This window comes from Pediococcus stilesii, from assembly GCF_001437075.1.
GTDB classification, from domain to species: Bacteria; Bacillota; Bacilli; order Lactobacillales; family Lactobacillaceae; genus Pediococcus; species Pediococcus stilesii.
Window position 1 is genome coordinate 1 of record NZ_JQBX01000002.1, and the last position, 115,343, is coordinate 115,343.

Sequence of the window (115,343 nt, forward strand, 5' to 3'; positions counted from 1 at the left end):
CTTTAACTTCTGGGGTACAGGTCAGAATTTAACCCCTTTTTCTTAATTTTTTATCTGTTACTCTTTAGCAATTAAATAATAACCTTATCGAAATATAATTGCAACATTTTCGTAACAAAAATGACATAAATAAATCAATAATACCCTATATATATTGAACGGTATGCATTTTATCACTAATTCAGGAAAACGAATACCAAAAGACATTTATTTTCTATCAGTTAAAGTAAAATAACGCATATATATTAACGTTCACTTATACTAAAGCGACCAGATCCCCCTTATATTAGGAAAACCTGGCCGCTTTTTGAAATTAATTATAATCAGAATGACGAAAAATTGGGAATTTTTGTAAATCTGCAAATCGTTTTAAATATTGCCCGCGAGCTATTTGTAACCACGCATTAACCGGTAACCAACTTATCGCAATGCCAACTACAGAAACGTGCCCCAATTGAACATGCGCAATCCCAACTAAAATCATTATTAAAATTAAAACAATTTTAGCAATATTTTGATTTTGCTTGCTTCGAATCAAAGGGACAACCATCGTTAGCATGCAATACCCGACTAATAAGATCGAGAAAAAGCTCCCACTAATGTACTCGCGTCGATTTAAATCACGCATAATAATCAAGATAAGTTCCCCGCTTATAAAAGTCGAAAGCACCCAAGTTGCTGGGATTTTATGCTTAAATCCCCACAGGAAAAACCAAATTAAAAGCGCATAGAGTACACACACCATTGGATAACTAAAAAAAGATAAAGTCCGATTAAAAAAAGATATATTAGGCATCACGTTCACAACGAACCCTTGCAAAAGAGCGTCAATTCCGTTCAATATTTTCGAATTAAAACGGACCAACGTCAGCAAAACTATTAACGTTAAAAATGACAATAAGAAACTATACTGTCGTTCTTTATCATGCGCTACGTACATAAATTTTTCTCCTTACCAACTAGCTATGACTACCATAAGCAATCGTTTGAATCTTTTTCGTGATTTTAGCAATTCTTGGAAATCCATTTAAATTTGATTGATTATGTCCATGCGTCATAACTACTAGAATATAGCGTTGCCCATTGGGTAATGTTACAATTCCGGCATCATTATTAGTATCGTCCAAAAATCCCACTTTATCTTGAACTTTAACTCCATTCATGGCTGCCTTAGCCCCCGCCGGGATTCCTGTTCGATAAGTTTGTTTTGCCATTAAATCTAATAAATATTTACGATCTGCCTTGTTTTGAAAAACACCTGTCCCATTTTCTAAGTCCTTTAGAAGCAGTAATAAGCTATGGCTGTTAGTTGAGGCAACTTTCGTTTTTGAAAAAACAGGAGAGTACCACCCCTGCGTTGCTAAAACGCTGTTCATCCTACTCATTCCGTATTTCTGAATAACCTGATCACCAAAAGTATTCTCACTATTGACGATCATTCGGTTGAAGGCATCCTTATTTTCCGTTGTCCACTTAAATCGACCGTCGGCTTTTTGACTGAATAAAAATGCTGCAATAAATAATTTATACGTACTTGCAGCCGTTCCCACCTTGTTACCATTTGAACTCACTTCCAAGGCTCCGTTTTGATAAACCGCTGAATTTACATTCTGAGCGGCTTGGCTACCCTGGACTGGAGCTAAATTATAAAAACTCACGCTTGCCGTGCCATCCTTAGTTACCGTGGATAAATAATTATTCAATTCTTTTTTTATTTTCGCTTGCTTTTGTTTAATCTGGTCACCTGTTAGTCGAGTTTCACTTTCCCCTGCTTGTTCGCTTTGTACGTTTGGGGGCGCAGCAGTCTTTGAATTAGACTTGCTGGTTGTCTCCGGTGGGTTCTTTTGCGTTACTGGTGTTGGTGCAGTATTAGATCCAGCAAAAAAGAAATAAATTAAAATCAAAGCCTCGAATACTAACATAAGTAGAATTAGATTTTTTTAAGTTCTATTCGTCTGTCTTTTGTAATCATAAATCAATTATACACTGAAAACCAATGTCTGATACCCGAACAATAAATTTGACGTCAAAGTTATTTTTAAGATTAAAAACACAAAAAAAGAAAGATCACGACATAATCTTCTTGTCTAGACCCTTCTTATCATGCAATTTTTACGCATTTTCTAAAATCTTTTTCAGTTTACGTTCGAACTCACGGCGCTTAAGCATCACAATGTGACCGCACCCCAAGCACTTTAATTTAATATCCATTCCCATCCGAATAATTTCCCATCGGTTGGTGCCACATGGATGAGGTTTTTTCATCTGTACAACGTCATGTAATCCATATTCCATATTCGGTCCCCCTAATCTAAAGAAATGTTCAACACTTCCAATATCCGATCGAGTTCTTTCATCGAATCATAACTAATCTCAATTTTACCTTTTTGTTTACTTTTTGTAATGACTGCCGCTTTAGTACCCAATCTTTCACCCAGTTGGTTTTCAATCTCGCGAACAAATGGTGATTTATTCTGATGATGATTTTTACGATTAGCACGTTTTTCTTCGTCAAGATTGGCTTGGTTGACAATACTCTCAAGTTGTCGCACCGTTAGTCCCTCTCTGATGGTCCGATGAGCTAGTTTTTCAAGTTGATCTTGCTGTTTTAACGCTAGCAGTGTCCGTGCTTGTCCCATCGAAATTTGGCCACCTTGAAGCATCTCTTTAACTCGCGTCGGAAGTCCTAATAAACGGAGGTAATTCGCAATATATGGACGACTTTTTCCAAGACGTTCTGAAACTTGGGCTTGCGTCAAATTTAATTCCTTCATTAACGACTGGTACGCCTCCGCTTCTTCCAAAGGGCTTAAGTCCTCCCGTTGCAAATTCTCGATAATAGCCGCTTCCATCGTCGCTTCATCAGTAAAATCACGAATAATGGCTGGCACTTTTTCCAAACCAGCTAGAACACTTGCCCGATACCGCCGTTCACCGGCAATAATTTCAAATCGCTCAATTGCTTTGATTGGCTGTCTTAAGACTAACGGCTGATAAATTCCTGATTTTTTGATTGATTCTGAAAGTTCTACCAAACGTTCTTCATCAAAAATGTGACGAGGTTGAAACGGATTGGGCTTAATCTTTTCCACATCAATCATTTTATAAACTGTACTCTTTACAATATTCGTTTGCTTTTTTAATTCGTTTTCGTTCATGATGACCTTCTACTTTTTACCAATCGGGTCCCTAGCCGGTGTACCTGGTTTACGCGGATACCGATTAGGAGTTTGCTTTTTCTTTTCAACCACAACGATATGACGTTCATCACCATTAACTGGTAAATGAAAGTCTTTATCAATCAGTAACTTACCACCCAAAGTTGCAATCGCAAATTTTCCATCGGCAAGTTCTTGCTCGGTGTTAGCGGCCTTCAGTGCCACAAAATACCCATTTGGCTTAACTAAAGGCAAACAAAGCTCACTTAAAACACTTAATCTTGCCACTGCCCGAGCTGTTACAACATCAAATTTCTCTCTATAATTAGACTTTTTGGCCCCGAAGGTTTCGGCTCGGTCATGAATTAAAGTAACGTCTTCGAGACCCAGTTGTTCCACGAGGTTGTTTAAGAAGGTAATGCGCTTATTTAAAGAATCGACAATGGTGACTTTTAAGGATGGAAACAGAATTTTCATCGGTAAAGACGGAAATCCCGCTCCGGCACCAACATCGCACAATTCGGCTCCTTCTTTAAAAAAGCTTGTCACTTCTAACAATGGTGTTACAGAATCGTAAAAATGCTTTAAATATACTTCATTTTGCTCCGTAATCGCCGTTAAATTAACATGTTCATTAGTTTCAACTAGTAACTGATAGTATTTGGCAAATTGCATCATTTGCTGATCGGTCAGTTGCCATCCCTTCTCTTTTAAGGCTTGTCGAAATTCTTCTGGATTCATATCTACTCTCCTTGTGAAACATTAATTGTTTCATATGCTAATTCCACTTTAACCAATTAGTAAAGATTTGGCAATATTGATAATATATTTATATTTTAAAGTGTGGTTAATACAAGATGGAGGAACATAATTTGTCACTAAAATTCAATCCAATCACAAAATACACCCCTAAACATTACGAGTTGCTACTCGAGGCTGATCCCTCTTTGGAAAGTATCGCTTCTTATCTTTCCCGCTGCGAATCTTTCGAACTCACAAGTAATCACCAAAGCGTTGGAATCATTGCAATAATGGCAACCGAATCGCAAACAATCGAGATTATGAACATTGCAGTCCATCCGAAGTTTCAAGGGCAGGGGCTTGGAACAAGGCTCATTCAATCGGCAATTAAGTTTTACTCCACGAATCCGTCATTTGAAAAAATTACAATCATGACCGGAACAACCAGCTTCGGTGCGCTCTACTTATATCAAAAGCTGGGTTTTAGGTGTAAACAAATCCTTTCGAATCATTTTATAAATCCAACGCTCTATCCCCATCCACTTCATGAAAATGGACTAACGTTGAAAGATGCCATTATGCTGGAAAGAACATTGTAATTTAAGAATACCAAAAAACGAAGTCCCGACTATCTGGTCTGTCAGGGCTTCGTTTTTAATAACAATATTATTAAGTGAGTTTTATTTTTAGGCTTTCATCTTTTTAACTTCATCAATAAACCATTCATTAAAAGCATCCGCATCGATATTAACGCATACTTCAGCATTAGTTTTCTCATTATGGTAAGCTCCCCGAATATCGGCAACGGTTTCTCCGATGGCTGGGCCTTCCGTAACAACGTCAATCCAGTATGGTGTAGTTTGATACATCTCTGGTTTCAAAAGATATGCGAGCGTATTAACATCATGCATTGGAATACCGCCCTCATGTCCTTCATAGTAATGACTAAAAATTGCACCAAGCATTTCACCCGGTTTACCTAATGTTTTAATTGTGTCCAACGTTTTTTGTGTTAAAAGAGCTTTCATTGTTACATCTAAGCCCACCATCACAATTGGAACGCCACTCTTGTACAAAATTTCGGCAGCATGCGGATCCGTAAATACATTGAATTCAGCCGCACTGGTCATATTTCCCATTCCAATGGAGCCACCCATTGCAACAACTTTTTCAATCTTACTTTTTACATCTGGATGTTCTTTTAAAAGTAATGCAACGTTTGTATACGATCCAGTTGGTACAAGCACAATTGGTTCTTCATTTGCCATAATAGTTTTATACAAAGTATCAACCGCGTTATTTACTGGAATATCAGTCGGTTCTGGACCAAAGTCATATCCTGGCATCCCCGATTCACCATGCACGCGTGCTGCGTCTTCAAACGGCTTGATCAACGGTTGCTCCGCACCACCAGCTACTGGAACATTGGCGTTAAAAAATTTAACCAATTTCATCGCATTTTTAGTGGTTTTGTCTACCGTAACATTCCCAGCAACGGTCGAAATTAATTCAAGTTCAATTTCGGGGTTGTTGATTGCAACGGCAATTGCCGCTGCGTCATCAATTCCAGGATCCGTATCCATTATAATTTTAGTTGTCATTTTATCCCCTCCAGCATTTTATGAAAGCGTCCTCATTACCATTCTAAAAAAAGATGCACCTGACGTCCATCTTTTTTCGTAATTATTTATATTAATTATTGAATTCTACCAAACGAATACGCCAACGAATCCAGCAGATAGTAATGAAACTAAAATACCAGATAACAACATGTAGCCAACGCTTTTAGAAATCACGTCGTTCTTTTCACGGTTAACAAGTCCCTTGAAAGCACCGATGATCATTCCGGTAGTTGAGAAATTAGCAAATGAAGTTAAGAACACTGTTAAAGTAGCAGTGAAATGCGGTGTAAAGTCTTTCAATAATGGCATTACTTTACCCATAACAACAAATTCGTTTGTGACAAGCTTAGTACCCATATATTGAGCCATTTCAAAGGCGTGACTTACGTCAAAACCAAGTAACCAAGCAAATGGGAACATGATGACACCCAAGATGTTTTCCAATGAAAGAGCAGGATTAATTTTACCTAAAAGTGCATCAATTAACGCGGCTAAAGCAACGAAAGCAATAACATTAGCTGCAATAATTAAAATTAATCGACCGGCACCCAAAATTGAGTCTCCAAGAAATGAGAAGAATGGTTCGCGAGCAACAGGTTGTGTTGTAGCTTCTTCAGCAAGTGTTTCAGAGCCAGATTCTACAGTGTCATTATTTTCACTTGAGGCAGCACTACCACCGATTTTGGCGATTGTGTCTTCTTCAGGTGTTACAGTAACAGGATTCAAAACAGCTGTAACAATAATTGCGTTAACAATATTAATTGGTACAGCAGCAATAATATATTGACCAGGCATCATTAATAGGTATGCGCCTAAAATTGATGCGGTAACACAGCTCATTGACATCATCGCAATCGTAACTAGACGATCCGCCTTCATCTGACGAAGCTGTAAACCAGAAACAGCAAGTGCTTCCGTATTACCTAAAAACATCATTTCAACCGCAAAGAATGATTCAAATTTTGGTTGACGAGTGATAATTGAAAGTCCCTTACCAACCCACTTGATAATCCATGGGAGAACTCCAATATAGGTTAAAATATCGAACAATGGAACAATCATCAAAATTGGTAGCAATGCGCTCGTCACAAAGTTCATTGACTTCACGTTCACCCAATCTGCAAGTGCGAAGGAAATTCCCTTATAAGAAATATCCACTAACCATTTAAAACCGTCGGCAGCAGCTTTAACTCCGTTAATACCTACTGAGGAGTTAACTAAGAACCATGCCAACACGATATTAATAGCAACCATAATTCCAACTGAGGTCCAGTTGATGTGCTTACGGTCTTTAGAAAATAGGACGGCGACGCCCAAAAATACAATAATACCAATAATATTTATTGCTAAATACATGCCGAAATCTCCCTTTTACGAACCAATTTTTATAACAGTGCTGTAATAATAATAACGACTAAATTAAGGTCTGTAAATACAAAATATAAAGATTTTTAAAAGATTTCGTCATTTTAAACACAATATGTTGTGGTACGGACCATTACGCATTAAAACGATTTAATTACCGTCCCCAAAACGATTTAACCGCTTTCTGTAGCGCAGTGACGGAGTATATTTTGCGGTAATTTGACCAATGCCGAGGAAATAAATTTGTATACCGAGATGTTACAAAACGCTGATCCATTAACACAATGTTACCGCGGTCCTTATTTGTTCGGATTAAACGTCCCGCCGCTTGAAGAACGTGATTCATTCCCGGTAATTGATACGCATACTCAAAACCATGCCCATTCTTTTCATCAAAATAATTTTGCAAAAGCTTCCGTTCAATGCTTAAGCCTGGTAATCCGACGCTTACAATCCCTACACCAATGAGTTGTTCTTCCGTCAAATCGATTCCTTCTGAAAAAATCCCGCCTAGAACTGCAAAACCAACTAACGTGCCATTTTTTTCTTCACGAAACGCATCTAAATAAGCTTTTCGATCTTCAGCCGTCATTTGATTGGTCTGAACAGCAACCTTAACGTCCGGTGCCAGTTCCTTAAACGCATCGGCAATCTGAGTTAAGTATCCATAGGATGGACAAAAAATCAGGTAATTGCCCTCCTTTGCATCGACTAAAGCCGCTACCGAGGCTACAATTTGGGGCAAACTATTTTGTCGTGCCGCAAATCGAGTATCAATATAACTTGTAAGTAACAAATTTTGCTGATTTTGGTCAAATGGAGAAGCCATCCGAAGTGATAATCCAGTACTACTACCAAGCGTTTCTTGATAATAATCAACTGGGGAAAGCGTTGCAGAGAAAAATACGGCTCCCCGTCCCTTTTTTAATGAAGCATCTAAATAAGGGCTCGGGTCCAAAATCTGTTCCTGAATATTAATTCCGGCTTCAGTGTTCTTAATTAAAACGCGATAGCTTTCATCAAAATATTCGCTAATTTTGACGTACTTGTTATTGATAAAAAAAAGATCCAAAATTCCACTGGTCAGGTCGTTATCCGGCTGTTTTGGAAGCCATTCGCGCCCAGCTTCATTGAAGTTCAGCATTGCTTTTTCCAGTGCATCGAGTGGATTGTTTTCGACCATGTATTCCTCTGACTGCTCACTAAAGGCCTGGTGGATTAATTCTAACTCGTTGTCAAGCTGCGTTAGGCGGCGTTTAATTTGTTTTGAATCGACGTCACCCTTGGCTTTTTTAAATAACTCCTGAACCTTAATCACCGCGTCTTGATTAATTTCCGCCGAATACATTGCTCGTGATCTTGAAACAAGGTTATGTGCCTCATCAATTAAAAAGAAGTTATTTTGATCTTCTGTTGAAAAGAAGCGTTGAAGATAAACCATCGGATCAAACAAATAATTGTAATCACCAATGATTAAATCACAGAATAATGAAAGGTCTAATGAAAACTCAAACGGATCAAGCATATGTTTCTTGGCATACATTTGAATCTTATCTTTTACCAATTGATTTTCATTTAATAAAACGTCCTTAATACCATCTTTAATTCGATCATAATATCCAATCATGTATGGATTGTCTTCTGGTTTAACATCAACTTCCTCCGGAAAAATCATTCGATCCTTGGCAGTTAACGTTATACTTTTTAACTTCAATCCGTGTTCAGACATCAGTTTAATTGCTTCTTCAGCCACATGTTGAGTACTTTGTTTTGCAGTTAAATAGAAGAATCGGTCAATTTTTTCTTCACCCAGTGCCTTAATTGTCGGAAACATCGTTGAAATTGTTTTTCCAGTTCCGGTGGGGGCTTCCACAAACATCCGTTGACTTGTCAAAATCGTTTTGTATACCGCAACGGCTAAATCACGTTGCCCATTACGGTATTCTGGAAATGGAAACTCAAGTTTTCGAGCCGCTTGATTACGTTCCTTTCGCCAATCACTTCGTAATTTTAACCACTGTTCATATTCTTCAATCAATTCATCAAAAAATTTTTTTAATTCCGATCGCGAAAATTCTTGTTGTTTTTCAACAATCGCATCGGTTGGCCGCTGGTAGTAGGTTAATTGAATTGTAACCCGGTCGAAGTCTAGATCCTGCGTTAAAATTGCTCCATAAACCTTCGCCTGACTCCAATAAAGGGTCTTAGTATTTTCACTTAACTCATCAAAAGTTGGGTCAGACGTTTTAATTTCTTCAATAAAAAGTTCATCGCCAATCACTACGCCATCAGCCCGTCCTTCAATCGTAAATTGTTCATCGTCCATATCAACCGTTCTTTTAATGTAATATTCTTTTTCGTAGTCTTCACCACGTTGCTTTTGTAATTTACGATGAATCCGAGCACCTTCCAATGCCGTGTTTTGACTATTAACAGCCGCATTCAAGTCTCCCGTACGTAAAATAAATTCAACTAATTGGCGAATTCCAATTTTAGTTGCTGCCATCGACCTCACCACCTTTTTATGACTTAACCATTATCCCACAAAATAAAATTGACTCCTAATTCGTAATTTTAATCTGAAATCAATTTTAAGAATAGGGGCACTAATTTATGCGCATAAAATCGATCATCGTCAGTCTAGTTATTTTTTTCGGCTTTCTTTTTGCAAGCCATTCAGCATCAGCAAATGTTTTTTCAATCAATTTAAAGCCGATCATTAAAATCGATCAGACAGAATTCCGACCTTCATCTGAAGTTCAACCTCCCGTCAAGGATGCTCGAAAGACCGCCTCCTCCAGTTCCTTTGATAAAATTCAAAATATTTTAAATCAGCATATGGGCCAACCCTACGTTTGGGGTGGAAATGGTCCAAATAGTTTTGATTGCTCGGGACTTACCAAATTTGTCTTTGAGCAAGCATTAAACATCCATCTCCAAAGAACTGCTGAGCAACAATTCAATCAATTTGAACATATTCCTCATCGAAATGTTGGTCCGGGAGATCTAATCTTTTTTTCTTACAATCACGGTAAAACCATCGATCATGTTGGTATTGTTGTTAAAGGCAATAATATGATGGTTGATGCTCAAAATAGAGGCGTCGTTCGTGAAAATTACATGGCTCCCTGGTGGACCGATTCAATTGTTGGATACGCACGCGTTTTTAATTAAGGGATAAACAAAAGGGAACCAACGATCAACATGATCATTGGTTCCCTTTTCGGAATATATGACAGGCTTTTAGCCAAAATGGCGCTTCCACCAACCTTGTTTAGGTTGATCAAGAATTTTTTGATTCTTTTCTGCCAATTCGTCAATTTTTTGTTCTAACTTGACGTTTTCCTCATGGTAGCTTTGGTTTTGTTCGACTACTTTTGTCAACAGTTCCTTTAAATCTGCCATGTCCTGACTTTGTGAAGCGATAAAACGTTTCATCGATTCATCAATAATTGCTGGAGCATTTTCAGTTTCGGTTAGTTCACCTTCGTCGGAGGTTGATTCGCCGTCCTCTTCTTTCGCATCATTCATCCCTAAAGTAACTTGGACTGCCTGCTTTAAGGTGTGACGATCTCCCAAGAGTTCATTCATTTCTGTAAGAATTTTCATGTCTTCTTCAGAATAAATTCGACGACCGCGGCCATCATGTTGGAATTTATGACCGTTCCGTTCCATTTCCTTAGCCCAATTACCAAGGGTGGCGAGACTACCAATTCGTTCAATCTTTTCAACAACGTCCGAACCTGTTATGTATTCGTCAGCTATGATATCTTTTGCCATTTCTTCACCTACTTTAACTTAATTTTACTACATTATTTGTAACAATTGAAGTACGATTTCAGTTAAGAAAACGCCTACTTGTCAACATTACGACCAAACTTTGATTTAGAAGCGGTCATTTGAAACAAAATTAATCCCAGTAATTCAAAACCAAAAATTAACCAGGCCAACGGTGCATAACTTTGAGTTCCCATTACCCCGGCCAATGGTGACGCCAGGGCCCCAATGATATTCATCAACAGCCCTAGGACGGCGGATGCGGCACCGGCATTTTGGCGACCTTCAATACTCATCGCCATTGATGTCGCGACGGTATTCACAATTCCCACACAAAAAACCGTTATAAATAGCGGAATTATCACTAGAATTGCCATTGGTTGAACAAACAGACTACCAACTAAAAGAACTCCCGCAAATAATCCACCAACTAGTCCACCAGTCATCACGTCTCGATCATTGATTCGATCTGGCAAGTATCCTGGCAGATTGTTTCCCAGAATAATCCCTAGTCCATTGATCGCGTAGAGCAAACTAAACTGCCCAACCGTCATATGAAAATAGGTTTGAAATACAAATGATGAAGCTGATATGTAGCTAAACAACGACCCAAACACGAGTCCTTGCGTAAGTGCAATTAAAATAAAACGCCGCTTACTAAACATTCCGCCAAGTGCTTTAAACGTTTGAATCAGTGTTACCTGATCTTGTTCATCACTAACAAATGTTTCTGGAAGGGTGAATATAACGCCTAGAACCACCAAAATCCCAATAATAAAAAGTAGCCCAAAAATCCCCTGCCATTGGACAATTGGCAATAGCATTCCGCCGATAATCGGAGAGATAATCGGAAAAGCACCGTTTACAGCCATTAGCATCGCATAAAATTTGGTTAGTTCGTGACCACTAAACATATCACGAGCAACCGCCCTAGATAAAACTTGACCCGTTGAGCCAGCCAAGCCTTGAATTAACCGAATTAAAATAAATAGGTAAATATTATTTGTAAAAATTAGCATAAGCGAAGTAATCGCATATAGCGTAAATCCTACAATTAATGGGATTCGTCGTCCAATTCGATCACTAATTGGTCCCACGATTAACTGACCGACCGCCAATCCAATTAGACAAAAGGTAATGCTTAATTGTAGAGTCGACGCCGAAGAATGAAAATATTTTTGCATCTCAGGTAGTCCTGGTAAATACATATCCAATGATAACGGCCCGGTTGCGCTAATCACTCCCATAAAAATTATGAGCCACCATTTTCTAGTGGCCGATACCTTTTCATTCATAAACTCGATCCCTTCGTGTGATTAAAATAACAATTAGTATTTATCCATTCTACTATTGGTTTTGCGAACAGTTAACCTTTCGTGAAAAAGATTTCTATTCATCCTAAATTTTTCAAAAACAAAAGGACTATGTTAATTATTTTCAACATAATCCATCCGTTTCTTTTCATATTTAATTATTCAAATTCTTCGTATTCGTTTGGATCCTGACCATCAATGCGGCCGTTTTCTCGATTAAGGGCATTAATTGCCTGAATTTCATCGTTTGTCAAACTAAAATCAAAGATATTCAAGTTGGCCCGTTGATGTTCTAGATTCGTTGACTTGGGTAATGGAATAACTCCACGATCTAAGTGCCACCTCAAAATAATTTGTCCGACGTTCTTGTCATATTTTTCAGCAAGCTTTTGGATAATCGGTTCCTTCAAAGCGTCACTTCCACGACCAAGGGGACTCCATGCTTCTGTTAAAATTCCACGCTTTAAGTTTTCTTGAATTCGGTTATCATTAATCCAGTATGGATGGATTTCGATCTGGTTGACGGCGGGAGTAACACCGGTTTCTGTAATAATCTTATCCAAATGTTCCGGCTCAAAATTTGAAACACCAATTGATTTAATTAATCCAAGTTTTTGGGCAGTGATCAGTGCTTTCCACGCTTCAACGTAAAGTCCCCGCTTTGGTAATGGCCAGTGAATTAAAAATAAATCAAAATATTCCAGTCCCATTCGTGCTAGGGATTCTTTAATCGCACTTAATGCGTCATCATAGCGATGGTATTTACCAGGTAATTTTGATGAAATAAAAAATTGGGAACGTGGAATTCCAGAATCACGAATTGCCTTTCCCACAATTCCTTCATTGTCATAATTTGTCGCGCTATCAATTGATCGATAACCGTCACTAATTGCAGCGAGAATTTGATGATAGCCTTCACCACCACGAATTTGATAAGTTCCTAGGCCAACCGCGGGAATTTTATAACCATCGTTCAATAAAATATCAGAAACTTTCATGTTACTTCCTCCTTTTACTTATGATTACGGTTAGTATAACTCATTTTAAAATTGAACGTAAGATTTTGGTTTTAAGCCTTCATCCGTCTTTCCAAAAATGCTGACTTGTTTTTTGTACAACTATATGTGGTAGAATAACTAGTTAGCAAAAACAATCGAGGTAATCATGAATAATAAAGAAAAATCAAACTATAAGAGTAAAAATCGGTATGGTAAAAAACCGACCGATCGCCAGAAACAAGATCGGCGAAAAAACTTCTATCACAACCCTAGCAAATCTTCAGATATTAAAATCGGTGATGAAATCCCTTTGAAAATTAAACGAATGGGCATTAACGGGGAAGGAATTGGTTACTATCAACGAACGATCTGCTTTATCAAGGGTGCCCTTTCTGGCGAGAAAGTTGTCGCTGAAATTACCGATGTACAGCCTCGCTTCATTACCGGTAAGGTTCGAAAAATTAAAAAAATTAGTCCGGATCGCGTAAAACCAATCGACTCGTATGCCGGTGAAGTTGGTGGATTCGAGTTGGAACATCTGGCATACCCAGCTCAGCTCGAATTTAAGCGTGACGTCATTCGTCAATCGTTAACCAAATTCCGTCCAGAAGGGTATAAACGCTACGAATTACGCCCAACAATCGGAATGGAAAATCCTACCGAATATCGAAATAAAGCTCAATTTCAAGTTCGTCGCTTCGAGGACGGTAAGATTGGCGCCGGATTATATAAGGAAGGCACTCACGAACTCGTTGATTTAGTAACATGTAGCGTACAACATCCCTTAACGATGGAAATCATTCGAATTGCCGTCGAGTTATTTGATAAGTACGACGTTAGTATCTACGATGAACATAAAAACATTGGTAGCCTAAAAACCATCGTAGTGCGTGTTGCTGAAGCTACCAAAGAAACGCAGGTAGTCTTTATCACTAATACGCCAACGCTTGAACATGTTGACGAAATTATTGACGAGCTTTCAGAACAATTCCCAGAAATCGTTTCATTCATGCAAAACTTTAATCCGGGACGTGAATCATTAGTTTGGGGAGATAAAACTACTAATCTTCGCGGTAAAGACGTTATCAGCGAAAAACTTGATGGCCTTTCATTCAACCTTTCGGCAAGAGCGTTCTTCCAATTGAATCCTAAGCAAACTTCTATACTGTACGCAGAAGCACGCAAGGCTCTTGAGCTTTCACCAAACGACAACCTCGTCGACGCCTATTCTGGAGTAGGAACCATCGGCCTTTCCTTAGCTGATCAAGCTAAGGAGGTGCGCGGAATGGACACGATCGAATCTGCCATTGATGATGCCAATGAGAACGCTAAAATTAACGGCATTGAAAATGCCCACTACGAATTTGGCTCCGCTGAAAAGCTTCTTCCCAAGTGGCTTCATGCTGGTTTCAAGCCAGATTCAATTGTCGTTGACCCACCACGGGTTGGTTTAGATAATAAATTAATTACTGCGATTTTAGAATCTGCTCCAAAGCATTTTACCTATGTCTCATGTAATCCATCGACCCTGGCGCGCGATCTCACCCGGCTTGTTGAAAAATACGATGTTGAATACATTCAATCCATCGACATGTTTCCACAGACCGCTCGCGTCGAAGCAGTAGTTAAATTGAAGAAAAAATAATTTAAAAAACGGCTATGGCAAATTCAAAATTTTGCCATAGCCGTTTTGTATTTTTTACAGTTTAATTATTGATCTCATTACTACTGTACGTGGTGCTACACTAACTAATCCACTTATTTTTCTTGGCTAATTCCACGGCTTCAAATCGGTTATGGACGCCTAATTTGCTAAAAATTGCAGAAAAATAATTTCGAACCGTTCCTTCCAATAAAAACAATTGTTGGCTAATTTCTTTAGTTGAAATTCCATCTGATGCCACTTGCAGTACTTCGTTTTCACGCTCTGTCAATGGATTTTCGCTCGTTGAAACGACGTTAACAACCAGTTCTGGGTCATAGATTGTTTTTCCCTCCATCACAGAGTTGATCGCCTGGATTAATTCGTCGCTGGGACTATCCTTTAAGAGATAACCTTCAACCTGATTTCTAACTGCTTGCTCAAAATATGCCTTTTGCGCAAAGGTTGTTAAAATAATTAGCTTGACTTGAAGATGTTGGTTTCGAATCGCTTCGGCCACTTTTAAACCAGTTAATTTGGGCATCTCGATGTCTAAAATCGCAACGTCCGGCTTTAACCGTTGAATTTCTTCTAACGCTTTTTCGCCGTCTTCTGCCGTTCCGACAACTTCCAAATTATCTTCTAAATTGAGTAGCCGGCTTAAAGCCGTATTCAACATACTTTGATCCTCTGCAAGATATAAACTTATCATCTCTTTTACTCCTTTGGTAGTTCAAAACGAACGAGGGTTCCAACTTCATTTTTTAATATTTCAAACTTTCCGTTTCTACTTTCAATTCGATTTTTCATCCCTGATATGCCATTTGAACTTTTGCGAACAAATGAAGTCGGATGTCCATCATCTTGGACGTTAACTTGATACATTGATTTTTTTTGCATAAACTCAATTTTTACTTGTCGCGCCCTTGAATGTCGGATAACATTCGTTATTGCCTCCACCAATAGCGCAGCAAATTCATTTTGAATTTCCGTTGGCCATTCAGAAGCGTCATTTTCATTTTCGGTCATCATAAAAATATTCGCTTCCGCCAAATTTTGACCTTGTTCGAATAATATTTCACCAATCGATTTTTTGTGTAAATCGTTAACGATTCCTCGAACTAACTGTAAGTTTTGACGACTAGTCTTCTCAATGTCATCCAATTCTCCTGCTACCTGTTCTGGATATTTATTCAGTAATTTTTTAGCTAATTCGGTTTTGATGGTTATCATTGAAAAACTTTGACCCAATGTATCGTGTAAATCGCGGGCAATCCGTTCTCGTTCGCCACGGCGAACCAACGTTTCAAGGCGTCGATTTTCTTGTCGCATTTGTCGTCGAAGTCGAACTGATCTTGAAAACACGTATGCAACTACTGGTGAAAATATCGGAAAAATAATTCCCATCATATCACTAAAGTTAAAATTGGTACTGGATGTAACGTATGCATTATACGCCGCAATCACAAATGAACCGTAATAAACCGTAGCAAAAACGTAAAAATAGCTTATCGGATACCACGCAAGAATAAAAGAAACCTGCCAAGCCGTAAAGATAATCATGTATGGATTCAAATCAAAAATTAAAAAACTACACGTAATCACGACTTCATTTGGAATCGAAACCATTCTCCACCTTGGAATTTCGGTAACAACAATATATGTCAGCAAAAATGCGGCGCTCATTACCAGCCAAAAAATATCTGATTTAGACTGAATTGGTAAATGAAGCGACACACTGTAAGGCAAATAGAAAAGCCAAATATAGCTTTCCCATTGAATGCTTAAAAAATTAATTTTACGCTTGAACACCCGCAAAAATCCCCCTGCGCTGCGATATTTTTATAATCAGTAAAGTTACAGCCAATAGGATTATGGTCCAAATCCCAATCCCCACAAAATCGACCAATTTAAGTTTAGCATGATTTGTAATACTACTAATAACGTCATTCAAAAAATAAGTTGGTAATTTTTCACCAATTACCTGAAGCCATTTAGGCAATAGACCTATTGGCCACCACAGACCGCTCACAATCGCCGCTGGAAAGGTGATCAAATTACACACCACGCCCAACGTTTCCTGACGTTTAATAAATGACAAGGCCATTCCCAAAAGCAACAATGGCAACTGTCCAATTAGAACCATTAACCCCAGTGCACCCCACTGTGTTAGCCCTAATGAGACTCCGTTAACCAATACAGCTACCCCACCTAAAATCACTACCGAGATCATGCTCATGGTCACGCTCCATAATCCCATCGAAATGTAGTAATCGAACAGACCACGATCACTCATTTTCAAAAACATTAAAAAGCCTTGTTCTCGGTCACGCATTAGAAACGTCGCAATGTTCATTAAAGAGGTGATTAATATACTATAAACAATCATACTCCCCATATAATTTAAACTAAATATTTTCATTTCCGCAGAATTATTAGTGACAACCATCACTTTCGTAAATAAAATGTAGAACATCACCGGCATTAGTAGTGAAAAAAATATAAAAGAAGTATTTCTTAGAACCAGTCTTCGACCATCAAATCGAAGCTGTGTGGTTAACTTTTTCATCGGTTAGTTCCTCCTCACTCATGCTAATAAAAATTTTCTCTAATGATTCCCGTGTAATACTGATTTGATGTAATTCGTTTAGCAATGGTAATAACGCTTGGAGTGTTCGGTCACCATCGCGACTTTTGATATAAATTATTCCGTTTTTCTTTCGAATATTTTTCAAACTATCAATATTAGTGAAGTTGTCCATTCCCAATTCAGTCTTAAAGCTAATAGTCGTCATTAAATATTTTGATTGTAATTCATTAAACGAACCATCAAACGCAATTTTTCCGTCTTTTAAAATTAATATTTGATCGGCAATTTTTTCTAATTCATTTAGATAGTGGCTCGTAATCAGGATCGTTTTTCCCTCTTTTTTTAAATCATCAATTTTTTGCCACAGCCTTTGCCTAGAATTAACATCCATTCCCACCGTTGGTTCGTCAAGAAAGACCAGCCTCGTATTTGGAATTAAGGCCATCGCAAAAGACACCCGTCTTAACTGACCTCCCGATAAACTTGTTAACCGTTGATGAATAAGATCCATCATGTCTAATTCTTTTAAAACTCTTTCGATATCTAAACTACTAGTACTTTGCGCAGCGGTTTCTTCCAAAATATCTTGGACCGTTACACCCGGCAACTTTAAGTCTCCCTGCATCATACTGCTGACGTCATAGTTTAATCGAGGAGTCGAATTCAAAATTTTTGCTCGCCCATGATCGGGAAGAAAACCCAACAAAACTTTTAATAGAGTCGTTTTTCCCGCACCATTTTCACCAATTAATCCAACAACTTTGCCCACTCCTACCTTAAAGCTGACATCTTTAAGAACACCGCGTTTTCGATAGTTAAACTTTAAATGATTCACTTCAATTACATCTCTCATATTAGTTTTTCCTCCATAAACCAATCTTATTAGATTTTTTGAAGTTCTCGTAGTACCGCCTGTCATCAATCAACAATGACAATTGTCATATCTTTAGTTTCCATTAAATTCCCCCGCCTTAAGCCATTTTTAGTAGACATTAACGTTTATTCTCGGAATAATGGAAGAAAATCGAGGCTATAATTTATGGAGGGCCCCCAATGGAACACTACATCATTAATTTCGTAAACGACTTTGGTTATTTAGGAATTGTCCTGTTAATTGCACTGGAAAATGTTTTACCCCCCATCCCATCAGAAGTGATTTTAACTTTCGCGGGATTTATGACTTTGTCATCAAATTTAACGATTTGGGGAAGCGTGATTGCTGCCACAATCGGCGCCGTACTGGGCGCGATCATTCTATATGTAATTGGAAGCTATTTAACGACCGAGCGGCTTTCTAAAATTGTCGATAGCCGGCTGGGCAAAATTCTTCGTTTAAAACATAGCGATATTACCAAAACGCACGACTTTTTTGTTAAACATGGTGCAAAAACGATCTTTTTCGGTCGCTTTGTCCCCGTGATTCGAAGCTTAATTTCGCTTCCTGCGGGGATGACCAAGATGTCTTGGAAATCTTTTGCATTATTGACCACCCTTGGAACTTTGATCTGGAACTTAGTCCTAATTCTTCTCGGCCGCGCGGCGGGTGAGGCGTGGACCGAGGTCTCCGCAACTATCGATTCGTATTCGAGTTTCGTTTTAATCGGGATAATTGGACTAATCATACTTGGTGGAACTTTGTACTATTTCAAACGAATTAAGGTTAAATCCTAATTTAGCAATCGCTTTCATGATAGAATGTACCTAACAAATACCGTTAGGAGGTTTTATTATGCATAAACATCGTCAAATTACGAAACGTCAAAAACAGCGGCTTGCTCCTATTATTGCCTTTGAAATTGTTGGAACTTTTATTGCTTTAAAAGATATTATTAAAGCCAAAAAGTTTAAACACGGCTTCAAAGGACTATGGTTGGCGCTGGTTTTCATCCAACCCATCGGTCCATGGCTTTACTTTGCTTTAGGTCAAGCCAAGGATCACGAATAAAAAATAGCATCGGGAAAGAAGATGAATCTTTTGACCATTTCAGACGCCAAAAGACGCTTCTTTTGGCTCGTGATTTCAATCATTTTAAATTCGGCAGCTAATGCCCTAACAATTGCCACCAGAATGGGTAGCGCTGTGTGGACAGCTTCTGCGGTTAACCTATCCCATTGGATTACCCACTCGGCGAGTCCGACTAAGGCGAATGCTGTATTAGGTACCGTACTCGTTTTATACGGCATTGGTGTTGCATTTTTAACCATGTTACTAACTAAAAGGCTCGATTGGGGTCGTTTTATTAAAAACATTCTATTTGTGGTTCCGTTCAGTTATTTGGTTCAATGGATTACGCCATTTTGGACCGTCACTCTAAGACTGGGCCAGCTGGAACCCAATTTTAGTCATCCTTGGCAGCTCGCATTGGCGATTTTGCTTGATATTGTCGGATTATTCGGAATTGCCGTTGCGATTTCACTTTACCAACGTGCGAATTTAATTATGCATCCCAACGACGATTTATCTTATATTATCAGGTTCAAGTACCTTCACGGATTGGCCTCCGCTTCACAATGGATCAGCTACCTTCCACCATTACTTTTGACCATTTTAAGTTTTATCGCTAACAAGTATCAAATTTGGTCATTTGGCTTTGGTACCGTATGGGCATTCCTGACTCAGGGTTACGTCCAAGGATGGGCCGATACGCATATTATTCCGCGGTTCAAACATCATTTTTCATATCAGACGAACAGCGCAACTAAATCTAACAATCCTTAACAATAATAAAAAGGCAATCCATCAAGCTCAGCATAACTTGATGGATTGCCCTTTTTAAACTTCATCATCTTTTATATCGATAACACATAGAAATATCACTAAGGCTGCTAATATATATTTAGCTCCCTGAAAAGGATTGTTCTCCAAAAAACCGTACGTTCCAATCAGAAAGAGGATCAGTCCCATTGCCACAAAAACATAGTAATACCGCTCTTTAAGATACAAATAATATTTTTTCATAACCATGCCTCATCCTACTTTTTCTTAACCGCTTTAATCCATTCACTGACTAAAATACCGCCTACGAATCCAATCAGTAAAACGAGCATCGATGAAATATCAAAACGCCTATTCAAATATTCCTCTACCACAAATCCGACCAGCAGACCAATGAGAACCGGTGCGTACGTCTTAAATATTTTCATGGTTACACCTCGATTTTTATCTTTTTCACATTGTTAGAGTAAATTTATACGGCATTACCAAAGCAACTGCTTGTTTCAAAAATGATATATATTCTTTAACACGTATCTTATACTCTCTTAGAAATATAATCAACAATATAGAACTTATATCCGGTATATTAATATCCAAAATACGGTTTAATTCCCTTTTTACCAAAAAATACCTCATAGTCATTAGACTTTTCATCTAACAACTACGAGGTACTTTATATCATTAATGGAATTTTTAGATTACTACCTTAATTCCAAATTTTCTATTTTTGTTTATCCAACGTTTTTACAATTTGCTTAACTGCGATCGATGCATATTGAATCGAACCATCCGGATTAGGATGAACATGATCAGTATAGAACCATCCCGGTTGATTCTTAGATGGTGTGTACCAGTCAATTACAGTAAAGTTTTTATATTTCTTGGCAGCTTCGGCCAAAGTTTTATTAACTGAAGATTCCCATGTTTGAGTTGGAACATGCACGTTTACCCAGAAAATATGACGCTTCGAGCCGACCGCTTTTTCGATTCCTTTGACGTGATCCATCGTAACAGGGCCGTTAGCACCAAGATTAATTAATACGTTATCACTTAAGTTACCTTGTGACTTCAGTGATGTAATGACACCTTGGGCTTCACCAACCTGACGACCAACTTTCGCCGACATATAAGCCGTTTGGAAAACTTCTTGCAAGTCGGTTGCTGTATCTTCAAGAACTGAATCACCGACTCCTGTAATTGGCACGGTTGATGCAAACTTAAACTCTTGCGGTGTTAAATTGTATTTTTTAGCAATTGCTTCTTCTTTTTTGTTCAATTTAACATTTTTAGAGCTAGAAGATTCGCTAGCAGCTTTTTTAGCAGCCTTTTGCTTCTTCAACGCTTCGGCATTCTTTTTATCAGTTGCTTTACTATTTTTAGCTAATTTAGTCTGCAGACCATCCGTTTTTTGAGCAACCTTTTCTGGTGCCGTTGCAGCACCATAAATCGCAACAGCGGTAACCAAAATAACCGGAATTGCTAGGTAGCGGCGCCATCCTAGCCCAGACTTAGGATTAAAAATAGCCCCAATTGCACGGAATGTATTGCGATAATCAAATTTCGCTAAAGGAACTTCGATAAATCTAAACGAGAGTTCACTAATTAGTAAAATAATAATCAGCGGTGCAATGGTATTAATAACAGGATGTGCAGCAATATTAGTTACCTTTTGCTCATAAAAGATCATCACTGGAAGTTGATACATATAAATTCCGTATGATCGGCTCCCCAACCATTTAAAAACTGGATTAGTGAGCGCACGATCCCAAATAAACGAAGGATGGGCGATGATTGCTACCATTAAAACCGAAATCAGTGAGAAAATAAATATTCCACCATAGTATGGTGTGGCTGTGGTTCCCGGCATATTAAAGAACGAGATTCCCATCGCTACTAAAATCAGTAGACCCAGCGTATTTGCAATTATATTAGTTTTTAATTTTAGATTTCTAGTTAGTCTTGTTGATGGCCATACAAACGCTAAGGCAGCGCCAATTAAGAATGGTGCAACACGGGTATCCGTACCATAATAAACCCGGTTAACGTTGTCAGGACTGTAAAGAATCGCCATCAACATAGTCGAAATAATACTCAATGAGAACAACACCCCAGCAACTTGGGTGCGGTGGTCATTGTACACTTTTAGCAAAACAATTAGGATGATTGGCCAAATAAAGTAATATTGTGCCAAAACTGACAAATACCACAAATGTGTAAATGGCGATTCACCATTATAACGGTCAAAATATGACTGACCGTTACCAACTAACCACCAGTTGTAAACAAAAGTTAAGTTAGTCCAAATAATATTTCTAATATGTGACAGTAGATTTTGCGCAAAGACGGTCATGTATGCCGTACTTGTAATTAAAACTACTATTAGAGTTGGATAAAGTCGTCGCAATCGTCTTAAATAAAACGAACCTAATTTTATTTTTCCATTACGATCCCACTCTTGGATAAAGATATCGGTAATCAGATACCCTGACACCGCAAAGAAGATTGGAACCCCTAAATATCCACCAGGAACGGTATATGGCATTAAATGATAAAAAATAACGCCTAATAGCGCCATAACCCTCAAGCCATCAAAACCTGTGATATACCTGCGTTTTCCGACGTTTTTTCTTTCGCCGGAATTATTATGAAAATCAGATCGTTTCATCGTACGTACCTCTAATAATAAACAAATTCATATCCCCCACAACTTATGTACTTAATACATACTAAATCACTGTAATTCTACGTGTATTCAATGGTTTATATCATACAATATTGGAACAAAATATCCAACTAATTTATGAAATAAAAGTTTAATATTTTGTTCATCTCAAGTTCACACTAAAATTACCTAACCATTATGACACAAATTAGTCTTAATTACTTGTTTTAACCAACTTAGTGACTGATATTTATTACGTTAAAAAATTTCACTTATAAGATAACTCAATCTATTTTGCGCATACTTTATTTGGTGGTAAGATTGCCTTATCTTTAGTCGAGGAGTGATTTTTTTGAAAAAAATAGCTGTATACTGCGGAGCCGCAAAAGGAAATGATCCAATTTACGTTGAAAGCGCTAAACGTCTTGGAATCTGGCTTGTTGAAAACAATATTGGTCTCGTTTATGGTGGCGGAAAATTTGGATTAATGGGCGTAATTGCCAGCACCGTGATGAATAATGGTGGACATGTGGATGGAATTATTCCCCAAGAACTAGCCGACCGTGGTGCTAGTGATCATTCCATTTCTAACCTGCAAGTCGTGGAAAATATGACCGTTCGTAAAAAAGTTATGATGGAGTTGGCTGATGGTTTTATCGCACTTCCAGGAGGCCCAGGGACGCTTGAAGAAATTTCCGAAGTCTATTCATGGTCAATTATTGGCGATAATAATAAACCCTGCATCCTTTTCAACGTTAATCATTACTATGATAATCTGCAGAAAATGTATGATCAAATGGTCGAAGAGGGCTTTCTTGTTCATGAAGCACGGCAAAAACTGTTATTTACCGATTCACTTGAGTCAATCTCACAATTTATTGAATCTTATACGCCGCCTGAAATTCGCGAATATTAAACCAAAAGTAGTACAACAAAAATAATGGTGACGATTGTGCGAATTACAAATCTGGACCAATTAATGTTGTAGAAAATAAACTGTCCATTGATTAATGTCACAGGCAGTGCCAATACAATTCCGATGATTCCAAGCCATGGTTGAATAAATGTCAATAACATTAAGACACCAACAATAATGTTAAGTACCATGATCCATGTCTCAACCTGAACTTCAATTCGTCGAGCACTATAAATAAGAATTCCACCGTATAACATAGTTAAAATAACTCCAATTACATGAATCATATCAGTCACCCCTGTTCTTATATGAAAGAAAACGCTATTTTATACATACATTGTACCAATATTAATTTAAATTAGGGTAGAAAATTTAATCAATGATTAAGTTTGGGTTGACATCTAACCTTTTTATTTATATAGTTAGTCACACAAGTAATTAAGTAATTTTGGAGGCGACATTTATGAACAATCAAGCAATTGTTAGTGTTTCGGACTTGCATAAAACTTATGGGGGTAAGAATGAAAAGCAATATGAAGCATTAAAGGGTATTAATTTTGACGTTCAACCAGGGGAATTTGTTGGTATTATGGGTGCATCAGGTTCTGGTAAAACCACTTTACTAAACATGCTAGCAACATTGGACCGACCAACTAGTGGAAGTGTCAAAATTAATGATCAAGACGTTACTAAACTAAAGGGAAATAAGATCGCTGATTTTCGGGCTAACGAAATTGGTTTTATTTTTCAAGATTTTAACCTGCTAGAAACATTAACGGCCGAAGAAAACATTGCTTTGCCATTATCGTTACAAGGTGTACGTCGTAGCGCAATTAATCAGGCCGTCAACGCGGTTGCAACTACTTTATCGATTGAGGATCTTTTGAAGAAGTATCCAACCGAACTTTCTGGAGGACAAAAGCAACGGGTGGCGGCTGCTCGAGCAATTGTTCATAAACCCGCCCTTCTATTGGGTGACGAACCCACTGGAGCACTTGATTCAAACAGTGCGCGTGAGTTATTGGAATTATTGACTGATATCAACCAAAAACAAGGCGTTTCCGTTCTTCTTGTTACGCATGATCCGTTTTCTGCAAGTTTTTGTGACCGAATTCTCTTCATTAAAGATGGGGTAATTGGTCAAGAACTGAAGCGCAATGGAGATTCACGGACTGAGTTTTATCAAAACATTCTTGAAAAACTCGGAACTTTTGAACAGTAGGGGGTCCAGATATGTTATTTAGACTCGCTCTTTCAAACATTAAAAATCGCATTCGGGACTATATTGTTCTTCTAACTGGGTTGGTAATGTCATCCGCTATTTTCTATATGTTTGCTAACCTAGCAACTAACGAAGACTTTATTAAAACGAATGCTAGTTTTAAATTTGCCGTTCCCGTCTTCTATTTTGGAGAAGTTTTACTAGCAATCATCACCTTTATCTACGTCATGTACGCCAATTCGTTCTTGTTAAACATGCGCTTGCATGACTACGGATTGTTTATGATGTTGGGTGCCAAAAAACGGCGCGTTGGTAGTCTCATGGTTCTTGAAACACTTACAGTTGGGGTTATCGCTACCGCACTTGGTTTGGTTCTTGGTGTGGCACTTACCGGCGGAATTTCAGGATTATTGTTTGACCATCTTGGAATTGTTCTTCATCATTTCAACCCGTTTTATTTAAAGGCACTGCTAACTACGGTACTGTTATATTTAATTTTATTCGTAATTGCAGCTATTTTTAACTTGCAATCTCTAATTCGGACACCGGTATTAAAACTACTTAATCAAACTGATTCCGTTGATAAAATTAAAGTTCGTGGCTTCGGCCTGTTCTTCTCGGGAATCCTTGGTGTTGTACTAGTCGGAATTGGTTACTATGTCTTACATGAAATTGTCGTTTTCCAATTAATGGCCATTCCAATTGCGTTAGTAACGATTGTGCTCGGAAGCTATCTGATCTTCCGCTCCAGCATGACGCTAATTATTCACTGGCTTAAGGGCACCGGCTGGGCTCGTCATAAATTAAATAACTTTACACTGTCACAGATCATGTTTAGAATCCGTGATTATACTAAAATTTTGACAATCACATCTCTTCTTTTCGCACTAGCACTTGGTGCCATTACGGTTGGTTCAGGTTTCAATCGTCAAATCGATTGGATGGCTAAGATGTCGAGTTCGTACACGCTTGCCGTTAACAATCCAACGACGCAAGAACAGAAATTAATGACCCAATTAACTGGTACTAAAATTGTTAGTTATGATCAAAAATTTGTTGGTAAAAATGTAATTTATAACGAAGATCAATTTGTTCAAAATCCATTTATGGTAGTTAAATATGAAAAAGCAAAAGATGGGACAGTTAAAGCACCTAAAACCGTTCCGATCTCTGTCCAAAAGCTGAAATCTGATGTAAATGACCAACTTGATTTTCTAGGTCTCGCAGGTCGGACAGGTGTTGAGCCATCCTTCCAAAAGACCAATCAGTTTAATCAAATCAACGCCAACAACAATAGCGTTAGCGTTATTACGGTTAAAAACATCGGCGTAAATCGTGACGTATTAACTAAGTTAAACAACTTACAAAATAAAGCCCACCCACAAGAATCAATCAGTGGGATCGGTGTCGGCAGTTTCCAAGCATACTTAGTCATTAGTAGCATGTATGGTGGCCTTGAATTTATCGGTTACTTCCTTGGAATTGCCTTTCTAGCAATGCTCGCTAGTTGCCTGATGTTCAAAATCCTTTCGGGAACTCGGCAGGACGCCATTCGCTATAATTTACTATCAAAGGTCGGTACACGTCGTTCATTACTACGTCAAAGCATCAATCGCGAAATTTTTGTTTTGTTCGCCGTACCTGGTATCTTAGGAATCGTCGACGTACTCTTTGGACTACAGATGTTTAAACCAATCTTGGATAAACCCTACTATAATATTCAATATCCAATTCTAATTTTCATCGGACTGTATTTAATTTATTACTTCCTAACGACTTGGCTGTATAAATTAATTGTTCTACCGAAAAAGAAAAAATAATAATATAGAAGAAAAATGGCTACGACAGAGTACTAAACTCCCCGTCGTAGCCATTTTATTTATCCGTGCCAAACTAATGTGGGTCTAAAAATTATTTTAATCTCACACTACTGCCATATTTGATCAACATGACGACTGTTCCATATACATCTAACAATCGTTCCTAGTGCGAGAACTGCAAAGAAAATCGATATCGCTGCTAAAAAGTGATAAAGCATTCCCCATCCTAGTCCGATCAGTGTAAATCCGTTTCTTTGAATATTTGAATACATATTTTTAAACTCCTAATTTATTCTGTGACATGATTCCAAGTTCCATTTGACCCACCAACTAACTGAATTAGTGCGCCAATGTATGCGACTTGCAGAAAAAGACTATATATCAGTTCTGGAAAAATTAAGCCAGCAAAAACTTTGGCTTGATGGTCTTGATTCCATACCGTTACAATTCGTTCTGCGGTAAAAATCACACCTATCACAAACCATAAAAGGCTAAAGATCATCATGTCGTGAAGCATAAGATAAATGGTAAATACAATTAAACCGATAAAAGCTAGCACCGAAATAAACAACATTAGCTGCTGAAATACGTATGGTAACATCACGCGATTCCATTTTCGCCGCGTTACTTGCTGAAGCGCACCTAAATACCATCGTCGGCGTTGAAGATAAAGCATTTTCCACGTTGGCATAATTTCAGTTGTACAATAACACGACATTGGCGAAATAATTCGTGCTCCTGCTTCTTTCAAATCAATTGTTAGCGCAAAGTCTTCCGTAATTGATTCTTCATTATAAAAAGTTCCACGCATCTCATGCACTTTTTGAAACATATCAGCGCTAATCATTGAAGCTGTTCCGGTTAGCACGAACACTTTTTTACTTCGCTTAATTTGATTTGTATACCGATACCACTCCATTTGCTGACAAAATTCAATCATTGCCCTGCGATTGGCATCCCCGAAAAAAACCGAGCCAACCGCATCATAGCCACCCTCTTGAACAGCAATGGTTGCACGCGAAATCCAATCATCGGCAATGACGGTGTCTGCATCACAAATAAAAATGTAATGCTGTTCTTGTTTCCAATCAACATATTTTTCCAGAGCTTGATTCAAGGCTCCGGCCTTACGTTTTTCATTATTAACCGTCTCAAATGCTTGCGCGCCCGATGCCAAAGCTTTTTGATAGGTCGCATCTGTGCAATTATCGCAGGCTACAATCACCCGATCCGTCTGCTTCTTTAATGCTTCAATAGTACTCGTAATTCCCTCTTCTTCATTATGAGCGGGGACGATCGCCGTTACGTACATAATTGTCCACGCTTCTTTCTCTCTTAATATGAATTCCCACCTAGGTAAGGCGTTTGATTGATTAACGCGTAAATGCTGTTAGTCAATTTCATCGTTGTTTTAGCACCTTTTCGGTTGCCTAATAAAATCACCGTATTTCCCGCGGTTTGATTAAACATTATCGAAGGTTCATACCCTTGAAGAATGCCGTGTCCACGATAATATAGCTTATTTTGGTATACTCCTGCTGTATAAACACTGTCTTTTGTTGTCTCTAGAAGCGTTTTAACACTTCTTTTAGGCAAAATTTTCCCATTAATAAGCGCTTCAAAATAACGAAATAGTCCACCGGCTGTCATGAAAAAACTTCCAGTACCGACTTCACTCGTATAAATATACTGAGCGTTAGAATATTTACGACCGTTTTTCTTAAAGCTCAATGCAATATTTGAGTTATTAAAATTAGGCATCTCCATAACTTCAAATTTTCCTTTTGGATTAACAAGCCGATTAAAACTTTGAATATAATTTTTGTGCGTAATTTTCGTTATTATTCCGACTAACAAATGAAAATTTATCGCGTCATAGTTCCAGCCTTTCCGTGGATCGGCTTCAACATTTTTTAGATAAAACTTTGTTAACTGTTGTTCTGTCAACGAACTACTCGGATCCTTAATCGTCGCCAGTCCAGACGTCATCGTTAACATATTACGAATACTAATGTTCTTAGCATTTGGAACTTCCGGATAGAATTTTGACAATCGCGTTGCGTAAGTTAACTCCCCCTCTTGAATCAACTTTGCGACCATTACCGAAGTCATACTTTTTTCAATCGATGCAATGTTATATAACGTGTTGACACTGTTAGAACTTCGATCATCACTCTTTCCATAGCCCTTATGTAGCAAGACCTGATGATCCTTAACCACTAAAGCCGTCCCGCTAAACTTGTTATCTTTAAGCATGTAATCTACGTTGGCAATTAAATCACTATGCGGATTGATTGTATAATGTGTCGCCCACATGTCATTTAGATAAGTATCATGGACCATCTTTAAGATAAAACACACTTGTAAAATCAATATTATCCAAAACCAATAACTTTTTCTTAAAACCACCACTTTTTCTTTCTCCAAAACACCAAATCCTTACTTACACCTGTAGTAAATCTCAAACTTGTGTCTGACTCGCATGACATTAATCAATCAGCAAAATTTAACCGTGCTTGTACAAATCTATCTTCATCGTCCAGCATCTCTTCTACCCCACAAGAAGAATTGGTACACTTTAAAAACGATTCGATTTTAATTATATACAATCAAATTAATTCCTGATCAACTTTTTCACAAGGATAATCATTACGCATTTATAATATAATTCTAAATGCTCGATAGTAAAGCGATTAGTAGTCTCACGAATTACAACCGACTTTAATCCCATGAGAAAACACCGGTATAGTCGTGTTTACGCCTACATGTAAACCAAAAAGGGCCGGGAATTTTTCATCCACGGCCCTAATTTAAAAATTGAATTTTATGTTTTTACTGCTCCTTCTCCGGTTTTTATACGTTAACCATGCGTAGAAGCCACTCACTTTTTACCAACTTCTTTTTCAAAATCATTTAAACCTCAAAACTGGTCTACTCCAGATGTTTCATTGTTGCTTAATTTTAACAATCAGATCTCCCAACAATTCCCAATCTTGTGCAATCGGCGGTGCTTCCCAAATCACCTGTTCACACTCTCGTTTTTCCAAAGCTTGATCTGATAAAAATATATCGGTATCTTCGTTGAGCTCATTTGTTATTTCAATGTTCAACGATTTAAACTGCCGAAGCTGGGCTGAAATGTATCTCGTATATAGCCTTCCATTCGAAAAATCAACCGCGATTTTAACACTATTACTTAAAATATTCGTTGGTAGTCGTTCCATGATGAATAGCATGTATGCGTAGTAAACCTGTGTCAAAATACTTTTATCAAGTCGCAATTGATTGCTTGTACATAGAATTTCCAGCATTTGTTTTACTATTAGGTCTAATTCAGGGTACGTTTCTGTAAAAAAAGGCACCTTAACTGGATCAACAAAGGTCTCACTAAAATAAAACGGTGAAAAAACTTTAGTATTAATTTTCGTTAATTCCTGACGAACTCGTTGAAGTAACCCAGGCTCAACCACCCGTCCAAAAATATCATCCAGCAAATTAATCTGTTTAATGATTATCATGTTGATTTCACCAAGCGGACTCATATTCCAGTTTTCGTCGATGGGATCCGTAATTAATTCGTTAATAACCAAGTAAATATACATGTATTCCAACTCGCCCTTAAGATCCTTATCATTCAGCTGCCACATACTGTTCATGACATTCAAAAAACTTAAGTCTCGGTCTACAGCGTATTCATGTTTAATCAATTTTCCCTGCTGTATTCGTCCGGCTTGAACAAACGCAAAGTTTATCAACTTACCTTTTTCGGTGAATGTTAAACTAACATTCTGAAATTCTTGTTTAAGCTGATCTATAGCTTCGGCCACTTGACCACCCAAATTATTAGTCAGTACCTCCGCATTATCAAAGAAGTGATGAATTATACTAAAAATTACTTATCGAATTTCAGCCTCATTACGTCTTCTTTTCCCAATAAAATATTCAGAAATAATATGGTGTATGCGTCGAATATTCCGGTAATATGTAGCTCTGCTGATTCCAAATTGTGTCAAGAACTGCGTCGTTGAGCCATAGATTCCTAAATACATGTTGAGAAGGATATTCAATCGGACCGATTTAATTGCCATAGTTTTTAAAATTAATTTTAAATATCCGGTGTTCAGTCCCTGGACCGTCAACAGTCCTTGTCCATTGTACATAGTATTCACATTGGTCATATCACCTGTTTCGATGATAAATTCTAATGAGTCAAACACGGTTAAAACTTGATGCCTGCTAATTCCAAGCTCTTTTTGTAAATAATTAATTGAGATACTTTTTTCCGCGGAATTCACAAAAATTTCGGCCATTTGAAAAATTAACTGTTGTTCATCGTCTAAAAATCGGTTAAACTTTTCCAGCATATACTAACTCCTTAGAATTATTTTTTTGGAAATCTAATTCCGGGAGCTATTCTAACAAATTGTGTCAAAAAATTGTGCTTGGAGGATTGTTTTGAATAAGTTTCAATATCAGATTTCACCATTACGAGGTGCCAAAAAGGTACTGCTCATGCTGTTTACAGCAATTATCGGATTTTATTTCACCCCGCAAATATTTCTTAGAACACAAAGTCCGAATGCCACCATTTTAGCCGCCTCCAATTCAGAATCATCAAATTCTCACGCTACTGAGACAAATCCAACAACCCCACAAACTACAAATTCAGTAAATTCTTCATCCATTCGCCATCATGAAAACAATGCTAGCGTTTTAGTTCAATATGTTGACCAGAACGGGACCGTTCTTGCCAGCGAAGAAGCTAGTTACCCCCAGGGTGCTTTTCAAGGAAAAAGTTACCAAACGCAGCCCAAATCTATCAAAAATTTCAAGTATATCGGCCTTTCAAGCCATAGTCTCCCAGCAAATGGTATTTTAAAAAAAGCCGGCATCAACGGCACCGTCATCTATACGTATGCTCCTGAGTATCAGGTTAAAACTAAAACCATTCACGAAAACATTCATTACGTCAACCAAAATGGAAAAAAACTTGCGCCAGATCGAACATCAAACACCGTGACTTTTATGACAGTCACTAATCCTAAAACTAAGCTTTCTAAAACGTACTACTCGTTTACAGATTCGTCTGCCCAATTAGACTCAAAAGGGGTTCCGCTTGGTGCCACTTGGCATCCCGGCAAAAGGACCGCGTTTGCTTCCGTTCCACATTCTAAAGTAAATAATTATGCAGTCTACTCGGTCGTCGGTTCATCCTTTAACAAAAAAGAAATTGGTGTCCAGCCCGTCGACTCGAACAGCGCTGATTTTAACTTCACCGTTATTTATCGTCCGATCTCAATCACTTTCCAGACCGTTGTTCTGGATGACAATTCGCATAAGACGTTGCTTAAAAAGAAAGTTACCCTCGTGTATAAGGCTAACGAAGACTTCGATTTTTATTCAATCATTAATCATTATCAAAAAATGGGGTACAGATTAATCGGCCACGAGCCATCTCGCATTAATCTCAGCCAAGTTGATGCTGATTCAAAGACATTTTACATTCATTTAACTTCATCAAAACCCGATAAACGTCCCAAAGAGTCATCGACCAAAAGTAAAATGATTAACCGTGTTGCCTCAACTCCAAAAAAGACGTCCAGTTCAGAGCAACAGAAACTGATTAAACGTTCGTCAATTCGCCGTGCTTATTTCAACACTAAAACTACTCGACGATCAATTTCAGCCATAAAACGGGCATTGCGATCACCTTTAGAAACCGAAAAATATCATATAAAAATCTTTCCTGAAGTTCAATTGAAGCTCAGACAGAGTCCGATTCCATCGCGTCTTCTCCCCACAATTTCATTACTTAAATCACATCATTCCGGATCAAAGGCAGACATTGTCTTTGACGACTGGATTCGTGACATGAATGATTTATTCACCGTCAGTGGAGGGCACAATGCCACTCAGCTAGGAGCAATATTTAAATCACTTTCTGGCACAATGCTCATTGGTCACTAGCACCTGTTTAACTTTTAAATATCGTGAAATTGATAAAAAAGAGGCTACGACAAAAAATGTCGCAGCCTCTTCTTATGCGTTCCGAATAATATTTTCATGATCATGACGGAAGCTAGCTTTCAGGACTCACCTTGCCCTCTATTTCAAACATAGACGTCACGCTGACATCCTCAAAAACTAGACGACCTCATTAAAATTGACTTTAAATTGTACTTAAATATCTAACTGACTGATACATTTCCTTAACTATAAGGTACTAATTAATATTTTAGCTACACCAATTAAAATTGTTACTGCCATTCCTCATTTTCAGAGTACCGATCACTCCAAATCGTCATGGCAATTGTTACTACTGCCAAAATTGCAAAGAAAATCGAAACTATCGCTAAAAAGTGATATACCGCACCCCAACCTAAACCGATGAATGCCAATCCACTTTTTTGAACATTTGAATACATTGTTCCTCGCCTCCAACTATTCTGTTACATGGTGCCAAGTTCCAATTGAACCAAATACTAATTGTAACCATGCTCCGATGTACGCAACTTGTAAAAAGAAGCTGTAAATTAACTCTGGGAAAAGCATGGCGGCAAAAAGTTTTGATTCCCGATCCTGATTCCATACTGTAACAACGCGTTCTAGCGCAAATATGACTCCGACAAACAACCATAAAAAATTAAATATCAGCATGTCATGTAACATTAAATATGTTGTAAAAACGATCAGACTCATAAAAGCAAATACAGAAAGAATTAACATAAATTGTTGGGTTACGTACGGGAAAAGCACCCTATCCCACTTTCGACGTGTGGTTTGTTGCAATGCACCTAAATACCAACGCCGACGTTGAAGAAACAGAAGTCTCCAGGTCGGCATAATCTCCGTCGTGCATGAACATGACATTGGAGAAATTATTTTCGCTCCAATTTTTTTCAAGTCCAGTGTTAACGAAAAGTCTTCAGTAATCGAGTTCTCGTCATAATAATATCCATTCATTTCATGAACTTTTTCAAATGATCTTGCACTAATCATCGAAGCCGTTCCTGTTAGAACAAATACTTTTTGACGACGTTTGATTTGATTGCTATATCGACACCATTCCATCTGTTGGCAGAATTGCAGCATTGAATTTCGATCTGCATCTCCCTTAAAAATTGATCCAATCGCATCATAACCGCCCGTCTCAATTAAGGTTTTAGCGCGCTTTACCCAATTTTTCGAGATTATTGTATCTGCATCGCAGATAAAGATATACTGATCCTTTTTATTCCAATTAACGTACCTTTCCAAAGCCTGATTTAATGCACCCGCTTTTCGAGCGGTATTGTGTTTGGTGGCAAATACTTGCGCGCCAGTTTCGATTGAATTTTTAAACGTGTGATCTGTACAATTATCACATGCAACAATGATCTGATCCACTTGCTCTTTTAAACTATTGACCGTATTAACGATGCTTTTTTCTTCATTATGTGCAGGAACTATAGCTGTTATATACATCAACGACACTCCTTTAGTAGGGATTCCCACCAAATATGTGGGTCAGTTAACAATGCTATACGCTTATTCACCCAGTTTAATTTCATACTTTTGAAAATGGCTTTGTTTTGATGAATTTCACTAATATTACTGCTTATCTAAAAGATTTTTAGATGTTTTTGAACATCTTTTAGCCAATTTTTTATCGAACTCATGCATTGTTGTAGCATCAAGTTGCATTAACTGTCATGCACACCTTTCTTACAAAAAGCTCGAAGCTTGGGCGTCACCACCCAACTAGTCGGATTTTCACGTTTGAGCACCTTCAAACACAGCTTAAATTATAGTTCTCGACAAAAATCATTTTACCTATCATCACCTTTGTGGGGACTCAGTGTGATTTCAATATGATGTTTTTGATAAAACGATTCATCCCGCGTACTACTTTTTAAGGTATCTGAAATTAATGATTAAACTCGGATAACCGAATACTATCTAAAATTTTCTCCTGTTCAATTAACTTTGTTACCATTCCAAACGTGAGGTTTTTCTTAACCGAATTATCACGGTGTAATTCGTCAAGCCGACGATCTTCTTCACGATTCTCATATAATGAACCGTTACCATTCTTGAAAATTAGCACAGTTTCAATGCCTTGTTCATGCTTCAGCACGTACTTTTCATTTACGACCGTACTCTTTTTTGACTGAGAAGTATAACGTGTTACCTGATGTCCATTCAAATAAGTGTCGTGAGCCATTTTTGCAACAAAACAAATTTGCAGTAATATTATCATCCAAAACCAATAGCTCTTTTTTAACGACATTAGGTTCACCTTTCCCTCGTTAGCTGATCGCTATGTTTGGTCTTTTCGATATCAAACGTGTTGGTATCATTCTTCAAAATCAGGAAGGTTAACCTGTTTTATAGTAATGGCATCCCCGGCCGGACTCCGCCATTCAATAAATCGAATAACCATTTTCAGATTAGAGATAAAAACGGCCTCTAATCCTACTCACCCTTAATAATAAAGATGATTAACACATCATCATAATATAATCGAATCAGGTTATTCGTAAAGGTTTTCACTGTTTCGTATTTTTCAAAGGCTTTTCATTTTGTGAGAAGATGCTATCGCAATCACTTATTCACCATACAAATTACTTCGCTCTTTAACAATCATGCTTCCTAACGCTTCTAAATCGGATGTAACTGGTGGAGTTCGCCAAATCAGTTGCTTGTATGTTCCTTGCTTTACAGGTTGGTCTGATAAAAAAATATTCGTCTTCTTTGTTAATTGGCTGGAGATCTTAATATTTAATTTATCAAACTGTTTCAATAAATCCGTTATGTATTTTGTATATAAAGGTCCGTTTGAAAAATCGACCGTTATTTCAATCGGTGCAATCAGGTCATTTTGCGAAAAATTGGTTAACAAAAATAGAATATACGCATAGTATGCCTGCGTTAGAAGATCTCGATCTAGATTTAAATGCTGTCCTTGGCTAAGAGCTTCAATCATTTTTTGAGTCACGGCACTTAATTCTGGATATGTTTTCATGAAAAACGGCTTTTTCACCGGATCAACAAACGTTGTACCAAAATAAAAGGGTGAAAATATTTTGGCATTCACCTTTAATAACTGCTCTCCAGCGGATCGTAATGTTGACCGTTTTTGTTGAAATATTTCGCCAAGAATTTTAATTTGCATGTCACTAATTGCGTTTACTTCATCTAAGAGATTAACATTCCACCCTTTTTCAATTGGTCCCGCAAGGATTTCATTAACAATCAAATACGCATGTAAGTATTCAAATTCACGGTAAATTGTACGACAATCAACATGCCAGATTTCTGACATTGATTTTAATGGCGCCAGTGATTGATTAGTAATGAAGCTACGTGTAACAACGTTTCCTTGATTTATTCGACAAGTTTGAACAAACACGAAGTTTAACAATTTTTCCCGCTCCGTAAGTCGCAATTTTTGAGTTTTAACCGCGGGTAACTGATCGATTAGCCGTGGAATTTGCTTTTTTAGTTGCTCTGGAAGTAGCTCTGCACCATCAAAAAAGTAATGAATAATGCTAAAAATAATCTGCCTAATTTTTACTTCATCAGACTGTTCTAAAACTTTAAAATCACGTTTTATAATTTGATTTATGCTTTGAATATTACGATAATACGTGGCGCGACTTACCCCAAATTTCTTTAAAAATTGAGTCTGTACTCCGTAAATTCCCAGGTAGTTATTAATGAAAACATTCAGTCGAATCGATTTTTGCGCCATTTTTTTCAACACTTGCTTAATAACGGTCGTTGATAATCCATCGATAATTAACGTTCCTTGTTTTAGATACCTTACATCGACCTCTTCAATTCCAAGCGAATCAATTAAGGATTGTAGCAGGTCGAATGCCATTAAAGTTTGGTGCCGGCTAACATTTAGTTCTCCCTGTAAACGGCTAATCGTCCATCTTTTTTCTGAGGATTCGAAAATTTTTTCCGACATTTTTAAAACTAGTTGTTGATCGTCATCTAGAAACATATTGAACTTTTCCAGCACTATTATTTTCCTCCGTAGAATTCCTAATTAAAAAAGCACCTGAGAATTGGCTATTCCAAATTCTAAGCGCTTTTTTATATTAAAGATTCGTCTTATTGATCTCTGATTCGCCGTCCGCTAAATATTGATCCATGTCAGACTTAGGAACCATGCTACCACCCGTTGCCCAAACAATATGCGTGGCATTTTCCATCGGATAGTCTTTTTCTAGTTGGGCCTGAACGTCATCTAAAATCGTAAGTCCTGATGCCGCTGACGGTTCGACATCAATATTTTCAGCATCATGTAATTCAGCAACATTTTTCATCATTTTTTGGTCGTCAAAAGTCTGGATTCCATACAATAATGTATCCATCATTTTACCTGCAATCCGTGAAGGACGACCAACGGCTAATCCGTCTGCTTTGGTAACTCCATCGATTCCGATATCATAGACTGAAATCTTTTCGTTGAGACCCGTTAACATCCCCAAAGATACCGACGGAATGTGAGTTGGTTCCGCAAAAATTGGGTGAACATTTGCACCGATCACTTTCTTTAACCCAAATGCAACACCGCTTGGGCTTCCACCAACTCCTGCCGGAAGGTAAACGAAAAGCGGATGTTCTTTATCAACCGTTATCTTTTGCGCTTTCAGTTGGGTTTGTAAGCGCAAAGCGGCGACCGCATAACCTAAAAAGAGATCAAAGGAGCCCTCATCATCGATAAAATATGCGCTTGGGTCCATTTCGGCTGAACGACGAGCCTCGGTAATCGCATGGGTAAAGTTGTCATTATATTCAACGACTGTAACACCCTTCTCCCGCAACAAATCCTTTTTCCATTGTGCCGCGTCGCTTGACATGTGAACGCTGGTATTAAAGCCTAATTGACATGCAACAATTCCAATTGATAAGCCCAAATTTCCCGTTGAACCGACAACAATTCCATATTTACTAAACATTTTTTTAAAACGTGGTTCATTCAATTTAGCGTAGTTGTCCCCATAGACCAATTCACCATGGTCAATGGCAACGCGTTCGGCAAATTTAAGCACTTCATAAATCCCACCCCGAGATTTAATCGAACCTGAAATCGGTAAATAGTTATCCGCCTTCAAGTACAATGAGCCTTGCAATTTATGCGTTGCTTCGGCATTCAAAACCGATCGCATTTGATCAATTTTTAGTAAAGGTGATTCTAATATGCCATGGTCAGATAGCGTTTCTGGAAAAGCAACTTCAAAGTAAGGCGCAAAACGTTGGAAGCGGGCTTCCGCATCAAAAATATGTTCCGATCCCACGGGCAACTCAGCTTCTTTTTTATAATTGGGGTTTTTCCAAAAAATTTTATGATATGCCTGCATTTCCTTAATCATTGGGAACTCACTTGATAATTCGTTAATATCAACCATTACTTTTCTCCTCGTTATTTTTTTCACATTGATAGTATACAACGACATCCATTATTTGCTAACCCTTATTTCAACAATTAATAAATTCATTCACAAATTCTTCTTTAGTTTTAATCCTTTTCCCAGAATTAACAATCATCGCGTGGAAATTTTGCCATTCTTTTGCGTCCAATTGAAGCTCTTGTTCGACTTTTTGCTTAGCCTGATCATATCCGTTAGGTAGCTGATACCCAAACCAATCAAAAATTCGTCTACTATATTTATCACAAATAAACCCTGGCCGTTCAAGCGCATACATCATGATGTAATCCGCCGTTTCTGGGCCAATTCCTACCAACGACAATAGTTCTTTTCGAAGCCGATGGGAACCTAGGTCATGAATTTCTTTGATTGAAAAGTCATATTGTGCTGCCCACTCCAAGACGTGTTTAATGGTTTGTGATTTCCTCGTATAAAATCCGCTCGGTCGGATGTTTTGGATTAAATCGTCATTTTCAATACTTAAAATTGAAATTGGGTCAAAATTAAAATTTCTTTTTAAATTTTGTAAGCTAGGTGCCACGTTGGCCCAGCTCGTATTTTGAACTAATATTCCACCATATACCACTTCCCAAGGACTGTCTTGCCAGTCTTCCAGCCACGGCTGTTGCCCTAATTGGCAAAACATTGTTTGATAGATACCAGAAACCTGCATATGCACACCTCCGACACTATTATAAGTTCAAAGCGTGATATTTCATTGTAAAAACAACTAAAAAATCAAATTAGAGTTAGAATATATATTAATACATTTAAAGGAGACTTTTAATTTGATTGAAAAAGCTTGTACCACTGTCTTAGTCGGTAAAAATGCTTCCATTGATGGTTCCACCATGGTTGCCCGTAATGATGATACATTTTTACCACTAGCACCTCACAAATTTTATATGCATCCCGCCGAAAAGAACGTTGATGAAACAATCGTCTCATCCCAAAATGGATTTACCGCTAAATTACCGGCTAATGGGTACCGCCATAGTGCGGTTCCAAACATTGACCCTGAAAAAGACGGTATTTATGACGAAAGTGGCTTTAACGAAAAAAATGTCGCGATGAGTGCTACCGAAAGTGTTTACGGTAACCCACGCACATTGGCATACGATCCGTTAGTACCCAATGGTTTAGCAGAGGATACGATGCCAACCATGGTTCTACCATATATTGATTCTGCAAAAGACGGTGTTCAGTACCTCGGAAAGTTGATTGCCCAATACGGATCTCCAGAAGGAAACGGCGTTATTTTTAGTGACCAAAACGACGTATGGTACATGGAAATCGTAACCGGCCATCACTGGGTTGCCCAACGAATTCCTGATGATTCTTATGCCGTTGCGGCTAATCAAGTTGCTATCCAACAAATTAATTTTAACGATTCCGACAATTTCATGTGGTCGGAAGGCATCCAAGAATTTGTTGAGGAGCACCATTTGAATCCTGACAAGGAAGGGTGGAATTTCCGCCACATTTTTGGAACCGATACGGAAAAAGATCGTCACTACAATACGCCTCGTGTTTGGTACGGTCAACTTTATCTAAATCCTGAAATTGAACAAGATCCACAGTCTTCGGATTTACCATTTATTCGCCAAGCTAGCCGAAAAATTACGGTTGAAGATGTCGGTAATATTTTAAGCTCACACTACAACGAAACTAAGTACGATCCTTTCGGACACGGCGCCGATGCCGATCGTTTGAAGTTCCGACCAATCTCAATGAATCGAACACAAAATTCACATGTTCTCCAAATTCGAAATGACGTTCCAGCCGAACGCGCTGCGATTTTTTGGCTAAACTTCGGTGTCCCTGCGTTCAGTCCTTACGTTCCATTCTTTAACAACGCCACCGACACCGATCCTAGCTACCGTGCGACAAAACTAACAATGAATCTTGATGATGCATACTGGATGTACCGCGCAGTTGGTTCCGTTGTCGAAGGTCACTACAGTCACTTTATTCAGAGCAACGTTGATTATGTCACGGCTTCAAAGGAATATTTACGTAGTCGAGTTGCTGAAATCGATGAGCAAGCCTCCGATCTGTCTGGAACAGAGCTAACTAATTTCCTAACTGAAGCAAATCACGCTACGGTTAAAGCAATGAAAAAACGGACAATGAACCATTTTAACGATCTTTTGGCTTCCGGATTATTACTTTCAAAACTAACCTTTAACATGGATAAGAACCTATAGAAAATGCAAAAAAGCTATGGCAAATTAATTTTTACCATAGCTTTTTTCATATTTAAAAATTTATTTTTCATTTTTCATTACTAATGAAAATCCATTGACAATCAGTAGCGAACACACCAATGTTACGAAACCAATCTCTAGAAAATTATATTCTAATTGTTGTAGTTGAGATGCAAGAAAACCAATTACTTCTCCAAATAGAGCTGCCCAGAAACACACCACTAAATTTGCAACAAATTTTTTCATATAAAATATTTCATCCTCACACTTTCATGATCGTTATCTTTGATTATCACATTTACTAGCAGATAAATCAAATTCACCAAATCATGTGTGGATTATAACTATAGACTACCACCTCTTTGAACAATTACCAATGCCGATAGCTGATTACCTAATTTAACGGCCCCATCAATGGATAGTCCTCGTTGTAAACCGGCTAGAATTCCGCCACAATGTGTATCTCCCGCACCAATCGTATCAAAGGCTTTCACCTCTTCCCCCGCAATAATCCGAAAACCATTCTGGTCGTATATTCCAGCTCCCCGATTGCCAAGCGTCACGATTACGGGACTGTTTGTTTTACTATAAATGTCTTGCAACTGATCCTCTACGGTTGAATATGAGCTTAAATATTTTATTTCATCTTCGTTTCCATGAATAATCACTCCAGAATGTAAAAATGAATCAATCGTTTCCGGCGTCATATATTGCACGCGTGGAGACACATCAAATACTATATATGAATCAGGCCGCCGCGTCCGAAGTTGATTTAAAATTACCGTTAAAGATTCTTTTTGTTCTGTTTCATACCCGCTTATGTAAAAATACTGATAACTTTGAAAATCTAAGCTATCGAACCACTCACTTTTCCAAAGCTGATCAATCCCCTGCATTGTAATAAAGCTGCGTTCTCCTGAAGGTTCTACCAGCGAAATATCCCATCCGTTATCAGCAATATCATCTTGTAATAAAATCGGAAATTGACGCTGCTGCATCGTTTTTGTAACAATATCGGCATACGGCCCCCGACCGACAGGGGCAAGTAGATCCGTAGTTGCTTCAGCATAATTTAGCGCGCCGTAAACATTAAACGCCGAGCCGCCCACTTGATTTTTTTGAAAATCTCCTGTGACATCCTCGCCGGGACTGGGTAGCTGCGGCACTTCAATAATGACGTCTACAAAGGCTGCGCCAATCACTAAGATTTTATTTTGCATCATTAGTTTTCCCCTTAAACATTGAGAAGATAAGCATCACAATCATTGCCACGATTGCCGACGCAAATACGGACAAACTACTATTATTTTCGAAAATACCATGTGCAAATAGCCCACGATAAGCCGCATTACTGGTGAATAAAAATCCCGTAATTGTTGCTATAATCCACGAAACAATTCCGCGCCAATTGTAGTGAACTCTCGAAGTCTTTCGCATTAAATCAACATCGTATCCATGACGGCGGTAGATCACACTATCAACTAAAAAGACTGCCACCCACGATGCCAAGCAAATCCCAAGGAAATTTAAGAACAACTCAAAATTACCTAAAAAATTGGCCGAAATAAAAAGGACATATATGGAAATAACGACGATGAACAGTGAATGAAAAAGCAACGATGTTTTTTCTGAAACATCAATCCCAATGGTCGCCAAGTTAATCCGTGCTGAACGCAACGAAACCAGACACTGCGGAATCAATCCACCAGCAGCCGAAAGAAAATAAATAAATCCAAACCAATGCGGTAATGCATCAAAAACAACCGCATACGGATCCCCAGCCGTCGCTAAGTTCGGTGAGATTGTGCTTAGTAAAATTCCGCCTGCCATCGTAACAAACAGTGGAGTTGCCGCTCCTAACGTTGTACTCCAAAAATTGGATATAAGCTTCGTTTGGGGCTTAACATACGCTCCCCAATCGGCGGCGGCCATTGACCATGAAATACTTGAGCCAGCCGCCACGAAAGCTACGGCGGGTAGCCAACTCGTTACCCAATTTCCGGTCTGCATCGAAAACGCCGCTGTCCAATCTGACTTCACCAAAAAAATCACTAATAAAACCACCGTAAAAATTCCAAAAATCCAACTAAACCACGTTTGAATCCTAACTAGGACGTCCTCTTTAAATAAACCAGAAATAATTACCAATCCCGCAAAAATAGCTAAACATAGTATTTTGGTCCATGTATTTTGTGGAATATTGATTGACTTAAGCATTGATGAGAACAGTAAAGTTCCCGTGATAACGTTAACTGAGATCCAGCCGGCCATGTTTAACCATGCCATAAAATTGGGTATTTTATTTCCCCGTATTCCATAGACCGCACGACTTAGCTTGAAAGTCGTTACCCCCTCCCGCTGACCAATCATTGATACTAACCCCGGAATTGCAAAAGTAAGTGCTCCCACTAATGCAGCTAACAACGCCTGAACGAATGATAAATGATAGCTCACAATTATTGCGCCATATACAAAGCCCATAATTCCAATATTAGCCGCAAACCAGTTGTAAAAAAGTTTTCCCGGACTTAATACGCGCTCGTTGTCAGGAATCTTGATAATCTCGTCGTTCATTTTATTTTTTCTCGCTTTCAAATTGAATTATTTGATCTGCTAACTGTTTAAAATTATATTGCGGATTTCGTCGATCAATTAACGCCCGCCAGCTGTCAGAAATGGACTTGGCACCTTGTTTAGCGCCACAAATAGCGGTAGCCATGGCACCAATTGTATCCGTGTCGCCCCCTAAATTGGCACACATCAGTGCACATTTTTGAACATCCCTCGTATAATACGCAATTGCAACCGCCGCCGGAACGCTTTCTGAAATCATCGTTCCCGTTCCTACGACTTCATAAATTGCTTTTGCAAACTTTTTTTCATGGTTCCGGTATTTATGCGCTAAATCTATTCCAACTGCTAGTCGGCTGGATGTTTTCGCTGCCCATGTTGGTGAACCCAATGATAATCCCCAATTATTAGCTCGAATGGCATACTCTATTATTTCATCCCAATTCCAATCGGCCATGGCAGCCGTGACCGCTCCTGCCACCATGGACGCTCCACTAATCGCAGCATCACTTGTATGCGTAATTTTAGAAACATCATAGACCATTTGAACTAACTGCGGTAGTTGATGTGGCTCAAATAAAGTTCCAATCGGAGAAATACGCATTCCAGCTCCATTGGTAATTGCCGTTTTGGTAATCTCACTAGGATCTTTACCGGCCTTAACCAACGCCAACGCTGCTTTACTACTTGGCCCTAAAATATTATGCTCCCACGCACCCGCGGAATCTGCCCAACTCATAATATGCTTGAATAATACATCCGAATTTGGTTTCCAGTTCGTTTCAATCAACGCATCCAAAATTGCCAGTGCCTGTCCCGTATCGTCCGTAAATTCTCCTGCCCGGTAATTTTTAGCAATATCATTTTCTTGCGGCCCATCTAGAAAATTAACAATGGGCTTTGAAAAATATTTTTGGATTTTTTCAATCGGCCAAAGTTCTGATGGTATTCCCATTGCGTCACCAATCGCCTGTCCATACAGTGTTCCCAATATTTTGTCATATTCACGCATCAGCTTACTCCCACTATAATTTCTTCACATGTGTCTTGTCATTGTTTTATTCTACGTTATAAAGGTCAATAAATGAAGCTTATTTTTTAATTTTGGTGTCTTGTCATTAAATAATGGGTTATAAAAAAAATCTCCAAAAATTGGTTCAAGCCCAATTTTTTGGAGATTTTTACATGTAGAAAATTTCTACACGTATTCTTTATTTAATAAATATTTATCCAACAAATTCTTCAATCGATTCGTCAATATGCTTACGAACTTCCTCAACTCGATTCATTTCATTCTCTTCAACATGCGGCAATGGTAGACGAGCACGTCCAACATTTACTCCACGTTGCTTCAAAATCAGCTTCATAACGTCGTATAAATTACCCTTAAATGATGTAAGTTCTGAAATCAAGTCATTGATTCTCAATTGAATCTTCAAGGCCTTATCTAGGTTACCTTCGCGAACGCAACGATCAGCTTCCATCAGTAGTTCTGGATAAACTCCATATGTTCCACCAATTCCGGCATCGGCACCCATCACACGTCCACCAACAAATTGTTCATCTGGACCGTTGAAAACGATATTGTCTTTGCCTGCGCGTAGTTTCCACATGTTGATATCCATAACTGGCATTGATGAGTTCTTAACCCCAATAACTTGGTCTTTTGCCATCATGCGTTTGAATAGATCTTCAGAATAAAAAGCAAATCTTTTTTAATCTAAATTTGAATTTACTTTTTCAATCTCTTGATCGAGTAGATTATTATTAATTGCGTACTCTAAAAATACTGGTGTACCGGCTTTTAATTCATGGAGTAGTTTTTCCCAATCGGTTAATCCGTCTCCTAGCATTACCGTATCACGATCTTTAATATCTTTTAAATGAAAAATTGTTATATATTTTTTAAGTGCTTCAAAAGCATTTTCCGGACTTTCATCAATCCAATACCAGTTTCCAGAATCAAAAGTATATCCTAACTCTGGAACTACATCTAAAAGACAGGTTAAGTTTTTAGTAAACCGGTTTAACGTTCCATTTTCATTTGGCTAATTCTCCACCGTTACTTTAACTTCACTTCTTTTAAGTGCTTCACTAAGTCGATCTGTATCTGTTCCTTCTAATGTTTTAAAACTACCCAAACTAATTTTTAAACCCTTGATACTGTTGGCCTCAGCCATCTTTAAGTAATCAAAAATATTTTCGTTTAGTTTTCCATCCGTAAATAACTCTTCTGGAATTGAAAAATAAAATTGCCATTGCTGTGCTCGACAAAGTTTGTCAATTGAATTCAACTCGGCGTTTCTTGTATCATCTTGAAAAAATTCACCCCGAACTTCAATATCTTGGATTGGCTTATCAATCAGTTTTTTTAAACAATCGACTTGGCTTACCCCATTTTGCATATCTTCTAAAAAAACGGCTGTGTTAATTGAGACTTTCATGACTAATACTCCCTTCGTTATCCGCGTCTAAAAGCGGTACAATCGCACCAATTAGCTGTGCATTATTTCCTTGTTCCGCAATCTTCAACGTTGTCTGATTAAAATCTTTTGGCAAAAGAACGGCTAATGCATCATCTAAAAGCGAGATCAAATAATCGCCTTGAGCGGAAACCGCGCCGCCAATAATCATATATTCTGGATCAAATAAAACAATAATTTCAGCTAAACCTTTGGCGACCTCCATGGCCCAGTCTTTAATGATGGTTATGTAAGGGGCTTGATTAGCCTTAGCTTTTTCAAAAGCATCAATCACACTAATATTGTAGTCTTGTAATTGACTTTCTAGGGTCAACGTTGAGGCACGCTGCTCATAATTTGTTCCTGTTTTTGGGTCAAACATGGTATAACCAATTGAGTTTCCTTTGCCATGCGCACCACCGATTAATTTACCTTGATTGAAATGAGCACCGCCAATGCCGGTACCTAAAGCCACGCAGTATATATCTTCACTATGGATGTTTCCGGCGTATGCTTCACCTAATAATGCCGCATCAACATCATTTACGACGCTAACTGGCAATCCGCTTTGATCAATCAATGCTGACTTCAATGGCGTATTAATATAATTGGGAATTGTTGGACCAGCAAATTGAATGCTTCCATCCTCGGCAACAATTCCGGCCGTGCTAACGCCAATTCCAGCCAGCTCTACATCTTCCGAAACTTCTTTCGTAACTTCCTTTAACGTTTTTAAAATGTGATTATCTACATTATGTTTTGTGTCGACCTTCGCATGTCTTGATAAATTCAAATTACTGTCAATTAGACTATACTTAATCGTTGTTCCTCCTACATCAAATGCTAAATATTTTCGAGTCATATTAAATCCTCCAACGTATAAATTATTGATCTTTATGATCAATCCTTGATAACGGTTTCATATTAACATTTGTATATTATTTTCACAATTTAAAAAAGTAAAAATATTTTTTATTACAGTTATACCAGTACTTTTAACTATAAAATGAAAATTATTATCCTTTATGTGTGTTGCAATATTTTTTTACTAGTTGTATATTAACAGCGGTGGTTGAATTAATTATTAACTATTACAACTTGATTTTTAATAAACCGTCCCAGTATATGTTTGTATTTTGATTTTGCTATAATTTGGTAGAATAAATTTGATAAAAGAGAAGTGTCAGTATTATGGAAAATAGATTTTTTGATGCCGTTAAAGGCAAACTAATTATTTCGTGCCAGGCGTTACCAGATGAACCGCTACATAGTTCATTTATCATGGCTCGAATGGCTCGAGCTGCCAAAATGGCCGGCGCGGCCGGAATTCGTGCTAACTCGGTCGTTGACATCCAGGCGATTCAAGACGAAACGGGTTTACCCATCATCGGAATTGCTAAAACGGATTACCCTGATTCAGATGTTTACATTACTCCAACAATGAAAGAAATGAGAGCGGTTGCAGCAACTGGTGTCGAAGTGGTCGCGTGCCAAGTGACTGGTGAAAAACGTCCGAATGATGAAAAACTAGAGGACATCGTTAAACAATTCCGCGATGAATTTCCAGACACCCTATTAATGGCTGATACTGACATTATGGAAAATGCACTTGAAGCCGATCGGTTAGGATTCGACATTATTGGGACAACGATGCGTGGTTATACATCAGCTTCCAAGGGACTAAACATCGCCGATAATGATTTTGAATACCTAAAAGATTTGCTAAAAAAAGTCCAGCATCCAGTCGTTGCTGAAGGTAAAATTGACTCACCCGAAAAGTTAAAACGGTGCTTAGATCTAGGCTGCCATTCCGTTGTTGTTGGTGGTGCAATTACACGCCCACTTGAAATAGCAACCCGTTTTATCGATGCAATTAAGTAAAAATTAACCCTCAAACTAAAAATTAACATTCCTTGAAGATCGGATACGTCACTTCTAGGGATGTTTTTTGTGATTAGGGCTGGTGACTGCAATATTCAACCCCTATTATTCGTTCCGTGATCGGATTCAATTTTACGAATCACATTCCCCGTTCCATCGCTGTTCTTGGCAATTATTTATGTAGAAAAATTATATTTTGATAAAATTTTCATGCTTTTTATGTTGTATATCGTGATTCTCATGCTTTTTCGCGTTTCCGGCACACTAACGCCATCATCAACGTCCCAGGATTCAATTAGAAACTTCTCATTTAGCCATGATATACTTTTGTCCAACCAATTCGGGAAGGAAAATACAACATGCAGAAACCTAAAGTTAATGAACATCTCATTCACACGTCCTCTATGTATTCAATTTACGATTCAGAAGATTTTTCAATTTCAGAAGCCCATATCGTCAAGGAAAATTTTTCAGAGCAGTCCGTTGGTCATGCAATAGTAGAAAATTCAATCATCGAAAACGTAATATTTCAGAATAGTGAATTCACAAAAATTGAATTCACAGACGTCGTTTTAATGAACTGCGATTTTTCTGGATCTCAGCTAGATGAAGGTCTTTTTCATCGTGTCATTTTTAAAAATTGTAAATTAATGGGCACAAACTTTGAAGGTTCATATTTTAGAAATGTTCTTTTTGAGGACTGTTTACTTGATATGGTAAACTTTCACGGAGCCGATTTTAAAGAACTTCACTTTGCTCACTCACGATTAAATGAAGCGGACATTGACATGGCACGTCTTCAAAAAACCAAGTTTATGGACTGCGAACTTGAAAGCGTAAATTTCGACGGCACCAGTCTTAACGGAATTGACTTAACAACCTGTTCGTTCCAGCAAATCGAAACAAGCCACCACTTTCTGAAGGGCGTTATTGTGAATGACCTGCAAGCCGTGAACTTAGCGCAACAATTTTTAAGGATTCAACTTAATTAGTATTAATCTATTAAGCTTTCAGAAAATCAAAAGATCTTACGAATTGAAGTCGACCGTTTTATTTTTCGGCGTATAATAGTTAGTAACAATTAGAGGAGTAAATGCCATGAACATTATTGATATTGTCGAACAAAAATATCCATCATTATCCCGTCAGGAACGCAAAATTGCGTTACGGGTAACTCAGCATCCGGCCGATGTCAAAAAAATGAATATCAATACTTTGTCTAAAAAGGCTGAAGTTAGTACTGCAACGGTAACCCGCTTCGTTAGAAAAATGGGTTACCACGATTTCAGCGAATTTAAATTGGCGTTGGCAGAGGCCACTTCGACTATTACCGAAGATGTGGCCAACTCTCCTCTTCCAGACCAAGTTACGGAATTCTACAATCAAATGATCACCGGAACTTGGAAAAAATTAAATCAAGATGTTTTGAATAAGTCTGTCGATTTAATTAAAGGCGCTTCTCGTATTTTTGTTTTTGGCTTAGGGAGTTCTGGATACAACGCTCAGGAGCTATCACAACGATTAATGCGAATGGGGCTAGATTCATTTGCACCAGCAGATAGTCATACAATGTATATCAGCAGTAGCATCATGAAAAAAGAAGATATCGTCATCGTTCTATCTGTTTCAGGTAAATCAAGTGAAGTCAATGAGGCCGTGAATTTGGCTAAAAAACAAGGCGCAAAAATCATTGCCATTACTGCTTTTGATGACAGTCCACTCGCTACAATGAGTGATTATCGTTTACTTGTTCAATATAGTGAGTTTGTCGACAACACCCGATTTATTAACTCACAACTGGGCATTGTATACGTCATCGATGTGTTCTCCACCATGCTTTTACAGGAACCACAGTATCACGACCGCTACCAATGGACCGTGGAAGCCATTCTGAGTAGAAAAAAATAGTCGCCAAAGCGACTATTTTTTATTTTCCAGTAACCAATGGACTTCTCACCCCTTTTTTATTTTTGATGAATATGTCGCTTTCATGAATATGATCGATCATGATTCTGTCATCGTGATGAACAAACAAAAACAAATGGTCACGCAAGTACAGTGCGGTTTCTTTGAAAAATATTCCCTTTGAAAGTCTAAGTTGAGCGATTACAAATCCATCCCCCAATTCATTAGGACGCATATAAATTCCAGGTCCTACTTTTTCTAAGAAACCTGCATTAGCCATCCTACTTAATGCAACATACGTGGTCATGCCATCAGCAATTGTTCGTCTTACCGAAATCAATCTATTATATTTATTAATAAGATTATTGGCTTGAGTTTCGATACTCATAAGCGTACCCTCTTTCTCATCATTAAAGTCGTGTTATATTTATACTATATTTTTTCTATTGTTATAGTATAAAACTAACAATATGTCGCATTAAAAGATGAAAATTTGGAGTGAACAAATTCGCAATAAAGGAAAATTTACATTATGGAAAGTTACTTAGAACTGTCAATGGGATTAACCCGCGTACACTGGCACAACGGCTTCACGATTTTGAAAATGCTGGAATCCTTTCGCGAACCGTTTTTCCGACAAATCCTCCTCAAGTTGAATATCAATTAACTAAAAAAGGTAATGCTCTAAGAAAAATTACTGAAGAAATGAGATTGTGGGATGAAATTTATGGAAGTGAAAATTCAAACGTATAATTAAAAATATGATTTTATTCCATTATACTGGAATAATCTCTAATTTTTAAAAGTTATTCCAGTATAATGGAATAACTCTGAATTTAATGAAATTATTCCATCATAATTAACAAAAAATATCATTGAATGAAACTAAAAGCCTGCAATTAGTTCCGCCACACTTATCCTCCACTAAAACCACTGAAGTTATTTGTAATCAGATCATTTCTCAAAGCTAATTCATTTTTCTTCATGCCTTCAGTTGCAACCGCTTGCATATCTTCTTATAACTTTGATATGCTCACCTTAATGAATGTTACTCAATTTTTTAAAACGGAGGTAGTTTATATGTCAGAAAAATATCAATACGACGTTTTATATCTTGGTAGTGGGCACGGAGCCTTTGATGGCGCCATCCCTCTGGCTGCGAGTGGAAAGCGCGTTGGTCTGATTGAAGAAGATAAAGTGGGTGGAACTTGTCCAAATCGCGGTTGTAACGCCAAAATCACGTTAGACAATCCAGTTCAATTATTGCGTCATCAAGAGCGGATGAATGGTATTGTTAATGGCGATCTATCCATTGATTGGACAAAAAGTGTTGAGCATGAACACGAGGTCATTGACGGCCTACCAGATATGATATCTGGCTTGTTGACGTCATCAAACGCCGAAATCATCACCGGGCGCGGAAAATTTATTGACGAACATACAATTGAAGTAAACGGAAAAAATTACACATCAGATAAAATCGTAATTTCAACTGGTCAACGTCCTCATCGCTTAGATGTTCCCGGCAAGGAACTGGCCCACGATAGCACAGACTTTATGAACTTAACTAAGCTTCCTCAAAAAATTGTAATCATCGGGGGCGGCTATATCAGTATGGAATTTGCAACCATTGCCAATGCCGTTGGTTCAGATGTCACGGTTCTTTTACACCATAAAAAAGCTCTACGCAAGTTTAACCAAGAATACGTTCGTCAAATTTTAGACGATTTGGATGATCGTGGTGTGAACTTCATCGATAACGCTGAGGTAAACTCATTTGAAAAAGATGGCGATCATTTTAAAGTAAGTTACAACGGGGAAGAATCTCTGACTACCGATTGGATTCTCGATGCTACCGGACGCATTCCTAATGTAGAAAACATCGGACTAGATACCATTGGTGTTGAATATAACGACAACGGCATTGAAGTTAACGAGCATCTTCAAACCAGTGTCGATAATATTTATGCCAGTGGTGATGTGCTTGATAAAATTGAACCTAAATTAACGCCAACTGCTATTTTTGAATCAACTTATTTAACGCAACTTTTTACCGGGCAAACCGAAAAAGCAATCAATTATCCTGCGATTCCTACTGTAGTCTTTACTTCACCTCAAATTGCTGAAGTGGGAATTACGCCAAATGATGCCGCCAAAGATGATCAGTATACCGTTAAAACCAATCATCTCCCTGATGCTTGGTTCCGCCAAGTTGATAAGGAGCTCCTCGGTGATAATACTCTTATTTATAACTACAAAGGTGAACTAGTGGGGGCTTCTGAAATCAGTGATCAAGCTGTTGATGCGATCAATGTCTTGCTTCCGGCAATCGAATTTAAATTCACTGCCGAACAGCTCGGACGCATTGTGCATCTCTTCCCTTCGCTCGCATCAGATACTTGGAGCCAAATCTAAATTCTGAAAATCTCATGCACAGCGCATAATAAATAGACTACAGCAAATAATTTTTGTTGTAGTCTATTTATTATGCTTAAATTTTAAAGTGGCAAATTCCAATCCTTTTAAACCTTAGTTTGATAGAATATAGTTTCCCGATGCTTCCGCGACCTTAGTCAATTCCTTTTTAGCCGTTGATAAGCCAGTTTGACCCTGTCCGTCCGGGTGCTGATTACTCATAATGGAAATCAAATACATCCGTCCTTTGACTTCAATAGCCCCAATTGAATCTATTATCCAGGTTCCCGATAACGTCCAGCCGTTCTTATTGGCTAGAAAGTTTGCATTTTCATCAAATCCATTAATTCCCCACTGCTGTTTAATATTAACCTGAACCATTTCCGAAATAATGTAATTTCGATCAGTTTGATTTATCAATTTAGAGTCGATAAAAATATTTTTTAAGAGCGTCACATAATCTTTAGAGCTAATGGTCGATAGCCACCAGTGACTGCTAGCCTGACTATCTTTCATCCCAAACCTTTTGAACATTTGGTTAAGACCGTCCGTGCCGCCAATTTTCTTAAACAATGTAGTTGCATCATTGTTATTACTTTCTCGAATCATTCTGGCAACCATCTTTTTATCATTTGCGGATAATTTAGGTTTCTGATGTAAATATTCTACTAAAATTGGAACCTTAATCGTGCTGGCAGTATACATTTGTTCTGTCTTTCCCTGCTCCCAGTGGTACGTTTTTTTCTTTGAAACATCATAAATTGTCATATCATAGTTCTCATTTTTCAAAGCTGGATACTTTTGACTCAGGCTTCGAACTTTTTTATCCATTGATGCACTAAATTTAGGATTATTGGGATTGTCTGGAAGCGCTTGCGATTTAGAGCTCATCAGATGCCGAATTCCAAAAATCAGTGCAATTATCAAACAAATTATTATTATTAATCCTGAAAGCCACACTTTCCCTTTATGATTTAATCGACGACCATGAAACGTAATCATCCACATCTAAGCCCCTTTCATTCAGATAAACTATATTCAATTATACTTGGAGTTCAATGTTCCAACAACGCAAAAAAAGAAGCATGGCAAAAGTAACTTGTCATACTTCTCTTTTTTCGATCAATTCGCTATGCGGTAGTAAATGACCGATTTATTTTGATTCAATCACAATCTCATCATCGACTAAATCAGCTTTCAAATTCTTAACATCGAGATGATCAAGGTAAAAATCAGTTACCTTATCTCGAATCTGCTGCTCAATCACCCTTCTTAGTGGACGAGCGCCCATCGCTTCATCGTATCCTTGTTCCATCAACCAGTCTTTTGCTGGCTTAGTTACTTCCAAAGTTAAATCCTTTTTCGATAATGTTTTCTGAACATCCGCAATCATTAAATCAACAATCTGACTCAAATCTTCCTTCGTTAAATGCGAGAATTCTACGATGCCATTGAAACGATTTAAGAATTCTGGCCGGAAGAACGGTGCAATCTTGTCCATTAAAGTTTGATCCTTAGCCTCATCACCAGTTAGCTTTTCATCGCCAAATCCAGCATTGGAAGTAGCAATGATAATTGTGTTCTTAAAGTTAATTACATTTCCCTGGCCGTCCGTTAAGCGTCCATCATCCATTACTTGAAGTAAAAGTGTTAGTACTTGTGGATCTGCTTTTTCAATTTCGTCCAAAAGTACAATCGAATATGGGTTTCGACGAACACGTTCCGTCAGAGTATTAGAATTATCATCATACCCGACATATCCAGCTGACGTACCAATTAGTTTTGAGACGGCCGTCCGATCAGAATATTCACTCATATCCATCCGGATAATCGCATCTTTATCGCCAAACATATCAAGCGCTAGTTGCTTGGCCAATTCGGTTTTACCAACACCAGTTGGACCAACAAATAAAAAGCTTCCAATCGGCTGCTCGCCTTCAGAAAATCCTGCTCGGTTTCGACGAATCGCTCTGGCGACCATTTCTACCGCTTCATCTTGGCCGATTACTTTACTCTTCAAACGACTGTCTAAGTCCTTTAGCCGTTCAATATCGTTGGCACCCATGTCAGAAACTGGGATGCCAGTTAATCGTTCTACCGACTGAGCCACATCATCAACCGTCGCGATAACTTCTTCTTTCTTATCCACATTTTTAATTTGTTTACTTATTTCTTCAATACGTTTCTTCAAATCAGCGGCACGTTTAAAGTCTTCTTTTTCGACCGCTTGATCCTTCTCTTTTTGCATCTTGTGGAGCTTTTCATTTAAGGTTGCTTCGTCATTTTCTGGTTGACGAGCCGCTAAATGCGCAGCAGTCATATCAATCAAGTCAATTGCCTTATCAGGTAAAGTTCTTTGCGGAATATACTGAATCGAATAATCCACCGCCGCCTTCAAAACATCATCTGGTAATTGTACGTGATGATGTTCTTCGTACAGCTTCTTAACTCCTTCCAAAATCTTAACCGTATCTTCAGCGCTTGGTTCGTTAACAACAACGTCATTAAAACGCCGAGCCAAAGCTGCATTTTTTAAAATTGTATTGCGATATTCATCCTGAGTAGTCGCTCCAATAACGGTTAATTCGCCGCGAGATAAGGCGGGCTTAATAATATCTGCCAGCCCTTTACCGCCGTCTTCACCACCAGTGGAACCAGCACCAATAATTTGATGGATTTCGTCAAAGAATAGAATAATATTTCCAGCAGCCTTAACTTCTTTAACTAAATCCTTAATATTTTCCTCAAACGACCCACGATACTGTGTTCCAGCTTCTAACGAAGACAAATCAATTGAGTAAATCTCTTTATCTTGGATTGCTTCAGGGACACTACCGTTGACAATTGCTTGTGCCAGTCCTTCAACAACCGCGGTTTTACCAACACCAGCATCTCCAACCAAAATTGGATTATTTTTAGTTCTTCGACTTAAAATTTCAGCAGTTTCTTGAATTTCATTTTCGCGTCCAATAACTGGATCTAGCAGTCCATCGCGAGCCTGCTCCGTTAAATTTGTTCCCAATTTTTCCAAAATACCACCCTTTTTAAGGGCCTGTTGTCCATCTTTGGATACTTCAATTGTTTTTGCATTTTCTGGTAGTTTACCAGTTGCCCGATATTGAGCAAATTCATCTGGAGTTAGCGACTGACCGTTGACCAAGTAACGGGCAGAATCTGAGTTTGAATTTCCCATCCGTTTAAATACCTGATTAAAAATATCGTCCATATCATTGTTGAAAAAAGGATCATTTCCGTAAAAATTAGCCATGTAACAACACCTCCGTTAATTAAATAAAATAAAAATTGTGCCTAACTATTAATTTAAAACACTCTTTTCACTTACAAATTAATTATACTACTTTTTTAGCACTCTGTTAAGCAAAGTGCTAATTGATTCACCCCATATACACTTTTGGATCGGTTGGAACATAAAAAAAACCGTTCCAATAGTTTTTACACTATGAAACGGCTCTTTTTTATTTAAGCATATCTTCTGCGGTCTTTTTAAGGTCTGCATCGCTCATGCTTTCCCACTTTTTGGCCTCAGCAATTGTTGCCATCGTGTTATGGCCGTTGTCGTCCATCACATGATTCCACATTGCATCTCTCAATGGCGTTTTGTCGTCACTCCAGTCAAATACCTCTGTCATTTCTTTATCTAGAAGTTCTGTCTTTAATGCTTCTGCCATGTTAAAAGCCTCCAATTAATTATGGGTGACCATAGTTGTTGGCTACGTCGTTCATTTTCTTGTCGCACCCCACATCTATGTTATAGCACTAGATTCCGATTTTGTTAAATATTTATAAGACCCAGATGTTTACTTTTGTTCATCTGAAAAAATTGGTTCATGAATTGTTTCAACATACTGTGCTGACTTAGGAGTCGCATAAAGGTTCCCCTCTTCTTTTTGGAAAAGATTCGAAGCACTAATTTTCTCCATAACTTGTCGCACGGTTGCTTCATCCAAGTTTTGTTTAACATATTGTGCCTTAAAATGTTGGATCTTTCCACTGGCGTTTGTAAATTCTAAATCAAGTTGTTTCATAAATAATTCCCCCTAATTTTATTTGATATGTGAAAGATGAATTAAGCTATTTTTTATTTTTACTTATCTAAAACTACTTTTTCTGTTGTCATTACCTTGGCTTCTAGCACGGTATCTGCGGAAACCATTTCGAGCGCGCTAACTAATTCTCCTACTTGATCAGCGGTCACATTTTTAGCAACGTTTGAAAATGAGCGGCGAACTTCTTTTGCGTGATCTGGTCCTTCCATTGTGATACTGATTCCTGTTTTCATCCAAGTTTTAATCATGTTTCATTCCTCATTTCATATTTTTTATAAGTGTCGCGACGACTTACATATACTAATAACGATTTAAAGTCCAAAAAGTAAACACCAAATTTCATTTTTTTTATTTTTAAAACTAAAATATCAAAAAGCTTCCTAAATATACCGTTAAAAATTTTTTTAATTTGGAATATCGTTCGAAATATTTTATCCGTGTTAAAGTTTGATGACGTTTAGCCGTCATAATGGAATTTACTAAGATTAAATTTTATAATGAGCGTGAAGTTGGTTGGATTTTTAATTAAAAAGGGGGCGAACATGGTGGACAGTGTTATCGGAACACTACTGATACTAGTGATTGCTGGGTTACAGTACATTCTAGGTGGTAGCGTCCGCTTTAAATATAGCGGAGCGATTATTCCCATTTTGTTTGCACTATTTATGTTGTATATGTATCTGTTTGCCCATAAGGCGGGTTTTTGGGCGTTTCTCGTAATTCTGATTGTTGGTGAGATTCTCCTTTTGAGTATTTGGGACAATCGATACGAGACTCGGCAAAGAAAATTGTCTCATGCACAAACCCATAAAAATTAGAATTTTCACGTGAAACTTTTTCCATTTTCTCATGTACGAAATTAATTATTTTTAAATCAACGTTGACTCTGGTTCTAATAACCGAAGCCTTGGTTTAATCATCTTTCTGCTTTCATAAATCCGTTAAACATCACCATTTTCTTATCCAACTATAATAAGAATTAACTTAAAGAATTTATAATCAAAACTATTGACAACGTTTTCACAATTGGGTATATTATACAGTATAGAAAGGATATTTATTAGGAAGTACTTTCTATCCACAATGTTCAATATTCTTCATTCACCCTTTTAAACAGCGTCCCGTGAGGCGCTGTTTTTGTGTGAAAAAATTTAAATAAAAAACAATATGTTTTTATAACAAAAAAACCTCAAAGTCAGACCAAAGCGTTCGACTTTGAGGTTCATTCTATCTACATCAACCACTAGCAATATCGACCCAGGGATCAGGTCAAACGATGCGATTCAAATCTAATTAGAAACTTAGCTTTTCCTCACCCACCAGTGCTTCGTTAAAAGTTGCAGCATACACATTCATATTTTCTCGGTCCTCTGGAGTGAAGCGACTGAAACTTGGGTACTTTGCATCCATTGCTTTGAAGAACGTGCTACGATCACTAACTTGCTCACAATGTGCACCAGTAACCCGCACAGTTTGGAAATTAACGGGCGCAGTTTCAAAGGAAATCGTTGGATTAGCGGTTAGTTCTGCCACTTTCTCGGCACTGCCGGCTGTTCCAAAGTAAAGCGTGTTAGGTTGATCGGCGTAGTGCATAAAGAAAACAAAACGCACGTTTGGTGTGTGTCCTGCAGTGGTTTCTGTTGCCAAAGCGATCATTTCGGCATCATTCATAAGTTGGTTATACGTTTCTTTTGCTGACATATTAAGGACTCCTTTATTTAAATTCAACTATAGTCTAACACTTATGAAAGCGCATTAACAAGTGAATATTCAATCTAAAAACATGATAAAACAGCCCATAATTACGACTGAAATTTCCGGTGCGTTCTGCAATTGTTATGCTTTGATACGGACGCCCCTCAATTAATCTTTTTCGTTAAAAAACGACCGGTGAATATTCATTCAAAAGAAGCAACCAAGCATCCACAACATATTGTTCAAGTGGTGGATTTTCGCAAGTTATGAATTCGTATCGAAGAATTATTTAAGTCATTTATTATAATTTTTCAAAGTGATCAAGCGTAAAAAGTCCGCAAATAACGATTACTAAAGTTATTATTCCTAAAAGATAACTTCTAAAATAAAGGTTAAAAAGTAATAATATATAGAACGCTAAAGTGAAAATAATTCGATATTTATGATTAATTATCCAATTCATAATAAGAATTGCCTTCTTTTTTATCATTATCGTAGCGACGCTTAATGGCGGCATGAATTCATTTACAGTATCTCAATTCAAAAAAGTTACCGAACCTGCGCTCGGATATACCGAGCCTTCCAATATTTTACACAGCGTATAAATTGACTACACGCAATGACAAGCATATGATGACTGTGAAAATAAATATTTACAGGAGGATACCATGGTTGAAATTATTACTGGAATTATACTCCTTATCGCTGGAATATTTGAAATCTACGCTGTATACAAAACTATCATGCGATTAAAAAACTCTGAAAATGCAGGCGCTTCACCATTTATGCCACTCGCGTTATTGAGCGCAGCCATATTTGGCATTGCAATCATCGCATTTGGATTAGCTTTCATACTTAAATTGATTTAACCAGTTGATATCATATCGATGGGAGGCTTTACTCATGACAATCATCATTGCACTAATTTGTATGTTAATTTTATCGGCTGTCCCCTTACTGATTGAAATTGTTATCGATACGACATTTCGGGAAATCGGCAACCTAAGACGCGCCGGTGTTCCTTTTAAAGACGCATGGACAATGGTGGTGAAGGAGAAGTTTAAAAGGAAATAGCGGTGTCGAAACGCGAACAAGACCGCAGCTCCCTCCGTTTAGCTACAAAAGACCCACGATTGGTAAAACCACCAATCATGGGCCTTTCTGGGCTATACTCGGGAGCTAATTTCCGTTCGTTCTGGCAATTTTGTCGAAACGCGAACAAGTGCGCAGCTCCCTCCGTTTAGCTACAAAAGACCCACGATTGGTAAAACCACCAATCATGGGTCTTTCTAGGCTATACTCGGGAGCTAAACGCGCTCTTGTTCGCTCTATTTATATACCATTTCGCCGTCGAGATATGTTTTCTCTAAGTTCATTTCATGGTCAAGGACGATGAAGTCGGCGTCACGGCCAGGGAGAATGTGGCCGCACTTGTCGCCAACACCGGCGCTATCAGCTGCATTAGCCGAAGCCATAATAATTGCTTGTTCTGGAGTTACAACATTCCAATCGACAACGTTTTTAATTGCATCTTTTAGAAGTAAAATACTTCCGGCAAGACTGTTACTACCATCTTTCAAGCGTGCCGTACCATTAGCAACCTTAACTGGGAATTCACCTAAGATATAGTCGCCATCTGGCATCAAGCCGGCCTTCATACAATCAGTAACTAATGCAACATCCTTGTATGATTTAGTATTAAGCAAAATTTTAACAACGTAAGGATTAACATGATGACCATCACAAATTAATTCGTCGGTCACACCCTGCAAACTCATTGCGGCACCGGCCATTCCGGGTTCGCGGTGGTCTAACCCACTCATTCCGTTAAAAGTATGCGTAAACATTGTTGCGCCAGCTTCGACACAAGTCTTCGCTTGTTCAAAAGTAGCATCACTATGACCCAAAGCAACCGTTACACCTTCCGAACTAATTTGTGCGGTAAATTCAGGTGCACCTTCTCGTTCAGGAGCAATTGAAATCTTACGAATCATACCATTTGCAGCTTCTTGCCATGAATGAAATTCATCGACACTTGGGTTTTCAAAATACTTAGGATTTTGAGCTCCCTTGTGTTTTTCAGTGTAGTAAGGGCCTTCAAAATGGATTCCTTGAACCTTAGCACCATCGAATTTATCAACGTTTTTACTAATAACGCTAACAACTTCTTTCAATTGGTCCGAACTAGCCGTCAATGTTGTTGGTAGCCATGAAGTTACCCCACATTCAAGTAATCCCTTAGCCATCGTCTCAATTCCATCAGCATCGGCATCCATAACGTCATGATTTAATAAACCGTGAATATGCGTATCAACTAATCCTGGTGCAATCCATTTATCACCATAGTCAACAATTTCACCTTCTGGTTTACTTTTTTGATAACTACCAAATTTTCCATCAACCACGTGGAGGTAGCCACCCATTTCAACATTACTACCTAAAAAGAACTTCTCAGCATGAATATAATATTCCAAAATTGTCGCTCCTATCCTTCAAAATCATGAATGGTTACACCTTTTACAACACGGTTAACTGTTCCGGTTGCAGATGGTGTATCTGGTGTGTTGTTAACTTTAACTGAAGATAATAACGAAATCGTTTGAGCAAACATGACATCTGGAAGTGCCATGTATCCATCAGGCATTGAATCGTCACCATTAGCGAATGTGAAGTTTGATCCAGCAAAGTTATTGCTTGATGAAACACCAACTCCCATCACAACAGGAGCAATTTCGTCACCAGCAACTTCATCTAAAATATCAACATCATACTGACGTGTATATTCAGTGTTACTCAAGAAATCAAAGAGCATTGTTTTAGCATTAACAAATGACTTTGGACCATGACGGAAGCCCATCGAAGTATCAAAGACGGTTGCCTTTTGACCAGCAGTTAATTCGAGAACTTTCAATTGTGCTTCACGAGTTAAACCACCAAGTGCACCAGATCCAAGATAAACGATTCGATCAAAATCAGTATCAACAATCGCTTGAATTTCGTCAACGCGGTCAATCACTTCATGACCCATCTTGCTAATTGAACTAACATACGATTTCTTTTGGTCATCGGTATGTTTTACATCAAACACAAGGAGTGAAGTTAAAAGCATACAGCTAAAGCTACCAGTCATTGCGAATCCTTTGTCGTTTGAGCGAGCTGGTTGCATCAATACAAGGTTATTATCATCATGTTCCGCATGAATTGCCAATTGGCCTTCTGGAGCACATGTAATTGTTAATTGATAGAGATTCTTAACATACTTTTCAGCAATATCAACGGTAGCAACACTTTCTGGGCTATTACCACTGCGTGCAAATGATACTAAAATTGTTGGTGTATCTTTTTCAAGATATTGTTCAGGGGTGGAGACAATCTTTGTTGTATCAATTGCTTCAAAACGATAATGTTTACGATCACCGTTTTGTGTTAGGTATGGAGCAGCGGTATCTCCAACGTAAGCTGATGAACCAGCACCTGTAAAAATAACGCGAACTGGTTCGGTGTATTCGCTTTCAATTTTACCCAAGAAAGACGAAATTTCGTCTTTCTTAGCTAGATAGTTATCAAACGCTTCTTGCCATAATTCTGGTTCTTGTTGAATTTCACGAGTTGTAATTACAGCTCCGATTTTTGTCAATTCGTCATCTGTCATGTTGTACATAATAATAATTCTCCTCTCATCGGTCAGTTCTTATACTTAATGTTATACACAAATTGGTCGCCTCGAGCACTACTTACCGTGTACTCGATTACTTCATTTTTATGATTATACGTGGTGCGCTGAAACATAAATCCCGGTGAATTAGAAGCAATATCCAATTGTTTGGCATCTTCATCACTAATAATACCCGCGTATAATGTTTCATCGGCAAGCTTGACCCGTTCCCCAAAATCCTCTAGAAACACGTTGTAAAGCGATCGCTGCTGAGTATCTAACTCATAGGCTGAAATTCCTTTGAACTTCTTTGCCGGGAGATACGTTCGATCAATCATCATCGGTATCCCATCCGCTTTTCGAAGTCGCTTAAGCTTAATCATCCCGTCACCAACGTTAATATGCAATTTCTTACTAAAATATTCATTAGCCGTCCGTTCCACCATTTCTAAAATAACGGTTTCCGGTTTTCGACCAAGTGACTTCATTTGTTCAGAAAAACTATATTCTTCGCCGATTTTAGTCGTGTTACTAGCCATATTAGCCACAAAGGTACCTTTACCATGTTGCCGGTAAATATACCCTATGTGTTCTAATTCATTTAAGGCTTCGCGTACTGTGTTGCGGCTTACCTTGTATCTTTTCATAATTTCGCGTTCCGATAAAAGTTTATCGTTCGGCTTATAATTTTTTTTAATTTGTTCGCGCAGTGCGTCGGACAATTGTTCATAGACTGGTTGTTTTTCGTTATATTTAAATTCCATGGTTCTTACCGCACTTTCTAAATCTGTATCATTCTTAATATGATATACCAAATTTAGTTTGAAAGTGGAATTTAATTAGGCTGCCTTACCAAGGATACCAAGTGCAGACAATATAACTGCAACGATGATAACGATAAAAATAGCTTTTGTTGAAGTCATTCTCTTCTTACCTAACATCCAGTAAATTGCACCAACGATCAAAGCTGGGATTAACTTTGGAATAATCATATCAATTTTATCTTGGAAGTTAACCGTCATCTTTCCTAAATGAGCAACATAGATAATCTTTGTATTAACCATTGTCGCAGCCAAAGCACCAACAACGTACACACCAAGTAATGTTGCAGCATCAGTCAAAGCGTTCAATTGACCTTGCATTTCGTTAACTAAACTTACACCTTGAGTATAAGCAAATTTCAATTGAATCCAACGGAACCACATAATAACAAAGTTAACCAACATCCAAAGGATTGCTCCCATGATGTTCCCTTGAACGGCCATGTTGGCTGCGATCGCACCCATGATAGCTGGAACTAGGGCAGCGAAGATTGAGTCACCAATTGCGGCGAAGGGTCCCATCAAACCAGCTTTAATACCAGCAACTGTTTCAAGTGACTCAGCCCCTTCTTTTTCTTCAAGGGCCATATCAATACCTGAGATGATCGTGTTGAAGAAGTTACTTGTATTGAAGAATTGGTTTTGCATCTTCATCATGTTCTTCAATTCAGGAGTATGGTCTCCATACATTTTACGAAGTTGTGGAAGGATCAAGTAAAGGTAACCTGAACCTTGCATACGTTCGTAGTTCCAACCAACTTGGTTGAAGAACAAGTTACGAATATTCATTTGCTTAAAATCTTTTTTTGTTAACTTATAATCTGTTGTCTTATTAGAGTTCGTCGCCATGAATCTCACCATCCTGTTCGTTAGAATCTGTTGCGCTAGCTGCTGGTTTTGCGGCTACTACTTGTTGTTCCTTAACTGTCCGGCCATATTGCATTGCGGCTAAAGCGAAACCAATCAAAGCAATACCTAACATTGGAAGACCTGCAAAGGCAGTTGTAAACTTGCTGTCGATACCGGCGATTGTTGTTCCAAGTAATGAAACGTTTCCGTAAAGTGTTGAAAGCAATGCTGTAATAACAAAACCTAAGATAAGGTATGGCCAATGCTTCTTAACTGGTAGGTAACGAAGCAAGATTGCGAAACCAACGGCTGGAAGCAATGCTCCGGCTGTAGCTAAACCATTACTTAACCATGCAAGGTTTGTATTCATGTAATCTACAGCTGTACGAACAAATGGACCACCAAATGCAAGTGCTAAGAATACTGGAATACCACGTGATAATGTCCAAGGAAGGTAACCATAGAGGTAGTTTCTTTCGATACCTTTGTAGTTTTCTTCTTCAATCATCTTATCAATTCTGTGCTGGAAGAACGTATTCGCGAAACGTGCAAGGATATCAGTTTGAATCATCAAACTAGCAACTGGAACACCTAAAGCAGCAACGGCAACTTGACCGTTCATACCAGTACCAATTGCAAATGCAGTAGCCATAACTGTACCTGAGTTAGCATCGATCTTTGAAGCACCACCGAAAGTACCAACACCAAGAACGGTTAATTGTAAACTACCACCAATAACTAAACCTGTTTTAAGATCACCCATTACCAAACCAGCGATAATACCAGCCCAGATTGGTTGACTCAAACTTGTTTGTAACGTCAATTCATCCATGATTTGGTACATTGAATAAATTGTTAAAATAATAACTTGCCAAATTGCAATACCTGTACCCATGAGAATTCCTCCTTACTAGTTTTTTGGTTTGAATTTCTTCAAAATTTCCATGAAGTCATTTGCTGAATCTCCTGGAACCATTTGTTGTGTAATCTTAACGCCTTTTTCGTGAAGCGCATTGAATGCATCAACATCATCTTGCACAACGTTAATCGAGTTTGTAATTTGAGTCGTTTCATCCGTCTGTGACATGTTACCAACGTTGATTGTGTCTAATTTAACACCGTCGTTAACTAAGTCTAATAACACTTGAGGACGTTTAACTACGATAAATACTTTTTGTGAATCGTATCCACCGCGTTTAATGTGGTCGGCAGCTGTCTTTTCTGGTAGGACACTGAGGTCAACACCAGTTGGACGAGCTAACTTCAAACCTGACTTTTCGATGTCACTCGCTGCAACCTTGTCATCAATAACCATAATTCTTGATACACCTAACTTTGTTGTCCATAAGTTAGCTACTTGGCCGTGGATTAAACGTCCATCAATACGTACTGCTGTGATTGCCATGCTACTCACTCCTTTAAATTTTTAAGCCTTTGTTACTAAAATTACTGTTTCCAAACCTTTAAGACGGTAAGGAATTGTTAGTATATCGTTCTTGATCCACTCTGGTTTCACGGAGAAGCTCTGTAATTTGGTTCCTTCGTGGAAATAGAGTTGCCAATCTGTCGCCTGCTTTTCAGCTGTTAAATGAACTTTAATCTCTTTTTGATCATCAATCGTAAAGTTTGAAAGCACCATTTCGTCTGAGTTTGCCACGAATTTCACGCCGGGCATATCTATGACGTAATCCAAATTAGTGGTTTTATTTAAAATATATTTTAAGAGTTGCTCTTTAATTGAATAATATTGCGATTCCCAACCATATTTTGGATCGGTATTCATTGGTAGAATAACCGTTCGACCATCAACAATCGTCATTACTGGTCCCAGTTTCTCAGCATACTCGTTATAAGCATTGGATAAAACTTCAACCGGCTTTGAATTATCATAGCCAATCTTGTAGTAATCACCGGTATGTTGTAGCATCGTTATTCGCGGATTTTTAATTCCGTCAATTGTCATTCCATCAACTTGTTCGTAGGACTGATAGTCTGTACGAGCTTTTTTAAACTCTAGCGTATCTGCACCGATTAATTTTCTTAAATTCGATCGTTCAAATAAAATCTGAACACTTTCGCCGTCTAATAAAACAACGTTATTTTTAATTAACTCTTCAATCTGTCCGTTATCCAAGTTATTTAAAAACTGTCCGCTAATTGCAAGTGTTTCCCCTGTGAAATGACTTTTAATTGTCCATTTTTCAGGTTTACATGCAATTCCGAGCGTTCCAAGCAGCGATAACCAACTATATTCTTTTGGAAGTAGTTCTTCTGGATCCGTTCCTTCAGTAGTTTTTATATTGAAGGATGCATCTTGTGAAAACAGAACTTTGACACCATCGAGATGATTTACGTCAAGTCGATTTTGAGCTCCAAAATCCATTAAATCTTTTGATTCCGCTAACAGTTCAGCGTAATCGTACGACTCATCAATACCATTCCCCATCATGTCAAATAGGTTGAGAAGAATTCCTGTCGCCCCGACCATCTGTGTACTTTCCACTTGAAGTTTTGTAAACGTTTTAGATTTAACAAAAGGCGAATACATGTAACTTTCAAGCTCCGGATACACATCTGAATGATTTCCCACTAGTTCGGTTGTCACTCTGGTATAACGTTCAAATACCCGTGAATATTGAAGCGGTGAAACTTCATTATACGCTGGTAAATGTGGTCGGCTAACTCGCCGATGGCTGCCAGACAAGTTATCAAACAACCCGTCCCAATCGCGTCCTTCAACTGCATGCCATTCTGGAAATGAACTCATTAAGCCCAATCTAGTTTTGGGAGAAACTTTTTCGACTGCCTTTTGTATTGCATGGGCCACTTGCTTCATTTCCGAACGGGCAACGCCGAGGTAAACAATTCTTTCGGGCGTTGGTTCACCTGGCTGTAAAACTTTTTCGACAAACTCTTCACGACTTACTTTGCGTTCAAGCATCTCAGAATAGATTTTCATATGCCGGTCACAGAAACATGCCAATTTAATCGGAGTATGATTGTAATGTCTGAAATCATCTTCCAGCCATAACTCCTTCGGTTGGAGCTTTGCATATTCACTGTAAACTGCCGTAATATAATCTACCCATTTGGGATCTTTAGGACACGCAATTGATTCTGCCTGGTGGCCGAGGTAATCAACCATCGTTCCAAAACCAAGTTCAGGACTAACTTTATGTCCACGATCACTGTGCATCAACGTTGTCCAAGGGTTCAAACTCGTTGTCACTTGATCCTTTGCCAACCGTTTGGAAACCTTTTCAATTGTTGGTAGCCAATGCTCTCTAATCTGATTAACCGTTGGATGACCTTGATTCAACTCTTCTGGGTTAATGAAAAAAACAACATTATCAATTCGTGCCTCTCGACAAAATTTGATTAACTTTTCTTCACGTTCATCATCCCAGTTGTATGGGTCAATCGTAAACCTTAATGAATACTGGTAAGTTCTTGTCATATGCACCTATCCATTCAATCTTGCATTAACATCAATGATTCCGTTTTGTGCTTCATCAATCATTGATTGCTTACTTACTTCCATTCCCATCATTACTTGATTTGCAAATCCAATTACCATTGGTAGGTTTAATCCACTTACTACCTCAAGGTCTGGATGTTCTGCCATTAAACGAACAACAACGTTTGAAGGTGTTCCACCTAACAGGTCAACCGCAACCATTGTCTTATCGTTGTTAGGGTTGTCATTGATAAATTCCTCGGCAGCGGCTTGTAAATCTTCCGGGCCTTGGTTAGGCTGTAATCCGATTGCCTTGGTGTTATCAATATGTCCAAGAATCATCTCAGCACTTGCTAGGGTTTCAATGGCCATATTTCCGTGACTCATTAACAATAATCTCATGTAACTTCCTCCATCCCTGAATTCTGAATACCAATACTGTATTCGCTTTCAAAATCCTGTAAATAAATAACTGATTTGCACCAGCTCTATTTCATATACTAACTGGTACCAACCAGTTTGTCAACAGCAAAAACGGTTACAAATCCGTTTTATCAATGATTGTGATCAAAATTTCAAAATGGTTTTAATTTGGTATAGACAAAAAAACATGTTTTTTATTGGAGTCTAGTGCGGCCTCTGCTTTCATTTCTTGTAAACGGTTTTACAAAGGTTTGTCTCAAAAAAATTAACAAATTAATTTTCTTTATACAGAAAGCGGTTACAAAAAGCACCCAAATGGGGTAAACTGTATATATTAAATATAGTTAGGAGCTGACTTACATGAGTAAAGTTGCATTTATTACGGGAGCCGCACAGGGAATCGGGGCTGGAATTGCTGAACGTCTAGCAAAAGACGGTTTTGATATCGCAATCGCTGATTTACCATTTCAAAAAGAAAAGGCTGCCGAGGTAATTAACAAAGTTGAGGAAAATGGTCACAAAGGAATTTTTCTCGAATTAGATGTTACGAACCAACAAGCTTTTGTTGACGCCGTTGATAAAACGGTCGAAGAACTTGGGGACTTAAATGTGTTAGTTAATAATGCCGGCGTGGCCAAGGTCGATTCCGTGGTTGACATTAAACCAGAAGATCTAGAGCTATCATTTAAAATCAATGTTTTCGGTGTTGTTTACGGTATGCAAGCAGCCGCTAAAAAGTTTAAAGCTTTAGGTCATCCCGGTAAAATCATTAATGCCTCATCAATTGCCGGTCTAAAAGCCTTTCCTGTCTGGGGAACATATTCAGCTTCAAAATTTGCAGTTGTTGGCTTTACCGAAGCCGCTGCCGCTGAATTAGCTCCAGATCACATTACCGTTAATGCCTACGCTCCAGGAGTTGTTGGAACAACTGGAATGTGGGACGACATCGATGCTAAAATGTCAAAACTTAACGGTAAGCCTCTTGGTCAAAACAAACAAGACTTCATTGATCAGATTCCACTTGGCCGGACAGTTTTACCAAGTGATGTTGTGAACTTAGTGGCATTTCTCTCAGGACCAGATTCAGATTACATGACTGGAAATGCAATTCGTGTTGACGGTGGAATGAAGTAAGTTGTCTCTTAATTTTTAATATGAATCATATTAATTCTGATAAGAGTACTTAAAAATAGAGCTATGGCAATGACCATAGCTCTATTTTTTATTATCTTAATTTTAGATTAGCTTTCCACTCGTTAAATCAACCAAGAACGGAGCAACCGGATCCCCCTGCTCATTAAATAGTGTCAAAATTGGGGCATTACTGTATCCGTATCTCGCTTCAGTCGTCCCTTTTGGAAACTGAATCCTAATTGTATCTTGATTGACTTCTCCCGGAACCGCTTGCCACTGGTGGTTTACCAGTCCTTCGATAAAGCATCCCTGGCGAGTCTGAATTTGATTTACATACTTAAATTTAAATACGGTGTCTCCATCATCCCTGATAACTTCCTCTAAAGTTGGAGTATCTGAGTAGCCATTTCCGGCTAAGATTCGTCCAAGTCGTCGTCCGACATCCCTTTTAGCAACGGGATGGGGATTATACACTTCACCTGTATCGGCAATTGACACAAGATGCACGCTGTCTAAAACTTGGGTCACTTTTAGTTGCTGATTGCGTATCTTTGCCCATGAATTTCGCGGAACATCTGCATACTTGGGCAATTGCATTACATAGAAGGGCAAAGAATAATCCTGAAAAGCATCCCGCCAGTCGTTAATTAAACTAAACAGTAATTGATCGTAAATGCCATAATTCTTAACATTGGACTCGCCTTGATACCAAACGGCTTGATTGAAAGTATAATTTTTAATTTTCAATATCATCGCTTTGAACAGACTTCCGGGACGCAAATAACTATCCGGTGTCACTGGTGGAGGCCATGGTGCTTGTCCAACCACACTGATCGCCATACCTAAAGATACCGTTGGGTTGTCTTTCATAAAATTGTACATTCTTCGATTATGCCGATGAACTCGATCCCGATAATCCTTGATATCACTTTCAAAATCGGCATCCGTAGCCGCCTTTAAACGATCCTCAAAGGGCAGCACAACTTCCTCGAGCAACTGCTGGTTTTCCCTAAGCGTTGATTCAGATATCCAAGTTGAAGCAAACGTGCCATCTCTGGTACAACAGACGACACCAACCGGTATCCCTGGATCTTCTTCAACTAATTTTTGAGCGGCATAGTACGCAATTGCTGACATATGTTCTAAATTACTAGTTTTTAATTGATGCCAGTGCGTCTCTTTTGACTGATAAACATTTACCTTCCCATTCTGGTAAATAAATGATGGTTGCGGGGCATTATAATAGAATATATTTTGGCCCTTAAAATTTTCCTTTTCACTCTTAAAATCCTGATCGTGTGCCATTCGAAATCCGATGTTGGATTGCCCTGCAACCAAAATAACACGGCCAAACCGAACATTTTCCAACGTTAAATGCTGAATTCCATCTTGAATATTTACTTCAAATGCACGACTCGTATCAATAATTGGTGAAAATCGTACGGACCACTCTCCCCGCCGATTGATGACCGTTCTTTTAATAGTTCCATCAAGATCCACCTTAACCGTTTTACCAGACACACCCACTCCGGCAATTTTAAAAGACTTCCCAGCGGGCAAAACCATATTACTCGAAAAAATTTGATCAACATTTAGTTCATAATTTTCCATTCTCAAATCCTCATATTTTTACGGAATACTTAGAAATATTTTCAAAATTATTCTAATCGTTTATATTAGACATACAGTAAACGAAGTGGTATATTAAAAATCATAAAGAAAGCGATTTCTTTATTGAACATTCAACATATGTTCACTCCTTTATAAAAAGAGACCGCAACAAGTTTTGGTCCTTGTTGACGATCTCTTTTGCTGTTTAATTAGCTCACTGGGACCGCACATTTGAAGGTAAAGCCTCCAACTTTCGCGGAACCATTATTTAAATTCGATGCTGTATTCAAACACATGGCTTTCAGTTGGTTCAAGCAAATTATTTCCCTTTTTATTTTTCCAGTCCGTTGGCTGGTCACTAGCCTGGTCCGGTAGTCCGGCAAATGGTTCGATGCATAGGAATGGTTCCGTTGCGTGTTCCATCGTCCACAGGGTTAGGTATGGGAATTGTTTAACATCTAACTTAATTTCGTGGGCCGTTTGATTAGAATGTAGAGTTACATTTTCAATCTTCTTAGCATCCAAAATAATCAAGCCATCGTCAAACATTTCATGGTTCAATGCCAACTCACTATTTTGAACTTGATCATATACTTCCTTTGAACCGTCTCGGAATGGGGCCGGATTAATTCCTAATCTTTTAACCTGCTTTTGGTTGGGGCCAAATGTTAGTGAATAGTCTTCAAAAACACCGTCGTCGTCAATTGGAACATTGAATCCGGGATGTGATCCCAATGCATAAGGCATCGCTTTTGAGTCGTTATTAATAACCCGATATCCCACAGTTAAGCGGTTGTCGTCTAATTTATATTCTACTTGGAGCGTAAATTCAAAAGGAAACATTTCTTTTGTTTGAGCATTAGCTTTCAATTCGAGCATTACTCGATTTTCAGCTTGATTAACCTTCTGCCAATCAAAATCACGGGCAAATCCGTGCTGTGGCATATGGTATGTTTCTCCATCGAGTATGTACTCGTCATTATTAGATTTACCAATTGATGGAAATAGAATTGGTGAATGGCGTTTCCATGCTTCCCCGTTCCAAATGTAATCGTAGCCACTCTCGTTTCCGACAACATGTGTTAATTGTGCACCCATGTTATCAATTTCAACTTCTAAGCGTTCGTTCTTTAGTTTAATCATGAAAATACTTCCCTTCTCAAATTCCCTTTGTAATTATAGAATGATTCATTTTCAAGTAAATGTAAAGGCTTTCTTTATACCTATAACAAATTTTAAACCAAACGGACGAATAATCAAATTATAAGAGCGGCCTTGTTTAATTCAATTCTCATTAGCCGCCACTTTTGAAATCTTTCGTGTAATCCTGTGTTTAATTTTAATCTTCTTTTTTCGACTCTTTAAACTCATAGATTTTCCTATTCAAAATAAATAATAGGCTCGAAAGTAGCATAAACAAGGCAAAACCGAAGACAAAGATTCTCCAATCAATTCTGGTGGATAACGCACCAAAAAATAACGATCCGATTGGAAAAGTAGCTACTGTTAACGTGTTAAAAGAACTGAAGAATTTGGCTCGTTGGCCCGAACCGATTGATACCTGCAGATAAGGCGTGATTACAACTCGATTTAATCCTTGGAAGATAAATGCTAGCATCCATAACGATAAAAATAGCAGATTACTTTTGAACATAAGCGAGATTATCAGAAAGATTCCCATTCCGATGTTACTAACCGAAAATAGCTTTCCCAGATTAACAAATTTTAAAAATAGATTGGCAACTAATGTTGACCCAATTGCAACGCCGATTGATTCGATTGCTAGAATAATTCCATAAAAGCCAGACCCTCCTAATTCCTTACCAATCAGTACATCGTAAACAGCCAATCCACCAAAGAAAAAATTTCCTAATCCACCAAAAACGGTGATTACGAGTAAATCTTTTCTTTCCCAGATCAATTGCATTCCACTAAAAATCGAAGACTGTTCGTCGTCACCTTCTTCTGGTTCTTTGGCGTCTGACTTCACCCTCATAAAGAACAACGTGCTGATCAAAAACGATACAATATCAATAACCAAAATATACAGTACGCTAAATGCCTTCAGTAAGACTCCTCCAAGGGCATTTCCAATATAATCCATTGTATTGTAAGCAAACGACATGTACATGGACGCTTTAGATAGTTTATTTTGAGGCACTAGGTCTGGCATGATTGTATCCTGGATAACATACGAATTCATGCCCACCGTTGAAATCATAAAAGCTAGTATACAAATACTAATTGCTTTGATCGTAATATTCACTTTTAGTGCAACCAATAATATGATCGGTATCAGCAATATTCCCTGGATAACTTCAACATAAATTAATAATTTTTGCTTATTATGTCTCTCAATAAAATCACCCAACATGAAAGAAAACAAATTAGGTAGAAATAGGGCAAAATTCAAGATGCCGACCCAAAATCCGGAATTCGTCAGCGCAAATATATACCAAGATAATCCAACACTATAAAGACTATCACCGATATTACTTATGGAACGTCCTAAAAATAGATTTTTAAAATTCTGATTTATCACTTAATGAGTTCTCCTGACTTATTTCTTTAAAAAAGAGATTTAATTAACATTTACAATAGTTTTTATTATGCTAAAGCTAAAATTATTAACTATCATTCATGGCGCTTTAATTGCTTGATGCTTGTTTGTCTTTAATTAAATTAAAATCGTTTATTAATCTATTTTTAATTTTAACCCAAAATAGGCAAAATAAAAACCGTTTACCTCACAGGCAACGGTTTCCCAATCGATATATCAATTTTTAACTAATTCATTTCATCAAATAATACACGGAAATAGTTAGAAACTCTATTTTATTCTCCAACATTCGCAAAATGTTCAAAGAGATTTTCGTGATGACCCAATGCTTCCAATACTCCATTTTGATCCTCAACGATCATATTCTTAGAACTCAAGAAAAACACAAAGCTTTCCAGTCGGGATGAATCCATCTTTTCAAGATTTAAAGCTTGTTTTTCCCCCGTGGACATATCAAAAATCATGTAAAAATAATCACCCGTGAAATCAAAGGGGCTCATTCGTTTCTTCGGTTTATAAATCAACTCTACCTTACTAACGTCCGAATACTTAAAACTTTTAACGTATTTTTTCTTTAGATTTAAGAGCTGTAGTACTTTTTTTATTTCATTTTTGTCAAAAAAGGTTCTTATCATTTCAAGTTTTCCTACGAGCCAGTATTCATTAAAAAAAATCGGCAGAACTATCAGTAGACCAATAATCAAGACTAACACGAAAAGCCACAACGGTTGATAACCAAAGCCTGTGAACAGTCCACTTATAATTCCAACCGTGATAACGCCAATTAGTATTTTAAGGGCTGAAGGTTTACTTCCCAATTGTTTTGGCACCTCAAATTCTTCGCTTTTCTGTTTAAAAAGTTGAAGTAGCTCGTTATTATTAGTTAACCTACTAAGCCTTTCAATAAAATCTTTTCCAGGTAAAATTTGATGGTTTTTAATTTGTTGAAACATTTTCGGCGTTACCTTTAATTGCTCATAAGCTGCATTATTATTAGCGTCAAATTCATCCAACAAAGCATCGATCAGACTATTAAATCGCATAATATCGCCTCCGTATAAAATCCCACTATTGTACTTGAAATCGATTTCATTATACACCTTATTGCAACTATTATATGCCGATAAAATAATCATATTCAATTTGTTCACTAAGAAAACAGTCCAACCCTAGTCCTAACAATGAAACTAGGTCCCCCGTCGTTAATACACCATCACTTTAATAATCATAAATAATATCGACATCATTGCAAAACAATTCCCAAGAATAATCTATAGATTGAAAGGGAACTTACATTTTATATTGTCTCTCTTTATCTTCCTTGTACAATGAGGATCTACTACACAGATCAATTAAGTGAGTTATTAACTAATTTAACTTTTTGATTTTTGGATAAACTGGTATGATTAAATACGTTAGAAATTTGTACCACCTATGACACTTCTTCCATTTTTAATGGATTCCTTTGGCCATAGTATTTAGTAACGATTACGTTATAAAGGAGAATTTAATATGTCATCTAGTTCCAAAATGAGTACCAGAGAAATTGTCTTATCCGCCATTATTGCCGCTTTATACGTGGCAATCACCTTCGTTTTTTCCGCAATTAGCTACGGGCCCGTCCAGTTTCGAATCGCTGAAATGCTAAACTGTCTAATTATTTATGACAAACGTTATATTTGGGGAATCACACTCGGAGTCTTAATTTCAAATCTTCAATCAACACTGGGAATTATTGATATCACATGGGGAACCCTAACCACCGTCATTACCTTAACCGTCGTCTATTTTGTGACTAAAAAAATTACCGACCGCCGGATTCAGTTAGCAATTTGTGTCCTGATAACCACCGTTTTAATGGGCTTTTTAGTCGCACTCGAGCTAACGTATGTTCTTAAATCACCTTTCTTATATACTTGGCTAACGGTAAGTTTAGGTGAATTGGTCGTCATGCTAGCAGGCGCCTTTGTTATCTACTTTCTTGGCAATACCATTAATTTATCGCTTGAATCTCGTTAATGGTCCTTTATAAAAATCATAACCGTAGAATTATTTAAAAAGCTTTGTTATAATCGATACCATAAAGTAAGCCTTTTCAAAAGAATTGGAGGGAACGTTATGAATCGATTAACCAAAGCTTTTTTTATTGCACTTGCGTCATTGACCCTAGTCGGTGTTTCGGGCTGTGCCAAAACTAAAACGTCAAGTTCTAGCAAACAGGATACTGCCCTTTCAAGTCACAGTTCTAGTTACAAATCGGAACATCGTTCTACTGCAACTACAATGGCTTTAGCGACTTATAATCTAATGCAGTCTAATGGGCAATTATCTCGTCTAAATGATGATATCGAACCAGTTGCTTATAACGTTGTCGAAGACACAACCAATAATAAAATTACATTCACTGCCGGTGTTGAACAAAATGATTATTTTCAACGATCGGCAGATATCACAATTACAAATAGTTCCGTTACGTACTCAAGCCGTGAATCGAAAGCCAGCATTAATACTTTATATAAAAAATACTTTCGAACCCAAAAATTTCATGAATTTTTAGATGAGTTTGAAATAGAAGACGAAGATTAATAAAAGGGAGCCATAGCAAATTAACTATGGCTCCTTTTCAACTGTTTGTGGTTTATGAGGGTTAGTATTTATTTAATGCCTTAGTTTTTCCATTACCATTTTGTGTAATAACCACTTTGCCCATCATATGCCCACTCTCAACAAGTTCATGCGCCTTTTTTAAATTTTCGACATTAACCGGACTAAGCTGTTGCGTTAGTGTTGAGACCAACGCTCCGTTATCCAACATTTTTGACACTTTTTCTAGAATTTCATGTTGCGACACCATATCTGACGTTTCGAAAAATGATTTTGTATACATCCACTCCCACGCAAAAGTGACCCGTTTTTGTTTTAGTGCTTTCAAATCTACAGGCTGGTGATTTTGCGTGATTGAACAAATATGCCCGCTTGGTTTAATTAACTCCACCATCTCATCCCAATGAGCATCAACGTTGTTTAGTTCTAAGATATAGTCAACATTTTGATAACCTAAATTATGAACCTCATCCACAAGGTTACGACGATGATTAACCGTCTGATCGGCACCATGATCCAGACACCACTGGATAGTTTCTGGACGAGAAGCAGATGCGATTACATGTAATCCCGCTTTATGAGCCAACTGGGTTGCAATCGACCCGACTCCACCGGCACCGTTGATTATTAAAATTGATTTATCTGTGTTTTCACTTACGCCATCTGGACTAAGCGCCAACTGCTCAAAAAGTGCTTCCCACGCTGTTAATGACGTTAACGGCATTGCCGCTGCCTCTGCTGTCGAAATTTTTTTCGGAGCATGCCCGACAATGCGCTCATCAACTAATTGATATTGACTGTCGCTTCCAGATCTTTTAAACGAACCGGCGTAAAATACGCGGTCGCCAACTTCAAAAAGTGTGGTCTCCGATCCTTTAGAAATCACGGTTCCAACTGCATCCCAACCAATCACTTTAGGATTAGTCAGTTTTTCGGTGCCCCTTCTCACAGCAATATCAACTGGATTAACCGACACTGCCTCAACTTCAACAAGTAAATCATGATTTTTAGGCGTCGGCACGTCCATTTCAAATTTAAATAAGCTATTTTCATCATCAATTGGTAAATGCTCCTGAAACCCAATCGCCCACATTTTCTTGTCCATTAATTTGTGACCTTCCTTCCATGTTTTGTGTTCAATAATAAAACTATTGTCATAGAATGCAAATTGCCGTCCGATCAAAGCCATTATTATTCAATTAATAATTTTCAAAGCGTATAATGGCGTTGTTCAAAAGTATTTTTAATTAACTTTATTTTGAGTGGAGGCGTCATTTATGGAAATTTTAATTGATCTTTTTTCAGTACTTTCGCTTATTTTAGCCGTTGTTATTTTATTCAAATTACGTAATTTACAACAATTAGCGAGAACCGATAGAATTTTGATCATTGTATTGGTTATTTCAACAATAATTACATCAATCCCAACGATTACAAGTTTCTTCCAAGGCTTTATTTCAGGACTTAATGGTTAAGGAGTAATGATGAATTAGCCCAGATGGCGAAAAGTAATTATTAGTTTAAAGCTCTTTTATTTGAAGTTCAATTGTGGTTAAAAGTAACAGTTATCTTTTCTTCATCAAGAAATATCCATATACTAGTGGCCTTAACATTACATTAATAATCATCAAACTAATTGCTGCAACTATATTAATTTTATCGTCACTAAATTGATAGTTTTGTTGAATCATCGCTCGATTCAGATTTATTCCTGAGTTGCGATTTTGATTTTCAATATTTTGACGAACGAGGGATTTAGATTCGTGAAATTTAATGTAAAATCCACGTTTTAGCATTAGCGGCTGGATCAACCATGACACTGTAAGCCAGATGTTAAACACCGTTATTTGCGGTTTAAAGACGAAATTGGGGTCTAAATTAACAAAATAAAATAGCGCTAAGTAGACCACCGTATTTTCTACCAGCCTTAACCATATTCTTTTCAAAGTTAATCACATCCTCCAAAGTAAAAGTCGAATTAAAAGTACTATACTTTCATATAAAAATCCATCATTCGGACGTTGAATGATGGATTTTTTGACTGATATTTGGTTTTGAAAAACTTTTATGAACTTTTTAAAATAAATTGTTTTTATGACTTTACAGTACTAATTGAGTTTCAGAAGACAGACGTTTCCGTTCTGCTACATCACCCAAAACACCCACTAAATCCGTGACTATTTCGTCTGATTAGGCAAATACTCAACGTCTACCCGTCTTCTTTCACATCTTCTTATATATGAATTGGCAATCCGGCTGCCACTTCTGCGGCATCCATAATTTCTTCACCCAATGTTGGATGTGGATGGATTGTTAATTCAATATCTTTGATTGTTAACCCATTTTCGATGGCTAACGTTAGTTCTGAAATCAAGTTTGAAGCTTCCGGACCAACAATTTGAGCACCGATAATACCGCCAGTTGGATTATCTGTAACAAGTCGAATGAATCCTTCCGTTTGGTCCATTGTCATCGCACGACCGCTGGCAGCAAATGGGAATTTGCTTGATTTGGCATCTAGTTTCTTTTCAGAAATTGATTGTGGTGTTTCACCCACGGTTGCTAATTCAATGTTTGTGTAAGCAACAGCTGGTAATACATAGTGCGTATCGTGGGCATCTTCGCCACTCATTGCGGCAGCTGCTACTTTGGCCTCGTAACTAGCTTTATGTGCCAACGCCGGACCGGCAACCACGTCACCAATTGCGTAAATATGTTTGACAGAACTTTGCATTGAATCGTTAACTTCAATCAGTCCCCGTTTATCAAGCTTAACATCGGTGTTATTTAGTCCAAGCTGGTCCGTATTTGGACGACGGCCAACTGAAACTAAACAATAGTCTCCCGTCACGGTCTTTGTAGTCCCATCAACTTCGTAAGTAACGGTTACGTCATCATTGGTTTGATTAGCTTCTACGGCCGTTGCTTCCGTAATAATTTCAACACCGTTCTTCTTGAAATTATTTAAAACAGGCTGAATCATTTCGCTATCAAAGCCATTAAGAACGTGATCAAGTCCTTCGATAATTGTAATCTTTGATCCGAGGTTCATGTAAGCCCCAGCCAATTCAGCCCCAATCACACCACCACCAATGATGATTAGATGTTCTGGAACTTTCTTCAGATTTAGTGCACCGGTTGAATCAATTACACGGCCCGTGAATTTAAAGTGCGGAATTTCAACGGGACGTGAACCCGTGGCAATCAAAGCTTGTTTAAAACGATAAACGTGTGAATCATCCCCATTAATTACATTAACGGTTTCATTATCATTGAAATAAGCTTCGCCTCGAACAATTTCCACCTTATGTTTTTTCAGCAACATTTCAACACCACCAGTAAGCTTTTCAACTACTTGGTGTTGTTTCCAATCTTGTGTCTTTGAAAAATCTAATTTGGAATCACTTACTGAAACTCCAAAGGGATTACCATGCTGTAATTGTGAATACAAGTGACCAGCTTGAATCAAAGCTTTTGATGGGATACATCCAACATTCAAACAAATCCCACCAATAAAATCACGTTCAACAATTACAACTTTTTGCCCTAGTTCAGCGGCACGAATCGCTGCAACATAGCCGCCAGGGCCTGATCCAATAATTAAAGTATCAACATCAATTGCTTGTGTACCAACAACCATGACTAAACCTCCATCAGCATGTAGGCAGGATTACTTAACATTGCCTTCAGCTCGTTCATAATCTTTTGCGCTAGAACACCGTCAATTAAACGATGATCAAAGCTAAGTGATAATTTCAGGGTATTTCCAACTGCTAACTCACCATCGGCGTTAACAATTGGTGTTTTCCGGATTCGACCAATTCCAAGAATTGCACTTTCACCGGGGTTGATAATTGGTGTAAAGAATCCACTACCACTTTCAGATCCAATATTAGAAATTGTCACTGTACCACCTTGAAGTTCAGCTGGTGTTAATTGACCTTCACGACCGCGAATTGCTAAATCATCAATTTCTTGAGCTACCTGCATGATAGATTTAGAACCAGTATTTTTAACATTTGGTACAAATAAACCATTATCAGTGTTGACAGCGAAACCGACATTAGTCTCTTCATAGTAAACAATTTCTTGTTTATCCATATCAACCATTGCGCTAAGTTCAGGATATTTACGTGCGGCTCCAGCAAGCGCCTTTGCAATAAATGGCATGTATGTTAGTTTGTAACCCTTTTGTTTTGTTTGTTCTTTAAATTGATCACGAAGCTTCATCAATTCTGAAACTTCAACTTCATCCATCACCGTAACATGTGGAATCGTTTGAGCTTGATTTGAAAGCGTCTTTGCAATTACCTTACGAACTGGAGATAGCGGTACACGACCGGCTTTAACTTCAGCAGGTTTTGCAGGTGCGTCTGGCGCACTTGGAGCAGCTGGTGCCGCAGTTGGTTCAGGCGTTGGTGCAGCTGGTGCTGGTGTAGGCGCAGCATTTCCTTCAAAGTTTTCAACATCCGCCATCGTAATATGTCCATGACGACCAGTTGCTGGAACCTGCATTAGGTCAATATCATGTTGACGCGCATATTCACGCACCGAAGGCATTGCAAGAATTTGTCCATTTGATGTGATTTCTGTTCCAACTTTAACTTCATCCGGTGCATTAGCTTCTTCTGCCTTAGTTGGCGCAGCTTCCTCTGGTTCCGGAGCTGCCTCTTCCTTTGGTGCCTCACCACCGGCCGCAGAGCCGCTACCGTCTCCATCAAACTCAATTAAAGGTTCACCAACTTTAACAACTGTTCCGGCATCAACAAATAATTTAGTGATTTTCCCACCATATGGTGATAAAATCTCTTGCAATAATTTATCATTTTGAACTTCGGCGACTGCGTCTTCTTCCTTGATGGTATCTCCGACCTTTACCAACCAGTTTGCAATTTCGCCTTCAGCCATTCCTTCGCCAATATCTGGCATTTTAAAAATTTCAGTCAAAGTTCACGACCTCCTTAACTTTTTCGATGATATCGTCTTCTTTTGGTAGCCATTCATTTTCTGCTAGAGCAAATGGATAAACTGAATCCGGTGCGGCAACGCGTCCAATTGGAGCCTTTAAACTCATAATGAAGCGTTCACTAATTTCACTCATAACCATTGCACCGATACCAGCTTGGCGCTGTGCCTCTTGAGCCACAACAACGCGTCCTGTCTTTTCAACACTTTGTCCAATTGTATCTAGGTCAAGTGGACTGACCGTTCTGAGATCAACTACTTCGACATCAATACCTTCTTTAGCAAGTTCTTCAGCCGCTGCGAGACTGGTATGCACCATTCCACCATAAGTAATAATTGTTGCATCATTACCCTCGCGAACAACTTTTGCTTTATCTAGAGGAGTTGTGTAATATCCTTCGGGTACTTCTCCACGAATTGAACGATATAATCGTAAGTTTTCAAGGAAAATAACTGGATCATCACTTTCAACTGCTGATAATAGTAGTCCTTTTGCATCTTCAGGCGTTGCTGGCATCACAACACGTAGTCCTGGTGTCTGCGCCATCAATCCTTCCAATGAGTCCGCATGCATTTCAGGTGTCTTTGTTCCACCACCATATGGTGAACGAACCACAATTGGGAACTTACGAGTACCGTGGAAACGGAAGCGACCACGAGCCATTTGTCCAGCAATTGAATCCATTACTTCGTATACGAATCCGAAGAACTGAATTTCCATAATTGGACGATAATTTTGGGTCGTTAAACCGATTGCCATGCCTCCGATTCCGCTTTCTGCAAGTGGAGTATTGAAAACACGGTCTTCACCATACTTTTCCTGAAGTCCATCGGTAGCTCTAAATACACCACCATTTTTACCAACATCTTCACCAAAAATAAGTACGTTTTCATCGTTAGCAAGTGCCAAGTCTTGAGCTTCTGTAATCGCTTGAATATAAGTTTTTTTAGCCATGATTACTTGCCCTCCCCTCTAAATTTGTTGATTTGTTCTTGTGCAGCTTGACCTGGAACTTCCAATGTTTGTTCAATAAAGTCTGAAATCTTTTGTTTAGCAATTCCGTCAGCTTCTTTAACTCCATCATCAATTTGTGAATTGACAACATCGATCCAGTCGTTTTCAATATCTTCTGACCACAAGTCACGGCTTTCAAGATACTTTCTGAAACGAATCAGTGGTTCTTTCTTTGTCCATGCATCAATTTCATCTTGTGTCCGATAGCGAAGTGGATCATCACCTGACATTGAATGTGGTCCTAAGCGATTTGTAATTGTTTCAATGAATACTGGTCCGTTTCCATCAATTGCCCATTGTCTTGCTTCTTTTGCAGCTAAGTACATTGCAATTGGGTCCATTCCATCAACTACTAGGCTTGGAAGTCCTGCTGCCCAACCTTTCGCAGCTAAGTGTGATGCGCATGTTTGTAAAGTTCTTGGTGTTGAAATTGCGTATTCATTATTTTGCGAGAAGAATACAGCGGGTGCTTTATATGCTCCAGCAAAGTTCATTCCTTCATAAAAATCACCTTGCGATGTTCCACCGTCACCAGTGTAAGCGTATGCAACATTTGGTAAGCCACGTTTCTTTAATCCCAATGCGGCCCCAGCTGCCTCAACGTATTGAGCACCAATAATAATTTGTGGCATCCATCCGTTGACGTCTTCGAATTCATTTCCTTCGTAATGACCTCGTGACCATAAGAATGCTTTATAAATTGGCCATCCTTTCATCACTAGTTGTGGGATATCACGGTATCCTGGGAAAAGCCAATCGCCCTTATCAAAAGCGTAGTTAGAGGCAATTTGGGATGCTTCTTCACCAATTGTTGGTGCGTAGAATCCGAGTCGTCCTTGTTTTGCTAGTTTTGATGAGCGTTCATGCAACGTCCGACTGAACACCATTTGTTTCATTAATTCGACCAGTTGATCATCACTTAAATCGGCACGTTTGAGTGCGTCTTCATCGACAATTTCACCATCGTTGTTTAAAACTTGTAGCATTGGAAAACTTGTATCTTGACGTTCCAACTGTAGATTAAAATCCAATACTTGTTTGTTGTCATCTGTTAGAGCCATAATCAAACCTCCTAAGCTTCAAATAATTTTATTAATTCTTCTGTAGTAATGCTGCCAAAATACCGACCATCTTCATTGCGTTCAAATACCGGTTGAATTGCGGAAACTTCAAATGGCAGCCCGACTAATTGGTTTTTAATTTCCCGCCAGTCACGTAAGCCGAGAAAATCACCAGTAAAATTGATATCTTGGATTATTCCAGCATCGGCTTGCACCTGAACTTCGATAATTCCACCATCATATTTTGCATGATTTTTAAAATTAAACTTAGGTGACTTACCATAATTCCAATCCCATGTTGAGAATTGATCAGCCGCTGAACGAATAATTTCCTGTTTTTGTGCAGGAGTTAACACAATTTCTGAGTCTTTTCCATGATTCGTTAATTCATACTGAACCGCATCCCAAAAATCTTGAAGAGTTAACCCTTCTGGGGCAGCGTCCTTAATCATTCCGACACGGCTTCGTACCGACTTAGCGGCTTTGGAGATAAATTTCTCATCGGCCACGTTGAGTGAACGGACCATTGTGTCGACATTACTATCAAACAATAGTGTTCCGTGGTGCATCAGATAGCCATTTGCGTAACGTTGAGCAACTCCTGAAATTTTCTTTCCGTTAACAACCAAATCATTCCGTCCGGTTGCTTCGGCCGGAATATTCAATTTATGTAATGCTTCTAAAACTGGTTCTGAGAATTGCTTGAAGTCTACGTTAGCAGACGATTCAATTGGCACAAACAAGGTAAAGTTCAAATTACCTAAGTCATGATAAACCGCGCCACCCCCGGTAACTCGGCGAACAACTTCGATTTTATGCTCATCGATAAAGTCCTGATTAACCTCGCCAAAAGTATTTTGGTTTTGCCCAACAATTACGGCGTTGTTATTCTGCCAAAGTGAAAATACCGGTTCTTTCTCATGTAAATTATTTAGTAGCCACGTGTCCGTTGCAATATTCGTATATGCATCTGTTCCCATGTATGTGATATAACGCACAATCCAACCCCCTTAATACGCTAATGAAAGCGGTTTCCTGGTACAACTTCATATTACCATATTTAGTTTTTTTTGCGAGCTATTTTTTAAAATTAAAACGATTTAATGGTCGCATAAATCAAACCCGATTCAATGGATTTTGAACATTATTAGTTATTTTCATGCCTAAAATAAAAGTTTAACGCCATCAGAATTGTCACTTGTAATCCAATTAAATCGTTACCCCTTTTGAATTCTCAGAATCTCACTTCCCTTACCAAGAAAGTTCAGTTTCTGCCGATATTAATCTACTAGATTAAACAAAAAAGCCCTACTCCGAATACACGCAGAGTAGGGCTTTAGTAACAGTTCTCAGAACTTAATTGATCTTAATATTTAATGTCTAATAAATGTGTCTTCTTAACGTCTTCAATCGTCTTAGTTCCAGCTAATTGCATTACGATTTCAAGTTCATGATCAATATGATCAAATACCGCTTGAACACCTTGTGCACCGCCAAGAGCAAGACCATAAATTACTGGACGACCAAATGCAACTAAATCGGCACCACTTGCAAGAGCCTTGAATACATCCGATCCACGACGTACGCCACTGTCAAAAATGATTGGAACTTGTCCATTAACAGCCTTTGAGATGCTTTCTAGAACGTCAAATGATGCAGGTCCACCATTTAATTGACGACCACCATGGTTGGAAACATAAATTCCAGCAGCGCCAGCGTCAATTGCACGAATTGCATCTTCAGGAGTTTGAATTCCCTTTACAATTACTGGGAGATCCGTGTATTCAGCAATTCGACGAACATCTTCAGGTTTGATGTTTTGAGCAGCGGAAGCATAAATTTCTTCAATCCCCTTCCCTTGTCCATCGCCTTCAGAAAACTTGGTCAAGTTAGCCATTGGAATTGGAAAAGCAAAATCGTTAATGATGTCAGCTTCACGGTAGCCATCAACAGTTGCATCTACCGTCAAAATAATTGCTTTTACTCCCGCTTCTTTTGCTTCATCAAGTAGACTCTCGTTAAAACTCCAATCTTTACTCATATAAAGTTGGAAGAATTGTGGAGCACCATCCGCAGCCGCCGCAGTATCAGCGATTGAGGTTGAAGAGTAAGTACTCTGTGCCATCAATCCGCCAACAGCAGCAACTCCTTTTGCAGTGTCCTTTTCACCTTGTGAGTGTGCTAAACCTTGAGCAGCCGTTGGAGCCATCATAACTGGTGTCTTCAATGGGATACCAAATACATTTGTGCTTAAATCTGGATTTTCCATTCCACTTAAAGCCTTTGGTGCAATTTGACGATGATGGAACGCATCGCGATTTTTCTTTAATGTCCACTCATCTTCGGAACCACCAACGATGTAGCCAAAACCACCGGTTGGGATAATTTCCTTTGCTCTGCCTTCTAGTGATTCCAAGTTTAGAATATCAATCTTTTCTTCGCGATCGCTTTGTTCATATCCGTTTACCATTGTCATAATAAAAATCCCCCAGTCAATTTGTTTATGGACTCAGTATATCACTTACTTTTCGTAAGTAAAGTACTTTTATTCAATTAATTCACTTTTATAGTAAATCAATCGCCACTTGACGGAGGAAAATATGAATTTTTAATTTTAAATATTACTATTTTCTGCTGCAATCTTTTCGAAACTCGAAACTAATTGTGCATTCTCGGTAACCTTAAAGTTCATCCCATCGCTCGCAGACTGAGAAGTTACTAAAACTTCTGGGGCATTATTATGGAATGTAAATAAATATAAGTACATCGAACCCGCATATGCTGCGACTACTTTGTAATCACTGTCATCCTTCTTGCTTGTTGTCCACTTCATTGATACTTCTTGCTGATTAACATAAATTGGTCCTTCTGATATAAACGAAGGGAAGTTAACACCACCAAAACTAACGGATTTGCTTTTATTGGTGCCTTGGTATGACTGACCCATCGTTTGTTCCCAACTTGAAATTGCCGTTGCCAATTCTGAATCTTGTTTATTTGTCCAAATCTTATTTTTATTGGTAGATTTTTCAGACGTTGATGCTTTTTTTGATTCAGAACTTGATCCCTCTGTTTTAGTAATCTTCGAGCTACTTTGTTTATCAGCTACCGATTCTGTATTTGTTACATGATTAGGATAAAAGAATTTATAGCCACCAAATATCACTAGTAGGGCTAAAACAATCCAAACAATCGAATTAATTGAGCCAATTGAGCGTTTCTCTGGCTTTTTCATATGTTTCATAATAATCACCTCGTTTAGTTCATTATACAGTATTGCACTAACGTAAAGGGATTCGTTTTTCTAAAAAATCCATCACTCCGCTTTTCAGAGTGATGGATTTTTAATATTTTTTATCTTTCAACTTCTTGTAATTTTTGATTATCATCTAGTTGTGACTTACCTTCTAGATGTCGTTTTTGTAATCTAACCATGCTAAACCATAGTAGTGCTAATGCAATTACAGAAAAGACTAGTAGTGCCCACATTGATTGTGCGAATGTAATTGAGCCTAATCCCGAAGTAATTGCTTGCCTGAATGACAAGATTGAGTACGTTAATGGTAAGAATGGATGAATTACATTATAAAAATGGTTTGTAACTTCCATTGGGAAAGTTCCGCCGGATCCACCAAGTTGAAGCATCAATAGTAGCATCGCAACGAAACGCCCTGGATTATCAAAGGCCATTGATAAGAACATGACAATGTACATTGACGTTAACGCGATCATTATTGCGGTGATATAGTACTGTCCAACGTGATCAACATGAATACCAGCCATCATCATGATGGTGGCTTCGATTAAGGCCATTGCGATCGCAACCACCGTTCCAACGGATACTTTACTTAAGAACCAATCGGTTGCTGTTCCACCACGTTCGGAAACCTTGCGAATTGGATATGCAAAGTTAAAGACGATTGCTCCAACGTACAATGCTAATGAAAGCACGTAAGGAGCCAGAGCATGACCGTAATTTGGTACGTAACTATAATCACTATGTTTCAAAGAAGCTGGTGCAGCAAACATATCGGCAGTCTTGTCCGTTAGTGGTGTACTGTTAACCTCTTTCGCGCCATCTGATAGTGCTGACGCTAACGTACCATTCCCATCGCTTAATTGCTTACTTCCGTCTAATAATTGGGCTGAATTAGCATCTAATTTAGCAGCGCCATCATTAAGCTGGTTGACACCGGAAACAAGTTCTCCTGTGCTGCCATTTAACGTGTTCAATCCGGCATTTAGATCATGACTTCCTGAATCTAGTTTTTGTACGCCCGAAGCTAGCATCGGAACCTGAGAATTTAGTGTATTTAATCCCCCGGTTACTTGGGAAGAACCGTTGTACAATTTGTTGATTCCAGCTGGCATTGCCGCTACGGCACTATTAAGTTGATTTAATCCTCCGGTTACTTGGGAAGAACCACCCAATAATTGATTACTACCGCTAAGTAACATATGAACTCCACTAACCAATACTGGCATCTGCGAGCTTTGTGCGGCAACACCGCTGTAAAGCTGATGTACGCCACTATTAAGTTGAGCATTATTTGCAACGAGTCGTGATCCTCCCGCTGCTAATTGGCCCACTCCAGTTGTTAACTTAGGAGTTTGACTATTTAACAACGCTGTTCCATCGCTTAAGCTCTGTGAACCTTCAACTAATTTAGCAACATTTTTTGAATTTTTATCGGTTTGATCTGCAAGTGCACTTGCACCGTTGTTTAATGCTGAAACTCCATCAGCCAATTTAGCGGCTGATCCTGAGAATTTATCTACACCAGTCGAAACTTGGCCTGCACCAGTGGAAAGAACCTTTAAGTTGTCAGTCACATCTTGTGATCCTTTAGCCAACGTCTTAATTGTTGCCGCTAATTGCGTCATATCACCTGAATTAGATGACAACGCACTGGCGCTTGATGCTAACTTCTGGAACGAACCTGTTAAGTTTGATACCTTCTCATTCAAACTGGCCTGTTTAGCTGAAAGACTATTTAACTTCGAAATTTGTCCTTCAACTGTGCTGATTTCACTTTGAATACTTGCAATTTTGCCTGTATCAACTTTTTCTGAGGTAGTAGTTGCTGGTTGACTAGCACCCGTTCCAGCAACACCGGCTAAGGCGGCCTTAGCTTTAGCAGCATCCTCTGGGCTCAATCCAGCTCCATCAATTTTAGCATTGATTGATGCCTGTGATACCCCTGAAGAAGCGCTCCCAGTCTGAGTAGTTGTCTTAGTGGTTGCCGTTGCAAGTGCTCCAACGTCACCTTTAATTTTAGCCAATTGACCACTAATTGAAGCCGTTGAACTCGATCCGCTAGCGTCTGAAGAAATTGCGCTTGATAATGCGGATAGTTGTGAATTAATTGATCCTAATTCTCCCTTTAATGCACTGGCTTGTTTAGTAATATCAGATGCATTCAGTTGGTCAGATACTTGTTGTAGTCCGGCCGAAACTTTACCATTAGCAGCATAAAGCTGACTTGAACCTGTTGAAACACTGTCAACGGCTTTCTTCAAATCCATAATACTTGTTGGCAAACTTGCCGTATTATTTGCTAAATCGGCAACACCACTCTTAAGTGCTGCTGTTCCTCCTGCCACTTGGCTAGTGTATGCTTTAACGCCAGCGTTTAATTGACCCGCACCATTTGAAAGTTGTTGAATTCCTCCAACTAATTGGCCCGTCTGACCGTTAAGTTGTTGAATCCCGCTATTCAATTGATATACACCATTGGTATACTGAGGTACTTTAACGTCAAGTTGATATAGCCCATTTTTCAACTGAGTAACACCCGTAACTAACGCACCTGTTTTGTCAGAAAATTGTTGAATTCCATTATTTAATACGCCCAGTCCTTGGGTTACTTTACCCGATCCGTTCGCTAATTGACTAACGGCAGATGGCATCGAACTTAACTTACTTTGAAGAGTCCCGATTCCGCTTGTTACTTGGCCCGATCCATTCGCTAATTGTGAAACTCCAGAGGCCAATTCTCCCGTTTTACCATTTAACTGATCTAATCCCGCCGCTAACTGGCTTGATCCATCCGTCAACTTCTGAACTCCAGCTGGGAGATCGGCAACTTTAACCGCCATTGTTGCAAGGCCATCGTGGATTTGTGTGACGCCCGCTGTATATTGCTTTGTTCCATCATTTAACTGAACAGCGCCGTCTTTAAGCTTTTTGGCACCAGTTGCAGCATCGTTAAACCCTTTTCCGGCTTTTTTAACTTGATCAAACATCGCCGTAGCATAAGATTTAGTAACCTGTTGGCGTACTTCAGCATTTAATTTTTCAGTTCCAACATCACTAATAACCTTACCAATGTAATTCAAAGAAGCATTCGTTGAATATTTTAATTGCATCTTCTTTGGATTTTTATCCGTTAATGTTGCGGCGTTGGCCGAAAAGTCTTCAGGAATCGTTACTACCGTGTAGTATTTCTTATCCTTCATCCCTTCCTTAGCCTTCTCACTTGAAACAAAACGCCAGCCCAACTGGTGGTTTTTCTTCAAATTTGAGACCATCTGATCCCCAACTGCCAACTTTTTCCCTTGATAGTCAACGGACTTATCCAGGTTAACCACGGCAACTGGTAAATTCTTTGTATCCCCATACGGATCCCATACTGATTTTAAGAAGAAAATACTATATAGGAACGGAATGAAAATAATTGCCAATACGGATATCAGAATTAACCGATTTTTTCCAATAAACTTCCACTCTTTGCGAATCATGAACTGCTTTCTCCTTTTGCTATATATTCTTACATTCGGATGTGCAAATTAAAGGTGCTGACAAAAATTATTTATTAAATAATTTTTCATCATTTCTCAATATATCCACAAGCTCTTGAACCTGATCTAGTGCCTGTCCGATTGTTAATTTATAAATATTACTCGTACCATTCTTTTGAACTGAAACAAGTTGTAAATCTTTAAGTTGCTTCAAATGGTGAGAAACCGCTGGCTGAGATAAATTCATCTTTGCCGTTAACTCTCCTACAGTTAATCCCAATTCACTCTCACCCAACGTAATCATGATTTGTTGACGTCGTTCGTCAGAAAGTGCATCCAAAAGCGGAATATTCTTTTTAAACGCGTCAAGTGCCTCGCTATGTTCCATGATTATCCCTCCTCCATTCGAATATTCGAATATTTAAATACAAAGGATATCTTAACGCTAAAATTAATTTAATTCAACCTTAAGATTTACTTCAATTATTTTTCTTCTAAATTAGTTAATGCATCCTGTGCCATTTTTTTAGTCAACATTGAAATAATCGCACTGTGTTGCAACGAAACCGTCTCGTTTTCTTCCATTAGGTCAATCCATAAATTACGTGGTTTTCTCTGCGAGATGTAAGTTATTTCATTATTAAAAGCTTGAACAAAGTTATCATATGCTTTTTTAGGACTATTCTTTTTAAGTTCGACTTCAAATCCTCGTCGAATTTCATCCAAACTTAAAACACTCTTCAGACATCCAATCACGATTACTGCCGCCAACTGCATTCTGCCGTATAGCTTATCATCGGGTCGCATGATTACCGATTGCTTCAGATAATTATGCATCATCGTTGAGGTTAACGGATCAACTTCTAACGTTTCCAAATATCCGTTGGCCAAACCAATTACCTGATCTAAATGTAACCCTAGCGATGGTAGTTTATCCCAAAGTGGCAATTGCATTTTGGAAAATTTTTCTAATTGTTGTGAATTCATAATGCCTCTCAGTCTATGATTTGGACCCCAATTCCGATTAATCCTGGACCCGTATGGACGCCCAGAGCGGGAGAAATGTCACCATTGTAAAATTTATCAACATTGGGATACTTATTTTTAAATTCTTTACTAATTGTTTCCATTAAGCTTGGGTTCATTCCGTGAACGACCGCCAGATTGAAATTTTGAGCGTTTCCGATCGTATCATCAACCAATTGAAGCATTTTACCAACCGCTTTCTTTTCTCCACGAGCTTTGGCCACGGGATAATAAATACCATGTTCATCACAAGAAATAATCGGCTTCAAATTTATAATTGATCCTACTAAACCAGCAACTCGGCCAATCCGCCCACCTGCTACCAAATACTTCAAGGTCGGTACGTAGAAGAAAACTTTAGTCTGCTTAACGACCCGCTGCACTTCTTCAATTATTTTATCAAATTCTAACCCATCTTCAATTAATTCACTCGCGCGGATAGCGGCGAAACCACTGGCAATCCCGATATTTTTTGTATCAATCACTTTAACTTGAAGCTGGGGAAATTCTTCGGCATAAATTTCAACTTGCTGAGCCGTTCCAGATAACCCTGAAGAAATGCAAATCGCAACTACCTGCGTGTAACCTCTAGCGATCAGATTTTCAAAGGCTTCACTAATAAACTCCCCTTTTGGACTAGACGTTGTGGGTACCAAATTCTCGGTTAAAAGCTTTTGGTAAAATTCATCCGGTTCAATGTTCACTCGATCCTGATATTCCTCATCCCCAAAGAAAACCTCCATTGGGATCATTTCAAAAAACTCTTTATTTATTACTTCCTTGGGGACATCTGAACAAGAATCTACCAAAACTGCTACTTTTTTATTAATCATGTTAATTGCTCCATTCATTTCAATAACTAATTATACTAGTTTACTAAACTAGTATAACAATTTCCGATAACCATTTTAGTAATTCAGTACTAAAACGCAGTAAATGCCAGTTCTTCCGTTACATTCAGCACTGGAGTGAAACAATCGCCCATTTTGATGAGCTTTCTCCAGATCTCCGTAAATGCTAAAATAGACTTAATATATTTTAAAAATGAGGTCAAATTTTGAATAAAGTTGAATTAGCAGAACAATTTATTAGCAAGCAACTCCCCAATTTTCAGTGTCCGATCTGTAAATCGAACTTCACTGAAGTTCAATCCGGCACTTTAATCTGTGTTAATAACCATTCTTTTAATATCGCTAAAAAGGGGAGCCTGTTCTTTTTGAATGCTCCGGTTAATACGGAATATACGGCTGAAATGCTAAACTATCGACATCAATTTTTGACGGCTGGATTTTTTACTCCAATGATGGAACAAGTTGTATCAAACCTAAATGGTGGCCTCATCTTGGACGCCGGATCTGGTGAAGGAACAACTACAAAATGGATGGCTCAGCATTCAAATGGAGACTTTGTTGGCTTAGATATTTCAAAACCTGCCATTAATATTGCTGGATCAGGTATTGCTCCCGTTCCTTATCCATTATTCATGGTCGGAGATTTGGCGCATCTTCCATTTGCTGATCATGGATTAGATGCCATTGTCAATATCCTATCTCCTGCCAATTATTCAGAGTTTGACCGAACATTGGCCAACGGGGGTGTTCTCGTTAAGGTTATTCCGGGTAACCACTACCTTCAAGAACTTCGCCACTTAGTCTATCCCAATGGAAAGCATGCTACCTACGATAACTCGCTTGTTAAAAATCACTTTATTGAACACTATCAAGACGTTCAATTTTCCAAATTAAGTTATGAATTCCCATTAAATTCGGAACTATTCACCGCCCTTTTTAACATGACGCCTCTCACGTGGCAGGCCCGAGACCGCAAAGATGCTATTCTAAATACCGGTCTTAAAAAGATTACCGCTGAATTTGAAATTGGCGTTGTACGCCGTTAATGTATTAAAAAATCCCAACCGACATTAACTAATCGGTTGGGATTTATTTATATTATTAATAGTTCATTTTTTATTAAAGTCTGCGTATCGATTTCGACACTTACTTATTCTGTTGAATTTATTTTTAATAACGTTCTCAAAGCTACCCAAAAAGAGTCTGAACATCATAAAACAGTGTCTCGCAAAGTCTGAATAACAAATTTTGGAATTGGTTGATTAACGTTGCTATCGCCAAGTTCGCATATAACTTGGATAATTATTGAAAATAATCGGGTTTAACAAATGAATGCTCCACACATCTGCATTCACAAAATACATTAATAATAATACATCTATGAAGATGATACCATCACTCTACGTTATCTGATAACAACTGTCAACTTTGCTAAACTTTTTATTATGTTTGCTTAATTAATTACAATTACTTCTGAGCATTTTTTAAATATTTATTCTCGGCATTCTTTCGCGCGCTAACTGCCATATTGAAACAATCAAACCTCGCGTTCAATACATATTTCCCATCAACCATTAATCGCGCAATCCATTTGTCCTCTTTTTCTTCATGAGAAACTCCAATAACACCGGATTTATTTCGGGAACTTTTAATCACGGACTGAACGGGGTTACCATTGCAATCACGAAAAGAATTGGAGCTTCGCATTGAAGCAATCATCGCTGGATTATCTAAAATCCGTTTGGATGATGCTTTCCTACGTAAACACCCACAACTTCTAGTTCGGCCACTTTTCAAAGCATTACTATCAACGATCGTTTCATTTCCACAACTACACTTGCATTTCCACAAACTATTCCCATTGCTTCTTTGCCGACCCGCGTATTCAAAAACGGTTAATCTAGAAAACCGCTGACCAATCAAATTATTTTTTAGATGATTTTTTCGCGTTCCACAATTTAATTTGCGGCCCAATCGTAAATTTGTCGACGTAACTTCTGCCATATTTCCACAGTCACATAGACAACTCCAAATCATCAATCCATGTTGATCTTTACCGATAATTTTTTGCGCTGTCAAAGAACCAAACCGTTGTCCAGTTAAATCATGTCTCTTCATACTCATCACTCCACTATGTAATGTTTCATTTAACAAAAAATTGTTCATTTCAATGACACTAATCTAATTTTATCACTACCCTTTCACGGTTTAAAGACGCTTCTGTTTTTATAAAGTATAACAAAAGGACTATGCCAAATTCGTTTTGGCATAGTCCTTATAAAAATCATAACTTTAATTTGAATTATTCTAATCTTAAAAAGATTCCAGCATCCATTAAATCTTCAATAAATCCAGGTACCGTTTCGCCGCGGTTCCAATCCCGTTGAAGTTCACAAGCTAATTGCGCGATTGAAATTGGTTGGGCACCGGCATTTGCAACTCGCTGAATTGCTGTTTCATGGGCAATTTTTGATGTTCCGCCCACCGCGTCGACGATTGGAAATACTTCATAGCCCTCTCGAAGAGCATCCAAAGTTGGAAAAGTTAAACAAGCTTCTGTCCATAAGGCGGCAATGATAATTTTATGTTTACCTGTTGCTTTAATTGCATCGTATACCTCTTGATCTTCCCAAGCGTTAATCGAGGTTCGATCATATGATTTAACACCCTCTAGTTCGGCCTTTAATTGTGGAATTGTATCCTTATTACGACCTGTACCAACATTCACCGTTGAAAGAATGGTTGGAATTTTGTAAGTATTAATAATTTTTTGCGTCACTACAATATTATCAATCAATTTTTGACGATCCATAGAATTAATTGAGTTGATTTGAGTTGGTTGATAATCAATCACCAAGAACACAGTATCTTCCGGGTTCAAAAGTTCATCATTTTTATAATCTCTTTTTGCCATACTAGTCATCAGTATTTCCTCCAAATTAAATATTACGATTTAAAAAGTTTATAATATCTTCTTTAACATCATCTAAGTATCCCTTTTCATGTCTGGTTCCGGGTATCATTCGTAGCGTGAATGGGATTTGAAATTTAGACAGGGTTTCCGCCATTTTCAACACACCCGTGTTTGGAACAAATTCGTTTAAAGAATTGGCCAAAAACATCGGTCCAGTTTGTCCGTTAACGCGGTGATAAGGTGTCGCATCAGTATATTGATCCGTGCGCCCATCAAAATAATTGGTGACAAACCATTTATAAAATGGATCATTTGCTCCAGTTTGATTAATCGTGGCGCTTGCCTGTTGGTTAAAATCCTGCGTTTGATCTTGTTGAGCGACAACGTCTTGGTGCTGATTTAACCAATCATCAATGTCTAAGATCCCAGATAGCGATACAATCGGTATCCCATACTTTATTCCTAATTCGACCGTCATATTCCCACCAGCAGATGAACCGACAGCAGCAATGTGTTTGTGGTCAAAATCATATTTAGAATTTTTCAACCAGTTATACAACGTATCCATGTCTTCTAACGGAGCAGGATAGTAGGCCTCAGGCGTAATACGATAGTTGGGAACCGCAACCATGTAATCCTCTTTAGTTAGCATTTCAGCCCAGTCCTGATCCTTGGCCTTGTCCCCCCTAAACCAGCCCCCGCCGTGGATATCAATGATCAATCCTTTTGCAGAGCCGTTTCCGGGAAAATATAGATCAACTTTAAGTTTGTTTTTTGCATCATAGGTAACATCTCGTTCAATAGTCACAATTAATACACCCCCTAAAATAATGTTCCATATATAAAGTATTCTATATCGTTCCATAACGCAAATGAAAACACTTACAGATAAATCCACTCAAATTTTTCTTGATTTATTAAAATAAGATTAGTATATTTATAATAATTTCTAATTATATAATAATTTTAATTTAATTTTTAACAATAGGGGGTAGCGAGATGAGCTATAAAAAAATTCTATCAGTCGCACTAGTTTCTACATCAATGCTTTTGTTGGCAGCCTGTAGCAGCGGTGCAAATAGCAAGACCGCTTCGAAACAAGTCATTAATTGGTCCGAAAAATCAGAATTACCAACCATGGATATTTCATTGGCAACGGATGAGATTAGTATGGACATGTTGAACAATACAAACGAAGGGTTGGTTCGATTAGGAAAAAATAATAAAATTGAATCCGGTATTGCCCAGAAGATTACAGAGTCGAAAGATGGATTGCACTACACTTTTGATCTTCGTAAAAATGCCAAATGGAGTAATGGCGATCCAGTCACTGCCAAGGACTTCGTTTATTCTTGGCAGCGGACGAATAATCCCAAGACAGGTTCCCAATATGCATACTTATTTAGTGGCGTTAAAAATGCCGATGCAATTCAAGCCGGAAAGAAAAAAGCTTCTACTCTTGGAGTAAAAGCAGCTGGTAACTACAAATTAAAAGTTACACTTGAAAAACCAATTTCATACTTCAAACTGCTTTTAGGTTTCCCATCATACCTTCCACAAAACCAAAAAGTAGTTGAAAAATATGGCTCTAAGTACGGGACTGCTGCTAAATATCAGGTTTACAATGGTCCATTTAAAATGACGGGCTGGACCGGTTCCAACTTAAAATGGTCATTGGTGAAAAATACCAACTACTGGGATAAAAAGAACGTCAAACTGGCTAAAATTAACGACCAAGTTATCAAAGATACTCAAACCGGATTGAATCAATTCCAAAGTGGTCAAGTTGACGTAACCGCACTTTCCGGTACACAAGTTAAAAACTTAAAGAGTAACAAATCACTCGTTGTGCGCAAACAAGCACGTAATGCGTATGTTGAGTACAACATTAGTAAAAATAAGGCTTTGAAGAATCTCAAAGTACGCCAAGCGCTATCTTACGCAATTGATCGTAATCAGTTAACAAAGAACGTGCTTGCTGACGGTTCTTCCGTTCCGAAGGGATTCGTAACAGATAAATTGGCATCAAATCCAAAAACGGGTGAAGATTTTGCAACCGAGGCCTACACTAAAAATGGCGTTTCATATAATCTAGATCAAGCTAAGACATTATGGAAAGATGGTCTGAAGGAGTCTGGTAAAACCTCGCTGACCCTAACACTTTTAACTGATGACAGTGACTCCGACAAGAAAACTGCCGAATATCTTCAATCTGCGCTTCAAAAATTACCTGGTTTAAAAATTAATATTGAAACTGTTCCATATAAAACCCGGCTAAGTCGTTCCGTTAAGGGGGACTTTGATCTTGTTATTACGCTATGGGGAGCTGATTTCTCAGATCCAATCAGTGACATTGGCTTAATGACGTCAAAGAACACATTTAACAATGGAAAGTGGTCAAATAAAGAATTTGATTCTCTAATCGATAAAGCCAACAATGCTGACTCTAATGATCCAACTGCGCGTTGGAATGACATGGTCGCTGCTGAAAAGATTTTAATGAATGACCAAGGCGTTGCACCGCTATATAACGTCGTTGTTGCTCAAATGGTTAATACTAAAATTAAAGGTTTAGTTTATAATACGGCTGGTGTTCCTTATAATTTCAAGAGCATGTATGTTGCTAAGTAGCTAAGTAATTAAGTTAAAAATAAAAAAACTGTTAGGATTGATGATCCATTCACCCTCGGGGCGAGATCATTCAAACATCCTAACAGTTTTTGTTTTTTCAATTGTCACTCTAATCTAAGTATTATTTTGCCGCTTTATTTTTTGTCGCGAGCCAATAAGGCAATGCCACAAAGAACACACCACCAACAATGTTTCCTAGGCTGACCCATAGTAAATTAAACCACAGTCCTCCCATTGTGACGGCAGAATTACCGGTCGTATTTAACAATGCAACAACTAGGGTCGTCATGTTTGCAACACTATGTTCAAATCCTGTTGCAAAAAATGCTAACAATGTCCAAAAAATCATGATCAGTTTAGCCGGATCACTTTTCGTTTGAAAACTTGACCAAACCGCTAAACAAACTAAGATATTACACAGAACTCCCCTTAAAAAGAGTTGCAAAGCCGGGGCAGTCATCTTAACCGCAGCTCCTTTAGCAAAAGCTGCTGCCACCGCTGGGATTTGCAAACCTGATTTATTAAATATGATTGCTAAAATAACTGCACCTAAAAGATTTCCAATCCAACAAATTATCCATAAAATCAGCGTCTGACTGACGGTAACCTTCTTTTCTAAAACTCCGGCTCCCATCACTAAGTTATTCCCGGTAAAAAGTTCGGCTCCTGGAATAACAACTAAACTAAGCGCTACCCCAAAAATCAATCCTTTGATTAAATTTGCGAACGGGTTGGCCCCCAATTGTGAACCAATTGTAAAAGCTAATAAAATTGCAAAACCGATGTACATCCCCGCTAAAATTGAAAGCATAAAATAGCCCAACGGATTATTTTTAAGCAATCCGAATTTTTTAACAGAAGCACCAGCCATCGTGTCGTACGAATCTTTATACATTGCTTCTTCCTCCAAACATCCTTTATTGTGAACATCTTTATTTTAACCTTATATCGTATTTTACGAAAGCGCTTTCTTTATGGATAATTCATTATTTGGAAGTCAATGCTTTTAATTTTTAAAAGTCGATCTAATTGCGTGTGAATCGCATGCTAATTTATAAATCAATCTGGCCATCGGACCACTTTTCCTAATATCGAGCAGCTGTTTGTTACAAAAAGGGCCGTGGCAAAATTATTTTTGTCACGGTCCCTGCCATTACCCATTACGTAGACTAATTTAGGTTAGTAGTAGCGATGAATCTTTTAGCACTCAGAAAGCGCCGCCACCAGACCCACCACCAAATCCGCCTGAGTTTCCGCCGGTAAAGCCACCCGACGAGCCACCTGAACTGGCCGACACTGAATGTGAAATTGCTGCACCCAGTCCGGATGCCAGACCGAGATTAACTCCGTTGATTCCAAAATAGTACGGATACAAAATTACATTACCTTCCAAATCATCTGCACTGAAGTCGGTTCGTAATTGATCTGCCACCCGATCAGAAAGCTTAAAGGCCGTAGCATATGGTAAAATTTCTTCCCATAAAATCAAATCGCCAATTTCGGCGGTATTAAAATGCGCAATATCTTTTAACATCTGCTTAAAACCTCGAATTTGATTAAACTGTTCGAGGCCTTCGTCGTTATACAGCGAAACCCGTGGCCAAGTAATTGCGATCCAGCTTTCGATTCCGATCGTAACAATTAACCCAATCACTCCGTACAAAATTGAACTCGTTCCTGCCAAACCAAGTCCACCCATTATCATAGCCAAAATTGGCGTAATAGTTGCCAAGCCAATCAGCCCATTGCGATAAGTAACATTATGGTCGTCTTTATACTGGCTAACTGTATGATCAATTTCTTTTTGCCAAGCTCGATACCATTTAGCGACCCGACCCTTACGATCCTTTTTAGTAAAATTGTTAATTTGCTGAATTGTAACCTTCTGACCGTCACCAATTTCATCAATGCATTGATTAATAAATGACATATCAAAATCTTTCAGACGACTGATTTCCGTTGTGTCTTTGTTTCGTTTGCCGTATTGAACTTGTTTGAGGTTCAATTGACCTTCAGAAGCAAGCCTTAATATTTCCGCCGAAATCGCATCTGAATCAGCTTGCTTTTTGTTTAAAATTGCTTGGGCTACTGCGGGAGCAACCGTTGGTACATCAAAGCTATGTTCAATCGGTGCAGGTATCGTGTAAGGGTGATATCCACGTCTAAGTAGCCATATCATCATGATTAAAATGATTATCCCACTAAAAATACTGACAAATATTTTAGCGTAGTCAACCATTTTTCGCGTTCGTTCTTTAGCTTGATTCTCCTGTTGGACAAGTAAATCTTCTTGATTTTGAATATCTTTTAATTTATCTTCATTAACAATCTTTTTATTGTCAGGCACCAAACTAGTAGGAAATACCATATGGCTTTCTACAAAACTATTTTCCGGATTATCTCCAACATCAATAATTATTTTTCCATTTTTACGATTAACCGTTGTATACCCGTTTGCTGCACCATGTGACCACGCCTGCAGCTTTTTCACATTGGTTCCCGGAAGATTAATAACCACTTGGGCATTTTCTAACGGCACATCCCACTCCGATCCAATTACTTTCCAGTTCAACTCGGCGGTGTCCCTGTAACTAGTTACTACGCCGTTTATTTTGTAATTATATGATACCTTGGCTTCATCACCAGAACTAACCGTATTAAACAGCTTTAACTTCATTTGATCACTATTCAAATTCATCTTGGCCGTTAAATTTTGTTCACTGTTATTAACTGGAATCGTGCGGATCGCGCCACCATTATTAGAAACCGTGATCTTCTTTAAATCCGCTCCATCCGTTCCTCGTAAATCTTGCACAAAATAAATCCCGTGATAGTCATCACCAAATTTATAGGTCATGCTACGATTAACGTCTGCGCTTCCATCCTTATTAATATTAACGTTCACTTTAAAATCTGAAATTTTATAGTCCGCATTCGCCGTTGTTTCGTTCCAAACCATTCCCAACATAAACAACAATAATAGTAACCATATCTGCTTGCTTAAGCTTTTCATACTGTACTCCTCCCTATATCTATTCCCCAATAGATATAGACAAAGTATAGCATAGTTACCAATAACTAATTTCTTAACAGAAATGTGAAAAGTAATGATAGACCATCGCCAATTTTCGGTTTAATATACTACGTTTAAATTTTGTGGTTGGACTCCTTTTACCTGTTGATGCTCTTCAAAATATTTCATAATTAATTCGGCCACATCAACATTGATTTCTTTGATTATTTTGGCATTACTAAACATCCCGTAACCGCCGCCACCATTACCGCGATATTGGTTTAACGTCACCTTCAAGGATTGGTCATTTTCAACTGGTTTATTATGATATTTCAGATTTACAACTCGGCTACCAATTGGCCGCCTTAAGTCAAACTCATACTCAATTCCGCTGTAGTAATCGTAGTTATAATATTGAACTTTGGGGAATTTAAACGGATCCGAAATGTCGATTCTTCCATTATTAACGGCAAAGAAACGTGCACTTTTTTCAAGCGCCAATTTTAAATCCGTCCCTGTAATTTTTTCGACAACCAACGTATTTGGATACCCATAACTATTTAAAATTTGCCGAATTGTAACGTGGGTGCCTAGTCCTCGAACTTCATCGTTAAACAGCGCCGTTGCTGCAATATCACTTCCTGTTGCCGCCATCTCAACTTTATTAATGAAGTCCAAATATGGGTGCCCCTTAATTCTGGCAAGCATTGGGTCATCAATCATTAAACTTGCCCCAGTCACTCTTCCAACGGGAGAATCCAACCACTGCTGAACTTCAGTTTCTGTTTTAGCAGTTAAATATCGCACTGGCTGAAATAGTCGAGCCCCCGCCGTTGGAATTAATTTTGCATTCTTTTGAATAACTTTTTTATCATCGTTCAAAATTAATTCAATTTCTCCAACGGCAACGCCTTTTTCTCCCGGTTGTGTAACTGGAACGTCATGATAGACCCCGGCAATTTCACGATGCTGGTGTCCAGTAATTAAGGCGTCAATTCCCTCAACTTCCTTAAGTATCTGGTATCCTTCATTTTCGCCTGTCATAGCTTCTGTCGGCGCCCCGGTACTCAAATCTGCTTCAAAACCTCCGTGATAAGCCACCACGACAACGTCCGCTAATTTTTTTAATTTAGGGACATATTTTTTAGCGACTTCCACCGCAGAATTGAACTTCAATCCTTCAATATTTTTGGGTTTTTCCCAATTTGGAATATATTGGGTAGTTAGTCCTAATACCGCAATTTTGATTCCTTTTTGTTCCAAAATCACATAGGGTTGATCAACAATCTTTTGCTTAATACCGCCATCAATATTAGCGCCTAAAATCGGATATTTTCTTTTGGACTCACTGGTCCGAATATAATCTAAACCATAATTAAATTCGTGATTTCCTAAAATACCGGCATCGTAACCAATTAAACTCGTAATTTCAGAAAAAATTGCGTGCTTATTGTCTGCTTTCTGTCGAGCAATATAGTTGGCGAACGACGAACCCTGAATCCAGTCACCATTTTCAACGGCGATTACAATTTCATCATCGGTAGCTTGATGCTTAATGTCATGAATAATTGTTGCCGCTTTTAGCATTCCATAGGGTTTTACATCGTTGGCCGTACTATAGTTAGTCGGATAAATGTATCCATGCACATCGCTCGTTGAAATAATTTTAATTTTCATGCTTTAAACTAACCTCTTTCGCATTTGCTCAGAAATTGTATCAATTACTAAGACCATGATAATTATTCCTAATAGGATAATTCCCACACGCGGCCAATTCCTAGTTTGAATTGCAAAAATCATCGGTGTCCCGATTCCGCCAGCCCCAACCATTCCAAGAATTGCGGCTGAACGAACCGCTATTTCAAACCGATACAAAGTATAGGAGACAAATTCAGGCGTTATGATCGGAAGCGTTGCTAGCATAAATACCTGAGCCGCGTTGCCACCCACGCTATTAATGGCTTCTTCTGCTCCACGATCCATATTTTCAATAGCTTCACTAAATAGCTTGCCCAACATCCCAATCGAATGAATACTAACGGCAAGAACCCCGGCATATGATCCCGGTCCAACGGCTTTGATAAACATGATTGCCAGCACGATTTCCGGAAAGGTTCGAATCAAAGTTAATACAACCTTGCCACTTCCCGAGCGTAAGAAAAATCGTTCCTTAATACTCCTTGCTGCCCAAAAAGCAAACGGAACACTGATAATTGCTGAAATGAATGTTCCTAAAAAAGCGATTGCCAGTGTTTGAAAAATTAACGATATTAAATCTTCACCACTGCCATCATACACGTAGGACCATTCTGGACTTACCAATCCCGATAAAATCGATTTTGATACGGATCCCGCTGAATCTTGTAATCCTGAGAACTTTATTCCACCAATTGCCCAAATATAAATTATCGCAATCACTATCATCCAAAGAATCCACTGCCAACGTTGCCAGACTTTTTTTAATTGGTTTGCTGAATCTAATGTCACAACAGAATCCTCCTTAGATGATTACTAATGCCATCAATCACTAGGACAATTATTAATGTTGCTAAAATAATTACCGCAGTGGCACCGTAGTTAAATTCATTTAATGAACGTTGTAAAAAGACACCAATCCCACCGGCACCAATATAACCAAGTACCGTTGAAGCTCGAACATTAATCTCTAATGTATATAGAAAGTAACTAATAAATTGGTTTAAAATTTGTGGGATAACAGCGTACCATATTACCGTTAATTTTCTGGCTCCAACCGATTCTAGTGCTTCAATCGGTCCCATATCAATCGTCTCGATTACCTCATAGAATAGTTTTGAAATCATTCCAAAGGAAAAAATCGCTAAGGTAACCACCCCGGCAGTCGATCCAATCCCGAATATAGCAACAAAAATTGCCGCTAAAAGTAAATCTGGTAAAGTTCGAACTAAATCCAAAATAATTCGGATCACATTTCGAATAATCCCGTTATGAACAAGGTTACTTGCTGCCAGTAGGGAAAACGGAACGGCAAAAATCGTTCCAATAGTTGTCCCTAAGATGGCCATTTGGATTGTTTCATAGAGTGGCTGCCAAATAATTGATAGATAGCTCCAAGTTGGATTTGACATTCGCACTAATAAATCGGTGAACTGCGACAAATTTGCGAAAAACATTCCAACATTAACATCGGCCATTTGAGATGAAAAAACTAAAAGAATCACCATTATAACCGTTCCCAAAATTGGCTTAATGTGCCATCTTTGAGCAAATGAACGACTTGGAATCTTCTGTGAATTTTCCAATCAACTGTCCTCCTCGGTTTGATAAATTTGATTTAGATCCGCTTCTTTTACGTTTTCAATCATTTGATCATAGACTACTTCTCCGGCTCTTAGTCCAATAATGCGATCTGCATATTCACGTGCTAAACTAACCGAATGTAAATTAACGATGACCGTCATTTCGTCTTCTTGATTGAGGCTCTTCAAAGTATCCATTACCGTTTTAGTGGTTTTAGGGTCCAGCGACGCAATTGGTTCATCCGCAAGAATTATTTTAGGATCTTGCATCAACGTCCGAGCGATCGCCACCCGTTGCTGTTGCCCACCTGATAGTTCATCCGCCCTCGCATACAACTTTTCTAGCATATTCACACGACGAAGAGAGCGAACCGCTTTATCTCGATCTGATTTGGAAAATAAGCCTAGAATACTTTTCCATGCAGGATAATATCCGACGCGACCTGACAAAACATTCTTTTGAACACTCGACCGATTTACCAGATTAAAGTTTTGAAAAATCATCCCAATTTGGCGTCTAAGTGTCCGGAGTGCCTTTCCCTTATACTGACTGATCTCATCTCCGTCGACATAAAGTTTTCCATCCGTGATTCCGTGCATTCGATTAATTGTTCGTAATAGGGTGCTCTTCCCCGCGCCTGAAAGGCCAACCACTACCAAAAACTGGCCTTTGGGGATACTCAGATTGATATCCTTTAATCCGATTGTGCCATTTTTATATGTTTTATTTACATGTTCAAATAAAATAATTGGCTCTTCTGCCATATCGTTGTTCCTCCTATAAAAAAGCAGCCAAGGAATCCCATCCCCGCTACTTCTTTACCTTATGATAGTTAGATCCTACTTATTTAGTTTCTCAGCTTTTTTATCATATTCCCGGATAATATCAAAGTTACTATCTTTAGAATCTGTATATCCTTCATGACTATAAACACTTGAAATTATGTCATGTCCCTTTTTGGTTTTGGCGATTTTCTTAAATGCGGCTGAAATCTTTTTTTGCCACTTACTACTCATGTCACCACGAACTGTAATCGTATCATTTGGAATTTTATCTGTTGTATAAATTGGGACAACTTTGCTCATTACGTCCGGATCATCTTTTTTCACAAGACTCCGAGCTCCTTGGAAAACGAAGGCGGCATCGGTGTTCTTGTTATAAACCGAAAGGACCCCTTGGTCATGTCCCTTAACTTGGACCGTTTTAATGTTGTTTTTATTAATATTTACGCCCTTATTGAGCATTTCAACCGCTGGATAAATCCAACCGGCTGTCGATGTTGTATCCTGAACGGCGATCTTTTTACCCTTTAAATCTTCAATCGATTTGATTCCACTATCTTTACGAACTAATATTTGAGAACGGTAGAAGTTTACTAATTTCTTAGTTTGGTTATCCGTTGTTCCTTCATATCCATAACGTTCAGCTTGAAGTAACACTTTTGCCTTGTATTGCTTGTGTGCTAGGACGTAAGCATCTGGTGGAAGAAAACCAACGTCAACCTTCTTTGAGCCCATTGCTTCAACAATCGTATTATAGTCAGTTGAAACGTTTACTTTAACCGGAATTCCCAATTCCTTAGAAAGCAAACCTTCCAACGGCTTGGCCTTAGCTTCAATTGTTCCAGCATTTGCTGAAGGAACAAACTCCACCGTCAATTTTTTAGGAGTAAAACTTTTCGAACTGGCTGTTTTTGAATTCCCACAAGCAGCTAACCCCAGTGGTAAAACAAGCAATGCTAACATTGCCAACAAAATCTTAGATTTCTTCAAAATACGCATCGATCTAACTCCTCCCAATCATTAAAAAAACTTATCGATGAATTAATTTTACCACTAAAACGAACATTTACAATAATAAAAATAATTTTAGTTCGTATTTAAGTTGAAAAAGATTCAAATAGGAACGTAAATATATGTAATTAATGGGATTTGTGCACAGCGTTATTTTTCTAATTTGCTACCTGGAACTAAAGGATCTTACTGAACAAAACTGCATCATGATAATTTTCGTCTCGGATTGGTGGCAAATAATCGCGCATAATTCCTTCTCGCTTGAATCCGTTCTTTTCCGCCACACGTTGACTAGCGCCATTTTGGACATCCGCAATTAGCTCCAACCGATGTATTTTAAACTTCTTTTTCGCAATGTTTATAACCTGTTGTAAACTTTCGGACATGATTTCTCGACCACTAAAACCTTTGTCAATCCAGTACCCAATTTGTCCACTATGTCTTTGAACGTTAATCTCATGGATATCAATCATCCCTGCCACCTCTCCATTAACCACAATGGTTGCCATCCATAGTATTCCAGCATCCATTTCGATTATTGCATGCTGCAAAAATTGCGCTTCATCGCCGACACTCCGCATTGACTTCACCCAAGGGAGCCATTTACTAAGGTATGCGCGATTCTTTTCAATAAGCAGATAAAGCTGTTCTGCATCGGCAATCCGTCGAAGCCTAAATTCAATTTGGTCTTGGTGACTAGTCATAAATTTCGTCATAATTTATTTCCCCTTTTCTAAACGGTACCAATATTACGTTTCACTCATTTTAAGTTCCAGCATTAACTTTTAGAGTGTTAGAATTGGCTTGATTATAGACAATTTTTTTTGAGAAAGGAAGTTTTTTATGAAAGCCGCCTACATTGAACACACCGGTAGTATTAATGAAATTAAAATTGGTGATCTTCCTCATCCACAAGTACATACTGATGAGGTTTTAATTCGTGTCGAAGCCGTATCTGCCAACCATGTTGATACTTTTGTGCGTTCTGGATCCTTTAAAACGAACCAATCTTTTCCGTTCATAATCGGTCGGGACGCCGTTGGTACCGTTATCGAAATAGGCTCCAAGGTGAAAGAATTCCAATTAGGTCAGCGGGTATGGACCAACAGTATGGGTTATGACGGACGTCAAGGCACTTATGCCGAATTAATCAGCGTCCCCAGTAACCGCCTTTTTCACGTTCCGACACGGGTGAACGCTCTTCAACTGGTCGCTTCCGTCCACTCTGCTGCCACAGCAGCCATTCTTTTAAATGACGTTTTTGATACAACTCCCAACCGTAAAATTTTAATTAAAGGAGCAGGTGGACACGTTGGACAAAAAATAGTCGAACTTGCCCGCTTAAAAAATTTAGAGGTTTTTACAACTAGCCGCTCAAGTGACTTTGATCAATTAACGATGCTTGGTGCTAGCCAAACATTTGATTATCACGATCCAATTGAAGAGATTCCGGAAAAATTTGACTATATTATTGATACATCCGGGAAAGTTGAACTTCAATCTAACTTAGATTCTCTAAATCAAAATGGCCAGTTAGCTCTGATTACCGCCCCTGTTTCCAACCAATTTCAATTTAAAGTCCGTGAATTTTACACGAATCAAAAATCAATTAAGGGATTTGTAATCAGCCATGCTGGTTTACCGCAATTACAGTCCGCTGCTAAAGTAATCAATCATGCGTTTGAAAAGAACCGACTTTTAAATGATGAACTATTAATCTTGCCAATTGAAGAAGCCCAGTTAGCACACTCGATGCTTGAAAATAATGAAAATCATCGTAAACGGATCGTTCTAACACTTAAAAAATAAAAAAAGAGGCTGCAACAAAATAATTTTGTCGTAGCCTCTTTGAGTGTCCTGTATGATCTTAATCAGGAACAAAAATCACTATTTCTATTTTAATGAAATTCTACTGTTTAAAAATTGCGTCTTGATACTTTTTAAACCAGTCTTTTTGTAAAGAACGATCCATCACTAGTAGCATGTTTCCCTCAGCGTGAACCTGTTCCTGCTTACTTGCGTAAAAGCTAGAAGCCTTTTGCGCTAAATCGTCGTTGTCAAATTTAAGTAGCTTAGCATGTGCCCCGCCTTCACCATTAAATCGAACTCCAGAAGTAGCCTTTACCTGTTTGGATAGGTCGGCAATCTCAACTTCGCCTTGATCATCAACCGTCAAGCCTTGATCCTTAACATCCTGAAGATAACTATCAAGTGTTTTTTCACTGCTCGAACTTGCCGCAGTATTAGAATCGGAGTTTTTACCGACCCCGCAAGCACTTAATAGACCACCAAGAGTAACGATTGCAACAATGAAAAATACAATGTTAAATCTCTTCATTCGATTTCCCCCCATAATCTAGTCTATGTGCCTTCATTATACTAGGAATGAGCAGAAAACGAAAAGAGTTTTAAACATACCTTACACTTTCGAGCGACGCAACCATAACGTTAAAATTAGTGCTGCAGCCCACATTATTATTCCGGCAATCGGCGTTTTAAACAGTCCTAAATGCGTCAACAATTGCCCACCGCCAAATGAACCAATCATAATTCCCACATTAAAGGCTGCAATATTTAAAGCCGAAGCAATCTGTGTATCATCCGGAAGCCGAGATTCAGCCACTTGCATTGTGAACAGCTGTAGGCCTGGAACGTTCATAAATGCCAAAAATCCCATTGCAAATATTAATATTAATCCAACAATTTGATTGCTTAATCCGATTAACATCAAAATCATTATTCCCGTCAAGGACGCAAACATCCAAGTTAGTGCCGTTAAAGGTCGGTGATTGGCAAAGCGTCCACCCAAAGTGTTACCAATCGCCACTGCGAGCCCGTACACCAATAAAATTACTACGCTTGCGCTGGCACTCCAGCCTTGTTGAATTAAAATTGCACTCATATAAGTGTATACCGGAAAACTCGCTCCGTAACCCAAACCAGTAATTATAAATCCAATAACAATTTGTGGTTCTCGAATTAAGCGACCGATTGCTCCTTTTTTTCCGGCAACCGGTTGAGGTAAATTATTTGGAACTAAAATCGCATTTCCAATTAATGCCAAAATCCCTAAAGCCGCAATTACGGTAAATGCTACCCGCCAGCTCGCATGTTGAGCAATAAAAGTTCCCAGTGGTACACCTGTAACTGTTGCAACGGTTAGTCCAGTGAACATCATTGCAATTGCGGATGCTCTCCGGTTTTCTTCTACTACGCTAGCGGCAATTACAGTTGCCACCGCCATGAATAGTCCATGTGCAAAGGCAGCAATTACGCGCCCAACCAATAAAATTACAAAAGTTGGGGCGACAGCCGTCAATAAATTACCGATAATGAAAGTTACCATAACCATCAATAATAATTTTTTGCGCGCTATTTTTGCCGTTATTGATGTTAAAAGTGGAGCTCCAACCGTAATCCCTGCGGCATAAATTGAAACAGTTAGTCCCGCAGTTTCTAGATTGATCCCAAAACTCTTAACGATTAAAGGCATTACACCAACGCTGATAAACTCGGTCATCCCAATTGCAAAAGCACTTAACGCAAGCGCTAATAATGTCCATGACGCACGAGTTGTTTTTACTACCGTGTTTTCCATAACGAATCCTCCTCTTTTTGTTGACAAATATTGATTATATGAGGTGGTTACTCAAAAACAAGTACGTACTAAAAAGTGCTATACATACTTTTTAGTATGGATTGGAGAAATAAGGTGTTCGGTTCAAAATAATTGCAATATATCGAAACGATGTATATACTTGAAATCGTTAGTTAATATATCTTTTAGATATATATCGTTAAATAAGGAATCAGGTGTAAATATGTATCAGTTATTTATTTTAGGTCAACTTATGGACCATCCCATGTCGGGATATCAAATTCGAAAGGCTTTGGCCGTTATCATTGGTTCCGATCAAACCATTAGTTTTGGGGCCTTGTATCCTCAACTTGATAAACTGGCCAATGCCGGTGACATCACATTGGAATTTAAAACTTCCAGCCAACAAAGAACCCAAAAAATGGCGACAATCACTCCTCAAGGGCGGAAACATTTTAAAGAAATGATTTTGGCACCAATTGTATTAAACAAACAAACTCAGTCCGAATTTCAGATGAAGATTAATTTCTTACATTTATTAACGCATTCTCAACAACTTTCCGTCCTGGATGACTTTGAAGAGTATTTAAATGACAAACTCAAACGACTTCGAAAAAAACAGGCGGAGTTGCCAAGCAATAAAAACATGATCGTTGCTGACATTAAAGACACTATGCGCGTTATTGATTTAAGAATCACCCGAATCGATGCACAGCTACGTTGGATTAAAAACTTAATTTTAGAATTAAATCGAGAGGAAGAGTAACATGGGTAAACTTGCATTTGTAGATGATCCAAAGATTCAAAAAGACCGCTGGTTGATTCTAATCGCGGTCTGTATTTTCACTTTTATGTCGACTCTTGATGGGAGCATCGTAAACATCGCCCTTCCCGTCATCAGTCGTGATATGAACATTCCAATGAACCAATCCGAATGGGTCGTTTCTATTTATTTAATCGTGATTTGTATGTTATTACTATTATTTGGGAAATTAGGCGATGCGCATGGGAAGATCCGCATCTTTAAAATTGGTTCCATCCTTTTTACCATGGGATCACTTCTTTGTGGGTTTAACACCGGATTAGCCATGTTACTATTCGCCCGTGTTGTTCAAGCCATCGGTGCCGCGATGACAATGAGTACTAATAATGGCATTATCACTGAGGTCTTTCCTTTTCAGGAACGCGGACGGGCGCTTGAATGATTGGCTCTTTTGTCGCCCTAGGCAGCATTGCCGGCCCTGGAATTGGCGGATTAATTTTGGCACATTTGAATTGGGGATATATCTTTTGGATTAACGTCCCAATTGGTATTATTGCCATCATTATCGGTCAAAAAGTCCTCCCTAAAGACGTCATCACCACCAAACAAAAAATTGATAAGCCGGGTGCTTTTCTTTTTGCAGTTATCATGGTGACCCTCTTTGCTGGAATTTCGATTGGACAAGAAATCGGCTTTACTCATCCAATTATTCTGACGATGTTTGCACTCACCATCATTACGTTTATTAGCTTTTTATACGTTGAAACACATGTTACGGCACCAATATTATCCTTGCACATTTTTAAAAACATGCGCTTTACCCTCAGTATTATCTGTGCATTTTTAATCTTTGTGACCAACTTCTTTTTCAATGTTATTGCACCATTTTACTTAGAAAATGCGCTTGGAATGGCGGCCAACTATGCCGGATATACTTTAATGATTTTTCCGCTGGTTAATGTCGTTGTCGCACCAGTTTCTGGTACAATTTCCGACAAAATTGGTTCTGAAAAATTAACATTCATTGGACTAATTATTATTTTATTCGCCCAACTGGGTTATATTGTTACCAATGTTGCCACTCCGCTTTGGTTATTCATGTTCTTTATTGGATTAAATGGTCTTGGAAACGGGATTTTCCAAGCTCCTAATAATGCCCTTGTAATGGGTTCTGTTGAGCCCAAAGAACTTGGCGTCGCGGGTGGAATTAACGCTTTGGCACGTGAATTAGGAATGGTCGTCGGAATTTCATTTGCAACTACCGTGCTGTTTTCTGCAATGAGTAAATCCGCGGGAAGAACTGTCACCTCTTACATTCCTGGTCATCCAGAAATTTTTATTGCCGGTATGCATGTGGCCTTCATTGTTTCATTCATAATTTGTTTAGTTTCGATTGTCATTACGAGCATGCGCTTATTCAAAAAAGCACGCATTTAGGAAAACAAAAAACGAGATGGTTAATCGGGTTGGAATGTACCCGAATCAATCATCTCGTTTTTTATATTATTTGCTTGTGCTCGTAGTTAACGAACTCGTTGTTTTAGTTAATTTGACGTTCACAGTTTTATATTTACCATCGCGGTAATAGCCGACCTCAATGGTATCGTTAATTTTATGTTTATAGAGCGCTTCTCTTAATCCAGCGGTATCGGTGATCGCTTTCCCATCAATTTTAGTTACGACATCATATTTTTTCAATCCTGCGTTTTTAGCGGGACCGTCATTGGTGGTCTGCATAATAACAGCTCCATCAGTAACAGACGTTGGTAATTTCAAAATTGATTTTTGTTGCGACGAAGAAATTTCAGTCAAATCGACCAATGATACACCCAATGCTGGACGCGTAATTTTACCATCCTTAACCAACTGATCGATAATTGATACCACTTCGTTTGATGGAATCGCAAATCCCATTCCTTCAACGGTGGCATTGTCCCCCGATCCGCTTGAAGAAAGTTTCATGGAGTTAATTCCAATTACTTGCCCCGCCAGATTGATCAACGGACCACCGGAGTTTCCAGAGTTAATTGCCGCATCGGTTTGTATAACTGTGGCTTCACTTGCCCCCTGTCCGTCTTCACTAGTTGTTTCGACCGTTCGTTTCTTAGCCGATATAATTCCTTGTGTCAAAGAGGTTGCGTACTGAGAACCAAGTGGTGAACCAATTGCTAAGGCCGTTTCACCAACTTTAATATTATCAGAATCGCCAAAACTAGCGACGGTTGTGACCGCTGAAGAATTAATTTTTAAGACAGCTAAATCAGTCACGCTATCCGTTCCGACAATTTTAGCGGGCATTTTTTTACCATCGCTCATAATAATCTCAAGCGAATTAGAACCACTGACAACGTGATTATTTGTAACGATATAAGCGGAATCCCCACTCTTCTTATAAATCACACCGGATCCTTCAGAAGCCGTCTCCAGTTCACCAGATGAAGAAGACTTCGAGGACGAAGAGCCCGATTGGTCACCAAAAATGGAACTAATGATACTATCTGAGCTATTAGAACTGGTCTTCTGTAAATTAATAACCGACACAACCGAGTCTTTTATCGTTGAAAATGCTTTTGACGACTGGCTGCTAACATTTACTTTCACATTACTGGTTGCTGTTGACCCCGAAGAGTTAGATCCCGTTGGAACAGCAGTACTTGATGATTCAATTTTGTTCTGGACAAAACTGGCTCCACCATAAGCAATTCCACCGCCAAGTAAACCAGCAATTGCCGCTGTAATCACCACTTTGTTGTTCATTTTCATAAGAATACGCGGATTTCCCGCTCCCTCCCCATAAACTAATTTTGATTAACACCATTGTATACCGTAAATGAGTATCTTCTGTGAATTTTATGCTTAAATTTCTAAAAAATTATAACATTAATTAAATCAAAGTTAACGGATCAGCTACTGTATGATCTGTGTCTAAAATTTGGAAATCGTGTCCCACGGCTAAATCGTGGTTTTGCATCATCGAACTAACCGTCAGATGTGCCAATTCTTTCATGTTGTTGTGCAAGCTAAGGTGTCCCAGAAAAATTTTCTTGGTTCGATTACCCATCACGTCCATTAAAGCATTAGCCCCATCCTCATTTGATAAATGACCGTGGTCGCCCATAATTCTCTGCTTCAATGGCCATGGATAACCGCCCATCCGCAGCATTTCGGTGTCGTGGTTCACTTCAAAAAGATACCCGTCGGCATTTTTAATCGTACCGGCCACTCGGTCTGATACATAGCCGGTATCCGTTAAGATAACGAAGGATTTTCCCGCATGATGAAATTCATAAAATTGAGGTTCAGCCGCATCATGTGAAACCGCAAAACTTTCAATGTCTAAGTCATTCAATGATTTCGTGGTATTGGGGTCAAAAACAAACTTCTGTTCAGTTGGAATTTTACCAACTTTTCCATCAATTGCGTCCCATGTCCCCTTGTTAGCATAAATATCGATGCCGTACTTTCGCGCTAAAACGCCAACACTTTGAATATGGTCTGAATGCTCGTGCGTCACAAATAATGAATCAACGTCACTAATATCACGTCCAACACTTTCCATTAATCCGGCAATTTTTTTGCCACTAAGACCGGCATCTACCAGTACTTTGTGTCCTGGCGTTTCAATGTATGTAACATTTCCCGTGCTACCACTGGCAAGCACGCTAACTTTTAAACCATCTTCCATTAATTTGACCTTCCTACTTAATTTAACTTCAATTACAACAAAATTTGAACTTCAAATGAAGCTCGAACTATCATTCAGATTCGGAATTGGCACCGGAACTACTAGACTGTGAAGTAATGGCTGAGCTTCCAGTACTAGCACTGGAAGTCACCGAGCTACCACTGGTTGTATCAGCGCTAGAATTACTGCTTGCTGAATTTAATGCCGTGCTAATTCGAGCCGTTTCTCCAGATGCTGATGAAGCTTCCTCAGAACTGCTTGAAACACTATCGACAACTTGCTGTACCGTCTTGGTCGATTCGCTTGCTTCTGAATCTTTTTTAATTAAAACTCCCGAGAAGGCGTTAATCCTCTTCGTCTCAATTCCCGTGCTACTCTTACTCTTGATTCCTATAATCCATGTCGGAACATATACTACGCCGTTATCCGTCGTAAGTAAATTAGTGTAACCTAACTCGGCCCATTCTATCTTTGAATTATTTGGAATTTCATTATACTGATACAGCCAAGTTACTGCTCTCGTTTGACTAATTAAATCACTTTCCTCACGGAGCTGCTCTTGATTAGCAAGATGACCTTGCGTGTATCCCGTAACTTCTTGTGCACCATTAACGTAAAAAATTAGTTGCCCCGCCTTTGAATAAACGGGACGTCCGTCAATCATTTGTGTATAAACAATCTGCGTGGAATTACTCAAATTAACATTGTAAGTGTATTGAGAACCAAAAATAATGTTGTTTCGATTTTTCACAAAAGCATTCAACGTTTTTTGTGGCTGTTTAACATTAATCGTAACTGGATCCGCTAAAGTACTATAAATCTTATCACCACTGACCCTAGCGTCTTGATCAATCAATCTTTTTAAATCATTTTTTAAAGAAGTATCCACTTTTGCCGATGCGTAATATCCACTTGATTTGGTGTTAGAAAGTGGCATGTACGTGATCTGGTCATTACGCATTTCTTTTAAAATTGTAGTATTTCGACTTGAGCTTGTCGACGAAACCGTCCCAGATTCTAATTGATATTGCCAATAGGAGCCAAACAAATACGCATTTAGAATTGCGAAGACGATAATAAAAATAACTTCTATTCTTCTAAAATCCACTTTTGCTTCTCTCCTCTCAACTAATTAAATCTCGATAAGATGTCCAGTCTCCGCGGTATTTAATATACCAAGTTGGTTCTAGCTCAACCGTTGAATTGGCCGAAACTTTCCCAGACCAATCATAGCCAACATCAATGTCTTCAATTTTTTTAGTATCAATTCCATTTAGTTCTAATTGATTCAATATTGTTTCCGTGCTTGGTAATTCCTTATTGTTTTCCGACGTAGGCACTGGTACATCAAGGTTGTATATTGAAAAAGCAGTCGTTAATTCAGAAGATTGACGAGAAACCTTGATTGTCCCTAACCCATCATTATTAAAGATTGGAAAGCCACCAACGTAGTCCCTGAATTCAGCTTGATATTGGCTTGGATGGAAATTGAAGTACCGCATGTTATCAACCTGAACACCCAGCTGTTTCATTTGATAAAAGCTTTTCTCAATATTTGTTTTTAAATCACCGTTCTTACCATTATTTTTGCTAGTGTCATTAAACGTTGCTGAACCATCATTTTGGATCAGAAGACGCTTAGCATTATTAGCAGTTACGTATTCCGTTCCATCTTTAACCTTCTTGGTATCAATTGAATCAGCATCCGTGTCAGTCAGTAAATTAGCGGTAAACACACTGCTGCTTTCTTTATTAATCAAAAAGCTGTAATAAGGTACTTCGATGGAATCCGGATAGTCGTTAATCAGCTTGTGATTCATAATCTTTTCTTTAACGCCATACTCTTGATCATTATTTTTAACTATCTTTCTCAAGCTTTTGAGACTCTGTTTCGTGACCTTTATTTGATAAACGTCGTACGTTTTATCATCTAATAAAAAGAACTCATTTTTCCGATCTAAATTAATCACGATTTGACTAACTTCGGTATTCGTATCCATTTTTTGATCATACACGCTGCTTAGTATTTGACCCGTAACATTGCTTGGATACTTTAACATTAAGCTCCGCGTCATGCTCGCATAGTCTAAAAAGCGTTCCTTGTTTCCACGTGAAACACGTGTTGAACTTTCTAACTTCCATTTTGAAAGTTCATTAATAATTGCTTTTGAAAGGCTTTTTTTAGAGCTGTTGATTAATGTTTGTTTTTGATTTGAGTTAGTGTAGATAACCTGGGTTGGGAGAATCACATCACTCATATCCCGACTAACCTGGTTTGATTGTACTTTCTCAGTTGAAACCTGTTTTGCACGCTCATAGCGCGCCGGATTTGTCCAAATAATCCAAGACAGCGCCATACTTGCAAGTGCTAAAAGCGCCAATATTACATGTCGTGCAATTTTACGAGTTTTAGTGTCTTTCATTATTCCCAAGTATCTCCTTCCTCAAATGGTTCATATGGAAGTGAAATATAAAAGGTCGAGCCTTCGCCTTCACGACTTTCGACCCAAATTCGACCACCATGCATCTGAATTACTTCTTTTGAAATTGCCAATCCCAAACCGGTTCCACCTTGAGCACGGGAACGGGCCTTATCCACTCGATAGAAACGGTCAAAGACGTGACTGATCGCATCCTTTGGAATTCCTAGCCCTTGGTCTGTGATACTCATAATAACGTGATTGTGCGTCTCTAATAGGCGACACGTAATCACACTTCCATCCGGTGAATACTTGATCGCATTGTTCATAATGTTATCCAGTACTTGTTGAATTTTATCGGTATCAATTTCGACCCAAATATCACGACGCGTGAAATCACGTTTAATCGAGTAACTTTTATCATGTTCGTCATTATTTTTTAAAATCATGTCGAATCGATCAAGAATGTGATTAAAGAGCTCGTTTAAGTTAACATACTCTAACTCTAATTTTGCCGTCCCAGAATCCATCCGCGACAGATTAAGTAAATCGTTAATCATTCGCATCATTCGGTCTGTTTCCTCTTGCGTGACCTTTAAAAAGTTGGGAGCAACATCAGGATCTTTCCAGGCACCCTCTACCAAAGCTTCGATATAACTTTTCATACTTGTTAGTGGTGTTCGTAATTCATGAGAAACATTTGAAACAAATTGCTTTCGATCTTGATCAATCTTTTGCTGCTCAGTAACATCGTGCAAAACACAAACCAATCCACTAATAAATCCTGATTCACGTTGAATCAAGGCGAAGGAGGCGTGTAAAATTAAATCCTGTTTTTCATCTGACAAATCTAAAACAACTTGTTCTTGATTTTCAAGCAGGTCACGTAGCGTAAACGTCCCCCGCAAATCTAAAATATCTAGAATCGATTTACCCACAATTTGGTCTGTCTCTAAACTCAAAAAGTCGGTCGCCATTTCGTTAACAATCGTAATTCGTCCTCGGCGATCCGTTGCCAAAACACCATCGGTCATGTATCCCAAAACGGAATCCAAGCGACGCCGTTCTGATTCTGTAGACTCTTGCGATTCCTCGACGCGAACGGAAAGCTCATTAACCGCCGTTGCAAGTTGACCTAATTCGTCATCGCCGTAGATTTGAACTTGGCCGGAATAGTCTCCACGAGCAATTTGTAACGTTCTTTGACGCATTTCCTCAATTGGACGCGTAATCGCGCGTGAAATTAGAATTGCCAACACAAGTCCAATCGACACCGCAATTAACGCTGCTACCACAAAAATTAACG

At 38.4% G+C, this 115,343-nt stretch carries 113 protein-coding genes and 2 pseudogenes (1 of these 115 running past the window's edge); 28 read left to right on the forward strand and 87 right to left on the reverse strand.

Going from position 1 to position 115,343, the window contains the following annotated elements:
* Positions 1-313: 313 nt before the first annotated feature.
* The 5 genes from IV81_RS00875 to rsmG form a co-directional block, all read right to left on the reverse strand.
* On the reverse strand, positions 314-940 hold the full coding sequence (locus tag IV81_RS00875; protein ID WP_057801360.1) for a hypothetical protein: 627 nt from the start codon (positions 938-940) through the stop codon (positions 314-316).
* Between the two features lie 19 nt (positions 941-959).
* On the reverse strand, positions 960-1,904 hold the full coding sequence (locus IV81_RS00880; protein WP_057801362.1) for a serine hydrolase: 945 nt from the start codon (positions 1,902-1,904) through the stop codon (positions 960-962).
* Positions 1,905-2,112: 208 nt separating this feature from the next.
* Positions 2,113-2,295, reverse strand: a complete 183-nt coding sequence (locus IV81_RS00885) for a DUF951 domain-containing protein (protein ID WP_057801364.1) — start codon at positions 2,293-2,295, stop codon at positions 2,113-2,115.
* Positions 2,296-2,306: 11 nt separating this feature from the next.
* Positions 2,307-3,158 carry a ParB/RepB/Spo0J family partition protein gene (locus IV81_RS00890; protein ID WP_057801366.1) on the reverse strand — a complete coding sequence of 284 codons (852 nt, stop codon included), beginning with the start codon at positions 3,156-3,158 and terminating at the stop codon, positions 2,307-2,309.
* Between the two features lie 9 nt (positions 3,159-3,167).
* The gene (rsmG, locus tag IV81_RS00895) at positions 3,168-3,899 is read right to left on the reverse strand and encodes a 16S rRNA (guanine(527)-N(7))-methyltransferase RsmG (protein WP_057801367.1); all 732 of its coding nucleotides are present in this window, start codon (positions 3,897-3,899) and stop codon (positions 3,168-3,170) included.
* Between the two features lie 131 nt (positions 3,900-4,030).
* Here rsmG and IV81_RS00900 point away from each other — a divergent pair, with 131 nt between their 5' ends.
* Positions 4,031-4,498, forward strand: coding sequence for a GNAT family N-acetyltransferase (locus IV81_RS00900; protein ID WP_236696796.1), 468 nt, complete (start codon positions 4,031-4,033; stop codon positions 4,496-4,498).
* An 87-nt stretch (positions 4,499-4,585) separates the two neighbouring features.
* On the opposite strand, the gene rihC is transcribed toward IV81_RS00900, so the two are convergent.
* The 3 genes from rihC to IV81_RS00915 all read right to left on the reverse strand — a co-directional run bounded on the left by rihC (position 4,586) and on the right by IV81_RS00915 (position 9,392).
* Positions 4,586-5,500 (reverse strand): ribonucleoside hydrolase RihC, encoded by a 915-nt coding sequence (gene rihC / locus IV81_RS00905; RefSeq protein ID WP_057801371.1) that lies wholly within the window; start codon positions 5,498-5,500, stop codon positions 4,586-4,588.
* A gap of 105 nt (positions 5,501-5,605) precedes the next feature.
* A complete protein-coding gene (locus IV81_RS00910) occupies positions 5,606-6,877 on the reverse strand; it encodes a NupC/NupG family nucleoside CNT transporter (protein ID WP_057801373.1) in 1,272 nt (423 codons plus the stop codon).
* 163 nt (positions 6,878-7,040) lie between these two features.
* Positions 7,041-9,392 carry an ATP-dependent DNA helicase gene (locus IV81_RS00915; protein ID WP_057801375.1) on the reverse strand — a complete coding sequence of 784 codons (2,352 nt, stop codon included), beginning with the start codon at positions 9,390-9,392 and terminating at the stop codon, positions 7,041-7,043.
* Between the two features lie 107 nt (positions 9,393-9,499).
* Here IV81_RS00915 and IV81_RS00920 point away from each other — a divergent pair, with 107 nt between their 5' ends.
* Positions 9,500-10,060: a C40 family peptidase gene (locus IV81_RS00920; RefSeq protein WP_057801377.1), complete on the forward strand. Its 561-nt coding sequence runs from the start codon at positions 9,500-9,502 to the stop codon at positions 10,058-10,060.
* 69 nt (positions 10,061-10,129) lie between these two features.
* Here the strand turns inward: IV81_RS00920 and IV81_RS00925 are convergent, their stop codons facing one another.
* The 3 genes from IV81_RS00925 to IV81_RS00935 form a co-directional block, all read right to left on the reverse strand.
* Positions 10,130-10,666, reverse strand: coding sequence for a MerR family transcriptional regulator (locus IV81_RS00925; protein WP_057801379.1), 537 nt, complete (start codon positions 10,664-10,666; stop codon positions 10,130-10,132).
* A gap of 74 nt (positions 10,667-10,740) precedes the next feature.
* A complete protein-coding gene (locus IV81_RS00930; RefSeq protein ID WP_057801381.1) occupies positions 10,741-11,958 on the reverse strand; it encodes a multidrug effflux MFS transporter in 1,218 nt (405 codons plus the stop codon).
* A gap of 176 nt (positions 11,959-12,134) precedes the next feature.
* Positions 12,135-12,974 (reverse strand): aldo/keto reductase, encoded by an 840-nt coding sequence (locus tag IV81_RS00935; protein WP_057801383.1) that lies wholly within the window; start codon positions 12,972-12,974, stop codon positions 12,135-12,137.
* Between the two features lie 166 nt (positions 12,975-13,140).
* On the opposite strand from IV81_RS00935, the gene rlmD reads away from it, so the two are divergent.
* Positions 13,141-14,619: a 23S rRNA (uracil(1939)-C(5))-methyltransferase RlmD gene (gene rlmD, locus IV81_RS00940; RefSeq protein WP_057801385.1), complete on the forward strand. Its 1,479-nt coding sequence runs from the start codon at positions 13,141-13,143 to the stop codon at positions 14,617-14,619.
* 100 nt (positions 14,620-14,719) lie between these two features.
* Here rlmD and IV81_RS00945 read toward each other — a convergent pair whose 3' ends face one another.
* The 4 genes from IV81_RS00945 to IV81_RS00960 are packed head-to-tail and all read right to left on the reverse strand — an operon-like array spanning position 14,720 to position 18,059.
* Positions 14,720-15,328: a response regulator transcription factor gene (locus tag IV81_RS00945; protein WP_057801387.1), complete on the reverse strand. Its 609-nt coding sequence runs from the start codon at positions 15,326-15,328 to the stop codon at positions 14,720-14,722.
* 5 nt (positions 15,329-15,333) lie between these two features.
* Positions 15,334-16,434: a sensor histidine kinase gene (locus IV81_RS00950; RefSeq protein WP_057801389.1), complete on the reverse strand. Its 1,101-nt coding sequence runs from the start codon at positions 16,432-16,434 to the stop codon at positions 15,334-15,336.
* Positions 16,415-17,185 (reverse strand): ABC transporter permease, encoded by a 771-nt coding sequence (locus IV81_RS00955; protein ID WP_057801391.1) that lies wholly within the window; start codon positions 17,183-17,185, stop codon positions 16,415-16,417. Before IV81_RS00955 ends, IV81_RS00950 begins: the two co-directional genes overlap by 20 nt.
* Positions 17,154-18,059 (reverse strand): ABC transporter ATP-binding protein, encoded by a 906-nt coding sequence (locus IV81_RS00960; RefSeq protein WP_057801393.1) that lies wholly within the window; start codon positions 18,057-18,059, stop codon positions 17,154-17,156. Before IV81_RS00960 ends, IV81_RS00955 begins: the two co-directional genes overlap by 32 nt.
* Positions 18,060-18,259: 200 nt before the next feature.
* On the opposite strand from IV81_RS00960, the gene IV81_RS00965 reads away from it, so the two are divergent.
* The 3 genes from IV81_RS00965 to IV81_RS00975 are packed head-to-tail and all read left to right on the forward strand — an operon-like array spanning position 18,260 to position 19,925.
* A complete protein-coding gene (locus IV81_RS00965) occupies positions 18,260-18,877 on the forward strand; it encodes a DedA family protein (protein ID WP_057801395.1) in 618 nt (205 codons plus the stop codon).
* A 58-nt stretch (positions 18,878-18,935) separates the two neighbouring features.
* Positions 18,936-19,151: a PLDc N-terminal domain-containing protein gene (locus tag IV81_RS00970; RefSeq protein ID WP_057801397.1), complete on the forward strand. Its 216-nt coding sequence runs from the start codon at positions 18,936-18,938 to the stop codon at positions 19,149-19,151.
* A gap of 21 nt (positions 19,152-19,172) precedes the next feature.
* Positions 19,173-19,925, forward strand: coding sequence for a DUF6198 family protein (locus tag IV81_RS00975; protein WP_057801398.1), 753 nt, complete (start codon positions 19,173-19,175; stop codon positions 19,923-19,925).
* A gap of 254 nt (positions 19,926-20,179) precedes the next feature.
* Here the strand turns inward: IV81_RS00975 and IV81_RS09245 are convergent, their stop codons facing one another.
* Both IV81_RS09245 and IV81_RS00985 read right to left on the reverse strand, forming a co-directional pair.
* Positions 20,180-20,350 (reverse strand): hypothetical protein, encoded by a 171-nt coding sequence (locus tag IV81_RS09245; RefSeq protein WP_157059740.1) that lies wholly within the window; start codon positions 20,348-20,350, stop codon positions 20,180-20,182.
* Between the two features lie 293 nt (positions 20,351-20,643).
* The gene (locus IV81_RS00985) at positions 20,644-22,587 is read right to left on the reverse strand and encodes an acyltransferase family protein (protein WP_057801402.1); all 1,944 of its coding nucleotides are present in this window, start codon (positions 22,585-22,587) and stop codon (positions 20,644-20,646) included.
* Between the two features lie 349 nt (positions 22,588-22,936).
* On the opposite strand from IV81_RS00985, the gene IV81_RS00990 reads away from it, so the two are divergent.
* The gene (locus IV81_RS00990; protein WP_057801404.1) at positions 22,937-23,500 is read left to right on the forward strand and encodes an LOG family protein; all 564 of its coding nucleotides are present in this window, start codon (positions 22,937-22,939) and stop codon (positions 23,498-23,500) included.
* On the opposite strand, the gene IV81_RS00995 is transcribed toward IV81_RS00990, so the two are convergent.
* Positions 23,497-23,787, reverse strand: a complete 291-nt coding sequence (locus IV81_RS00995) for a hypothetical protein (RefSeq protein ID WP_057801406.1) — start codon at positions 23,785-23,787, stop codon at positions 23,497-23,499. The genes IV81_RS00990 and IV81_RS00995 overlap by 4 nt on opposite strands.
* Positions 23,788-23,963: 176 nt before the next feature.
* Between IV81_RS00995 and IV81_RS01000 the strand changes: the two genes are divergently transcribed.
* Positions 23,964-24,722, forward strand: coding sequence for an ABC transporter ATP-binding protein (locus tag IV81_RS01000; protein ID WP_057801408.1), 759 nt, complete (start codon positions 23,964-23,966; stop codon positions 24,720-24,722).
* An 11-nt stretch (positions 24,723-24,733) separates the two neighbouring features.
* On the forward strand, positions 24,734-26,542 hold the full coding sequence (locus IV81_RS01005) for an FtsX-like permease family protein (RefSeq protein WP_057801410.1): 1,809 nt from the start codon (positions 24,734-24,736) through the stop codon (positions 26,540-26,542).
* 107 nt (positions 26,543-26,649) lie between these two features.
* Here the strand turns inward: IV81_RS01005 and IV81_RS09365 are convergent, their stop codons facing one another.
* The 5 genes from IV81_RS09365 to IV81_RS09460 form a co-directional block, all read right to left on the reverse strand.
* On the reverse strand, positions 26,650-26,814 hold the full coding sequence (locus IV81_RS09365) for a hypothetical protein (RefSeq protein WP_164488198.1): 165 nt from the start codon (positions 26,812-26,814) through the stop codon (positions 26,650-26,652).
* A 17-nt stretch (positions 26,815-26,831) separates the two neighbouring features.
* Positions 26,832-27,854: a glycosyltransferase family 2 protein gene (locus tag IV81_RS01010; RefSeq protein ID WP_057801412.1), complete on the reverse strand. Its 1,023-nt coding sequence runs from the start codon at positions 27,852-27,854 to the stop codon at positions 26,832-26,834.
* Between the two features lie 23 nt (positions 27,855-27,877).
* On the reverse strand, positions 27,878-28,954 hold the full coding sequence (locus IV81_RS01015; protein WP_236696798.1) for a serine hydrolase domain-containing protein: 1,077 nt from the start codon (positions 28,952-28,954) through the stop codon (positions 27,878-27,880).
* A gap of 533 nt (positions 28,955-29,487) precedes the next feature.
* Positions 29,488-30,369 (reverse strand): hypothetical protein, encoded by an 882-nt coding sequence (locus IV81_RS09455; protein ID WP_236696799.1) that lies wholly within the window; start codon positions 30,367-30,369, stop codon positions 29,488-29,490.
* Positions 30,370-30,438: 69 nt separating this feature from the next.
* Positions 30,439-30,906, reverse strand: coding sequence for a helix-turn-helix domain-containing protein (locus IV81_RS09460; protein WP_236696800.1), 468 nt, complete (start codon positions 30,904-30,906; stop codon positions 30,439-30,441).
* A 91-nt stretch (positions 30,907-30,997) separates the two neighbouring features.
* On the opposite strand from IV81_RS09460, the gene IV81_RS01025 reads away from it, so the two are divergent.
* A complete protein-coding gene (locus IV81_RS01025) occupies positions 30,998-32,509 on the forward strand; it encodes a MucBP domain-containing protein (RefSeq protein WP_057801414.1) in 1,512 nt (503 codons plus the stop codon).
* Between the two features lie 290 nt (positions 32,510-32,799).
* Here IV81_RS01025 and IV81_RS09370 read toward each other — a convergent pair whose 3' ends face one another.
* The 6 genes from IV81_RS09370 to IV81_RS01050 all read right to left on the reverse strand — a co-directional run bounded on the left by IV81_RS09370 (position 32,800) and on the right by IV81_RS01050 (position 38,638).
* Complete coding sequence (locus tag IV81_RS09370; protein ID WP_164488199.1) at positions 32,800-32,967, reverse strand: hypothetical protein; 168 nt, start codon at positions 32,965-32,967, stop codon at positions 32,800-32,802.
* Positions 32,968-32,983: 16 nt separating this feature from the next.
* Complete coding sequence (locus IV81_RS01030; protein WP_057801416.1) at positions 32,984-34,006, reverse strand: glycosyltransferase family 2 protein; 1,023 nt, start codon at positions 34,004-34,006, stop codon at positions 32,984-32,986.
* 442 nt (positions 34,007-34,448) lie between these two features.
* A complete protein-coding gene (locus IV81_RS01035) occupies positions 34,449-34,781 on the reverse strand; it encodes a hypothetical protein (RefSeq protein ID WP_138473920.1) in 333 nt (110 codons plus the stop codon).
* A 348-nt stretch (positions 34,782-35,129) separates the two neighbouring features.
* On the reverse strand, positions 35,130-36,551 hold the full coding sequence (locus IV81_RS01040; RefSeq protein ID WP_057801420.1) for a hypothetical protein: 1,422 nt from the start codon (positions 36,549-36,551) through the stop codon (positions 35,130-35,132).
* A gap of 79 nt (positions 36,552-36,630) precedes the next feature.
* Entirely contained in the window at positions 36,631-37,944 is a 1,314-nt protein-coding gene (locus IV81_RS01045) for a D-serine ammonia-lyase (protein ID WP_057801422.1), read from the reverse strand.
* Between the two features lie 70 nt (positions 37,945-38,014).
* Positions 38,015-38,638, reverse strand: coding sequence for an endonuclease III domain-containing protein (locus IV81_RS01050; protein ID WP_057801423.1), 624 nt, complete (start codon positions 38,636-38,638; stop codon positions 38,015-38,017).
* 115 nt (positions 38,639-38,753) lie between these two features.
* Between IV81_RS01050 and IV81_RS01055 the strand changes: the two genes are divergently transcribed.
* A complete protein-coding gene (locus IV81_RS01055) occupies positions 38,754-40,172 on the forward strand; it encodes a C69 family dipeptidase (RefSeq protein WP_057801425.1) in 1,419 nt (472 codons plus the stop codon).
* A 60-nt stretch (positions 40,173-40,232) separates the two neighbouring features.
* Here IV81_RS01055 and IV81_RS01060 read toward each other — a convergent pair whose 3' ends face one another.
* The 8 genes and pseudogenes from IV81_RS01060 to IV81_RS01090 form a co-directional block, all read right to left on the reverse strand.
* Positions 40,233-40,418: a DUF2929 family protein gene (locus IV81_RS01060; RefSeq protein ID WP_057801427.1), complete on the reverse strand. Its 186-nt coding sequence runs from the start codon at positions 40,416-40,418 to the stop codon at positions 40,233-40,235.
* 98 nt (positions 40,419-40,516) lie between these two features.
* On the reverse strand, positions 40,517-41,395 hold the full coding sequence (locus tag IV81_RS01065; RefSeq protein ID WP_236696801.1) for a PfkB family carbohydrate kinase: 879 nt from the start codon (positions 41,393-41,395) through the stop codon (positions 40,517-40,519).
* A complete protein-coding gene (locus tag IV81_RS01070; RefSeq protein ID WP_057801429.1) occupies positions 41,382-42,746 on the reverse strand; it encodes a purine-cytosine permease family protein in 1,365 nt (454 codons plus the stop codon). The genes IV81_RS01065 and IV81_RS01070 overlap by 14 nt, the downstream gene beginning before the upstream one ends.
* Before the next feature lies 1 nt (position 42,747).
* Positions 42,748-43,755, reverse strand: a complete 1,008-nt coding sequence (locus tag IV81_RS01075; RefSeq protein ID WP_057801431.1) for an ADP-ribosylglycohydrolase family protein — start codon at positions 43,753-43,755, stop codon at positions 42,748-42,750.
* Between the two features lie 214 nt (positions 43,756-43,969).
* On the reverse strand, positions 43,970-44,419 hold the full coding sequence (locus tag IV81_RS01080) for a dihydrodipicolinate synthase family protein (RefSeq protein ID WP_236696802.1): 450 nt from the start codon (positions 44,417-44,419) through the stop codon (positions 43,970-43,972).
* 39 nt (positions 44,420-44,458) lie between these two features.
* A pseudogene (locus tag IV81_RS09465) lies at positions 44,459-44,731 on the reverse strand (sugar phosphate isomerase/epimerase family protein); the annotation flags it as partial.
* A 60-nt stretch (positions 44,732-44,791) separates the two neighbouring features.
* Positions 44,792-45,187 (reverse strand): hypothetical protein, encoded by a 396-nt coding sequence (locus IV81_RS09470; RefSeq protein ID WP_236696803.1) that lies wholly within the window; start codon positions 45,185-45,187, stop codon positions 44,792-44,794.
* Positions 45,171-46,067: an ROK family protein gene (locus IV81_RS01090; protein ID WP_057801433.1), complete on the reverse strand. Its 897-nt coding sequence runs from the start codon at positions 46,065-46,067 to the stop codon at positions 45,171-45,173. Before IV81_RS01090 ends, IV81_RS09470 begins: the two co-directional genes overlap by 17 nt.
* A gap of 329 nt (positions 46,068-46,396) precedes the next feature.
* Here IV81_RS01090 and IV81_RS01095 point away from each other — a divergent pair, with 329 nt between their 5' ends.
* The 3 genes from IV81_RS01095 (at position 46,397) to IV81_RS01105 (ending at position 48,994) form a co-directional block, all read left to right on the forward strand.
* A complete protein-coding gene (locus IV81_RS01095) occupies positions 46,397-47,086 on the forward strand; it encodes an N-acetylmannosamine-6-phosphate 2-epimerase (protein ID WP_057801435.1) in 690 nt (229 codons plus the stop codon).
* Positions 47,087-47,445: 359 nt separating this feature from the next.
* Positions 47,446-48,078 carry a pentapeptide repeat-containing protein gene (locus tag IV81_RS01100; RefSeq protein ID WP_057801437.1) on the forward strand — a complete coding sequence of 211 codons (633 nt, stop codon included), beginning with the start codon at positions 47,446-47,448 and terminating at the stop codon, positions 48,076-48,078.
* A gap of 106 nt (positions 48,079-48,184) precedes the next feature.
* Entirely contained in the window at positions 48,185-48,994 is an 810-nt protein-coding gene (locus IV81_RS01105) for a MurR/RpiR family transcriptional regulator (protein WP_057801439.1), read from the forward strand.
* A gap of 19 nt (positions 48,995-49,013) precedes the next feature.
* Here IV81_RS01105 and IV81_RS01110 read toward each other — a convergent pair whose 3' ends face one another.
* The gene (locus IV81_RS01110) at positions 49,014-49,379 is read right to left on the reverse strand and encodes a type IV toxin-antitoxin system AbiEi family antitoxin domain-containing protein (protein ID WP_057801442.1); all 366 of its coding nucleotides are present in this window, start codon (positions 49,377-49,379) and stop codon (positions 49,014-49,016) included.
* A gap of 110 nt (positions 49,380-49,489) precedes the next feature.
* Between IV81_RS01110 and IV81_RS01115 the strand changes: the two genes are divergently transcribed.
* Together IV81_RS01115 and IV81_RS01120 are read left to right on the forward strand one after the other, a co-directional pair.
* On the forward strand, positions 49,490-49,744 hold the full coding sequence (locus IV81_RS01115) for a winged helix-turn-helix transcriptional regulator (protein ID WP_083484659.1): 255 nt from the start codon (positions 49,490-49,492) through the stop codon (positions 49,742-49,744).
* A gap of 327 nt (positions 49,745-50,071) precedes the next feature.
* Positions 50,072-51,406 carry a dihydrolipoyl dehydrogenase family protein gene (locus IV81_RS01120; RefSeq protein ID WP_057801443.1) on the forward strand — a complete coding sequence of 445 codons (1,335 nt, stop codon included), beginning with the start codon at positions 50,072-50,074 and terminating at the stop codon, positions 51,404-51,406.
* A 114-nt stretch (positions 51,407-51,520) separates the two neighbouring features.
* Here the strand turns inward: IV81_RS01120 and IV81_RS01125 are convergent, their stop codons facing one another.
* The 5 genes from IV81_RS01125 to IV81_RS01145 form a co-directional block, all read right to left on the reverse strand.
* Complete coding sequence (locus IV81_RS01125) at positions 51,521-52,408, reverse strand: serine hydrolase (protein WP_162257315.1); 888 nt, start codon at positions 52,406-52,408, stop codon at positions 51,521-51,523.
* Between the two features lie 151 nt (positions 52,409-52,559).
* Complete coding sequence (locus tag IV81_RS01130) at positions 52,560-54,674, reverse strand: ATP-dependent Clp protease ATP-binding subunit (protein WP_057801447.1); 2,115 nt, start codon at positions 54,672-54,674, stop codon at positions 52,560-52,562.
* 208 nt (positions 54,675-54,882) lie between these two features.
* The gene (locus tag IV81_RS01135; protein ID WP_057801450.1) at positions 54,883-55,095 is read right to left on the reverse strand and encodes a P8 family protein; all 213 of its coding nucleotides are present in this window, start codon (positions 55,093-55,095) and stop codon (positions 54,883-54,885) included.
* A 129-nt stretch (positions 55,096-55,224) separates the two neighbouring features.
* Entirely contained in the window at positions 55,225-55,452 is a 228-nt protein-coding gene (locus tag IV81_RS01140; protein ID WP_057801452.1) for a DUF2922 domain-containing protein, read from the reverse strand.
* Between the two features lie 59 nt (positions 55,453-55,511).
* Entirely contained in the window at positions 55,512-55,721 is a 210-nt protein-coding gene (locus IV81_RS01145; RefSeq protein ID WP_057801454.1) for a DUF1659 domain-containing protein, read from the reverse strand.
* Positions 55,722-56,015: 294 nt separating this feature from the next.
* Between IV81_RS01145 and IV81_RS01150 the strand changes: the two genes are divergently transcribed.
* Positions 56,016-56,291 carry a hypothetical protein gene (locus tag IV81_RS01150; RefSeq protein ID WP_236696804.1) on the forward strand — a complete coding sequence of 92 codons (276 nt, stop codon included), beginning with the start codon at positions 56,016-56,018 and terminating at the stop codon, positions 56,289-56,291.
* A gap of 475 nt (positions 56,292-56,766) precedes the next feature.
* Here the strand turns inward: IV81_RS01150 and IV81_RS01155 are convergent, their stop codons facing one another.
* Positions 56,767-57,174 carry a pyridoxamine 5'-phosphate oxidase family protein gene (locus IV81_RS01155; protein ID WP_057801456.1) on the reverse strand — a complete coding sequence of 136 codons (408 nt, stop codon included), beginning with the start codon at positions 57,172-57,174 and terminating at the stop codon, positions 56,767-56,769.
* Positions 57,175-57,836: 662 nt separating this feature from the next.
* Between IV81_RS01155 and IV81_RS01160 the strand changes: the two genes are divergently transcribed.
* Positions 57,837-58,037 carry a hypothetical protein gene (locus IV81_RS01160; protein ID WP_057801458.1) on the forward strand — a complete coding sequence of 67 codons (201 nt, stop codon included), beginning with the start codon at positions 57,837-57,839 and terminating at the stop codon, positions 58,035-58,037.
* Positions 58,038-58,071: 34 nt separating this feature from the next.
* Positions 58,072-58,242, forward strand: coding sequence for a hypothetical protein (locus IV81_RS09250; RefSeq protein WP_157059741.1), 171 nt, complete (start codon positions 58,072-58,074; stop codon positions 58,240-58,242).
* Positions 58,243-58,496: 254 nt separating this feature from the next.
* Here the strand turns inward: IV81_RS09250 and nagA are convergent, their stop codons facing one another.
* The 8 genes from nagA to IV81_RS01200 form a co-directional block, all read right to left on the reverse strand.
* A complete protein-coding gene (nagA, locus tag IV81_RS01165) occupies positions 58,497-59,642 on the reverse strand; it encodes an N-acetylglucosamine-6-phosphate deacetylase (RefSeq protein ID WP_057801460.1) in 1,146 nt (381 codons plus the stop codon).
* Positions 59,643-59,653: 11 nt separating this feature from the next.
* A complete protein-coding gene (locus tag IV81_RS01170) occupies positions 59,654-60,829 on the reverse strand; it encodes an SIS domain-containing protein (RefSeq protein WP_057801462.1) in 1,176 nt (391 codons plus the stop codon).
* A gap of 23 nt (positions 60,830-60,852) precedes the next feature.
* Positions 60,853-61,587, reverse strand: a complete 735-nt coding sequence (locus tag IV81_RS01175) for a GntR family transcriptional regulator (RefSeq protein ID WP_057801464.1) — start codon at positions 61,585-61,587, stop codon at positions 60,853-60,855.
* 75 nt (positions 61,588-61,662) lie between these two features.
* Positions 61,663-62,493, reverse strand: coding sequence for a PTS system mannose/fructose/sorbose family transporter subunit IID (locus IV81_RS01180; RefSeq protein ID WP_057801466.1), 831 nt, complete (start codon positions 62,491-62,493; stop codon positions 61,663-61,665).
* Positions 62,477-63,388, reverse strand: a complete 912-nt coding sequence (locus tag IV81_RS01185; protein ID WP_057801467.1) for a PTS mannose/fructose/sorbose/N-acetylgalactosamine transporter subunit IIC — start codon at positions 63,386-63,388, stop codon at positions 62,477-62,479. Before IV81_RS01185 ends, IV81_RS01180 begins: the two co-directional genes overlap by 17 nt.
* A gap of 15 nt (positions 63,389-63,403) precedes the next feature.
* Complete coding sequence (locus tag IV81_RS01190) at positions 63,404-63,898, reverse strand: PTS sugar transporter subunit IIB (protein WP_057801469.1); 495 nt, start codon at positions 63,896-63,898, stop codon at positions 63,404-63,406.
* A 21-nt stretch (positions 63,899-63,919) separates the two neighbouring features.
* On the reverse strand, positions 63,920-65,950 hold the full coding sequence (locus IV81_RS01195; protein ID WP_057801470.1) for a hypothetical protein: 2,031 nt from the start codon (positions 65,948-65,950) through the stop codon (positions 63,920-63,922).
* A gap of 6 nt (positions 65,951-65,956) precedes the next feature.
* Positions 65,957-66,352: a PTS sugar transporter subunit IIA gene (locus tag IV81_RS01200; protein WP_057801472.1), complete on the reverse strand. Its 396-nt coding sequence runs from the start codon at positions 66,350-66,352 to the stop codon at positions 65,957-65,959.
* 381 nt (positions 66,353-66,733) lie between these two features.
* Here IV81_RS01200 and IV81_RS01205 point away from each other — a divergent pair, with 381 nt between their 5' ends.
* Complete coding sequence (locus IV81_RS01205) at positions 66,734-67,507, forward strand: acetoin reductase (RefSeq protein ID WP_057801473.1); 774 nt, start codon at positions 66,734-66,736, stop codon at positions 67,505-67,507.
* A 102-nt stretch (positions 67,508-67,609) separates the two neighbouring features.
* On the opposite strand, the gene IV81_RS01210 is transcribed toward IV81_RS01205, so the two are convergent.
* The 4 genes from IV81_RS01210 to IV81_RS01225 form a co-directional block, all read right to left on the reverse strand.
* Positions 67,610-69,118, reverse strand: coding sequence for a sialate O-acetylesterase (locus IV81_RS01210; protein WP_057801475.1), 1,509 nt, complete (start codon positions 69,116-69,118; stop codon positions 67,610-67,612).
* Positions 69,119-69,382: 264 nt separating this feature from the next.
* Positions 69,383-70,261, reverse strand: coding sequence for an aldose 1-epimerase family protein (locus IV81_RS01215; RefSeq protein ID WP_057801477.1), 879 nt, complete (start codon positions 70,259-70,261; stop codon positions 69,383-69,385).
* Positions 70,262-70,457: 196 nt separating this feature from the next.
* Positions 70,458-71,660 (reverse strand): MFS transporter, encoded by a 1,203-nt coding sequence (locus IV81_RS01220; RefSeq protein ID WP_057801480.1) that lies wholly within the window; start codon positions 71,658-71,660, stop codon positions 70,458-70,460.
* 293 nt (positions 71,661-71,953) lie between these two features.
* Positions 71,954-72,721, reverse strand: a complete 768-nt coding sequence (locus tag IV81_RS01225; RefSeq protein ID WP_057801482.1) for a hypothetical protein — start codon at positions 72,719-72,721, stop codon at positions 71,954-71,956.
* Positions 72,722-73,190: 469 nt separating this feature from the next.
* Here IV81_RS01225 and IV81_RS01230 point away from each other — a divergent pair, with 469 nt between their 5' ends.
* The gene (locus tag IV81_RS01230; RefSeq protein ID WP_057801484.1) at positions 73,191-73,697 is read left to right on the forward strand and encodes a QueT transporter family protein; all 507 of its coding nucleotides are present in this window, start codon (positions 73,191-73,193) and stop codon (positions 73,695-73,697) included.
* Between the two features lie 99 nt (positions 73,698-73,796).
* A complete protein-coding gene (locus IV81_RS01235; RefSeq protein ID WP_057801486.1) occupies positions 73,797-74,264 on the forward strand; it encodes a hypothetical protein in 468 nt (155 codons plus the stop codon).
* Positions 74,265-74,325: 61 nt separating this feature from the next.
* Here the strand turns inward: IV81_RS01235 and IV81_RS01240 are convergent, their stop codons facing one another.
* On the reverse strand, positions 74,326-75,387 hold the full coding sequence (locus IV81_RS01240) for a zinc-binding alcohol dehydrogenase family protein (protein WP_057801488.1): 1,062 nt from the start codon (positions 75,385-75,387) through the stop codon (positions 74,326-74,328).
* A 172-nt stretch (positions 75,388-75,559) separates the two neighbouring features.
* Between IV81_RS01240 and IV81_RS01245 the strand changes: the two genes are divergently transcribed.
* Complete coding sequence (locus IV81_RS01245; protein WP_057801490.1) at positions 75,560-75,757, forward strand: hypothetical protein; 198 nt, start codon at positions 75,560-75,562, stop codon at positions 75,755-75,757.
* Positions 75,758-75,847: 90 nt separating this feature from the next.
* Here IV81_RS01245 and IV81_RS01250 read toward each other — a convergent pair whose 3' ends face one another.
* From IV81_RS01250 to IV81_RS01305, 12 genes are all read right to left on the reverse strand, one after another.
* The gene (locus tag IV81_RS01250; protein WP_057801492.1) at positions 75,848-76,228 is read right to left on the reverse strand and encodes a hypothetical protein; all 381 of its coding nucleotides are present in this window, start codon (positions 76,226-76,228) and stop codon (positions 75,848-75,850) included.
* A 287-nt stretch (positions 76,229-76,515) separates the two neighbouring features.
* On the reverse strand, positions 76,516-77,922 hold the full coding sequence (lpdA, locus tag IV81_RS01255; protein WP_057801494.1) for a dihydrolipoyl dehydrogenase: 1,407 nt from the start codon (positions 77,920-77,922) through the stop codon (positions 76,516-76,518).
* A gap of 2 nt (positions 77,923-77,924) precedes the next feature.
* Positions 77,925-79,229, reverse strand: a complete 1,305-nt coding sequence (locus IV81_RS01260) for a dihydrolipoamide acetyltransferase family protein (RefSeq protein WP_057801495.1) — start codon at positions 79,227-79,229, stop codon at positions 77,925-77,927.
* Positions 79,222-80,202: an alpha-ketoacid dehydrogenase subunit beta gene (locus tag IV81_RS01265; protein ID WP_057801496.1), complete on the reverse strand. Its 981-nt coding sequence runs from the start codon at positions 80,200-80,202 to the stop codon at positions 79,222-79,224. The genes IV81_RS01260 and IV81_RS01265 overlap by 8 nt, the downstream gene beginning before the upstream one ends.
* Before the next feature lie 2 nt (positions 80,203-80,204).
* Entirely contained in the window at positions 80,205-81,323 is a 1,119-nt protein-coding gene (locus IV81_RS01270) for a thiamine pyrophosphate-dependent dehydrogenase E1 component subunit alpha (RefSeq protein WP_057801498.1), read from the reverse strand.
* 11 nt (positions 81,324-81,334) lie between these two features.
* On the reverse strand, positions 81,335-82,321 hold the full coding sequence (locus IV81_RS01275) for a lipoate--protein ligase (protein ID WP_057801500.1): 987 nt from the start codon (positions 82,319-82,321) through the stop codon (positions 81,335-81,337).
* 368 nt (positions 82,322-82,689) lie between these two features.
* Positions 82,690-83,799, reverse strand: a complete 1,110-nt coding sequence (locus IV81_RS01280; RefSeq protein ID WP_057801502.1) for a lactate oxidase — start codon at positions 83,797-83,799, stop codon at positions 82,690-82,692.
* 138 nt (positions 83,800-83,937) lie between these two features.
* Positions 83,938-84,567 (reverse strand): DUF4767 domain-containing protein, encoded by a 630-nt coding sequence (locus tag IV81_RS01285; protein ID WP_057801504.1) that lies wholly within the window; start codon positions 84,565-84,567, stop codon positions 83,938-83,940.
* Positions 84,568-84,677: 110 nt separating this feature from the next.
* Positions 84,678-88,064, reverse strand: a complete 3,387-nt coding sequence (locus tag IV81_RS01290; protein ID WP_057801506.1) for a YhgE/Pip domain-containing protein — start codon at positions 88,062-88,064, stop codon at positions 84,678-84,680.
* Positions 88,065-88,131: 67 nt separating this feature from the next.
* The gene (locus IV81_RS01295; protein WP_420848335.1) at positions 88,132-88,452 is read right to left on the reverse strand and encodes an ArsR/SmtB family transcription factor; all 321 of its coding nucleotides are present in this window, start codon (positions 88,450-88,452) and stop codon (positions 88,132-88,134) included.
* Between the two features lie 95 nt (positions 88,453-88,547).
* Positions 88,548-89,051 (reverse strand): DUF1836 domain-containing protein, encoded by a 504-nt coding sequence (locus IV81_RS01300; RefSeq protein ID WP_057801510.1) that lies wholly within the window; start codon positions 89,049-89,051, stop codon positions 88,548-88,550.
* 8 nt (positions 89,052-89,059) lie between these two features.
* Positions 89,060-89,923, reverse strand: a complete 864-nt coding sequence (locus IV81_RS01305; protein WP_057801512.1) for a DegV family protein — start codon at positions 89,921-89,923, stop codon at positions 89,060-89,062.
* Positions 89,924-90,147: 224 nt separating this feature from the next.
* Here IV81_RS01305 and IV81_RS01310 point away from each other — a divergent pair, with 224 nt between their 5' ends.
* On the forward strand, positions 90,148-90,987 hold the full coding sequence (locus IV81_RS01310; RefSeq protein ID WP_057801514.1) for a methyltransferase domain-containing protein: 840 nt from the start codon (positions 90,148-90,150) through the stop codon (positions 90,985-90,987).
* Between the two features lie 421 nt (positions 90,988-91,408).
* Here the strand turns inward: IV81_RS01310 and IV81_RS01315 are convergent, their stop codons facing one another.
* From IV81_RS01315 to IV81_RS01325, 3 genes are all read right to left on the reverse strand, one after another.
* Complete coding sequence (locus IV81_RS01315; RefSeq protein WP_057801515.1) at positions 91,409-92,059, reverse strand: hypothetical protein; 651 nt, start codon at positions 92,057-92,059, stop codon at positions 91,409-91,411.
* 184 nt (positions 92,060-92,243) lie between these two features.
* A complete protein-coding gene (locus tag IV81_RS01320) occupies positions 92,244-92,864 on the reverse strand; it encodes an isochorismatase family protein (protein ID WP_057801517.1) in 621 nt (206 codons plus the stop codon).
* Between the two features lie 16 nt (positions 92,865-92,880).
* The gene (locus tag IV81_RS01325; RefSeq protein WP_420848336.1) at positions 92,881-93,663 is read right to left on the reverse strand and encodes an alpha/beta hydrolase; all 783 of its coding nucleotides are present in this window, start codon (positions 93,661-93,663) and stop codon (positions 92,881-92,883) included.
* Positions 93,664-93,854: 191 nt separating this feature from the next.
* Between IV81_RS01325 and IV81_RS01330 the strand changes: the two genes are divergently transcribed.
* Positions 93,855-95,486 (forward strand): peptide ABC transporter substrate-binding protein, encoded by a 1,632-nt coding sequence (locus IV81_RS01330; protein WP_057801521.1) that lies wholly within the window; start codon positions 93,855-93,857, stop codon positions 95,484-95,486.
* A gap of 121 nt (positions 95,487-95,607) precedes the next feature.
* On the opposite strand, the gene IV81_RS01335 is transcribed toward IV81_RS01330, so the two are convergent.
* From IV81_RS01335 to IV81_RS01370, 8 genes are all read right to left on the reverse strand, one after another.
* A complete protein-coding gene (locus IV81_RS01335; RefSeq protein ID WP_057801523.1) occupies positions 95,608-96,381 on the reverse strand; it encodes a formate/nitrite transporter family protein in 774 nt (257 codons plus the stop codon).
* A gap of 312 nt (positions 96,382-96,693) precedes the next feature.
* Complete coding sequence (locus IV81_RS01340; RefSeq protein WP_057801525.1) at positions 96,694-98,499, reverse strand: DUF2207 domain-containing protein; 1,806 nt, start codon at positions 98,497-98,499, stop codon at positions 96,694-96,696.
* A 120-nt stretch (positions 98,500-98,619) separates the two neighbouring features.
* Positions 98,620-100,176 carry a bifunctional metallophosphatase/5'-nucleotidase gene (locus tag IV81_RS01345; RefSeq protein ID WP_057801527.1) on the reverse strand — a complete coding sequence of 519 codons (1,557 nt, stop codon included), beginning with the start codon at positions 100,174-100,176 and terminating at the stop codon, positions 98,620-98,622.
* 3 nt (positions 100,177-100,179) lie between these two features.
* Positions 100,180-100,986, reverse strand: a complete 807-nt coding sequence (gene phnE / locus IV81_RS01350) for a phosphonate ABC transporter, permease protein PhnE (protein WP_269083925.1) — start codon at positions 100,984-100,986, stop codon at positions 100,180-100,182.
* Complete coding sequence (phnE, locus tag IV81_RS01355) at positions 100,983-101,780, reverse strand: phosphonate ABC transporter, permease protein PhnE (protein WP_236696805.1); 798 nt, start codon at positions 101,778-101,780, stop codon at positions 100,983-100,985. The genes phnE (IV81_RS01350) and phnE (IV81_RS01355) overlap by 4 nt, the downstream gene beginning before the upstream one ends.
* A complete protein-coding gene (phnC, locus tag IV81_RS01360) occupies positions 101,781-102,542 on the reverse strand; it encodes a phosphonate ABC transporter ATP-binding protein (protein WP_057801529.1) in 762 nt (253 codons plus the stop codon). It abuts the gene before it with no gap.
* Positions 102,543-102,617: 75 nt separating this feature from the next.
* On the reverse strand, positions 102,618-103,559 hold the full coding sequence (locus IV81_RS01365; RefSeq protein WP_057801531.1) for a phosphate/phosphite/phosphonate ABC transporter substrate-binding protein: 942 nt from the start codon (positions 103,557-103,559) through the stop codon (positions 102,618-102,620).
* Positions 103,560-103,747: 188 nt separating this feature from the next.
* A complete protein-coding gene (locus tag IV81_RS01370) occupies positions 103,748-104,287 on the reverse strand; it encodes a GNAT family N-acetyltransferase (protein ID WP_057801533.1) in 540 nt (179 codons plus the stop codon).
* 127 nt (positions 104,288-104,414) lie between these two features.
* Here IV81_RS01370 and IV81_RS01375 point away from each other — a divergent pair, with 127 nt between their 5' ends.
* On the forward strand, positions 104,415-105,380 hold the full coding sequence (locus tag IV81_RS01375) for a quinone oxidoreductase family protein (protein WP_057801535.1): 966 nt from the start codon (positions 104,415-104,417) through the stop codon (positions 105,378-105,380).
* A gap of 100 nt (positions 105,381-105,480) precedes the next feature.
* On the opposite strand, the gene IV81_RS01380 is transcribed toward IV81_RS01375, so the two are convergent.
* Together IV81_RS01380 and IV81_RS01385 are read right to left on the reverse strand one after the other, a co-directional pair.
* Positions 105,481-105,909: a hypothetical protein gene (locus IV81_RS01380; protein WP_057801537.1), complete on the reverse strand. Its 429-nt coding sequence runs from the start codon at positions 105,907-105,909 to the stop codon at positions 105,481-105,483.
* An 81-nt stretch (positions 105,910-105,990) separates the two neighbouring features.
* The gene (locus tag IV81_RS01385; RefSeq protein ID WP_057801539.1) at positions 105,991-107,169 is read right to left on the reverse strand and encodes an MFS transporter; all 1,179 of its coding nucleotides are present in this window, start codon (positions 107,167-107,169) and stop codon (positions 105,991-105,993) included.
* 223 nt (positions 107,170-107,392) lie between these two features.
* Between IV81_RS01385 and IV81_RS01390 the strand changes: the two genes are divergently transcribed.
* Positions 107,393-107,935: a PadR family transcriptional regulator gene (locus IV81_RS01390; RefSeq protein WP_057801540.1), complete on the forward strand. Its 543-nt coding sequence runs from the start codon at positions 107,393-107,395 to the stop codon at positions 107,933-107,935.
* A 1-nt stretch (position 107,936) separates the two neighbouring features.
* Positions 107,937-109,369: pseudogene (locus tag IV81_RS01395) on the forward strand (MFS transporter).
* 66 nt (positions 109,370-109,435) lie between these two features.
* Here IV81_RS01395 and IV81_RS01400 read toward each other — a convergent pair.
* The 5 genes from IV81_RS01400 to walK form a co-directional block, all read right to left on the reverse strand.
* Complete coding sequence (locus IV81_RS01400; RefSeq protein WP_057801542.1) at positions 109,436-110,695, reverse strand: S1C family serine protease; 1,260 nt, start codon at positions 110,693-110,695, stop codon at positions 109,436-109,438.
* Between the two features lie 121 nt (positions 110,696-110,816).
* Entirely contained in the window at positions 110,817-111,617 is an 801-nt protein-coding gene (locus IV81_RS01405) for an MBL fold metallo-hydrolase (RefSeq protein WP_057801544.1), read from the reverse strand.
* 70 nt (positions 111,618-111,687) lie between these two features.
* Complete coding sequence (locus tag IV81_RS01410; RefSeq protein WP_057801546.1) at positions 111,688-112,725, reverse strand: two-component system regulatory protein YycI; 1,038 nt, start codon at positions 112,723-112,725, stop codon at positions 111,688-111,690.
* 16 nt (positions 112,726-112,741) lie between these two features.
* Positions 112,742-114,040: a YycH family regulatory protein gene (locus tag IV81_RS01415; protein WP_057801548.1), complete on the reverse strand. Its 1,299-nt coding sequence runs from the start codon at positions 114,038-114,040 to the stop codon at positions 112,742-112,744.
* Positions 114,040-115,343: the 3' portion of a cell wall metabolism sensor histidine kinase WalK gene (gene walK / locus IV81_RS01420; protein ID WP_057801551.1), read on the reverse strand. It continues 544 nt past the right edge of the window; 1,304 of the gene's 1,848 nt are visible here — the last part of the coding sequence; the start codon falls outside the window, past its right edge — the gene reads right to left on this strand; its stop codon occupies positions 114,040-114,042. The genes IV81_RS01415 and walK overlap by 1 nt, the downstream gene beginning before the upstream one ends.

Bases quoted from the DNA above. Each gene is read 5' to 3' on its own strand.
- IV81_RS01095 (WP_057801435.1), top strand. From the start codon at position 46,397: ATGGAAAATAGATTTTTTGATGCCGTTAAAGGCAAACTAATTATTTCG.
- IV81_RS00945 (WP_057801387.1), bottom strand. From the start codon at position 15,328: ATGATAAGTTTATATCTTGCAGAGGATCAAAGTATGTTGAATACGGCT.
- IV81_RS01075 (WP_057801431.1), bottom strand. From the start codon at position 43,755: ATGCGTGAATATGACAAAATATTGGGAACACTGTATGGACAGGCGATT.
- IV81_RS01340 (WP_057801525.1), bottom strand. From the start codon at position 98,499: ATGAAAAGCTTAAGCAAGCAGATATGGTTACTATTATTGTTGTTTATG.
- IV81_RS00985 (WP_057801402.1), bottom strand. From the start codon at position 22,587: ATGAAACGATCTGATTTTCATAATAATTCCGGCGAAAGAAAAAACGTC.
- IV81_RS01180 (WP_057801466.1), bottom strand. From the start codon at position 62,493: ATGGCGACGAACTCTAATAAGACAACAGATTATAAGTTAACAAAAAAA.
- IV81_RS01245 (WP_057801490.1), top strand. From the start codon at position 75,560: ATGGAAATTTTAATTGATCTTTTTTCAGTACTTTCGCTTATTTTAGCC.
- IV81_RS01170 (WP_057801462.1), bottom strand. From the start codon at position 60,829: ATGTACAACATGACAGATGACGAATTGACAAAAATCGGAGCTGTAATT.
- IV81_RS01050 (WP_057801423.1), bottom strand. From the start codon at position 38,638: ATGCAGGTTTCTGGTATCTATCAAACAATGTTTTGCCAATTAGGGCAA.
- IV81_RS09245 (WP_157059740.1), bottom strand. From the start codon at position 20,350: ATGAAAATATTTAAGACGTACGCACCGGTTCTCATTGGTCTGCTGGTC.
- IV81_RS01330 (WP_057801521.1), top strand. From the start codon at position 93,855: ATGAGCTATAAAAAAATTCTATCAGTCGCACTAGTTTCTACATCAATG.
- IV81_RS00925 (WP_057801379.1), bottom strand. From the start codon at position 10,666: ATGGCAAAAGATATCATAGCTGACGAATACATAACAGGTTCGGACGTT.
- IV81_RS01375 (WP_057801535.1), top strand. From the start codon at position 104,415: ATGAAAGCCGCCTACATTGAACACACCGGTAGTATTAATGAAATTAAA.
- IV81_RS01400 (WP_057801542.1), bottom strand. From the start codon at position 110,695: ATGAAAATGAACAACAAAGTGGTGATTACAGCGGCAATTGCTGGTTTA.
- IV81_RS01240 (WP_057801488.1), bottom strand. From the start codon at position 75,387: ATGGACAAGAAAATGTGGGCGATTGGGTTTCAGGAGCATTTACCAATT.
- IV81_RS09370 (WP_164488199.1), bottom strand. From the start codon at position 32,967: ATGTATTCAAATGTTCAAAAAAGTGGATTGGCATTCATCGGTTTAGGT.
- IV81_RS01140 (WP_057801452.1), bottom strand. From the start codon at position 55,452: ATGAAACAACTTGATTTAGAATTTACAAACGCCAGTGGAAAGATCCAA.
- IV81_RS09470 (WP_236696803.1), bottom strand. From the start codon at position 45,187: ATGAAAGTCTCAATTAACACAGCCGTTTTTTTAGAAGATATGCAAAAT.
- IV81_RS01300 (WP_057801510.1), bottom strand. From the start codon at position 89,051: ATGAATTCACAACAATTAGAAAAATTTTCCAAAATGCAATTGCCACTT.
- IV81_RS01365 (WP_057801531.1), bottom strand. From the start codon at position 103,559: ATGCGTATTTTGAAGAAATCTAAGATTTTGTTGGCAATGTTAGCATTG.
- IV81_RS01270 (WP_057801498.1), bottom strand. From the start codon at position 81,323: ATGGCTCTAACAGATGACAACAAACAAGTATTGGATTTTAATCTACAG.
- IV81_RS01405 (WP_057801544.1), bottom strand. From the start codon at position 111,617: ATGGAAGATGGTTTAAAAGTTAGCGTGCTTGCCAGTGGTAGCACGGGA.
- IV81_RS01205 (WP_057801473.1), top strand. From the start codon at position 66,734: ATGAGTAAAGTTGCATTTATTACGGGAGCCGCACAGGGAATCGGGGCT.
- IV81_RS01005 (WP_057801410.1), top strand. From the start codon at position 24,734: ATGTTATTTAGACTCGCTCTTTCAAACATTAAAAATCGCATTCGGGAC.
- IV81_RS01060 (WP_057801427.1), bottom strand. From the start codon at position 40,418: ATGAAAAAATTTGTTGCAAATTTAGTGGTGTGTTTCTGGGCAGCTCTA.
- IV81_RS01070 (WP_057801429.1), bottom strand. From the start codon at position 42,746: ATGAACGACGAGATTATCAAGATTCCTGACAACGAGCGCGTATTAAGT.
- IV81_RS01335 (WP_057801523.1), bottom strand. From the start codon at position 96,381: ATGTATAAAGATTCGTACGACACGATGGCTGGTGCTTCTGTTAAAAAA.
- rlmD (WP_057801385.1), top strand. From the start codon at position 13,141: ATGAATAATAAAGAAAAATCAAACTATAAGAGTAAAAATCGGTATGGT.
- IV81_RS01155 (WP_057801456.1), bottom strand. From the start codon at position 57,174: ATGTCAGCAAAAGAAACGTATAACCAACTTATGAATGATGCCGAAATG.
- IV81_RS09460 (WP_236696800.1), bottom strand. From the start codon at position 30,906: ATGCTGGAAAAGTTTAACCGATTTTTAGACGATGAACAACAGTTAATT.
- IV81_RS01185 (WP_057801467.1), bottom strand. From the start codon at position 63,388: ATGGGTACAGGTATTGCAATTTGGCAAGTTATTATTTTAACAATTTAT.
- IV81_RS01195 (WP_057801470.1), bottom strand. From the start codon at position 65,950: ATGACAAGAACTTACCAGTATTCATTAAGGTTTACGATTGACCCATAC.
- IV81_RS01065 (WP_236696801.1), bottom strand. From the start codon at position 41,395: ATGATGCAAAATAAAATCTTAGTGATTGGCGCAGCCTTTGTAGACGTC.
- IV81_RS01135 (WP_057801450.1), bottom strand. From the start codon at position 55,095: ATGGCAGAAGCATTAAAGACAGAACTTCTAGATAAAGAAATGACAGAG.
- IV81_RS01080 (WP_236696802.1), bottom strand. From the start codon at position 44,419: ATGATGGCAAAAGACCAAGTTATTGGGGTTAAGAACTCATCAATGCCA.
- rsmG (WP_057801367.1), bottom strand. From the start codon at position 3,899: ATGAATCCAGAAGAATTTCGACAAGCCTTAAAAGAGAAGGGATGGCAA.
- IV81_RS01415 (WP_057801548.1), bottom strand. From the start codon at position 114,040: ATGAAAGACACTAAAACTCGTAAAATTGCACGACATGTAATATTGGCG.
- IV81_RS01105 (WP_057801439.1), top strand. From the start codon at position 48,185: ATGAACATTATTGATATTGTCGAACAAAAATATCCATCATTATCCCGT.
- IV81_RS01035 (WP_138473920.1), bottom strand. From the start codon at position 34,781: ATGATAATATTACTGCAAATTTGTTTTGTTGCAAAAATGGCTCACGAC.
- IV81_RS01130 (WP_057801447.1), bottom strand. From the start codon at position 54,674: ATGGCTAATTTTTACGGAAATGATCCTTTTTTCAACAATGATATGGAC.
- IV81_RS01210 (WP_057801475.1), bottom strand. From the start codon at position 69,118: ATGGAAAATTATGAACTAAATGTTGATCAAATTTTTTCGAGTAATATG.
- IV81_RS01225 (WP_057801482.1), bottom strand. From the start codon at position 72,721: ATGCGATTTAATAGTCTGATCGATGCTTTGTTGGATGAATTTGACGCT.
- IV81_RS00910 (WP_057801373.1), bottom strand. From the start codon at position 6,877: ATGTATTTAGCAATAAATATTATTGGTATTATTGTATTTTTGGGCGTC.
- IV81_RS01230 (WP_057801484.1), top strand. From the start codon at position 73,191: ATGTCATCTAGTTCCAAAATGAGTACCAGAGAAATTGTCTTATCCGCC.
- IV81_RS01380 (WP_057801537.1), bottom strand. From the start codon at position 105,909: ATGAAGAGATTTAACATTGTATTTTTCATTGTTGCAATCGTTACTCTT.
- IV81_RS01190 (WP_057801469.1), bottom strand. From the start codon at position 63,898: ATGGCAATCACAGCAGTACGTATTGATGGACGTTTAATCCACGGCCAA.
- rihC (WP_057801371.1), bottom strand. From the start codon at position 5,500: ATGACAACTAAAATTATAATGGATACGGATCCTGGAATTGATGACGCA.
- IV81_RS00935 (WP_057801383.1), bottom strand. From the start codon at position 12,974: ATGAAAGTTTCTGATATTTTATTGAACGATGGTTATAAAATTCCCGCG.
- IV81_RS00975 (WP_057801398.1), top strand. From the start codon at position 19,173: ATGAATCTTTTGACCATTTCAGACGCCAAAAGACGCTTCTTTTGGCTC.
- IV81_RS01235 (WP_057801486.1), top strand. From the start codon at position 73,797: ATGAATCGATTAACCAAAGCTTTTTTTATTGCACTTGCGTCATTGACC.
- IV81_RS01100 (WP_057801437.1), top strand. From the start codon at position 47,446: ATGCAGAAACCTAAAGTTAATGAACATCTCATTCACACGTCCTCTATG.
- IV81_RS01145 (WP_057801454.1), bottom strand. From the start codon at position 55,721: ATGATTAAAACTTGGATGAAAACAGGAATCAGTATCACAATGGAAGGA.
- IV81_RS01090 (WP_057801433.1), bottom strand. From the start codon at position 46,067: ATGACTCGAAAATATTTAGCATTTGATGTAGGAGGAACAACGATTAAG.
- IV81_RS00885 (WP_057801364.1), bottom strand. From the start codon at position 2,295: ATGGAATATGGATTACATGACGTTGTACAGATGAAAAAACCTCATCCA.
- IV81_RS01295 (WP_420848335.1), bottom strand. From the start codon at position 88,452: ATGGAACATAGCGAGGCACTTGACGCGTTTAAAAAGAATATTCCGCTT.
- IV81_RS09365 (WP_164488198.1), bottom strand. From the start codon at position 26,814: ATGTATTCAAATATTCAAAGAAACGGATTTACACTGATCGGACTAGGA.
- IV81_RS01120 (WP_057801443.1), top strand. From the start codon at position 50,072: ATGTCAGAAAAATATCAATACGACGTTTTATATCTTGGTAGTGGGCAC.
- IV81_RS00965 (WP_057801395.1), top strand. From the start codon at position 18,260: ATGGAACACTACATCATTAATTTCGTAAACGACTTTGGTTATTTAGGA.
- IV81_RS00930 (WP_057801381.1), bottom strand. From the start codon at position 11,958: ATGAATGAAAAGGTATCGGCCACTAGAAAATGGTGGCTCATAATTTTT.
- IV81_RS00875 (WP_057801360.1), bottom strand. From the start codon at position 940: ATGTACGTAGCGCATGATAAAGAACGACAGTATAGTTTCTTATTGTCA.
- IV81_RS01125 (WP_162257315.1), bottom strand. From the start codon at position 52,408: ATGATTACGTTTCATGGTCGTCGATTAAATCATAAAGGGAAAGTGTGG.
- IV81_RS01175 (WP_057801464.1), bottom strand. From the start codon at position 61,587: ATGGAATTTAAATATAACGAAAAACAACCAGTCTATGAACAATTGTCC.
- IV81_RS01370 (WP_057801533.1), bottom strand. From the start codon at position 104,287: ATGACGAAATTTATGACTAGTCACCAAGACCAAATTGAATTTAGGCTT.
- IV81_RS01315 (WP_057801515.1), bottom strand. From the start codon at position 92,059: ATGAAGAGACATGATTTAACTGGACAACGGTTTGGTTCTTTGACAGCG.
- IV81_RS01000 (WP_057801408.1), top strand. From the start codon at position 23,964: ATGAACAATCAAGCAATTGTTAGTGTTTCGGACTTGCATAAAACTTAT.
- IV81_RS00890 (WP_057801366.1), bottom strand. From the start codon at position 3,158: ATGAACGAAAACGAATTAAAAAAGCAAACGAATATTGTAAAGAGTACA.
- IV81_RS01200 (WP_057801472.1), bottom strand. From the start codon at position 66,352: ATGAGATTATTGTTAATGAGTCACGGAAATATGGCCATTGAAACCCTA.
- IV81_RS01215 (WP_057801477.1), bottom strand. From the start codon at position 70,261: ATGATTAAACTAAAGAACGAACGCTTAGAAGTTGAAATTGATAACATG.
- IV81_RS01045 (WP_057801422.1), bottom strand. From the start codon at position 37,944: ATGGTTGATATTAACGAATTATCAAGTGAGTTCCCAATGATTAAGGAA.
- IV81_RS00995 (WP_057801406.1), bottom strand. From the start codon at position 23,787: ATGATTCATGTAATTGGAGTTATTTTAACTATGTTATACGGTGGAATT.
- IV81_RS00960 (WP_057801393.1), bottom strand. From the start codon at position 18,059: ATGAGAGATGTAATTGAAGTGAATCATTTAAAGTTTAACTATCGAAAA.
- IV81_RS01280 (WP_057801502.1), bottom strand. From the start codon at position 83,799: ATGACAATGGTAAACGGATATGAACAAAGCGATCGCGAAGAAAAGATT.
- IV81_RS01385 (WP_057801539.1), bottom strand. From the start codon at position 107,169: ATGGAAAACACGGTAGTAAAAACAACTCGTGCGTCATGGACATTATTA.
- IV81_RS01030 (WP_057801416.1), bottom strand. From the start codon at position 34,006: ATGTATATAACAGCTATAGTTCCTGCACATAATGAAGAAAAAAGCATC.
- phnC (WP_057801529.1), bottom strand. From the start codon at position 102,542: ATGGCAGAAGAGCCAATTATTTTATTTGAACATGTAAATAAAACATAT.
- IV81_RS01160 (WP_057801458.1), top strand. From the start codon at position 57,837: ATGGTTGAAATTATTACTGGAATTATACTCCTTATCGCTGGAATATTT.
- IV81_RS01010 (WP_057801412.1), bottom strand. From the start codon at position 27,854: ATGTACGTAACGGCGATCGTCCCCGCTCATAATGAAGAAGAGGGAATT.
- IV81_RS01320 (WP_057801517.1), bottom strand. From the start codon at position 92,864: ATGACTAGTATGGCAAAAAGAGATTATAAAAATGATGAACTTTTGAAC.
- IV81_RS09250 (WP_157059741.1), top strand. From the start codon at position 58,072: ATGACAATCATCATTGCACTAATTTGTATGTTAATTTTATCGGCTGTC.
- IV81_RS01390 (WP_057801540.1), top strand. From the start codon at position 107,393: ATGTATCAGTTATTTATTTTAGGTCAACTTATGGACCATCCCATGTCG.
- IV81_RS00955 (WP_057801391.1), bottom strand. From the start codon at position 17,185: ATGAAAAAGTTAACCACACAGCTTCGATTTGATGGTCGAAGACTGGTT.
- IV81_RS01110 (WP_057801442.1), bottom strand. From the start codon at position 49,379: ATGAGTATCGAAACTCAAGCCAATAATCTTATTAATAAATATAATAGA.
- IV81_RS00915 (WP_057801375.1), bottom strand. From the start codon at position 9,392: ATGGCAGCAACTAAAATTGGAATTCGCCAATTAGTTGAATTTATTTTA.
- IV81_RS01305 (WP_057801512.1), bottom strand. From the start codon at position 89,923: ATGATTAATAAAAAAGTAGCAGTTTTGGTAGATTCTTGTTCAGATGTC.
- IV81_RS00970 (WP_057801397.1), top strand. From the start codon at position 18,936: ATGCATAAACATCGTCAAATTACGAAACGTCAAAAACAGCGGCTTGCT.
- IV81_RS01345 (WP_057801527.1), bottom strand. From the start codon at position 100,176: ATGAAAATTAAAATTATTTCAACGAGCGATGTGCATGGATACATTTAT.
- IV81_RS01290 (WP_057801506.1), bottom strand. From the start codon at position 88,064: ATGATTCGCAAAGAGTGGAAGTTTATTGGAAAAAATCGGTTAATTCTG.
- IV81_RS01285 (WP_057801504.1), bottom strand. From the start codon at position 84,567: ATGAAACATATGAAAAAGCCAGAGAAACGCTCAATTGGCTCAATTAAT.
- IV81_RS00920 (WP_057801377.1), top strand. From the start codon at position 9,500: ATGCGCATAAAATCGATCATCGTCAGTCTAGTTATTTTTTTCGGCTTT.
- IV81_RS01150 (WP_236696804.1), top strand. From the start codon at position 56,016: ATGGTGGACAGTGTTATCGGAACACTACTGATACTAGTGATTGCTGGG.
- IV81_RS01265 (WP_057801496.1), bottom strand. From the start codon at position 80,202: ATGGCTAAAAAAACTTATATTCAAGCGATTACAGAAGCTCAAGACTTG.
- lpdA (WP_057801494.1), bottom strand. From the start codon at position 77,922: ATGGTTGTTGGTACACAAGCAATTGATGTTGATACTTTAATTATTGGA.